At 67.7% G+C, this 113,748-nt stretch carries 106 protein-coding genes, 2 tRNA genes and 2 riboswitches (2 of these 110 cut by a window edge); of the genes, 68 read left to right on the top strand and 40 right to left on the bottom strand.

The features are described 5' to 3' along the window. A protein-coding gene (locus BLS81_RS02330; protein WP_093220206.1) for a (2Fe-2S)-binding protein crosses the window boundary here: on the bottom strand, positions 1–423 show its 5' portion. The gene continues 120 nt to the left of window position 1, outside the view; 423 of the gene's 543 nt are visible here — the first part of the coding sequence; the start codon lies at positions 421–423; its stop codon lies off the left edge, out of view. Between the two features lie 93 nt (positions 424–516). On the opposite strand from BLS81_RS02330, the gene BLS81_RS02325 reads away from it, so the two are divergent. Then, a complete protein-coding gene (locus tag BLS81_RS02325) occupies positions 517–1,317 on the top strand; it encodes a DODA-type extradiol aromatic ring-opening family dioxygenase (protein ID WP_093220204.1) in 801 nt (266 codons plus the stop codon). An 81-nt stretch (positions 1,318–1,398) separates the two neighbouring features. On the opposite strand, the gene BLS81_RS02320 is transcribed toward BLS81_RS02325, so the two are convergent. The 3 genes from BLS81_RS02320 to BLS81_RS02310 form a co-directional block, all read right to left on the bottom strand. Further along, positions 1,399–2,583, bottom strand: coding sequence for an acyl-CoA dehydrogenase (locus tag BLS81_RS02320; RefSeq protein WP_093220201.1), 1,185 nt, complete (start codon positions 2,581–2,583; stop codon positions 1,399–1,401). 132 nt (positions 2,584–2,715) lie between these two features. Continuing rightward, positions 2,716–3,585, bottom strand: a complete 870-nt coding sequence (locus BLS81_RS02315) for an S-methyl-5'-thioadenosine phosphorylase (protein ID WP_093220197.1) — start codon at positions 3,583–3,585, stop codon at positions 2,716–2,718. Between the two features lie 103 nt (positions 3,586–3,688). Continuing rightward, positions 3,689–4,312 carry a DNA-3-methyladenine glycosylase family protein gene (locus tag BLS81_RS02310; RefSeq protein ID WP_093221730.1) on the bottom strand — a complete coding sequence of 208 codons (624 nt, stop codon included), beginning with the start codon at positions 4,310–4,312 and terminating at the stop codon, positions 3,689–3,691. A gap of 69 nt (positions 4,313–4,381) precedes the next feature. Here BLS81_RS02310 and BLS81_RS02305 point away from each other — a divergent pair, with 69 nt between their 5' ends. Next, on the top strand, positions 4,382–4,699 hold the full coding sequence (locus BLS81_RS02305; protein WP_093220194.1) for a 2Fe-2S iron-sulfur cluster-binding protein: 318 nt from the start codon (positions 4,382–4,384) through the stop codon (positions 4,697–4,699). Positions 4,700–4,904: 205 nt separating this feature from the next. On the opposite strand, the gene BLS81_RS02300 is transcribed toward BLS81_RS02305, so the two are convergent. The 4 genes from BLS81_RS02300 to secB all read right to left on the bottom strand — a co-directional run bounded on the left by BLS81_RS02300 (position 4,905) and on the right by secB (position 8,922). Beyond that, complete coding sequence (locus tag BLS81_RS02300; protein WP_093220191.1) at positions 4,905–5,552, bottom strand: DUF4136 domain-containing protein; 648 nt, start codon at positions 5,550–5,552, stop codon at positions 4,905–4,907. 249 nt (positions 5,553–5,801) lie between these two features. After that, positions 5,802–6,806: a tryptophan--tRNA ligase gene (trpS, locus tag BLS81_RS02295; RefSeq protein WP_093220188.1), complete on the bottom strand. Its 1,005-nt coding sequence runs from the start codon at positions 6,804–6,806 to the stop codon at positions 5,802–5,804. A gap of 15 nt (positions 6,807–6,821) precedes the next feature. After that, complete coding sequence (murJ, locus tag BLS81_RS02290) at positions 6,822–8,387, bottom strand: murein biosynthesis integral membrane protein MurJ (RefSeq protein WP_093220185.1); 1,566 nt, start codon at positions 8,385–8,387, stop codon at positions 6,822–6,824. Between the two features lie 28 nt (positions 8,388–8,415). Next, a complete protein-coding gene (secB, locus tag BLS81_RS02285; protein ID WP_093220182.1) occupies positions 8,416–8,922 on the bottom strand; it encodes a protein-export chaperone SecB in 507 nt (168 codons plus the stop codon). 165 nt (positions 8,923–9,087) lie between these two features. Between secB and BLS81_RS02280 the strand changes: the two genes are divergently transcribed. The 6 genes from BLS81_RS02280 to BLS81_RS02255 all read left to right on the top strand — a co-directional run bounded on the left by BLS81_RS02280 (position 9,088) and on the right by BLS81_RS02255 (position 17,513). Further along, complete coding sequence (locus BLS81_RS02280) at positions 9,088–9,732, top strand: Tim44/TimA family putative adaptor protein (protein WP_143023268.1); 645 nt, start codon at positions 9,088–9,090, stop codon at positions 9,730–9,732. After that, on the top strand, positions 9,729–10,976 hold the full coding sequence (locus BLS81_RS02275) for a murein transglycosylase A (protein ID WP_093220179.1): 1,248 nt from the start codon (positions 9,729–9,731) through the stop codon (positions 10,974–10,976). Before BLS81_RS02280 ends, BLS81_RS02275 begins: the two co-directional genes overlap by 4 nt. Continuing rightward, positions 10,951–11,532: a Smr/MutS family protein gene (locus BLS81_RS02270; protein WP_093220176.1), complete on the top strand. Its 582-nt coding sequence runs from the start codon at positions 10,951–10,953 to the stop codon at positions 11,530–11,532. Before BLS81_RS02275 ends, BLS81_RS02270 begins: the two co-directional genes overlap by 26 nt. 68 nt (positions 11,533–11,600) lie before the next feature. Beyond that, positions 11,601–13,274 (top strand): putative bifunctional diguanylate cyclase/phosphodiesterase, encoded by a 1,674-nt coding sequence (locus BLS81_RS02265; RefSeq protein WP_093220172.1) that lies wholly within the window; start codon positions 11,601–11,603, stop codon positions 13,272–13,274. A gap of 178 nt (positions 13,275–13,452) precedes the next feature. Continuing rightward, the gene (locus BLS81_RS02260) at positions 13,453–16,368 is read left to right on the top strand and encodes a TonB-dependent receptor domain-containing protein (protein WP_093220169.1); all 2,916 of its coding nucleotides are present in this window, start codon (positions 13,453–13,455) and stop codon (positions 16,366–16,368) included. A gap of 191 nt (positions 16,369–16,559) precedes the next feature. Beyond that, the gene (locus BLS81_RS02255) at positions 16,560–17,513 is read left to right on the top strand and encodes a sensor histidine kinase (RefSeq protein WP_256326030.1); all 954 of its coding nucleotides are present in this window, start codon (positions 16,560–16,562) and stop codon (positions 17,511–17,513) included. 21 nt (positions 17,514–17,534) lie between these two features. Here the strand turns inward: BLS81_RS02255 and BLS81_RS02250 are convergent, their stop codons facing one another. Together BLS81_RS02250 and lepA are read right to left on the bottom strand one after the other, a co-directional pair. Then, positions 17,535–17,837 (bottom strand): alkylphosphonate utilization protein, encoded by a 303-nt coding sequence (locus tag BLS81_RS02250; RefSeq protein ID WP_093220163.1) that lies wholly within the window; start codon positions 17,835–17,837, stop codon positions 17,535–17,537. Positions 17,838–18,275: 438 nt separating this feature from the next. Next, positions 18,276–20,087, bottom strand: a complete 1,812-nt coding sequence (gene lepA / locus BLS81_RS02245) for a translation elongation factor 4 (protein ID WP_093221726.1) — start codon at positions 20,085–20,087, stop codon at positions 18,276–18,278. Between the two features lie 204 nt (positions 20,088–20,291). Between lepA and BLS81_RS02240 the strand changes: the two genes are divergently transcribed. Beyond that, a complete protein-coding gene (locus BLS81_RS02240) occupies positions 20,292–21,248 on the top strand; it encodes a CsgG/HfaB family protein (RefSeq protein WP_218123093.1) in 957 nt (318 codons plus the stop codon). A gap of 74 nt (positions 21,249–21,322) precedes the next feature. After that, the gene (locus BLS81_RS02235; RefSeq protein WP_093220157.1) at positions 21,323–21,859 is read left to right on the top strand and encodes a peroxiredoxin; all 537 of its coding nucleotides are present in this window, start codon (positions 21,323–21,325) and stop codon (positions 21,857–21,859) included. A 119-nt stretch (positions 21,860–21,978) separates the two neighbouring features. Here BLS81_RS02235 and BLS81_RS02230 read toward each other — a convergent pair. Beyond that, a tRNA-Pro gene (locus BLS81_RS02230) sits at positions 21,979–22,055 on the bottom strand. A gap of 213 nt (positions 22,056–22,268) precedes the next feature. Here BLS81_RS02230 and BLS81_RS02225 point away from each other — a divergent pair. The 4 genes from BLS81_RS02225 to BLS81_RS02210 all read left to right on the top strand — a co-directional run bounded on the left by BLS81_RS02225 (position 22,269) and on the right by BLS81_RS02210 (position 27,992). Continuing rightward, on the top strand, positions 22,269–25,643 hold the full coding sequence (locus BLS81_RS02225) for a glycosyltransferase (protein ID WP_093220154.1): 3,375 nt from the start codon (positions 22,269–22,271) through the stop codon (positions 25,641–25,643). 32 nt (positions 25,644–25,675) lie between these two features. After that, the gene (gene modA, locus BLS81_RS02220) at positions 25,676–26,431 is read left to right on the top strand and encodes a molybdate ABC transporter substrate-binding protein (protein ID WP_176786983.1); all 756 of its coding nucleotides are present in this window, start codon (positions 25,676–25,678) and stop codon (positions 26,429–26,431) included. 276 nt (positions 26,432–26,707) lie between these two features. Continuing rightward, positions 26,708–27,397, top strand: a complete 690-nt coding sequence (gene modB / locus BLS81_RS02215) for a molybdate ABC transporter permease subunit (protein WP_093220150.1) — start codon at positions 26,708–26,710, stop codon at positions 27,395–27,397. After that, a complete protein-coding gene (locus BLS81_RS02210; RefSeq protein ID WP_093220147.1) occupies positions 27,387–27,992 on the top strand; it encodes an ATP-binding cassette domain-containing protein in 606 nt (201 codons plus the stop codon). Before modB ends, BLS81_RS02210 begins: the two co-directional genes overlap by 11 nt. Positions 27,993–28,033: 41 nt before the next feature. Here the strand turns inward: BLS81_RS02210 and BLS81_RS02205 are convergent, their stop codons facing one another. The 8 genes from BLS81_RS02205 to BLS81_RS02170 form a co-directional block, all read right to left on the bottom strand. Then, complete coding sequence (locus BLS81_RS02205; protein ID WP_093220144.1) at positions 28,034–28,360, bottom strand: hypothetical protein; 327 nt, start codon at positions 28,358–28,360, stop codon at positions 28,034–28,036. A 118-nt stretch (positions 28,361–28,478) separates the two neighbouring features. Beyond that, positions 28,479–29,171: a phosphate regulon transcriptional regulator PhoB gene (phoB, locus tag BLS81_RS02200; protein ID WP_093220141.1), complete on the bottom strand. Its 693-nt coding sequence runs from the start codon at positions 29,169–29,171 to the stop codon at positions 28,479–28,481. A gap of 4 nt (positions 29,172–29,175) precedes the next feature. Further along, positions 29,176–29,877, bottom strand: coding sequence for a phosphate signaling complex protein PhoU (phoU, locus tag BLS81_RS02195; protein ID WP_093220138.1), 702 nt, complete (start codon positions 29,875–29,877; stop codon positions 29,176–29,178). Positions 29,878–29,888: 11 nt separating this feature from the next. Continuing rightward, complete coding sequence (gene pstB, locus BLS81_RS02190; RefSeq protein WP_176786982.1) at positions 29,889–30,668, bottom strand: phosphate ABC transporter ATP-binding protein PstB; 780 nt, start codon at positions 30,666–30,668, stop codon at positions 29,889–29,891. Next, positions 30,665–31,930, bottom strand: coding sequence for a phosphate ABC transporter permease PstA (gene pstA / locus BLS81_RS02185; protein ID WP_093220135.1), 1,266 nt, complete (start codon positions 31,928–31,930; stop codon positions 30,665–30,667). The genes pstB and pstA overlap by 4 nt, the downstream gene beginning before the upstream one ends. A gap of 261 nt (positions 31,931–32,191) precedes the next feature. After that, positions 32,192–33,568 (bottom strand): phosphate ABC transporter permease subunit PstC, encoded by a 1,377-nt coding sequence (gene pstC, locus BLS81_RS02180; protein WP_093220132.1) that lies wholly within the window; start codon positions 33,566–33,568, stop codon positions 32,192–32,194. A 66-nt stretch (positions 33,569–33,634) separates the two neighbouring features. After that, complete coding sequence (locus BLS81_RS02175; RefSeq protein ID WP_093221721.1) at positions 33,635–34,690, bottom strand: substrate-binding domain-containing protein; 1,056 nt, start codon at positions 34,688–34,690, stop codon at positions 33,635–33,637. 77 nt (positions 34,691–34,767) lie between these two features. Next, a complete protein-coding gene (locus BLS81_RS02170; RefSeq protein WP_093220129.1) occupies positions 34,768–35,991 on the bottom strand; it encodes an ATP-binding protein in 1,224 nt (407 codons plus the stop codon). A 167-nt stretch (positions 35,992–36,158) separates the two neighbouring features. On the opposite strand from BLS81_RS02170, the gene BLS81_RS02165 reads away from it, so the two are divergent. From BLS81_RS02165 to BLS81_RS02150, 4 genes are read left to right on the top strand one after another with little or no spacing between them, the layout of a single operon-like run. Continuing rightward, on the top strand, positions 36,159–36,587 hold the full coding sequence (locus BLS81_RS02165) for a hypothetical protein (protein ID WP_176786981.1): 429 nt from the start codon (positions 36,159–36,161) through the stop codon (positions 36,585–36,587). 4 nt (positions 36,588–36,591) lie between these two features. Beyond that, the gene (locus tag BLS81_RS02160) at positions 36,592–36,867 is read left to right on the top strand and encodes an HPr-rel-A system PqqD family peptide chaperone (RefSeq protein WP_093220127.1); all 276 of its coding nucleotides are present in this window, start codon (positions 36,592–36,594) and stop codon (positions 36,865–36,867) included. Further along, entirely contained in the window at positions 36,864–37,724 is an 861-nt protein-coding gene (locus tag BLS81_RS02155) for an HprK-related kinase A (RefSeq protein ID WP_093220124.1), read from the top strand. The genes BLS81_RS02160 and BLS81_RS02155 overlap by 4 nt, the downstream gene beginning before the upstream one ends. Beyond that, positions 37,721–38,719, top strand: a complete 999-nt coding sequence (locus tag BLS81_RS02150; protein ID WP_176786980.1) for a nucleotidyltransferase domain-containing protein — start codon at positions 37,721–37,723, stop codon at positions 38,717–38,719. The genes BLS81_RS02155 and BLS81_RS02150 overlap by 4 nt, the downstream gene beginning before the upstream one ends. 107 nt (positions 38,720–38,826) lie before the next feature. Here BLS81_RS02150 and BLS81_RS02145 read toward each other — a convergent pair whose 3' ends face one another. Beyond that, positions 38,827–39,183: a VanZ family protein gene (locus BLS81_RS02145; RefSeq protein ID WP_093220119.1), complete on the bottom strand. Its 357-nt coding sequence runs from the start codon at positions 39,181–39,183 to the stop codon at positions 38,827–38,829. Then, positions 39,180–39,848, bottom strand: coding sequence for an HAD-IA family hydrolase (locus BLS81_RS02140; protein WP_093220116.1), 669 nt, complete (start codon positions 39,846–39,848; stop codon positions 39,180–39,182). The genes BLS81_RS02145 and BLS81_RS02140 overlap by 4 nt, the downstream gene beginning before the upstream one ends. 62 nt (positions 39,849–39,910) lie before the next feature. On the opposite strand from BLS81_RS02140, the gene glmU reads away from it, so the two are divergent. From glmU to glmS, 4 genes are read left to right on the top strand one after another with little or no spacing between them, the layout of a single operon-like run. Further along, a complete protein-coding gene (gene glmU / locus BLS81_RS02135) occupies positions 39,911–41,287 on the top strand; it encodes a bifunctional UDP-N-acetylglucosamine diphosphorylase/glucosamine-1-phosphate N-acetyltransferase GlmU (protein WP_093220114.1) in 1,377 nt (458 codons plus the stop codon). 25 nt (positions 41,288–41,312) lie between these two features. Continuing rightward, on the top strand, positions 41,313–41,663 hold the full coding sequence (locus BLS81_RS02130) for a ribbon-helix-helix protein, CopG family (protein WP_093220112.1): 351 nt from the start codon (positions 41,313–41,315) through the stop codon (positions 41,661–41,663). Then, positions 41,660–42,034 (top strand): type II toxin-antitoxin system VapC family toxin, encoded by a 375-nt coding sequence (locus BLS81_RS02125; RefSeq protein ID WP_093220110.1) that lies wholly within the window; start codon positions 41,660–41,662, stop codon positions 42,032–42,034. The genes BLS81_RS02130 and BLS81_RS02125 overlap by 4 nt, the downstream gene beginning before the upstream one ends. A gap of 11 nt (positions 42,035–42,045) precedes the next feature. Continuing rightward, positions 42,046–43,869 (top strand): glutamine--fructose-6-phosphate transaminase (isomerizing), encoded by a 1,824-nt coding sequence (glmS, locus tag BLS81_RS02120; protein WP_093220107.1) that lies wholly within the window; start codon positions 42,046–42,048, stop codon positions 43,867–43,869. Between the two features lie 52 nt (positions 43,870–43,921). On the opposite strand, the gene BLS81_RS02115 is transcribed toward glmS, so the two are convergent. From BLS81_RS02115 to BLS81_RS02105, 3 genes are all read right to left on the bottom strand, one after another. After that, the gene (locus BLS81_RS02115; RefSeq protein ID WP_093220104.1) at positions 43,922–44,311 is read right to left on the bottom strand and encodes a glycine zipper 2TM domain-containing protein; all 390 of its coding nucleotides are present in this window, start codon (positions 44,309–44,311) and stop codon (positions 43,922–43,924) included. A 189-nt stretch (positions 44,312–44,500) separates the two neighbouring features. Then, on the bottom strand, positions 44,501–44,974 hold the full coding sequence (locus tag BLS81_RS02110; RefSeq protein WP_093220102.1) for a vgr related protein: 474 nt from the start codon (positions 44,972–44,974) through the stop codon (positions 44,501–44,503). After that, positions 44,971–45,411, bottom strand: a complete 441-nt coding sequence (locus BLS81_RS02105; RefSeq protein WP_256326029.1) for a copper chaperone PCu(A)C — start codon at positions 45,409–45,411, stop codon at positions 44,971–44,973. The genes BLS81_RS02110 and BLS81_RS02105 overlap by 4 nt, the downstream gene beginning before the upstream one ends. Positions 45,412–45,572: 161 nt before the next feature. On the opposite strand from BLS81_RS02105, the gene dnaK reads away from it, so the two are divergent. Both dnaK and dnaJ read left to right on the top strand, forming a co-directional pair. Continuing rightward, positions 45,573–47,471: a molecular chaperone DnaK gene (gene dnaK / locus BLS81_RS02100; protein WP_093220099.1), complete on the top strand. Its 1,899-nt coding sequence runs from the start codon at positions 45,573–45,575 to the stop codon at positions 47,469–47,471. 63 nt (positions 47,472–47,534) lie between these two features. Beyond that, on the top strand, positions 47,535–48,662 hold the full coding sequence (gene dnaJ, locus BLS81_RS02095; RefSeq protein WP_093220096.1) for a molecular chaperone DnaJ: 1,128 nt from the start codon (positions 47,535–47,537) through the stop codon (positions 48,660–48,662). A 561-nt stretch (positions 48,663–49,223) separates the two neighbouring features. Here dnaJ and purB read toward each other — a convergent pair. After that, positions 49,224–50,537 (bottom strand): adenylosuccinate lyase, encoded by a 1,314-nt coding sequence (gene purB / locus BLS81_RS02090; RefSeq protein ID WP_093220094.1) that lies wholly within the window; start codon positions 50,535–50,537, stop codon positions 49,224–49,226. 298 nt (positions 50,538–50,835) lie between these two features. Between purB and BLS81_RS02085 the strand changes: the two genes are divergently transcribed. Further along, a complete protein-coding gene (locus BLS81_RS02085) occupies positions 50,836–51,240 on the top strand; it encodes an EF-hand domain-containing protein (RefSeq protein ID WP_256326028.1) in 405 nt (134 codons plus the stop codon). 82 nt (positions 51,241–51,322) lie between these two features. Here the strand turns inward: BLS81_RS02085 and BLS81_RS02080 are convergent, their stop codons facing one another. Then, positions 51,323–53,110, bottom strand: a complete 1,788-nt coding sequence (locus tag BLS81_RS02080; protein WP_093220091.1) for an aspartyl protease family protein — start codon at positions 53,108–53,110, stop codon at positions 51,323–51,325. Positions 53,111–53,126: 16 nt separating this feature from the next. Continuing rightward, positions 53,127–53,810: a RadC family protein gene (gene radC / locus BLS81_RS02075; RefSeq protein WP_093220088.1), complete on the bottom strand. Its 684-nt coding sequence runs from the start codon at positions 53,808–53,810 to the stop codon at positions 53,127–53,129. Positions 53,811–53,878: 68 nt separating this feature from the next. On the opposite strand from radC, the gene BLS81_RS02070 reads away from it, so the two are divergent. The 8 genes from BLS81_RS02070 (at position 53,879) to BLS81_RS02035 (ending at position 60,320) form a co-directional block, all read left to right on the top strand. Continuing rightward, positions 53,879–57,064: an intermembrane phospholipid transport YdbH family protein gene (locus tag BLS81_RS02070; RefSeq protein ID WP_256326027.1), complete on the top strand. Its 3,186-nt coding sequence runs from the start codon at positions 53,879–53,881 to the stop codon at positions 57,062–57,064. Positions 57,065–57,120: 56 nt separating this feature from the next. Beyond that, the gene (locus BLS81_RS02065) at positions 57,121–57,294 is read left to right on the top strand and encodes a YnbE family lipoprotein (RefSeq protein ID WP_338061587.1); all 174 of its coding nucleotides are present in this window, start codon (positions 57,121–57,123) and stop codon (positions 57,292–57,294) included. Then, on the top strand, positions 57,294–57,680 hold the full coding sequence (locus tag BLS81_RS02060; RefSeq protein WP_093220083.1) for a YdbL family probable chaperone protein: 387 nt from the start codon (positions 57,294–57,296) through the stop codon (positions 57,678–57,680). Before BLS81_RS02065 ends, BLS81_RS02060 begins: the two co-directional genes overlap by 1 nt. 249 nt (positions 57,681–57,929) lie before the next feature. After that, positions 57,930–58,217 (top strand): AtpZ/AtpI family protein, encoded by a 288-nt coding sequence (locus tag BLS81_RS02055; RefSeq protein WP_256326025.1) that lies wholly within the window; start codon positions 57,930–57,932, stop codon positions 58,215–58,217. Further along, complete coding sequence (locus BLS81_RS02050) at positions 58,214–58,993, top strand: F0F1 ATP synthase subunit A (protein WP_093220078.1); 780 nt, start codon at positions 58,214–58,216, stop codon at positions 58,991–58,993. The genes BLS81_RS02055 and BLS81_RS02050 overlap by 4 nt, the downstream gene beginning before the upstream one ends. Before the next feature lie 59 nt (positions 58,994–59,052). Beyond that, positions 59,053–59,265 (top strand): F0F1 ATP synthase subunit C, encoded by a 213-nt coding sequence (locus BLS81_RS02045; RefSeq protein WP_010164404.1) that lies wholly within the window; start codon positions 59,053–59,055, stop codon positions 59,263–59,265. A gap of 16 nt (positions 59,266–59,281) precedes the next feature. After that, positions 59,282–59,776, top strand: a complete 495-nt coding sequence (locus BLS81_RS02040; protein WP_093220074.1) for a F0F1 ATP synthase subunit B family protein — start codon at positions 59,282–59,284, stop codon at positions 59,774–59,776. Between the two features lie 13 nt (positions 59,777–59,789). Next, on the top strand, positions 59,790–60,320 hold the full coding sequence (locus BLS81_RS02035) for a F0F1 ATP synthase subunit B family protein (RefSeq protein ID WP_256326024.1): 531 nt from the start codon (positions 59,790–59,792) through the stop codon (positions 60,318–60,320). Between the two features lie 227 nt (positions 60,321–60,547). Here BLS81_RS02035 and BLS81_RS02030 read toward each other — a convergent pair whose 3' ends face one another. Beyond that, on the bottom strand, positions 60,548–61,156 hold the full coding sequence (locus BLS81_RS02030; RefSeq protein WP_093220068.1) for a glutathione S-transferase family protein: 609 nt from the start codon (positions 61,154–61,156) through the stop codon (positions 60,548–60,550). 3 nt (positions 61,157–61,159) lie between these two features. After that, entirely contained in the window at positions 61,160–62,389 is a 1,230-nt protein-coding gene (argJ, locus tag BLS81_RS02025; RefSeq protein ID WP_093220065.1) for a bifunctional glutamate N-acetyltransferase/amino-acid acetyltransferase ArgJ, read from the bottom strand. A 199-nt stretch (positions 62,390–62,588) separates the two neighbouring features. On the opposite strand from argJ, the gene BLS81_RS02020 reads away from it, so the two are divergent. The 4 genes from BLS81_RS02020 to secA all read left to right on the top strand — a co-directional run bounded on the left by BLS81_RS02020 (position 62,589) and on the right by secA (position 68,331). Continuing rightward, entirely contained in the window at positions 62,589–64,505 is a 1,917-nt protein-coding gene (locus tag BLS81_RS02020) for a glycosyltransferase (RefSeq protein WP_093220063.1), read from the top strand. A 55-nt stretch (positions 64,506–64,560) separates the two neighbouring features. Beyond that, positions 64,561–65,169 carry an energy transducer TonB gene (locus BLS81_RS02015; RefSeq protein WP_176786979.1) on the top strand — a complete coding sequence of 203 codons (609 nt, stop codon included), beginning with the start codon at positions 64,561–64,563 and terminating at the stop codon, positions 65,167–65,169. Between the two features lie 53 nt (positions 65,170–65,222). Then, on the top strand, positions 65,223–65,486 hold the full coding sequence (locus BLS81_RS02010; RefSeq protein ID WP_093220057.1) for a hypothetical protein: 264 nt from the start codon (positions 65,223–65,225) through the stop codon (positions 65,484–65,486). 112 nt (positions 65,487–65,598) lie between these two features. Further along, positions 65,599–68,331, top strand: coding sequence for a preprotein translocase subunit SecA (gene secA, locus BLS81_RS02005; RefSeq protein ID WP_093220055.1), 2,733 nt, complete (start codon positions 65,599–65,601; stop codon positions 68,329–68,331). A 96-nt stretch (positions 68,332–68,427) separates the two neighbouring features. On the opposite strand, the gene rsmA is transcribed toward secA, so the two are convergent. The 4 genes from rsmA to BLS81_RS01985 form a co-directional block, all read right to left on the bottom strand. Continuing rightward, positions 68,428–69,252 carry a 16S rRNA (adenine(1518)-N(6)/adenine(1519)-N(6))-dimethyltransferase RsmA gene (rsmA, locus tag BLS81_RS02000; protein WP_093220052.1) on the bottom strand — a complete coding sequence of 275 codons (825 nt, stop codon included), beginning with the start codon at positions 69,250–69,252 and terminating at the stop codon, positions 68,428–68,430. Further along, a complete protein-coding gene (gene pdxA / locus BLS81_RS01995; protein ID WP_093220049.1) occupies positions 69,249–70,241 on the bottom strand; it encodes a 4-hydroxythreonine-4-phosphate dehydrogenase PdxA in 993 nt (330 codons plus the stop codon). Before pdxA ends, rsmA begins: the two co-directional genes overlap by 4 nt. A 16-nt stretch (positions 70,242–70,257) precedes the next feature. Next, a complete protein-coding gene (locus BLS81_RS01990) occupies positions 70,258–71,625 on the bottom strand; it encodes a peptidylprolyl isomerase (RefSeq protein WP_093221708.1) in 1,368 nt (455 codons plus the stop codon). Positions 71,626–71,715: 90 nt separating this feature from the next. After that, the gene (locus BLS81_RS01985; protein WP_093220047.1) at positions 71,716–73,953 is read right to left on the bottom strand and encodes an LPS-assembly protein LptD; all 2,238 of its coding nucleotides are present in this window, start codon (positions 73,951–73,953) and stop codon (positions 71,716–71,718) included. Between the two features lie 162 nt (positions 73,954–74,115). Here BLS81_RS01985 and BLS81_RS01980 point away from each other — a divergent pair, with 162 nt between their 5' ends. From BLS81_RS01980 to ndk, 3 genes are all read left to right on the top strand, one after another. Next, on the top strand, positions 74,116–75,588 hold the full coding sequence (locus BLS81_RS01980; RefSeq protein ID WP_093220044.1) for a leucyl aminopeptidase: 1,473 nt from the start codon (positions 74,116–74,118) through the stop codon (positions 75,586–75,588). 98 nt (positions 75,589–75,686) lie between these two features. Further along, complete coding sequence (locus BLS81_RS01975) at positions 75,687–76,127, top strand: DNA polymerase III subunit chi (RefSeq protein WP_093220042.1); 441 nt, start codon at positions 75,687–75,689, stop codon at positions 76,125–76,127. Positions 76,128–76,239: 112 nt separating this feature from the next. Continuing rightward, on the top strand, positions 76,240–76,662 hold the full coding sequence (ndk, locus tag BLS81_RS01970; protein ID WP_093220039.1) for a nucleoside-diphosphate kinase: 423 nt from the start codon (positions 76,240–76,242) through the stop codon (positions 76,660–76,662). A 102-nt stretch (positions 76,663–76,764) separates the two neighbouring features. Here the strand turns inward: ndk and BLS81_RS01965 are convergent, their stop codons facing one another. Both BLS81_RS01965 and BLS81_RS01960 read right to left on the bottom strand, forming a co-directional pair. Further along, the gene (locus BLS81_RS01965; protein ID WP_093220037.1) at positions 76,765–78,930 is read right to left on the bottom strand and encodes a TonB-dependent receptor; all 2,166 of its coding nucleotides are present in this window, start codon (positions 78,928–78,930) and stop codon (positions 76,765–76,767) included. Positions 78,931–79,122: 192 nt separating this feature from the next. Then, on the bottom strand, positions 79,123–80,454 hold the full coding sequence (locus BLS81_RS01960) for an LLM class flavin-dependent oxidoreductase (RefSeq protein WP_093220035.1): 1,332 nt from the start codon (positions 80,452–80,454) through the stop codon (positions 79,123–79,125). 262 nt (positions 80,455–80,716) lie between these two features. Here BLS81_RS01960 and BLS81_RS01955 point away from each other — a divergent pair, with 262 nt between their 5' ends. From BLS81_RS01955 to BLS81_RS01945, 3 genes are read left to right on the top strand one after another with little or no spacing between them, the layout of a single operon-like run. Beyond that, the gene (locus BLS81_RS01955; RefSeq protein WP_093220032.1) at positions 80,717–81,451 is read left to right on the top strand and encodes a methionine ABC transporter ATP-binding protein; all 735 of its coding nucleotides are present in this window, start codon (positions 80,717–80,719) and stop codon (positions 81,449–81,451) included. After that, positions 81,448–82,113 (top strand): methionine ABC transporter permease, encoded by a 666-nt coding sequence (locus tag BLS81_RS01950; RefSeq protein WP_093220029.1) that lies wholly within the window; start codon positions 81,448–81,450, stop codon positions 82,111–82,113. The genes BLS81_RS01955 and BLS81_RS01950 overlap by 4 nt, the downstream gene beginning before the upstream one ends. Before the next feature lie 11 nt (positions 82,114–82,124). Then, positions 82,125–82,916 (top strand): MetQ/NlpA family ABC transporter substrate-binding protein, encoded by a 792-nt coding sequence (locus BLS81_RS01945; protein WP_093220027.1) that lies wholly within the window; start codon positions 82,125–82,127, stop codon positions 82,914–82,916. 19 nt (positions 82,917–82,935) lie between these two features. Here BLS81_RS01945 and BLS81_RS01940 read toward each other — a convergent pair whose 3' ends face one another. After that, a complete protein-coding gene (locus tag BLS81_RS01940; RefSeq protein WP_093220024.1) occupies positions 82,936–84,162 on the bottom strand; it encodes a flavin monoamine oxidase family protein in 1,227 nt (408 codons plus the stop codon). On the opposite strand from BLS81_RS01940, the gene BLS81_RS01935 reads away from it, so the two are divergent. The 4 genes from BLS81_RS01935 to treY all read left to right on the top strand — a co-directional run bounded on the left by BLS81_RS01935 (position 84,161) and on the right by treY (position 90,942). Continuing rightward, entirely contained in the window at positions 84,161–84,643 is a 483-nt protein-coding gene (locus BLS81_RS01935; RefSeq protein ID WP_093220021.1) for a DUF2934 domain-containing protein, read from the top strand. The two genes, BLS81_RS01940 and BLS81_RS01935, sit on opposite strands and share 2 nt — an antisense overlap. Positions 84,644–84,707: 64 nt before the next feature. Next, positions 84,708–86,810, top strand: coding sequence for a glycogen debranching protein GlgX (glgX, locus tag BLS81_RS01930; RefSeq protein ID WP_093220018.1), 2,103 nt, complete (start codon positions 84,708–84,710; stop codon positions 86,808–86,810). Continuing rightward, positions 86,810–88,564, top strand: coding sequence for a malto-oligosyltrehalose trehalohydrolase (treZ, locus tag BLS81_RS01925; protein ID WP_093220017.1), 1,755 nt, complete (start codon positions 86,810–86,812; stop codon positions 88,562–88,564). The genes glgX and treZ overlap by 1 nt, the downstream gene beginning before the upstream one ends. Further along, positions 88,561–90,942, top strand: a complete 2,382-nt coding sequence (gene treY / locus BLS81_RS01920) for a malto-oligosyltrehalose synthase (protein WP_093220015.1) — start codon at positions 88,561–88,563, stop codon at positions 90,940–90,942. Before treZ ends, treY begins: the two co-directional genes overlap by 4 nt. A 36-nt stretch (positions 90,943–90,978) precedes the next feature. Here treY and acs read toward each other — a convergent pair whose 3' ends face one another. Beyond that, positions 90,979–92,919 carry an acetate--CoA ligase gene (gene acs / locus BLS81_RS01915; RefSeq protein ID WP_093220011.1) on the bottom strand — a complete coding sequence of 647 codons (1,941 nt, stop codon included), beginning with the start codon at positions 92,917–92,919 and terminating at the stop codon, positions 90,979–90,981. 135 nt (positions 92,920–93,054) lie between these two features. Here acs and BLS81_RS01910 point away from each other — a divergent pair, with 135 nt between their 5' ends. The 8 genes from BLS81_RS01910 (at position 93,055) to BLS81_RS01875 (ending at position 99,367) form a co-directional block, all read left to right on the top strand. Then, positions 93,055–93,582 (top strand): hypothetical protein, encoded by a 528-nt coding sequence (locus BLS81_RS01910; protein WP_093220007.1) that lies wholly within the window; start codon positions 93,055–93,057, stop codon positions 93,580–93,582. Between the two features lie 112 nt (positions 93,583–93,694). Beyond that, complete coding sequence (gene mce / locus BLS81_RS01905) at positions 93,695–94,114, top strand: methylmalonyl-CoA epimerase (protein ID WP_093220004.1); 420 nt, start codon at positions 93,695–93,697, stop codon at positions 94,112–94,114. A 67-nt stretch (positions 94,115–94,181) separates the two neighbouring features. Then, positions 94,182–95,549, top strand: a complete 1,368-nt coding sequence (locus tag BLS81_RS01900; protein WP_093220000.1) for an L-serine ammonia-lyase — start codon at positions 94,182–94,184, stop codon at positions 95,547–95,549. A gap of 84 nt (positions 95,550–95,633) precedes the next feature. Continuing rightward, positions 95,634–97,283 (top strand): DNA polymerase III subunit gamma/tau, encoded by a 1,650-nt coding sequence (locus BLS81_RS01895; protein WP_093219997.1) that lies wholly within the window; start codon positions 95,634–95,636, stop codon positions 97,281–97,283. Then, positions 97,280–97,603, top strand: coding sequence for a YbaB/EbfC family nucleoid-associated protein (locus BLS81_RS01890; protein ID WP_093219993.1), 324 nt, complete (start codon positions 97,280–97,282; stop codon positions 97,601–97,603). Before BLS81_RS01895 ends, BLS81_RS01890 begins: the two co-directional genes overlap by 4 nt. Positions 97,604–97,676: 73 nt before the next feature. Beyond that, positions 97,677–97,925, top strand: a complete 249-nt coding sequence (locus BLS81_RS01885) for a hypothetical protein (RefSeq protein ID WP_093219991.1) — start codon at positions 97,677–97,679, stop codon at positions 97,923–97,925. Positions 97,926–98,001: 76 nt separating this feature from the next. Continuing rightward, positions 98,002–98,078, top strand: a tRNA-Pro gene (locus BLS81_RS01880). Positions 98,079–98,152: 74 nt separating this feature from the next. Then, on the top strand, positions 98,153–99,367 hold the full coding sequence (locus tag BLS81_RS01875; protein WP_143023267.1) for a carboxylate--amine ligase: 1,215 nt from the start codon (positions 98,153–98,155) through the stop codon (positions 99,365–99,367). On the opposite strand, the gene BLS81_RS01870 is transcribed toward BLS81_RS01875, so the two are convergent. Then, entirely contained in the window at positions 99,351–99,950 is a 600-nt protein-coding gene (locus BLS81_RS01870) for an arsenate reductase/protein-tyrosine-phosphatase family protein (RefSeq protein ID WP_093221706.1), read from the bottom strand. The two genes, BLS81_RS01875 and BLS81_RS01870, sit on opposite strands and share 17 nt — an antisense overlap. A gap of 92 nt (positions 99,951–100,042) precedes the next feature. Between BLS81_RS01870 and BLS81_RS01865 the strand changes: the two genes are divergently transcribed. Next, on the top strand, positions 100,043–101,020 hold the full coding sequence (locus BLS81_RS01865; RefSeq protein WP_093219986.1) for a polysaccharide deacetylase family protein: 978 nt from the start codon (positions 100,043–100,045) through the stop codon (positions 101,018–101,020). Here the strand turns inward: BLS81_RS01865 and BLS81_RS01860 are convergent. Then, positions 101,007–101,213: a hypervirulence associated TUDOR domain-containing protein gene (locus BLS81_RS01860; RefSeq protein ID WP_093219984.1), complete on the bottom strand. Its 207-nt coding sequence runs from the start codon at positions 101,211–101,213 to the stop codon at positions 101,007–101,009. The two genes, BLS81_RS01865 and BLS81_RS01860, sit on opposite strands and share 14 nt — an antisense overlap. Before the next feature lie 119 nt (positions 101,214–101,332). Beyond that, a riboswitch (cobalamin riboswitch) is annotated at positions 101,333–101,562 on the top strand. Positions 101,563–101,784: 222 nt separating this feature from the next. Here BLS81_RS01860 and BLS81_RS01855 point away from each other — a divergent pair. Then, positions 101,785–103,692, top strand: coding sequence for a TonB-dependent receptor plug domain-containing protein (locus tag BLS81_RS01855; protein WP_093219981.1), 1,908 nt, complete (start codon positions 101,785–101,787; stop codon positions 103,690–103,692). Next, a complete protein-coding gene (gene cobO, locus BLS81_RS01850; RefSeq protein WP_093219979.1) occupies positions 103,692–104,300 on the top strand; it encodes a cob(I)yrinic acid a,c-diamide adenosyltransferase in 609 nt (202 codons plus the stop codon). Before BLS81_RS01855 ends, cobO begins: the two co-directional genes overlap by 1 nt. Before the next feature lie 41 nt (positions 104,301–104,341). Here cobO and BLS81_RS01845 read toward each other — a convergent pair whose 3' ends face one another. After that, a complete protein-coding gene (locus tag BLS81_RS01845) occupies positions 104,342–105,154 on the bottom strand; it encodes an ABC transporter substrate-binding protein (protein ID WP_093219976.1) in 813 nt (270 codons plus the stop codon). Between the two features lie 74 nt (positions 105,155–105,228). On the opposite strand from BLS81_RS01845, the gene BLS81_RS01840 reads away from it, so the two are divergent. From BLS81_RS01840 to cobU, 10 genes are all read left to right on the top strand, one after another. Beyond that, complete coding sequence (locus BLS81_RS01840) at positions 105,229–106,233, top strand: FecCD family ABC transporter permease (RefSeq protein ID WP_093219974.1); 1,005 nt, start codon at positions 105,229–105,231, stop codon at positions 106,231–106,233. Then, positions 106,227–107,000 (top strand): ABC transporter ATP-binding protein, encoded by a 774-nt coding sequence (locus BLS81_RS01835; RefSeq protein WP_093219971.1) that lies wholly within the window; start codon positions 106,227–106,229, stop codon positions 106,998–107,000. The genes BLS81_RS01840 and BLS81_RS01835 overlap by 7 nt, the downstream gene beginning before the upstream one ends. A gap of 20 nt (positions 107,001–107,020) precedes the next feature. Then, positions 107,021–107,210: riboswitch (cobalamin riboswitch) on the top strand. A 177-nt stretch (positions 107,211–107,387) separates the two neighbouring features. Continuing rightward, on the top strand, positions 107,388–107,795 hold the full coding sequence (locus tag BLS81_RS01830; RefSeq protein ID WP_093219969.1) for a DUF1636 domain-containing protein: 408 nt from the start codon (positions 107,388–107,390) through the stop codon (positions 107,793–107,795). Beyond that, positions 107,792–108,805, top strand: a complete 1,014-nt coding sequence (cobT, locus tag BLS81_RS01825; RefSeq protein ID WP_093219966.1) for a nicotinate-nucleotide--dimethylbenzimidazole phosphoribosyltransferase — start codon at positions 107,792–107,794, stop codon at positions 108,803–108,805. Before BLS81_RS01830 ends, cobT begins: the two co-directional genes overlap by 4 nt. Then, positions 108,802–109,371: a histidine phosphatase family protein gene (locus BLS81_RS01820; protein ID WP_093219964.1), complete on the top strand. Its 570-nt coding sequence runs from the start codon at positions 108,802–108,804 to the stop codon at positions 109,369–109,371. The genes cobT and BLS81_RS01820 overlap by 4 nt, the downstream gene beginning before the upstream one ends. After that, the gene (locus tag BLS81_RS01815) at positions 109,368–110,069 is read left to right on the top strand and encodes an adenosylcobinamide-GDP ribazoletransferase (protein ID WP_093221704.1); all 702 of its coding nucleotides are present in this window, start codon (positions 109,368–109,370) and stop codon (positions 110,067–110,069) included. The genes BLS81_RS01820 and BLS81_RS01815 overlap by 4 nt, the downstream gene beginning before the upstream one ends. Next, positions 110,066–111,049 (top strand): aminotransferase class I/II-fold pyridoxal phosphate-dependent enzyme, encoded by a 984-nt coding sequence (locus tag BLS81_RS01810; protein ID WP_256326023.1) that lies wholly within the window; start codon positions 110,066–110,068, stop codon positions 111,047–111,049. Before BLS81_RS01815 ends, BLS81_RS01810 begins: the two co-directional genes overlap by 4 nt. Further along, positions 111,042–111,977 (top strand): adenosylcobinamide-phosphate synthase CbiB, encoded by a 936-nt coding sequence (cbiB, locus tag BLS81_RS01805; protein WP_093221702.1) that lies wholly within the window; start codon positions 111,042–111,044, stop codon positions 111,975–111,977. Before BLS81_RS01810 ends, cbiB begins: the two co-directional genes overlap by 8 nt. Further along, positions 111,965–113,422 (top strand): cobyric acid synthase, encoded by a 1,458-nt coding sequence (locus BLS81_RS01800; protein ID WP_093219959.1) that lies wholly within the window; start codon positions 111,965–111,967, stop codon positions 113,420–113,422. Before cbiB ends, BLS81_RS01800 begins: the two co-directional genes overlap by 13 nt. Beyond that, positions 113,419–113,748, top strand: the 5' portion of a protein-coding gene (gene cobU / locus BLS81_RS01795) for a bifunctional adenosylcobinamide kinase/adenosylcobinamide-phosphate guanylyltransferase (protein WP_093219956.1). 177 nt of this gene lie beyond the right edge of the window; only the first 330 of its 507 coding nucleotides appear in the window; the start codon lies at positions 113,419–113,421; its stop codon lies off the right edge, out of view. The genes BLS81_RS01800 and cobU overlap by 4 nt, the downstream gene beginning before the upstream one ends.

Genomic DNA, 113,748 nt, shown 5'->3' with positions numbered 1-113,748 from the left:
CGCCTCCACCACGCGCGGATACACGCCGCAGCGGCACAGATTGGCGATGCCCGCGCGGATATCGTCCTCGGAGGGATTGCGGTTCTTCTTGAGGAACACCGCCGCCGCCATCACCATGCCGGGGATGCAGAAGCCGCATTGCGTGACGTTCTTCGCCAGCCACGCCAGTTGTACCGGGTGCGAGCGGTCGCGCGACAGCCCTTCGATCGTGGTGACGAAGCTCCCCTCGATCGCCCCGATCGTCGTCTGGCACGCCTTTACCGCCTCGCCGTCGATATCGACCGTGCAGGCGCCGCAATCGCCGGTGCCGCAGCCATATTTGGCGCCGGTCAGGTTGGAGGCGTCCCGCAGCGCCCATAGCAAAGGGGTCTTGGGGTCCATCCGATATTGGACCGGCTGGTTGTTGACGGTGAAACGGGTCATGGCGTGACGCTACCCCAAGCGCGCGCCTGGCGAAACGCGCCGTTTCCGCGAGGCCGTCTTGCCGGGCGCGCGGGGCGGGCCGATATGCCGGGCATGACGCTTCCCACCCTCTTCATCCCGCATGGCGGCGGACCGTGCTTCTTCATGGACCCGGCGGGCGGCCCGCCCGATCCGATGTGGCGGGGGATGCAGGCGTATCTCGCCGGGCTGATCGCCTCTCTGCCCGAGCGGCCGAGGGCGATCCTGCTCGTGTCGGGCCATTGGGAGACGCGCGACGTCGCGGTGCATGTCGGCAACGGCCAGCCGCTGCTCTACGATTACCACGGCTTTCCGCCGCACACCTATCACCTCCAATGGCCCGCGCCCGGCGCGCCGGATGTCGCGCGGCGCGCGGCGGGGCTGCTGGAAGCGGCGGGCTTCGCCACCAGCGAGGAAGGCACGCGCGGCTGGGATCACGGCGTGTTCATCCCGATGATGGTGGCGGTGCCCAATGCCGATATCCCGCTTGCGCAGATGGCGCTGCGCCATGATCTCGATCCGCGCGCGCATATCGCCATCGGCCGCGCGCTCGCGCCGCTGCGCGACGAGGGCGTGCTGATCGTGGGATCGGGCATGAGCTTCCACAATCTGCGCGCGCGCGGGCCGCAGGTGACGCCGATCGCCGATCAATGGGACGCGGCGCTCACCGCCGCCGTGACCGATCCCGATCCCGCCAAGCGCGCCGACCGCGTCGCGCGCTGGGGCGAACTGCCCTACGCCAAGTTCGCCCACCCCCGTGAAGAGCATCTGCTGCCGCTGATGGTCGCGCTCGGCGCCGGCGGGGACGATGCGGCGGTGTGCGATTACCGCGATCATGTGCTGGGATGGGCGGTGTCCGGCTATCGGTTCGGATAGCGCTCCTTCCTCCCTCTCCCGAAGGGAGAGGGAAGGGGCCCGCCCGGCGAAGCCGGGTGGGACGGGTGAGGGTGACGTGTGTTAAAACGCCGCGATCCCGGTGATCGCGCGCCCGAGGATCAGCGCGTGGACGTCGGCGGCGCCTTCATAGGTGTTGACCGTCTCCAGGTTCATCAGGTGGCGCATCACCTGATATTCGCCGGAAATGCCGTTGCCGCCGTGCATGTCACGCGCCATCCGCGCGATCTCGAGCGCCTTGCCGACGTTGTTGCGCTTGACGATCGAGACCATCTCGGGCGCGAACCGGCCCTGGTCCATCAGCCGCCCGACACGCAGGCTGGCTTGTAGCCCGAGCGCGATCTCGGTCTGCATGTCGGCGAGCTTCTTCTGGAACAATTGCGTCGCTGCGAGCGGTCGGCCGAACTGCTTGCGGTCGAGGCCATATTGCCGCGCGGCGTGGAAGCAGAACTCCGCCGCGCCGAGCGCACCCCAACTGATCCCGTAGCGCGCACGGTTGAGGCACGAGAACGGCCCCTTCAACCCGGACACCTCGGGAAACAGCGCGTCCTCGCCGACCTCGACATCCTCGAGCACGATTCCGCCAGTGACCGACGCGCGCAGGCTCAGTTTGTTGTCGATCTTCGGCGTCGAAAGCCCAGCCATGCCGCGTTCGAGCACGAAGCCGCGGATCGCGCCGCCGTGCGCGTCCGACTTGGCCCAGACGACGAACACGTCGGCGATCGGCGCGTTGGTGATCCAGGTCTTCGCGCCCGACAGGCGATATCCGCCGTCGGTCTTGACCGCGCGCGTCATCATGCCGGCGGGGTCCGAGCCGGCGTCGGGTTCGGTCAGGCCGAACGCCCCAATCCATTCGCCGGTGGCGAGGCGCGGCAGGTATTTGGCCTTCTGCGCGTCCGATCCGAAGGCGAGGATCGGATACATGACCAGGCTCGACTGGACCGACATCATCGAGCGATAGCCCGAGTCGATCCGCTCCACCTCGCGCGCGACGAGGCCGTAGGCGACATAGGAGGCACCGACGCCACCATATTGCTCGGGCACGGTCGCGCCGAGCAGCCCGAGCGCACCCATTTCGCGGAAGATCTCGGGGTCGGTCTGCTCGTCCCGGAACGCGGCGAGGATGCGCGGCGCGAGCCGGTCCTCGGCATAAGCGCGCGCCGTGTCGCGGATCATCCGCTCATCATCCTCGAGATGATCGTCGAGAAAAAACGGGTCCGCCCAGTCGAAGGCGCTCATGCCGGCCATTGGTCCGCTCCTGATATCGGTTCTGCCGATCCCCTAGCCCGAGCGGACCGAAAGGTCGATGCGGGTGCCCGCGTCGTCGCCGCGACCCGCGGATGCCGGAATGCTCCGGCGTGACGAGCAATCGTAAGCGCCTCAGCGCCCCAGCACGCGCGCCATGATCGCGTCGAGCTTCGCGAGCAGCGCGGGATCGCGCGCCTCGGGCGCGGTGATGAGCGCCTGGTCGAGCACGGTATCGAGCGGCGAGGCGGCGCGTTCGGACGGGAGCGCTTCGACGAACGCGGCGACCGTCTTGCGCGCGATCTCGCCATTGGCGTGCATCTGCTTGATGACCTCGCTCACCTCGACATGCGCCTCGCTCTCGCGCCAGCAATCATAATCGGTCACCATGCCGATCAGCGCATAGGGAATCTCCGCCTCGCGGGCGAGTTTGGCCTCGGGCATCGCGGTCATGCCGATCACGTCGGCGCCCCATTGCCGGTAGAGCAGGCTTTCCGCGCGCGACGAGAATTGCGGGCCTTCCATCGCGATATAGGTCGCGCCCGCCGCCGCCGTGCCGCCCGCCGCCGTCACCGCCGCCGCCGCAAGGCTCGACAGGCGCGGGCAGGTCGGCTCGGCCATCGAGACGTGGGCGACCATGCCGGTGCCGAAGAAACTCGACGCGCGCGCGACAGTCCGGTCGATGAACTGGTCGACGATCACGAACTTGCCCGGCTCGAGCTCTTCCTGGAGGCTGCCGATCGACGAGATCGCGAGGATGTCGGTCACCCCGCTGCGCTTGAGCGCGTCGATATTGGCGCGGAAGTTGAGCTCGGACGGGCTGATGCGGTGGCCCCGGCCGTGGCGCGGCAGGAAGACCAGATCGACGTCGCCGATCGTGCCGAACAGCAATTCGTCCGACGGATCGCCCCACGGCGTCTCGACGCGGCGCCATTCGGCGTTGCGCAGGCCATCGATCGCGTAGAGGCCCGAGCCGCCGATGATGCCGATCGTCCATTTGGTCATGGGTACGTCCTCATATGTCTCGATAATCCAACCGCCGTTCGCCCTGAGCGAAGTCGAAGGCCGAGCGCAAGGGCTTCGGCGAGGTTCGGCGCGAACGAAGGACTCAAATCACCTTCATGTCACTGCCGTAATGGTGCCAGGCGAAGATCGCGAGCGCGCCACGGTGCGGCCGCCAGCCTTCGGCCAGTTCGCGCAGCAGCTTCTCGCCCGGCCGTGCCTCGTGTCCGAGCAGGCGGCCGATCTCGATCTGCACGGCGAGGTCGCCGGCCGGCCAGATGTCGCCGCGCCCCTCCGCAAACAGAAGATAGATTTCCGCCGACCAGCGACCGATACCCTTGATCCGCACCAGCGCCTTGATCGCCTCCTCATCGTCCTCGGGCAGATCGTCGAGATCGAGCCGGCCGCTCGTCACCTCTTCGGCGAGGCTGCGTGCATAGCTCGCCTTCTGGCGTGAGAGGCCCGCCTCGCGAAGCTGCTCGTCGCTCGCGCGGAGGATCGTCGCGGGATCGGTGACGTCGCCCGCCACCAACGCGAGCTTGCGCCACACCGCCTCCGCCGCATGCGTGCTGACCTGCTGGCCGAGGATCGTGCGCAGCAAGGTGGCGTAGCCGCGCGCGCGGATTCGCGGTTCGGGATAGCCGGCGCGGAGGATCGCGGCGGCGAAGGCGGGCTCGATCGCGCCGAGCGCGTCGAGGCCGCCGCGGAGTTGCTCGGCGCTCAGGCCCACGGACGCGTCCTTGCGTTGACAGGGGCGGCGCGGCATGGCGGCGCGACGGAACCCCGAGGGAGGAAATGCATGCCCAAGCTTATCGTCGTGACCCGCGAAGGGGAAGAACGCACGCTCGACGGACAGGTCGGCCATAGCGTGATGGAGATCATTCGCGACGCCGGCATCGATGAACTCCTGGCGCTGTGTGGCGGCTGCTGCTCGTGCGCGACCTGCCACGTCCATGTCGACCCGGATTTTGCGTCCAAACTGCCCGAGATGAGCGCGGACGAGGACGATCTGCTCGATTCCACGAATGACCGCGACGCCACCTCGCGGCTGTCGTGCCAATTGCCGTTCAGCGACGCGCTCGACGGGCTGCGCGTACGGATCGCCGAGGAGGACTGACGGGTGGAGGCCAGCACGCTGCTGGCCGGTGCGGCGCCGCCGCACCACCCGGCACGGCCGGCGGGTCGGCGCTCGCCGCCGAACCCGGCCGACGGCTTCGCCGTCGGCGCGCTCTCACCCAATCCAAAACGACCGCGTTCGTGCTTCGACCTCGCTCAGCACGAACGGGGGTGAGCCCGGCAGGCTCACCCCAGCTTGGGTCAGTTCAGCGCTTCTTCTCGGGCGCGATCGTGATCTTCACCGTTTCGCCGGAATTGCCGGGGAAGCCGGTGAACATCGCCTCGACGAGGCGCGGCACGAGATACGGCAGGTCGTCGGTGCGCGACTGCGCCTTGGCGGTGCCCTCGAACACGTGCGCGCCATTGTCGGCCCGCTCGATCGTCACCATGAGCTCGCTGGTATAGACGGTGTAGCTCGACACGTCGGGGCCGAAGCCGCCGCCCCACAGGAACGGGTCGTTGAAGCCATAAGCGAAGCGGCTGCGGCCGTAATAGCCCCAGCGCGGGCCGCCCCAGCCACCCCAACCGCCGCCATAGCCATAGCCGCCGCCGAAGCCCGGCGTGGTGACGGTGCGCTCGCGCCCGTGATCAACATCATAGGCGACCTTGACAACGAGCTCGGCCGACGCGCCCTGCGCCGGGCGATAGCCCTGCTGCACGAGCTTCGCCGAGATGAGGTTGGCATATTGGCTGAATTCTAGACCACCGCGCAGATTGGGGTTGGTCGGCTCGACCGTGAAGGTCTGGCCTGCCGACGGCGGCAGTTGCTGGAAGCGCGACACTTTCGCCGCGAACGGCTGGGCACAGCCCGCCAGCGCAAGCAGCGCGGCGGCAGCGAAAGGAAACATCTTCATGATTTCATGACCTTGCTGGAGACGGCATTGTATTTGCACTGCCAGATGGCCCCTGAATAGCGCTTGAACAAGACGCTGCCTAGAGACGGATCGCGCGGGCGATCGGGCCGACGGATCAAACCCTTCCCGTGCGTGTCATTCCCCGCCGTTCTTGAACTCAACCGTTCGTCCCGACTGCAGTCGAGCGACAAGCCCGGAACGCAGGTGCCTTCGCTCGGGACGAACAGTTTGGTTTGAGAAAGGCCACGTCTACAGATGCAGCCCCACCGCCTCCTGCGCGGCGCGCAGGGTTGGCGCGCCGAGCGCCGCCGCCTTGGCGGCGCCCTCCGCCAGCGCCACCGCCACCGCGGGGCGATCGCCGAGCAGCGCGGTCAGCCGGTCGCGGATCGGCCCCAAAGTCGCGATCGCGAGATCGGCGAGCGCGGGCTTGAACGCGCCGAAGCCCTTGCCGGCATGCTCGGCAAGCACCGCGTCGGGCTCGATCCCAGCGAGCGCCGCGTAGATCGTCACGAGGTTGAGCGCCTCGGCGCGGCCTTCGAGCCCCGCCGCCGTCTCGGGCAACACGTCGGCATCGCTCTTAGCCTTACGCAGCTTGCTCGCGATCACATCGTCGCTGTCGACCAGGTTGATGCGCGAGGCATCCGACGGGTCGGACTTGGACATCTTCACCGATCCGTCGCGCAAGGACATGATGCGCGGCGCGGCCTTGGAGATCAACGGCTCGGGCAGCGGGAACAGATCGACGCCGAAATCGGTGTTGAACTTGGTGGCGACATCGCGGGCGAGTTCGAGATGCTGCTTCTGGTCATGTCCTACGGGCACGTGCGTGGCCTTGTAGAGCAGCACGTCGGCGGCTTGCAGGACGGGATAGGTGAACAGCGCGACCGACTGCGTCTCGCCGCTCTTGCCGGCCTTGTCCTTCCACTGCGTCATGCGGTTGAGCCAGCCCATGCGGGCGGTGCCGCTGAGCAACCAGCACAACTCGCTATGCGCCGGCACGCGCGCCTGGTTGAACAGGATCGAGCGCGCCGGATCGATCCCGCAGGCGAGCAGGGTCGCGGCCATCTCGACCGTGTTGGCGTGCAACTCGGCGGCGACCACCGGCTGCGACAAGGCGTGGAGATCGGCGAGGAAGAACAGGCAGGTGTCGTCCGCCCCCATGCCGTCCTGCATCGCCACCCACTGCCGGATCGCGCCGAGATAATTGCCGAGGTGGAGATTGCCGGTGGGCTGGATGCCGGAAACGATACGCATTGATGCTCTCGGTTGTCAGGCGCGACGGCGCCGCAGGAAGGCCAGATCGGCGCGGGTGAACGCGCCGAGGACGAAGGTCCCGATCGCATAGACCAAGCCGCCGGCGGCGACCAGCACCAGCATCGCCCCCGTCCGCACCGCCCAGCTTCCATGCGTATAGGGTGTCAGCAGCCCCTGCAGCAGCCACAGGATCAGCCCCATCGCCAGCGCGGCGAGCGCGAGCCGCCACGCGCGGCGGCGCAGCCGCGCATCGGGCGCGAAATGGCCGCGCTTGCGCAGCGATCGATAGAGCAGGGCAGTGTTGACGGTCGAGGCGAGCGCGGTGGCGAGCGGCGGCCCCATGTGCTTGAGCGGCAGGATCAGCACGAGGTTGAGCGCGAGGTTCACCCCCATCGAGATCGTCGCGTAGCGCACCGGCGTCCTGGTGTCGGCGCGCGCGTAGAAGCCGGGGGTCAGCACCTTGACGAGGATGTAGCTCGGCAGCCCGACCGAGAAGGCGGCGAGCGCCTGCGCGGTGTTGACCGTATCGACCGCGTCGAACTTGCCGTGCTCGAACAGCGCGGCGACGATCGGGCCGCCGCACAAGACCAGCGCGACCGTCGCGGGGAGGGTGAGCAGCAGCGCCAGTTCCATGCCGCGGTTCTGCGTCTCCATCGCCGCCGCGTCCTCGCCCGCGCCGAGCTGGCGCGAGATCAGCGGTAGCAGCACGGTGCCCAGACCGATGCCGATCAGCCCGAGCGGGAGCTGGTTCACCCGGTCGGCCATATAGATGTACGTCACCGAGCCATGATCGAGCAGCGAGGCGGCGAGCGCGGTCGAGACGACGAGGTTGATCTGCACCGCGCCAGCGCCCGCAGCGGCAGGCCAGATCAGCGCGAGCAGCCGCTTCACGTCGTCATTGAGCCGCGGCAGGCGCGGGCGGATGCTGACGCCGTTGGCGCGGCACGAGGCATAGAGCCAGATCAGTTGCAGCAGCCCCGACACGCTCACCGCGATCGCCTGGTTGCGCGCGGTGACGAACGGATCATGGTTGTGGAACGCGAGCAGCGCGACGATCAGCGTCACGTTGAGCAGGATCGGCGCGGCGGCGTTGACCCAGAATTTCTGAAGCGAATTGAGGATGCTCCCCAGCAGCGACACCAGGCTGATGAGCATCAGATAGGGGATGGTGAAGCGTGACAGCAGCACCGCGAAGGCGAACTGGTCGTGGCTGACGCCGTGGAACTTGCCCGACAGCGCCAGTGTCACCGGCCAGGCGAACACTTCGAGGATCACCGTCATCACGATCAGGATCGGCAGCAGGACCGAGAGCACGTCCTGCGCGAAGGCGATTCCGTCGGGCAGGCCGCCGCCGCTCTTGTCGCCGACCTTCTTGTTGAACATCGGGATGAACGCCGCCGAGAACGCCCCTTCGGCGAACAGCGCGCGGAACATATTGGGCAGACGGAACGCGACGAGGAACGCGTCCGACGCGAAGCTCGCCCCGACATAGCGCGCGAACAGCGAATCACGCACCAGCCCTAGAATGCGGCTGGCGAGCGTGAGCCCGCCGACCGAGCCGAGCGCGCGCGCGAGGTTCATCGTTCGGCGCCCGCCCCCTTAGCCGAGTTCAGGCGTTGCCGGTCACGCCGACATTGGCCTGCTGCTGCGCGGCCTGCTGGAGATACAGCGCGCCGAAATCGATCGGCTCGAGCATCAGCGGCGGGAAGCCGCCGTCGCGGACCGCGTCGGCGAGCACGCGGCGCGCGAACGGGAAGAGCAGGCGCGGCGCCTCGCCGAGCAGGAACGGCTGGATGTGCTCGGCGGGGATGTTGCGCAGCCCGAACAGCCCGGCGAACGACAGATCGACCAGGAACGCGACGGTGCCCTCGGATTCCGCGCGCACTTCGATACGCAGCGTGATCTCATGGACATCCTCGCCGACCTGATTGGCGCCGATGTTGAACTGCACGTCGATGCTCGGCGCGCTCTGCGTCTGGTAGATCGCCGGCGCGTTCGGGTTCTCGAACGACAAGTCCTTGACATATTGCGAGATCAGCCCGGCAGCGGGGGCCGCGTCCTCACCGTTCGAAAACGGGGCGGTGCTGGTGATGATGCCGTCGTCCTGTTCGCTCATGAAACGCGTCCTTGATTCTCTGCCGGAGCGGCGCACGCTCTGGCGCTGCCGAAGCGGCGCGCGTAGCAGGGGGCGCGCGGCAGTTCAACACGCAGGCGGCGGTGCCATTTGTATCGGCGGTGCGTTACGCCTATATTGGCGGCTCGCCGAAGTTCAGGAGGCAAAGTGTTCTACGTGGTTCTGCTCGGGATGGTCGCCGGTTTTCTGGCGTTGCGTCTCTACATGGTCCTCGGCAAGCGGACCGGGCATGAGCAGCCTTTGCCCAAGCCCGCGGAGGATCGCGCGCCGATCACGGTGCTGCCGCGTCCGATCGAGACTCCCGTCGAATCGCGCGAACTGTTCGGCCGCAACATCGCGCCGCGCGCCGAGACGGGCCTGCGCGCGATCGTCTCGGCGGAGCCGGGCTTCGACGTGTCGCGTTTTCTCGAAGGCGCGCAGTCGGCGTATCGGATGATCCTCGAAGCCTATTGGAGCGGCGACGAGGAGCAGCTCGCCTGGCTCGCCGAGGATGACGTACGCGCGGCGTTCGTCGCCGCCATCGCCGAACGCGCCGAGGCCGGGCACACGCTCGACAACCGCCTCGTCACGATCGAGCGCGCCGCGATCACCGATGCGGTGCTGACCGGCAAGGCCGCGCGGATCACGGTGCGCTTCGACGCCGTCATCGCGGCGGTGACGCGCGACCGCGACGGTGTCGTCGTCGCGGGGTCGATGACCGACGCGGTCGAGACGCATGACATCTGGACCTTCGCGCGGACGCTGAAGAGCAGCGATCCGAACTGGAAGCTCGCCGACACCGACGAAGCGTGACGTCGTTGCTTCGCTGGGGCGCGCTCGCGGCGGCGCTGCTGCTGGGCGCGTGCGTCAGTCCCGCCGAACGGCCGGGCGCGGGCACCGCGCCGGCGCGGCGGCCGTCCGCCTCCACCCGGCCGCTGACGCCGGCGCCCGCCACGGCGGCGCCGGGCGCGGCGGGTGCGCGTGAGGCGGGCGTCGTCGCCGGCCCGGCGGTCTATACACTGCCGATCGATGAGGCGCAGGCCGCGCGCGCGCTGGCCGCGTTCCGCCTGTCATGCCCGGCGCTGCGCAAGCGCGACGACGCCTCGGGCCTCACCCGCGCGGGGGACTGGAACGCGGCCTGCGACGCCGCCGTGGCCGCCCAGCCCGGCGAAGCGCGGAGTTTCTTCGCGCAATATTTCGAGACCGCGCAGGTCGGCGACGGCAAGGCGTTCGCGACCGGCTATTACGAACCCGAGATCGCGGGATCGCGCGACCGCCGGCGGTGCTGCCAGGTGCCGATCTTCGGCCGCCCGACCGATCTCGTCGATGTCGATCTCGGCCAGTTCAGCGACAGCCTCAAGGGCAAGAAGATCCGTGGCCGCGTCGATGGCGCCACTTTCGTGCCCTATTACGATCGCGCCGCGATCGAGGATGGTGCGCTCGGCAATCGCGCGCCGGTGCTCGCCTGGGCGGCCGATCCGATCGACCTGTTCTTCCTTCAGATCCAGGGGTCGGGCCGGCTGCGGCTTCCCGACGGGTCGATGCTGCGGATCGGCTATGCGACCCAGAACGGGCGCGATTATACCGGCATCGGCGCCTTGATGCGCCAGCGCGGATTGCTCGCGCCGGGGCAGGCGACGATGCAGGGGATCGTCGCGTGGCTGCGCGCGCACCCGGCCGAGGGGCGCGCGCTCATGCGTGAGAACAAGAGCTTCGTGTTCTTCCGGACGCTCGACACGCCGCCGATCGGTGCGCTCGGCTATCCGGTGACGGGCGGAGCGAGCGTCGCCGCCGATCCCAGGTTCATCCCGCTCGGCGCGCCGGTGCTGCTGTCGCTCGACCGCGCCGACGCGAACGGCATCTGGATCGCGCAGGATACCGGCGGCGCGATCAAGGGCGCCAACCGCTTCGATACCTATTGGGGCGGCGGCGCGCAGGCGGAGGCGACCGCCGGCGGCATGTCCGCGCACGGCACCGCGTTCCTGCTGCTGCCGGTCGGGACGCTGGCACGGCTCGCGGCGGAAGGGCACAATGGGAAAGCCCCCGCTAAGCGCTGAGGAGGCGGCGCTGTGGGCGCGCGTGATCGCGAGCGTCCGCCCGATCCGCCCGCCAGTCCCCGCCAAGCCGGCGGCCGCGCCCGCCCCGGCGCCGCCCACCGCCACGCCCGCGCCCGCACCGGCGAGGAAGGTACGCGGCCGCGTACCCGCGCCGTTGCCGCTGCCGGTGAAGCCCACCGCGCCGCGCCCGCTTACCGCCAATACGCTCGACGGATCGTGGGACCGCGATCTGTCGCGCGGGCGCACCGTGCCCGACAGTTCGATCGACCTGCACGGCCATACGCTCAGCTCGGCCTATTCCCGGCTCGACGCCGCGCTCGATTTCGCGATCCAGAGCGGCCAGCGCGTGCTGCTCGTCATCACCGGCAAGCCGCCGCGCGCCGAAAGCGAGCGGCCGCATGCGCGCGGCGCGATCCGCGCCGCCATCGGCGACTGGCTCGCCGGTTCGCGCCACGGGCCGCACATCGCGGCGGTGCGGCCGGCGCATCCGCGCCACGGCGGAAACGGCGCGCTCTACGTCATCCTGCGGCGCAGCACGGGGCATCGAAACCGTTAACCTTTGGGTGATATCCGGGGCGGCACGGGAGCGAACATCCAACGGTCGCAGGAGTGGCTCAAATCGCGATGACACGAGCTTTGTTGAGCCACCCGCGCCGCGCGACGGGTGTCGCCGCCGTGCTGGCGATGCTGCTCGCCGGTATCGCCGCGTTCGATCTGCGCACCGCGATGGTAGCGCTAACGTCCGCGGGCGCGTGCGCGCTCGGGCTGCTGCTGGTATCCAGCCGCGCCGCCGCCGCGCGCCGGGCCGCGATCAACGGCGCGGTGGAGCGGCTCGCCGTCGCCGCCGAGGGGGATCTCAGCAGCACCGTCCCCGCCGTCACCACCGCCCATGCGCCGGAGCTGGCGAGCGCGATGGCGGCGTTGTTCGAGGCGCAGACGATCGCGCTCAACACCGTCAGCCACCTCGCGCTGGTCGATGCGGTGACCGGGCTGCCCAACCGCACGAGCTTCCGCCGCAGTTGTGAACGGGTGCTCGCCGAACTGCCCGACACGAAGAACGCGGCGTTGCTGTTCATCGACCTCGATCGCTTCAAGCTCGTCAACGACACGATGGGCCATGCCACCGGCGATCTGCTGCTCGAAATGGTCGCGAACCGGCTGCGTGCGGTCGGCGAGCGTTTCGCGGGCGCGTGCGACGGGCATTCGCCGCTGATCGGGCGGCTCGCGGGCGACGAGTTCACGATGTTCTTCGTCGGCGTCAGCGATCCGGTCACGGTCGGGCGGATTTGCCGCAGCGTGCTGTTCGCGCTGTCGGAGCCGTTCCGCCTGCACGGCAGCGACGTGACGATCGGCGCGTCGGTCGGCATCGCGCTCCGCCCCGATCACGGCAGGTCGCTGACCGAGCTGATGCGCGCCGCCGATGCCGCGATGTACCACGCGAAGGCGAGCGGCCGCGGCCGCGCCGAGCATTTCTCCGAAACGCTCGCGGCCGGGATCGCGCAGCGCCACCAGCTCGAAAGTGAATTGCGCGATGCGATCCGCGACGATCAGTTCATGCTGGTCTTCCAGCCGCAGGTCGCGGCCGGCGACGGCGCGATCGTCGCGGCGGAGGCGCTGGTGCGCTGGCGCCACCCGCGCGATGGTTTCCGCCTCCCCGGCAGCTTCATCCAGCGCGCGGAGGAGACCGGGCTGATCGTCGAGATCGGCGAATGGGTGGTACGCGAAGTCGCCGCGACGATCGCGCGCTGGGAGCGGATCGGCGTCGAGCACCGGCTCGCGATCAACGTCTCGCCGCGCCAGATCGACCATGTCGCCTTCTTCGAGCAATTGCGCGCGGCGATGCTGGCCGCGAACGCGCCGGCGCGGCTGCTCGAACTGGAAATCTCCGAGGCGCTGGCGATGCGATGCAGCGAATCGGTGATCGACGCGATTCGCCAGTTGCGCGCCGATGGCGCGACGATCGCGATCGACGATTACGGCACCGCAGCTTCCAACCTCCCGCGGCTGCGCCGGCTGCCGATCGACCGGATCAAGCTCGACCGGTCGCTGATCGAGCATGTCGTCGAGGATGCGCAGGCCCGCGCCGTGGCGCAGGCGGTGATCGGGCTGGCGCACGGCCTGGGCTGCGAGGCGGTGGGCGAGGGGATCGAAAGCCGCGCGCAGGCGGACGTGCTGCGCGTGATCGGCTGCGACGTGATCCAGGGCTATGCGATCGCCGAGCCGATGGCCGAGGAGGCGTTCATCGCCTGGGCGCGCGGCATCGCGCCGCTCCGCCGGGATACCCGCGCATCGGCGTGATCCGCTGACGCGCCATCTTCCAATCAAATAATTTCATTCACTTATAAGAAGGATTTACGCTTCCTGGTACGATTTTTGGCCAGTGTTGCCCTTGCGCCACTTGCCATCCCAGCACTGTTGCCTTTCTATGACAGCATAAGAGAGGGTGCTTCGAGGTGGACAAAGGGGACACATTCGAATGCGAAATATAAAGTTCGGGAAATATTCGGGCGCAGCGGCGCTGGCTCTGGCGGTGGCGGCGCTTGCTGGGCCGGTCGAAGCGCAGGATGCGACGCCTCCGGCGGACGCGGGCGATATCGTCGTGACCGGCTCGCGCATCCGCCGCAATCCGCTCGATCAGGACAAGCCGGTCATCACGGTCGATCAGTCGGCGATCGGCAAGACCGGGCTCAGCTCGATCGCGGATGTGCTGCAACGCCTGCCGAGCGCGGGCGGCGGCCTCAACACCAAGGTCAACAACGCCGGCAACATCGGCGGCCCGCCGGACGGCACCGGCGTCAGCTCGGGCGCGGCGGAAATCGACCTGCGCTATCTGGGCGCCAAGCGGACGCTCGTGCTGGTCGACGGCATGCGCTACGTCAACGGCTCGTCGGCGGGCGGTATCCCGGCTTCGGTCGATCTCAACACGATCCCGACGAACATGATCGAGCGCGTCGAAGTGCTCCAGTCGGGCGCGTCGCCGCTCTACGGCTCGGACGCGGTCGCCGGCGTGGTCAACATCATCACCAAGCAGAGCCAGAAGGGCCTGCAAGCCAACGCGCAATTCGGCACCTATCGCCAAGGCGACGGCCACACCCAGAATTATGAACTGAGCTACGGCATCCAGAAGCCCGAGACCGGCACCTCGGCGGTGTTCGGCGGCTTCTATACCAAGCAGGAGCCGGTCAAGACCTCCAACCGCGCGATCTCGCAATATCCGGCGCCCTATGCGACGAGCTGTACCGATCCCGCCTTCCCCGATGGCGTCGGGTGCAGCGGCACGCCGCCGCTTGGCCGCTACCGGGTCAGCGCCGCCGTCGGCAATCTCATCGGCATCGGCACGGACGTGACGCTGAAGGCGCCGGTCGCCGGCCGCAACCCGACCGCGGCGGATTTCACCGCGTTCAACAACGCGGGCCGCTTCAACTTCGCGCCGTTCAACTATCTGCTCACCCCGTCCGAACGGTATGGCGGGTTCTTCAACTTCAAGCAGGAACTGTCGGACGCGGTCCATTTCCGCACGAGGATCGCCTATAACAAGCGCAATTCGACCACGCAGGCGGCGTTCCTGCCGCTGGCGATCGGGCCGGGTGCCGGCAACGGCAATCTGCTCGACCGCATCTCGATCGACGCGACCAACCCGTACAATCCGTTCGGCGTGACGCTCTCCTCGGGCGTCAATCTCGATGGCACGCCCTCGGCGCTGCCGGCGAACTACACCGGGATCAACCGGCGCTTCGTCGAAGGCGGCCAGCGCACCTTCTCGCAGGACGTGAACACCTTCACCGCGAGCGCGACGCTCGACGGCTCGTTCCATGTCGGCGAGCATAAATGGTACTGGGACATCAACGGCGTCTATGGCCTGAACGACGCGCACCAGGTGTTCACCGGCAACCTCAACGCGGCCAAGCTCGCCCAGGCGCTCGGCCCGGTCGCGAACTGCACCGGTGACTGCGTGCCGTTCAACATCTTCGGTGGCGCCGCCGTGGGCGGCACCGGCACGATCACCCCGGCGATGCTGAAGTACGTGACCTTCGACGAACGCGACAAGAGCATGCAGCGCCTCGCCGATTTCACCGCCAACCTCTCGGGCGATCTGTTCGATCTGCCGGCCGGACCGGTCGGCGTCGCGATCGGCTATGAGCACCGCGACCAGAAGGCGAGCTATGACCCCGATCCGGTGATCGTCGCCGGCCTCGGCGCCGACGTGCCGACCAGCCCGTCGCGAGGCGGCTTCAACACCGACGAGATCTACGGCGAAATCCGCGTGCCGATCCTCGCGAACATGCCGTTCTTCCACCGCCTCGAGTTCGACGGCGCGGTGCGCCATTCGGACTATTCGACGTTCGGCGGCAACACCACCTTCACCGCCTCGGGGCTGTGGAAGCCGGTCGCCGACCTGTTGCTGCGCGGCGGCTATGCGGAAAGCCTGCGCGCGCCGAGCATCGGCGAACTGTACGCGGGCCGTTCGCGCTCCGACGCGACGATCAACGATCCGTGCACCAGCGCGTCGGGCGGCAGCTTCCAGAGCAACGCGACCGTCCGCGCCAACTGCATCGCCAACGGCGTGCCGGCGGACGGCAGCTATGCGGAATCGCAGGGCGGCCAGATCGGCATCTTCTCGCAAGGCAGCACCGCGCTCAAGCCCGAGACCTCGACCACCTGGACCGCGGGCGGCGTGTACAGCCCGTCCTGGGCACGCGGCAGCCTCGCCAGCACGCTCAGCCTCGAGGTCAATTACTACAGCATCGAGCTGAAGAACGCGATCGACTCGGTGCCCGGCACGCTCACGCTCAACCGCTGCGCGTTCTTCGGGGATCCGGTGAGCTGCGCCAACATCACGCGCAATTCGCTTGGGGATGTCTCCGGCATCAACGGCACGTTGCAGAACCTCAACTCGATCCACACCGAGGGTCTCGACGCGACCTTCCTCTACCGCTCGCCCGCCGTGTACGGCGGCACGATCGGTCTGAGCGCGAATGCGGCGTACCTCATCAAGTACGACGTCAGCCCGCCGGCCGACCTCAAGGCGCCGACCCTGGTCTGCAAGGGCACCGAACGCTGCCTCGCCACCGATCAGGCCTTCCCCGAGTTCAAGCTGAACACCACGCTCGACTGGTCGAGCGCCGCGTTCGGCGCGTCGTTCACCGCGCGCTACATCAGCGCGGTGTACGAGAATGACGGGCACCGCATGGGCGCGACCTTCTACGGCGACGTCCAGGTCTATTATTCGCCCGAGTGGCTGGACCACAAGATGCGGCTCACCGCCGGCGTGAACAACGTCTTCAACAAGGCGCCGCCGGCCTGCAACACCTGCGACAGCGCGAACTTCGACCCGACCACCTATGATCTGCCGGGCCAGTTCGGCTATCTGCGGCTGTCCTACGGCCTCTGATCTTCATCACGGACGCGAAGAGGGGCCGGGCGCTGGCGACAGCGCCCGGCCTTTTTTCATGCCGCTTCGGCCGCGCTTTGCCGAACGGGGCGGGGCGGACTAAGAGGGGGGTGCGATCGCGCCAGGATGGAACTGAGGGATTCGAATTGGTTACCAAAATGCCCGCGACTCAAGAGTGGCGCCCGGAGCAGTTGCGCCGCGCGATAACCGCGGCCGGGGTCGCTTTATGGGCGTGGAACGTCGATACCGACGCGTTCACGATGGACGAACTCGGCTTCGAGCTGTGGGGCCTGCCGCAGCGGGACGAGGTCACGTTCGAGCAACTGTCGGCGCGCATCCACCCCGCCGACCGCGACCGCGTCCGCTCGGCCTTCGCCGCGACGCGCGCGATCCTCGGCCCGTATGAGACAGACTTCCGCATCATGATCGGCGACGAGGTGCGCTGGGTCGCGGCGCGCGGGCAGGGCGAGGAGGACGATGTCGTCGCGCACACCGTGTACGGCATCTTCCTCGACGTCACCGGCCGCAAGCAGGCTGAGGAAGGGCACGAGCTGCTCGCCGGCGAGATGAGCCACCGCGTCAAGAATCTGCTCGCGATCGCCTCCGGGCTGACCGCGATCTCCTCGCGCTCGGCCGAAACCGTGGAGCAATTGGCGAGCGACCTCACCGAACGCCTCTCGGCGCTCGGCCGCGCGCATGATCTGGTCCGCCCGCTCCCGGACGGGCAGGGCGATGCCGAGCTGCTCGGCGATCTGATCGCGGTGCTGCTCGCACCCTATGATCTGGGCGGGTTCAAGGGGCGCATCCGCGTCGCGGTCGAGCGCATGGGCGTCGGCGAGAAGGCCGCCACCGCCCTCGCGCTGGTGATCCACGAACTCGCCACCAACGCGATGAAATATGGCGCGCTGTCGGTGCCCGAGGGCACGCTCGACGTGTCGAGCACGTCGGAGGGCGACGACATCGTCCTCACCTGGCTCGAACATGGCGGGCCGGAGATTCACGCGCCGGGCGACGCGCGCGGCTTCGGCAGCAAGCTCGTCCAGCGCAGCGTCACCCATCAGCTCGGCGGCACGATCACCTACGACTGGGCCGAGACCGGGCTGATCGTGACGATCCGGATGAACCGCGCGCGGCTCGCGGCGTAGCGGTTCGCACGGGGCGAGCCGTCAGCGCTTGCGGACGAACTCGGCGCGCAGCACCAGGCCCTTGATGCCTTCGTAGCGGCAGTCGATCTCCTGCGCGTCGCCCGTCAGCCGGATCGACTTGATGAGCGTGCCGCGCTTCAGCGTCTGGCCGGCGCCCTTCACCTCGAGATCCTTGATGAGCGTGACCTGATCGCCATCGGCGAGCAGATTGCCGACCGAGTCCCGTACCTCGACCTGCGAGGCCAACCGGGTCTTCTCGGCAAGCTCCGCTGCCGGAACCCACTCGCCGCTGTCCTCGTCATAGACGTACTCGTCGTCGCTCACCGTGTCGCTCCCTCGCAATCGAAACGCGCCCTGCTACCCGGCCCGCCGCCTGCGGCAAAGCCCTTCCTGCCGGCGGCAAGGCGGGGCGTGGCTGCTCTAAAGGAACCATTAGGTTATCGATGCCATCCATGCAGAACTGCATGCCCGCACCCCGCCCCGCGCCCGATTTCGAGCCGGTCCCCCGCAAAATCGCTTCATCGACGGCTCGGCTGGGGAGGTCCGATGTCTGACGACTTCCTAGGCGACAGACTCTTTTCGAATTGATCTGTTTCGTCTTCGTTTCACAGTGCTAAGCGGGCCACGGCCTGTTAGGCTGGGCGGCTATCACGAAATTGGGAACCCGCCGCGGCAAAGCCGCGGCGTCGGACGGCGCTGGGGCGCTGCCGGCCGGCTCGGTTTCGATCCGAGGCTAAGCTGCGCTTAGCCTGACGCGCTCCCTCAGTTCTCGTCACCCATTCTCAAGGCCGCGATGAACGCCTCCTGCGGGATGCTCACCGACCCATATTCCCGCATCCGCGCCTTGCCCTTCTTCTGCTTGTCGAGCAGCTTGCGCTTGCGCGTCGCGTCTCCGCCGTAGCATTTCGCGGTCACGTCCTTGCGCATCGCGCTGATCGTCTCGCGCGCGATCACCTTGCCGCCGATCGCCGCCTGGATCGGGATCTTGAACATATGGCGCGGGATCAGTTCCTTGAGCCGCTCGACCATGCCGCGCCCGCGCACCTCGGCGGTCGAGCGGTGGACGATCATGCTGAGCGCGTCGACCGGCTCCTCGTTGACGAGGATGCCCATCTTGACGAGATCGCCCTCACGGTAGCCGATCTGCGTGTAATCGAAGCTCGCATAGCCCTTCGACAGCGATTTCAGCCGATCGTAGAAATCGAACACCACTTCGTTGAGCGGCAGTTCATAGGTCGCCTGCGCGCGTCCGCCGACATAGGTGAGGTCTTTCTGGATGCCGCGCCGATCCTGGCATAATTTGAGGATCGAGCCGAGATATTCGTCGGGCACGTAGATCGTCGCCAGAATCCACGGCTCGGAGATGCTTTCGATCTTGTTGGGGTCGGGCATGTCGGCCGGGTTGTGGAGCTCCATATGGCCGCCGCCGTGAGTCAGCTCGATCTCATAGACCACGCTCGGCGCGGTGGTGATGAGGTCGAGATCATATTCGCGCGTCAGCCGCTCCTGGATGATCTCCAGGTGCAGTAGCCCGAGGAAGCCGCAGCGGAAGCCGAAGCCCAAAGCGGCGCTCGTCTCCATCTCGAACGAGAAGCTCGCGTCGTTGAGCCGCAGCTTGGAGATGCTCTCGCGCAATTTCTCGAAGTCGTTGGCATCGACCGGGAACAGCCCGCAGAACACCACCGGCTGGACTTCCTTGAAGCCGGCGAGCGGTTCGGCGGCGGGGCGCTTCACGTCCGTCAGCGTGTCGCCGACGCGCGCCTGCGCGACATCCTTGATCTGCGCGGTGATGAAGCCGATTTCGCCGGGGCCGAGATCGGCGAGCTGCTCGATCTTGGGGCGGAAGCAGCCGACGCGGTCGACGAGATGCTCGGTGCCGGCCTGCATGAACTTGACGTGCTGGCCCTTCTTCAAGACCCCGTCGATCACGCGGATCAGGATGACGACGCCGAGATAGGGGTCGTACCAGCTATCGACGAGCATCGCCTTCAGCGGCGCGGTGGCATCGCCCTTGGGCGGCGGAATGCGCGTGACGATCGCCTCGAGGGTCTCGCGGATGCCGATCCCCGATTTGGCCGAGGTCAGCACCGCCTGGCTCGCGTCGAGGCCGATCACCTCCTCGATCTCGGCCTTCACCTTGTCGGGATCGGCGGCGGGCAGGTCGATCTTGTTGATGACCGGCACGATCTCATGGTCATGCTCGATCGACTGATAGACGTTGGCGAGCGTCTGCGCCTCGACGCCCTGCGCGGCATCGACGACGAGGAGCGCCCCCTCGCACGCGGCGAGGCTGCGCGAGACTTCATAGGCGAAATCGACATGGCCCGGCGTGTCCATCAGGTTGAGCGTATAGGTCTCGCCATCGTCGGCCTTGTACGACAGGCGCACCGTCTGCGCCTTGATGGTGATTCCGCGCTCCTTCTCGATGTCCATGTTATCAAGCACTTGCTCGGACATCTCGCGGTCGCTGAGGCCCCCGGTCTGTTGGATCAGCCGGTCGGCAAGCGTCGACTTCCCATGATCGATATGGGCGATAATGCTGAAATTACGGATCTTTTCGAGTGGAGTCGTCACGTCGGCCATTCTGTGAAACGGGGTGTCGGGGAGCCGATAGCATTGCTTGCGCGATAAGCCAAAGCGCCCGCCCAAGAGACTGGCGATCACCCCTGCGAAATGGTACGCGCGCGGTGTTCGAGGTCGCGGTCCATCCATGCAAAATGCGCCCGCAGCCGAAACATCGGCGCGCGCGAGACAATACGGGGATAATCGATGCGTACAATGATTTCGGCGCTACTCGTTGCGGGTGTGGCGATGGCGCCCGCGGTCGCGCCCGCACAACGGCTCGCCAAGCCCTCGGGCGCGCAGAAGCTGCAGGAGGCGACCGCCAACGACGTGCCGCGCTGCGCCAGGAAACTCGGCACGCTCTCGATCGTCGATGGCGATGATCCGCGTGGCTGGACCCAGTATAATCTCGCGCCGCCGCAGAAGCTGCTCAAGGTGCTGGTGCAGCGTTCGGGCTGCTTCAATCTGGTCGATCGCGGCAGCGGGCTTCAGGCGGCGCAGCGCGAGCGGGACATCGGCGGCGGGCTCGGTCTGCAGCGCGGCGCGAACGTGGGCGTCGGCCAGATCAAGGCCGCGGACTACGTGCTCCAGGCCGAAGTGCAGGGCGCCAACAGCAACGCGAGCGGCAGCGGGATCGGCGCGGGCCTCGGCGGGCTGATCGGCGGTCCGGTCGGCGGCCTCGTCGGCGGGATCCGCAGCCGCAAGCAGGAGGCGAACGTCGTCCTGTCGATCACCAACGTCCGCACCACCGAAACGCTCGCGACCGAGGACGGCTATGCCGCCAAGAACTCGCTGAGCTTCGGCGGGGGCGGCGGCGTCTTCGCCGGTGTCGCGGGTGGCGGCGTGGTCGGCGGCGGTTACGACAACACCGATATCGGCAAGATCGTGACGTTGGCGTTCATCCAGGCCTATTCGAAGCTCGTCAACGATCTCGGCCTCGTCACCCCTGGCGACACCGCCACCGCCCAGGCCGCGCCGGCCAAGACGTTCAGCGCGCTCGGCCCGGTCACGATGCGCGCCACCGCCTCGCCGAGCGGCAAGGCGATCCGCACGCTCACGCCGGGTGCGATCCTCTATCCCACCGGCAACAAGAACGGCCTGTGGTGGGAAGTCGCCGACGAGAACGACAATGTCGGCTGGGTGCTCAACACCAAACTCGGCCCGACGCAATAATAGCGTGGTTCCCCGCCGGCATGGTATGTCGCCGGCGGGGGGCGATGCGCCCGCTGTCCCTTAGGAGAAGATCGATGCTCAAGTTTCTGACTGCCGTCGCCGCCGGCACGCTCGCGCTCGCCGCGCCCGCTCATGCCGCGATCGCGGTCGGGGCGAAGGCGCCGTTGTTCACCACCCAGGCGGCGGTGGGCGGCAAGACCTTCACCTTCACGCTCCAGTCGGCGCTGAAGAAGGGGCCGGTGGTGCTGTATTTCTTCCCGGCCGCTTTCACGCAAGGCTGCACGATCGAGGCGCATGAATTCGCCGAAGCCGCCGACGAATATAAGAAGCTCGGCGCGACGCTGATCGGTCTGACGGCGGGCAACGCCGAGCGGATCAAGGAATTCTCCGTCACCGAATGCCGCAACAAGTTCCCGGTCGGCGTCGCCACCCCGGCGACGATCAACGGCTATGACGTGACGCTGCCGCAGAAGACCGGCTGGTCGAACCGCACCTCGTTCGTGATCGGGCGGGACGGCAAGATCGCCTACGTCCTGTCCGAACCGAGCCCCGAGGGTCATGTTTCGGGCACGATGGCGGCGCTGAAGGCGCTCGGCGCGAAGAAGGGCTGAGCGGCGCGCGCGGCGCTCGCATGAGCGTCGCGCCCGCTTCATATCCGCGGCGTTTGCGCACGAGCGCGCCAACGCGCCGTCCGTTGCTCAGGGTCATCATCTTTTGGATTTCGCTGCAATGGTCGGGGCGATAGGATTCGAACCTACGACCCCTGGACCCCGAGACCAGTGCGCTACCAGACTGCGCCACGCCCCGACACATTGCAGGGGAGTGCGCCTAGCGGCGTGACGGGGCGCTCGCAAGCCAAAAGTGGCATGCCGATGAAATTTGCGCGGGTTTCCGCCGCGCCGCGCGTGGCCTTTCTTCCCAGAGCGGCAGCGGGGATGAACGCTTTGTCATCGCCATGCCCGCTTTCGGGCGCGCCACCGCGCTGATAAGGGTAGGGCCGTAACGGGGATTATTGCAGATATGGCGAATGCGCCGGTTTTCTTCGATGCGTCCGGGCGGCGGCGGCGGCGCTTCGCCCTGGCGGTCGGCGCGTTCATCGTGCTCACGATCTTGTCGATCGTCGCGCTGGGGCTGACGATCGGCATCGTGCCGCCCGCGCCGCTTCTGCCGGTCGAATCGGAACATGCGGCGCTCGTCCGCCTGCCGCCGCCGCATGAACCGCTGCTCAAGCGGACCCGCCGCGAACTGCTCGATTACGCCCGGATGCTCACCGGGGCGCCGCCGCGCGGCGTCCAACCCGCCGATGACACGCCGCTCGCGATCGCCTTCCATGTGCCGTGGGATCCGTCGAGCGCCTCTTCGTTGCGCCGTCATATCAACGAACTCGACTGGCTGATTCCCGGCTGGGTGAGCGTTACCGGGCCGAACCACCACATCACCGTGTTTCGCGATGCGGCGGGCAAAGCGATCCTCAACCGCGCCGTGCGCAGGCCCCTGCTGCTGCCGATGATCCAGAACGCCGAACAGGGCAATTGGGATGGCGCCGGCATGGCCGCGTTGCTGCACCGTCCCGCGACCCGCCGCGCGTTGCTCGACAAGCTCGAACCCTGGCTCGCCGCGAACCAGGCTGGCGGCGCGTTCTTCGATTTCGAGGAACTGCCGCGCAAGAGCCTGCCCGATTACCGGGCGTTTCTGCGCGAGGCCAAGGCCCGCTTCGCCAAGCGCGGCTGGGTGGTGGCGATCGCGGTGCCGGTCGGTGAGAATGCGTGGGACGTGAAGGCGTTCGCCACCATCGTCGATCGCGTTTTCCTGATGGCGTACGACCAGCACGAACTCAGCAGCCCGCCTGGCCCGATCGCATCGCAGGCGTGGTTTGAGAATGCCGTCGTGCGTGCTGCGTCGGGCGTGCCGCGCAACAAGATCGTCGTCGCGATCGGCAACTACGGCTATGACTGGCATAGCGACAGCGCATCCGGCGGCGATCCGGTCGCGATCGACGAAGCGTGGGAGGCGGCGCGCGAATCCGGTGCGACGCCGGTGTTCGACAAAGCGAGCGGGAACACCAGCTTCGCCTATCAGGAGGGCAACGTCCGCCACGTGCTGTGGCTGCTCGACGCGCCTTCCGCCTACAACCAGATTCGCTTCCTCAATCGCGCCAAGCTCGGCGCTGTGGCGCTGTGGCGGCTCGGTTCGGAAGATCCCGGCCTATGGTCGATCTTCGGGCGCGCCCATCGCACGTTGCCGGCGCCGTCCGCGATCGACACGATCCCGGTCGGCACCGATGTCGATATCGACGGCAACGGCGAAATCCTCAAGATCGCCGGCGTGCCCGTTACCGGCGTGCGCAATGCCACCGCCGTCAACGGCATGATCGACCGCGTGGACTTCACGCGCTTGCCATCGCCCTATGTGGTGCAGCGCACCGGCTACAAGCCGGGCTATGTCGCCCTGACCTTCGACGATGGCCCGGACCCGACCTGGACGCCAAAGATCCTCGACATCCTCAAGGCCGAGCACGTCCCCGCCACCTTCTTCGTGATCGGCGAGAACGCACTGACCCAGCGCTCGCTGCTCAACCGAATGGTCCGCGAGGGGCATGAGGTCGGCAGCCATAGCTATACGCACCCCAACATGGCGGGATCGAGCGACACCGAGACGGCCTTTCAGCTCAACACCACGCAGCGGCTGTTCCAGGCGTTCACCGGCCGATCGCTGCGGCTGTTCCGCGCGCCCTATTTCGGGGACGCCGAGCCGACCACCGCAGACGAAATCGAGCCGGCGTTGCAGGCGCAGAACCGCGGCTACATCTCGGTCGGGCTGCACGTCGATCCGAACGACTGGAAGCGCCCCGGCGTGGCGGCGATCGTCGATACGGCGGTGTCGCAAGTCTTTCCGCCGCCGCATTGTGACGCCAATTCCGACGCGAGTTGCAGCCGCAACATCATCCTGCTCCACGACGGCGGCGGCAACCGCCAGCAGACCGTCGAGGCGCTGCCGCAGATCATCGATCAGCTTCGCGCCAAGGGCATCCGCTTCGTGCCGGTGTCAGCACTGGCGGGGATCTCGCGCGATGTCGCGATGCCGCCGATCTCGGAGAGCGACCGGCTCGCGTCCTCGGCCGATCTGTTCGTGTTCACCGCGCTCGGCTCGATCGTGGTGGCGCTCGGCTGGATTTTCTTCTTCGCGATCACGATCGGCATCGCGCGCGCGCTGACCCTCTCGGCGCTGGCGCTGATCCAGGCGCGGCGCGAAGGCCGGACGGTGTTCCCGCCGATCGACCCGACCCGCTTCGTCACGGTGATGATCCCGGCGTTCAACGAGGAACCGGTGATCGAACGCGCGGTGCGCGGTGTGCTCGCGAGCACCGACGTGCGGCTCGAAGTGATCGTGATCGACGACGGATCGAGCGACCGCACCAGCGAGATCGTCCGCACCGCCTTTGCCGACGAACCGCGCGTCCGGCTGCTCACGCTGGAGAATGGCGGCAAGGCGCGTGCGCTCAACCAGGGGCTGACGCTGGCGACCGGCGAGATCGTCATCGCGCTCGATGCCGACACGCAGTTCGAGCCGACCACGATCGCGCGGCTGGCGCGCTGGTTCGTCGATCCGGCGCTGGGCGCGGTCGCGGGCAATGCCAAGGTCGGCAATCGGGTGAACCTCATCACCCGTTGGCAGGCGCTCGAATATATCACCGCGCAGAATCTCGAACGGCGCGCGCTGGCGCGGCTAAACGCGATGACGGTGGTGCCCGGCGCGGTGGGCGCGTGGCGGCTCGAAGCGATCAAGAGCGTCGGCGGCTATCCCGACGATACGCTCGCCGAGGATCAGGATCTGACGATCGCGATCCAGCGCGCGGGCTGGCGCGTCCATTACGATCAATATGCCGTCGCCTGGACCGAAAGCCCGGAAAGCTTCAAGGGCTTGGCGAAACAGCGGTTCCGCTGGGCCTATGGCACGCTGCAATGTTTGTGGAAGCATGGCGGCGTGATGGTGCGCGGAAAGCCGGCGGGACTCGCGCGCGTCGGGCTGCCGCAGGCGATCCTGTTCCAGATCGTGCTGGCGGCGATCTCGCCGATCATCGATCTCGCGCTGATCGTCAGCTTCATCATGACCTATATCGCGGTGCGCGCGCATGGCTGGGCGCAGACCCAGCATGACGTCGAGACGATGCTGATCTACTGGCTGGTGTTCACCGCGATCGACCTGCTCGCTGCGACGATCGCCTTCGCGCTCGAACGCCGCGAGAACTGGCGGCTGCTGTGGCTGCTGATTCCGCAGCGGATCGGCTATCGGCAGGTGATGTATTATGTCGTGCTCAAGGCGATCACGCAGGCGCTGCGCGGGCCGAAGGTCGGCTGGGGCAAGCTCGCGCGGACCGGACGGGTGACGCTGTAGCGCTGCGCCGCGAACGCTGTATATCGTCGGATATGCTGACTCGCCTGATCGCCGCGCTGCTGTTGCTTCTGAGCGCGAGCGCTGCGCGCGCCGCGCCGCCGACGCCGCCGCTGGTGCTGGCGGCGGCGAGCTTGCAGGAATCGATGAGCGCCGCCGCCGATGCCTGGGCGGCGCGGGGCCATGCCCGTCCGGTGGTGTCGTTCGCCGGCTCGTCGGCGCTTGCCCGGCAGATCGAAGCGGGCGCGCGTGCGGATCTGTTCGTCTCCGCCGACGAGGCGTGGATGGATGCGATCGCGGCGAAGCACCTGATCGTGCCGGCGACGCGCGTGACCTTCCTCGGCAACCGGCTGGTGATCGTCGGGCCGGCGGCGCAGCGCGTGCGCGCGCCCGCGGGCGGCGCGCGGCTCGCGCGCTTCCTGAGCGCGGGGCCGCTGGCGATGGCCGATCCGGCGGTGCCGGCGGGCAAATACGGCCGCACCGCGTTGGTGCGGCTCGGCGTGCTGTCGGCGGTGCAACCGCATATCGTCTCGGCCGAGAACGTCCGTGCGACCCTCGCGCTGGTCGAGCGCGGCGTCGCGCCGCTCGGCATCGTCTACGCGACCGACGCGCGCGCCTCGGCCAAGGTGCGCATCGCGGGCGTGTTTCCCGAAACCACACATCCGCCGATCACCTATCCGGTGGCACGGCTGGCGGCGTCGACCAACGCCGAGGGCGAGGGCTTCCGGCGGTTCCTGCTGAGCAGGGCGGGCAAAGCGATTTTCGTCCGCTACGGCTTCTCGGCGCGGTGAGCGCTGGCTTGGCACGCTCTACTCCGTTCGTCCTGAGCGACTCGCCTGGGCCACGCACTTCGACTTCGCTCAGTGCGAACGGGTTGGAGGGTGGCGGGGGCCGATGCCGATGCTGATCGCTGCGATATGGCCTCTCGCCCCGGCGCGCGGTCGCTCGGGCCACCACTCCGCCGTTCGTCCTGAGCTTAGTCGAAGGACGTGTCCGGAGCGAATCGCGTGGAGCACGCACTTCGACTTCGCTCAGTGCGAAGGGGCGGGCGGTGCTCGGTTCCGCCGATGCTGACCGCGACCGAATGGCAGATCGTCGCGCTCTCCCTGCGCGTCGGGCTCGTCGCGATCGTGATGACGTTGCCGATTGCGTTCGCGCTCGCCTGGCTGCTCGCGCGCGCGGCGTTCCCGGGCAAGCTGTTGGTCGATGCGCTCGTTCACCTGCCGCTGGTGGTGCCGCCGGTGGTGACGGGATGGGTGCTGCTGATCCTGTTCGCGCCATCCGGCCTGATCGGCCACTGGCTCGATCGCGCATTCGGGGTCACCGTGCTGTTTCGCTGGACGGGCGCGGCGATCGCGGCGGGGGTGATGGCGCTGCCGCTGATGGTGCGCGCGATGCGGCTGTCGATCGAGGCGGTCGATCGGCGGTTCGAGAATGCCGCGCGCACGCTCGGCGCGGGGCGGTGGCGGGTGTTCCGCACGATCACGCTGCCGCTCAGCCTGCCCGGCGTCGCGGCGGGGCTGGTGCTCGGCTTCGCGCGCGGGCTGGGCGAGTTCGGCGCGACGATCACCTTCGTCTCGAACGTGCCGGGTGAGACGCAGACGCTGCCGCTGGCGATCTACAGCGCGCTGCAACAGCCCGGCGGCGACGCGCTCGTATGGCGGCTGTCGGTGATTTCGGTCGCGCTGTCGCTGGCGGCGCTCGTCGCGTCCGAGCTGCTGGTGCGTCGGGCGGGAAGGGGGCATGGTGGCGTTTGACCTGCGCCTGACCAAGCGAATCGGCGAAACCCGGATCGATTTCGCTCTGACCGCCGGCGAAGGCGCTACGGTGCTGTTCGGCCCGTCCGGTGCAGGCAAGACGAGCGTGCTCAACATGATCGCAGGTCTGTTGCGGCCGGACGCGGGCCATGTTCGGGTAAGCGGTGAGACGCTGTTCGATGCGGACGCGGGGATCGACCTGCCGCCCGAGCGCCGCCGGGCGGGCTATGTCTTCCAAGAGCCGCGGCTGTTTCCGCACCTCCGCGTGCGGGACAATTTGCGCTATGGCGCGCCGGGTGGCCGTGTGGAGATGGCGGCGATCGACTTCCTCGGTATCGGGCACCTGCTTGATCGCTGGCCGCGAACGCTGTCCGGCGGCGAGGCTCGGCGTGTCACGATCGGCCGCGCCTTGCTCGGCGCGCCCCGGTTCCTGCTGCTCGATGAACCGCTGTCGTCGCTCGATCGTGCGCGACGCGAGGAAATCCTGACCGCGATCGAGCATATCCGCGATACGGCGCGCTTGCCGATATTGATGGTGACGCATGACGCTGGCGAGGCCGAACGGATCGGCACGCGGATCGTCTCGGTGGAATAAGCGATGAGACGGGGCGGGCGCGCTCGCCCGCCCCGATCGACTTACTTCTTGTGCTTGCGGTGTGCCATCTTGTGGCCACCGCCGGCGCCTTCGCGGCACTGGTCCTTCACGGTCGCCGAGCAAACCGGATAGCTTTCGGGCGCCGCGGGCGCGGGGTTGGCGACGGGCGCGCCCATCTGGACCTGCCCGGTCGGCGCAGCCGCGGCGGGGGCGGCAGGAGCAGCCGCAGTCTGGTCAGCGGTGGGCGCCTGGGCGGCGGGGTCCGCCGGCGCGGCGGGAGCGGTCTGGGCGTCGGGCGCCGGCGCCATCTGGGCAAAGCCGGCAACGGGGGTGGCAACCGCCAGCGCGGCAAGCATCATCAGCTTCATCGGTTCACTCCTGCAAAAACGGGCAGCATTTCCGCTGCGCGCCGGGTTAACGCACATCAACGCGCAAAGGCTCCCTCGTTTCGCTCGCGATTCGAAAATTGCGGGTGAACCGTCGCTCTTAAGCCCCCGAATCCAGCGCATAGCCCGCCGAGCGCACGGTGCGGATGATGTCGGGCCGGTCGTCCCCGTTGATCGCCTTGCGCAACCGGCGGATGTGGACGTCGACGGTGCGGCTTTCGATATCGCTGTCATGCCCCCAGACCGCATCGAGCAGCCGTTCGCGCGAGAACACCCAGCCGGGATGTTCGAGGAAATGCTTGAGCAGGCGGAACTCGGTCGGGCCGAGCGGGATCACCTCGCCCGCGCGGCGGACCTTGTGGCCGACCGTGTCCATCTCGATGTCCGAATAGGTGAGCTGTTCGCCCGCCAGCGCCGGCCGCACCCGGCGCAGCACCGCGCCGACGCGGGCGACCAGCTCGCGCGGGGAAAACGGCTTGGTGACGTAATCGTCCGCGCCGGTCTCCAGCCCGCGCACGCGGTCCTCCTCCTCGCCGCGCGCGGTGAGCATGATGATCGGCACGTTCGCGGTTTCAGGCATGCGGCGCAGGCGGCGGCATACTTCGATTCCCGACAACCCCTCGACCATCCAGTCGAGCAACACGATATCGGGCGTCGCCTCCTTGGCGAGCAGCAGCGCCTCCTCGCCGTCGGCGGTCTGCTTCACGTCGAAATCTTCGCGCTTGAAGTGCCAGATCAGCAATTCGGCAAGCGCGGCATCGTCTTCCACCAGCAACATCTTGGCCCGGGCCATCTGCTTACTCCCCTTGACGCGTTACGAAAGCGCCGCGATCGCGCTCGGCCATGTGCGTGCCGGTCGCGGCGAAATAGACCATCTCCGCGATGTTGGTCGCGTGGTCCCCGATCCTCTCCAGATTCTTGGCGATGAACAGCAGGTGCGTAACCTGTCCGATCGTCGCCGGATTCTCCATCATGTGCGTGACGAGCACGCGGAACAGGCTGTTGTAGAAATCATCGACCGCGCGATCGCGCGCGCAGACCTGTTGCGCGGCCTCGGGATCGCGCGCGGCGAACGCGTCGAGCACGTCATGCACCATCTCGATCGCGAGCGTGGCCATCGCCGGCAGCACCGACAGCGGTTCGATCTGGCCGTGCGAATCGATCAGCGGGGTGCGTTTGGCGATGTTCTTGGCGTAATCGGCGATCCGTTCGATCACGCCCGCGATCTTGAGCGCGGCGACCACGTCGCGCAGATCGTCGGCGAGCGGCGCGCGCAACGCGATGATGCGCACCGCGAGTTCCTCGGCCTGCACCTCGAGCTGGTCGATCTTCTTGTCGTTGCGCACGATCTCGGCGGCGGTTTCGAGATCATGGTGCTTGAGCGCTTCGATCGCATCGTCGATCGCCTGTTCGGCAAGGCCCCCCATCTGCGCGATCAGCCCGCGCAACTGGCCGATCTCGTCGTCGAAGACCTTGATGGTATGTTCGTAGGTCGTCATGCGCGTGTCCTTCAGCCGTACCGGCCGGTGATGTAATCCTTGGTGCGTTCCTGCCGCGGATTGGTGAAGATGTCGGAGGTCGAACCCGATTCGACCAGCGCGCCGAGGTGGAAGAACGCGGTCCGTTGCGACACGCGCGCCGCCTGTTGCATGTTGTGCGTGACGATCACGATCGCGTAACGGCCCTTCAACTCGTGGATCAGTTCCTCGATCTTGGCGGTCGCGATCGGATCGAGCGCGCTGCACGGCTCGTCCATCAGGATCACTTCGGGATCGACCGCGATCGCGCGGGCGATGCACAGCCGCTGCTGCTGGCCGCCCGAAAGCGCGGTGCCGCTGTCCGAAAGCCGGTCCTTCACCTCGTCCCACAGGCCGGCGCGCTTGAGCGAGCGCTCGACGATGTCGGCGAGTTGGGCGTGGTTGCTGGCGAGGCCGTGAATGCGGGGGCCGTAGGCGACGTTTTCGAAGATCGACTTCGGAAACGGGTTGGGCTTCTGGAAGACCATGCCGACGCGCGCGCGCAGTTGCACGACGTCCATCTCGGGCGCGTAGATATCCTCGCCGTCGAGATCGATCTCGCCCTCGACCCGCGCCGACGGGATCGTGTCGTTCATGCGGTTGAGCGTGCGCAGGAAGGTCGATTTTCCGCAGCCGGACGGGCCGATCAGCGCGGTCACCACGTCGCGGTCGAAATCGATCGAGACATCGCGGATCGCCTGCTTGTCGCCGTAGAAGACGTTGACGTGGCGCGCGGAAATCTTGTGCTGCGCGATAGGGCTCTGAACGTTCACCAGCGTGTCTCGAATCTGTTGCGAAGGTAGATCGCGACGCCGTTCATCGCGAGCAGGAAAATGAGCAGGACGAGGATCGCGGCGCTGGTCTTCTCGACGAAGCCGCGGTTGACCTGATCGGACCACAGGAAGATCTGCACCGGCAGCACGGTCGCGGGGTCGCGCAGGCCGCCCGGCGGCGCGGTGATGAACGCGCGCATGCCGATCATCAGCAGCGGCGCGGTCTCGCCGAGCGCGCGCGCCATGCCGATGATCGTACCGGTGAGGATACCCGGCATCGCCAGCGGCAGGACGTGGTGGAACACCACCTGCACCGGGCTTGCGCCGACGCCGAATGCGGCGTCGCGGATCGAGGGCGGCACCGCCTTGATCGCGTTGCGCGCGGCAATGACGATCACCGGCATCGTCATCAGCGCTAGCGTCAAGCCGCCGACGATCGCGGCCGATCGCGGCAGGTGGAAGGTGTTGAGGAACACGGCGAGCCCGAGCAGCCCGAAGATGATCGACGGCACCGCCGCGAGATTGTTGATCGAAACCTCGATCAGATCGGTCCAGCGGTTATGCGGGGCATATTCCTCCAGGTAGAGTGCCGACAGCACCCCGACCGGAAACGCGATCAGCAGCGTGACGGCCATCGTCAGCAGCGAACCTTTGAGCGCGCCCCAGATGCCCACCATCGTCGGATCGGTCGCGTCCGAACTCCTCAGGAAGAAGGCGTTGAAGCTGGTGGTGAGCGTATGGGCCGCCTTGAGCTTCGCGACGATCGCCTCGTCAGCGGGGGCGCCTTCGCGCTTGGCGGCGATGTCGATGCGGTCGGCGGCGGGCACCCACACTGTCGCGCGGCGGCGTAGCAGAGACGGATCGGCCTTGAGCTGATCGCGAACCCGCGTCCATGCGCCGTCTGAGAGCAGGGAGTCTCCGCCGGGCCCGTAGGCGGCGATCGCGGCCGCGTCGGTTGCTCCGCCGAGATCGGCGGCGGCGAGCGCGAGGTCGGCGCCCGGGCCGCGCAGCGTCGCGGGATCGAGCGAAAGCCGGCTGTGCGCGAAATCGATCGGCAGCGCGATCTGCGTCTGCACGAACCCGCCGAGTCCGGCCGACAGCATCGAGACGAGCAGCACGACGAGGAACCCCGCCGACAGCAGCACCGCGCCGAGGCCGAGCCAGCGGAAGCGGCGTTCGGCGGCATAGCGCTTGGCCATGCGCCGCTGATGCGCGGTATCGCGCCAGTCGGTCGGGGCGGGGGTGAGGCGACTTCCCATCATACCGGCCCGTTCGTGCTGAGCTCGTCAAAGCACATGCCCGAAATACCACGCGCCGCCTCTGGCCCGCGTCCTTCGGCCGGCTGGCGAAACCAGCCGCTCGGGACGGGCTTCGGCAAGCTCGGGGCGAACGGGTTCTTCGCGCCTTCACGCCTCACCCGTTTGTGCCGAGCGAAGTCGAGGCACCGCGTTGAGCGTCGCCGGGACGGTCCTCGGCTTCGCTCGCCCCGGCCCCTCGGCTTCCGGATGTCAGGATCGAGCACCCTATTCATACGCTTCCCGATATCGTTTGACGACCGTCAGCGCGACGATGTTGAGCAGCAGGGTGATGACGAACAACGTCAGTCCGAGCGCGAAGGCGGCGAGTGTCTTCGGGCTGTCGAATTCCGCCTCGCCGGTCAGCAGGTCGACGATCTGCTTGGTGACGGTGGTCGTGCTGGCAAAGGGGTTGAGCGTCAGCGTCGCGACGCCCGAGGCGGCCATCACGACGATCATCGTCTCGCCGATCGCGCGGCTCACCGCCAGCAGCACGCCGCCGATCACGCCGGGCAGCGCGGCGGGCAGCAGCACGCGGCGGATCGTCTCCGATTGGGTCGCGCCCATCGCCAGGCTGCCGTCGCGCATGGCCGCGGGCACTGCGGTGATCGAGTCGTCCGCCATCGAGGAGACGAAGGGGATAATCATGATCCCCATCACCAGCCCGGCCGCGAGCGCGCTTTCCGAACTCGCCCAGCGGACACCGATCGCGACCGCGAAATCGCGCACCAGCGGCGCCACCGTCAACGCCGCGAAATAGCCGTAGACCACGGTCGGCACGCCGGCGAGCATCTCGATCAGCGGTTTCATCCACGTGCGCACGCCCGGCGCGGCATATTGAGACAGGTAGATAGCCGTCATCAGCCCGAGGGGGATCGCGACGATCATCGCGATCACCGCACCGATGAAGAACGTGCCCCAGAACAGTGGCACCGCGCCGAGCGACGCGCCGGGATCGCGCGGGTCGATCACCTGCGGGCTCCAGTGCGTGCCGAACAGGAAGTCGCCGATCGGCACCATGCCGAAGAAGCGCGCGGATTCGAACAGAAGCGACGCGACGATGCCCATCGTCGTCAGGATCGCGACGAGCGCGGCGGCGAGCAGCAGCGCCATGATGAGCCGCTCGATCTGGGTACGCGCGCGGAAATCGGGGCGGACGCGGGTGAACGCCCACGCCCCGCTCGCGAACGCGAGCAGAAGCGCGACGCCGCCGCCGATCCAGTCCGCCCGGGTCTGCGCGGCGCCATAAGCCGGGGCGAGCGCCGCGGCGAGCGGGGTGGGTGTGCCGAACCCTTCGCCCCGCGAGATCCGCCGCGCTTCCGACAGGATCGCGGCACGTTCGAATCCGGGCGCGGGCAGGTGCGCGGCGGCAGGCTCAGCCAGCACGCGATTGGTGACGAGGCCGGGTGCGCAGGACGCCCACACCGCGAGGAAGATCGCGGCGGGCAACACCGTCCACATCGCGACGAAGCCGCCGAAATGCGACGGGAGCGAACTGAAGCGCGCCGTGCTCGCGCGGCGGAAGCGCGTCGCGCGCATCCGTGCGCTCAGCCAGGCGATCAGGCCGAGCCCCGCGATCAGGAAGAAGAGGACGAGAATGGACAAGGCTGGCTCTGGACGATTCGGACGGAAGAGAAAGGCCCGCCGGCACGCGGCCGGCGGGCGATGGCGTTACGGCAGCGTCTTGGGATCGAGCGTGGTTTCCCAGTTCACGATCGTTTCGGACTTCTTGCGCACGTCGTCCGGAGAGGCGATCAGCCCCTTGGCGACGAGCGGCCCGCCCGGATTCCATGAGGCGGCGTAGAGTTTGAGGAACTCGCGCAGGCCCCGGATCGCGCTGAGATGGGCCTTCTTGACGTAGAGATAGAGCGGGCGCGATCCCGGATACTGGTTGCGCGAGATCGTCTCGTAGGTTGGCTCGGTGCCGTTGATCGGGATGCCGTTCAGCTTGTCGCGATTTTCCTCGAGATACGAATAGCCGAAGATGCCGACCGCGTTGGGGTTCGACTGGAGCTTCTGGACGATCAGATTGTCGTTCTCGCCGGCGTCGACATAGGCGCCGTCCTCGCGGATGCGCGTGCATTTCTGCGCGAACTCGGCGGGGTTCTTCTCGCGAACCTCGGCCATGTCGGGCAGCATCGCCTCACAGCCGCGCGCGAGGATCAGCTCGGCGAGCGCGTCGCGCGTGCCGCTCGTGGCGGGCGGGCCGTAGATCTGGATCGGCATCGCGGGCAGCGCCGGGTTGACGTCCTTCCAGGTCTTGGCCGCGTTGGGCTTGCCGTCGGGCGCGGCGGCCATCGCCTTGAACAGATCGGTGGTGGTGAGGCGCAGACCCGGCCCGCTCTTCGCTTCGGCGAAAGCGATGCCGTCGAGCCCGACTTGCACTTCCATGATATCGGCGACGCCGTTCGCCTTGCACAGATCATATTCGGATCGCTTCATCCGGCGCGACGCATCCTCGATATCGGGGTGGTCGGCGCCGACACCGCCGCAGAACAGCTTCATGCCGCCACCGGTGCCGGTCGATTCGATAACGGGGGATTTGACGCCGGGCGTCTTCTCGACGAACCGCTCGGCGACGATCGTGGTGAAAGGAAACACGGTTGAAGAGCCAACGACCTTGATCTGGTCACGCGAACCCGCGCCACCGCCATTGGCCTGATCGGTACACCCTGCCAGTCCCGTCGCGAGCGCGGACGCCGCGACGATCGTCATGATCCTGTGCATGAAGACCTCCCCACGGGGCAAGAGGTTCGCCCCGCGCCGCGCTATCATCCGCAAGCCGAGCCTGTGTGACGATCTTGTTACCGTTTGATGACAGCGCGCCCGTGCGCGGGAATCATCACCGATACCGTGGTGCCCTTGCCGATCGAACTTTCGATGTCGAGCCGGCCACGGTGCCGCTCGACGATATGCTTGACGATCGACAGGCCGAGCCCGGTGCCCCCCGCCGCGCGGCTGCGGCCGGTATCGACGCGGTAGAAGCGTTCGGTCAGGCGCGGGATGTGCTCGGCGGGGATGCCATCGCCCTCGTCACTCACCGCGAAGCGCACCATGCCGGTCGGCAACCGTTCGAGCCTGATGGTGACGGGCGCGCCTTTACGGCCATATTTTATCGCATTGCCGATCAGGTTGTGGAGCACCTGGCTAAGTTGTGCGGAGTCGCCCGACACGGGTGGCACGTCGGCGGCGAGATCGGCGATGATCGGCGCGGCGTTCTCGCCCTGGGCGTCGAGGATGCCGCCACGCACCTCCTCGATCAACGCGCCAAGATCGACCGCGCGGTCGGGCAGGCGGTATTTCTCCGCCTCGATCCGCGACAGCGAGATCAAATCCTCGATCAGCCGCTGCATCCGCCGCGCCTCGTCGAACATGATCTTGAGGAAGCGTTCGCGGAGTTCCTTCTCCTCACCCGCCTCGTCGCCGAGCGTCTCGATATACCCGAGGATCGAGGCGAGGGGGGTGCGCAGTTCGTGGCTGGCGTTGGCGACGAAATCGACGCGCATCCGCTCGGCCGCATAGCTGCCGGTCTGGTCGACCAGATGGACGATCCGCCGCCCGCCCGCCGCGTCGCCGATCCGCATCTCCCAGCGCTGCTCGCGCGCGCCAAGTCCCACGAGGTTGATCGGCGGCTGCGCGCCCTGGCCGAGCGGACTCATCAGCCGCTCGGCCGCGCCGGGATGGCGGATCGCGAGCCGCACGTCCTGCCCGACGATATGCTGCCCGAGCAACGCGCGCGCCGCTTCGTTGGCGTGACTCACCTGGCCCGAGGTGACGATCAGGATCGGTTCGACGATCGCATCGATCACCGCCGGAATGTGGTCGGGCGGCGCGGCGGGCTCGGCGGCGGGCGCGGGCGCGGCGTCGTCCTCGCCGTCGCCGACGCCGGCGGCCGTCAGCACCGCCGCGATGCCGCCGATCAGCGTGACGAGGCTCGCCTGCAGGTCGCCGATCAGGAACACGGCAACGCTCGCGACGACGATGATGCCGACCGCGGCGAGCGTGCGAAGACCGAAGCCGTTCATCATGCGGTTCTCACGTCCTCTTCTCGGCCAGCATGAACCGTTCGTGCCGAGCGAAGTCGAACGGAGCAGATGTGTCGCTGGTGTCCCTATCCGAAACATCGTCGAGCGCGATAGCCTTGCTTGCCAGCCATTTATGATTGTGAAAGGGCTGTGGCCATAAAGGACGGTCGATGAGCGAAAACGGCGAGCAGCGGAACGACATCCCCGAACGCGACGGCCCCGAACGCGACGGGGTCGTCACCAGCCGGCGCACGCTGATGCTCGGCGCGGTCGGCGCGAGCGCGATCGTGTCGATCCGCCCCGCGCTCGCCGCTACGGCGGTGTCGATCGTGCATTGCCAGATTCCGGTGCCTGACGCGGCGCGTACCGGCGGCTGGATCGCGCCCGACGGGACGGTCGTGCCGAGCGGAACGGCGGGTGCCTTCGCGCCGCCGCGCCAGCCGCTCAAGGGCGAGGATGTCAAGCACGCGCTCGCCGGCGGCCAATTGCCCGGCGTCGAATATGAGCGCAGCCAAGCTTACATGAAGTACGTCCGCAATCTCCATTCGGGCGCGAGCGGTTTCACCTGCTTCGCATCCTTGCAGATGCCGCGCGGCTGAGGCCGTGCCCGATCCGGTGTACAGCGCCGCGCCGGCGGATACGCTGCGGATCGTTCCGCTCGACGCCTTCACCGCGATCTACCACCGCGCGTCGGGTATCACCCATCTCGTCGCGTCCCCCGTGCCGGAGATACTCGCCGCGCTTGGCCCCGACGGGATGACGCTGCCCGCGCTGACCGCGCGGCTCGTGGAGCGCTACGATCTGCTCGATGCCGACGGGGCGGCGCTTCGCGCCCGGCTGGACGAACTGGTCGCGGCGGGTCTGGCACGGATCGCATGAGGCACGTCTTTTCGGTCCGCGTCGGGCCGGTCGGGTTTCGCGTAGGATCGCACTGGCGCACCCCGATCCGGCAGCTCGCGACGCTGTACGCAGACTATCCGCGGCCCGAGAATGGCGTGCCGGACTTCACCGTCCGCTTGTTCGCGCACCGTCCGTGGCGGCGGGTGATCCGCCCGGCGGTGATGATCGGCGGCGATTTCATGATCCCCGATGCGGCGCCGCTGCCGCTCGCGCAGGGTCTGCTCGCCGCCGAAATGGCGATGAACCTGCAGATGGCGCTCGGCCAGCGCCGGTATCTGCTGCTCCATGCGTCGGCGGTCGAGCGCGACGGGCGTGTGCTGCTGATGACCGGTGAGTCCGGGTCGGGCAAATCGACGCTCGCCGCCCTGCTGTCCCGCGCCGGCTGGCGTTTGATGGGCGACGAGTTCGCACTGATCGATCCGGCGACCGGCCTTGCACACGCGTTTCCGCGCCTCGTCAGCCTCAAGAACGAGGCGATCGCGGCGGTGGAGGCGGCGGCGCCGGGCGCGCGCTTCGGTCCGTTGCTGGAGGGGACGCCCAAGGGCGCGATCCGTCATCTCGTGCCCGATGCGGCCGCGGTCGCCACGATGGACATGCCGGGGAGGCCCGCGCTGCTGCTGTTCCCGCGCTTCGGCTTCGCGCCGGACATTCGTGCGGTCGCGCCTGGCGAGGTTTTGATGCGGCTCACCCAGGCATCCACCAACTACGTCGCGATGGGCGAACGCGGGTTCACCGCGTTGACCGGACTGGTGCGGTCCGTCCCCGCGCGGGCGATCGATTATCCGGACACAGACCGCGCGCTCGCGCAGGTCGCGGCATTGTGGGACGCACTGTGAACGGCTGGCTGCTCGCGCGTATCCTGCGCGCGCCTGGCGACGCGGCCGCGCTCGATGCGGCCGGCTGGACCGCGTTGATCGCGATCGCGCGCGCCGAGCAGATGATCGGCACGCTCGCCTGGCGATTGGAGGGAACCCCGATGCCGCCGGCGGTGGCGCGCATACTGGCCGATGCCCGCGCCTCCGCCGAACATGGCCGCACGCTGGCGCTGTGGGAGGCGGAAGCCGCGCGGCGTGCGCTGGCGTCGCTCGGGATACCGGTGGTGCTGCTCAAGGGCACGGCGTTCGTCGCGGCCGGGCTGATGGCGGGGCAGGGGCGTTCGATCGGTGATCTCGACATCCTGGTGCCGCGCGCCAGCCTTCAGGCGGTCGAGCGCGCGTTGCTCACGAACGGTTGGGAATGGGTCAAGCCCGACGCGTATGACGACGCCTATTACCGCCGCTGGATGCACGAACTGCCGCCGCTGGTCCACCGCGAGCGCGACCGGATGATCGATGTTCACCATACGATCCTGCCGCTCACCGCGCGGATCACGCCGGATGCGGCCGGGCTGTTGGCGGAGGCGGTGCCGCTGCGCGCCGGGGAAAAGGGGGGGCTGGCGATGCTCTCGCGCACCGACGTGATCGTCCACGCCGCGGCGCACCTGTTCGCGGACGGCGAACTCGCCGGCGGGTTGCGCAACCTGTGGGACGTGCATTGCCTGGTCGAGGAGTTCGGCGTCGTCGGACTCATCGAGCGCGCCGAGCATCACGGCTTGGGCGATGCGGTCGGTCGCGCGCTACGGCTGGCGGCTGCGCTCTACGGCGATGGCGCGACGCTTTCGCCGGGCGACCGCCTGTGCCTACACCGCGTGACGGCCAGAGACGGCTGGGGCCGTGCGACGCGACCGGTAACGCGGCTCGGGTTCTACATCCGCTCGCACTGGCTGCGCATGCCGCCCGCGATGCTGGCGCGGCATTTGTGGATCAAGTGGCGGAAGCAGGGCGCCGCTTAGCAGGACAAACCGCCGTTCGTGCTGAGCGTGTCGAAGCACGTGCCAAGCAGCGCTCCGCTTTAGGCGCGTCCTTCGACACGCTCAGCATGAACGGGTGCGCGTGTCGCTTACCGCAGCTTTCGCCGGCCCCGGAACATCCCCGCCACCAGCAGCACCACCGTGATCGCCAGCGTATCCGCGACCCAGTCGCGGATGTCGCAATCGCGGTGGAGTTCGGGGATCGACTGCACCACCTCGATCAGCGCGCCGAGGAACGACAGCCGCTCGCCGATCCGCACCAGCGGGAAGCGCGGATAGGCGCGCGCCGCCAGCGCCGAGATCACCGCGAATGCGGTCATATGCTCGAACTTGTCGCCGAAGCGGTCGATCGGCATGTGCGGCGGATGCGGCAGCACCGCCATCGTCACCGCGAACAGGATCGCCGCCCACAGCAGCAGCCGGAACGTCAGGGTCGCCTTGGTCATGCGTGAAGGGTCTCCAGCGTCGGGATCAGCGCGTCGAAATGGTCGATCACCGCGTCGGCGCCGAAGCCATCGACCGGTTCGCGGCCGAAGTTCACCACCACCACCGGCACGCTGGCGTGCCGCGCGGCGGTCACATCGAACATCGTATCGCCGACGAACGCGGTGCGCCCGCCGCCCGCGCGGCGGACCATTTCGTGGATCGGCGCCGGATCGGGCTTCTGCTTGCCCGGCCCCATCGTATCGCCGCCGATCACAATATCGAACAGGCCGCGCAGACCAAGCTCCGCGAGCAGTTTTTCGGACATCGCGGCGAGCTTGTTGGTGACGATCGCCACCTGAACACCGCGCGCGCGCAACGTCTCGATCGCGGCGACCGCGCCGGGATAGGGCCGGGTCAGCACCGCGATATTCGCTTCATAAGATGCGAGCATCACGGCTTGGAGCCGCGCGGCCTCGTCCGGCGCGGCGCCGCCGGTCGCCTCCAGCGCGAGCCGCACCAGCCGCGCGACACCGCCGCCGGTCATCGCCACCACCTGCGGCACGGCGAGCGTCGGCCGGCCATCGTGCGCGAGCATCACATTGACCGCTGCGGCGAGATCGCCGCTGCTGTCGACCAAGGTGCCGTCGAGATCGAATCCGACGATGTCGAAGGAAAAATCCGTCATGATGGCGGCGCCTGACACTGCCGCTATGGAATTGGCAACCCTCTCGTGGCAGGGCGGCGAACATGGACGCGAAATCCCCTGCTTCTGCACCCGCTTTGGCCGCGATCATCCTTGCCGCCGGCAAAGGCACGCGGATGAAATCCGATCTCCACAAGGTGCTCCACCCGGTCGCCGGACGGCCGATGCTGCTGCATCTGCTCGCGAGCGTCGAGTCGCTCGCGCCCGAGCGGGTGGTGGTGGTCACGGGGGCCGGCCGCGACCAGGTCGAGGCGGCGGTCGCGCCGCTCGGCGCGACGACCGCGCTTCAGGCGGAGCAGCTCGGCACCGGCCATGCCGTCGCACAGGCCGAGGCGGCGCTGGCGGGGTTCGATGGCGCGGTGCTGATCCTGTACGGCGACGTGCCGCTGGTGCGCGCGGCGACGATGCGGCGGATGCTCGACCGGCTGGCTGGTGCCGATGCGCCGGCGTGCGTGGTGCTCGGCTTCCGCCCCGTCGATCCAGCAGCCTACGGCCGCATCATCGCCGATGTCGATGGGCGCATAATCAAGATGGTCGAGTATAAGGATGCCTTGCCCGAGGAGCGCGCGGAGACGCTGTGCAATTCCGGGCTGATGGCGGTGCGCTCGGCCGATCTGTTTCCATTGCTCGCCAGGGTCGGCAATGACAATGCGGCGGGGGAATATTACCTCCCCGATATTGTCATGCTCGCGATCGCCGAGGGGCGAACCTCCGTGGTGATCGAGACCGACGCCGCCGAGGTCGCCGGCGTCAACAGCCGCGCCGAACTGGCGGCGGTCGAGGGGGCGTGGCAGCAGGCGCGCCGCGCCGCCGCGATGGCTGACGGCGCGACGCTGATCGCGCCCGAGACGGTGTGGTTCGCGCACGACACGGTGATCGGCCGCGACGTCGTGATCGAACCCAATGTGGTATTCGGCCCCGGTGTGACGATCGCCGACAGGGCGACGCTGCGCGCGTTCAGCCATATCGAGGGCGCGAGCGTCGCAAGCGGCGCGATCATCGGGCCCTATGCGCGGCTCCGCCCCGGCGCGGTCGTGGGCGAGGATGCGCATGTCGGCAATTTCGTCGAGATGAAGAAGGCGGTGCTCGGCAAGGGCGCCAAGGCCAACCACCTCACCTACCTCGGCGATGCCGAAATCGGCGCGGGCGCGAACATCGGCGCGGGCACGATCACCTGTAATTACGACGGCTACAACAAGTCGCTCACGAGGATCGGCGCGGGCGCGTTCATCGGCTCGAACTCCGCGCTGGTCGCGCCGGTGGCGATCGGCGACGGCGCGCTGATCGCGGCGGGATCGGTCATCACCGCCGACGTGCCCGCCGACGCGCTGGCGGTGGCGCGCGGCCGGCAGGAGACGCGTGAGGACTGGGCGCCGAGGTTCCGCGCGGCGGCGAAGGCGAAGAAGGATGCTGGGAAATGATATCACGGTGTGATATCGTGCCGCTATGCGTGCGCTGGTAGATATACCTGAAGATGACATGAAGTGGCTCGATTCCCAGGCTGCGGAACTCGGCAAATCCCGTGCGGCACTCGTCCGCGAAGCGGTGTCCAGCTACCGTGCGGAAGTGCAGTCAAAACAGAAGAAGGACTGGCTGGACGCGGCGTTCGGCATTTGGAAGGATCGCACCGATATTGGCGATGCTGTCGAATGGCAACGGCGCGAGCGTGCCAGTTGGACCAGGCCCTGGGACGATGATTACGAGGACGTGAAGGCCGAATTCCCGGACCTGTTTGATGAGCAGGACGATCTTGAACGAGAATTCTACCTGAACTTGCAACGTCAGAAGAAGACGTGAACGCGGTATCTTTCGACAGCAATATCCTGATCGATGCGCTGAACGGTCATGAAGCGGCGCGTGAGGAAATCCGGCGTGCGGATGTGCCGTGTATAAGCCGCGTCACCTGGATCGAGGTTCTCTCCAAGGTGCAGGGCGATAGCATGCCCATCGTCATACGATTTTTGAACGGCTTCACAATTGACGAACTTGACGTTGATATCGCCGGGCGCGCGGCACAGCTTCGCCGGGAACGCACGCGACTGAAATTGGCCGACTCGGTAATTCTCGCGTCGGCGCAAGCGGCGGGTCGTGTGCTGGTTACCCGCAATACCAAGGATTTTCCCGCGACGATGCCCGGCATTCGGGTGCCGTACAGGATCGAGCAGTAAGGAACGCGCGCATGTGTGGAATCGTCGGAATTGTCGGCCAGGAGCCGGTCGCGGATCGCTTGCTCGATGGGCTCAAGCGGCTCGAATATCGCGGGTATGACTCGGCGGGCATCGCCACCGATTTCGAAGGCCGGATCGAGCGGCGGCGGGCGTCGGGCAAGCTTGTCCATCTCGCGACCGAACTCGTCGAACATCCGCTGCCCGGCACCACCGGCATCGCGCACACGCGCTGGGCGACTCACGGCGGGCCGACCACCAACAACGCGCACCCGCACGCGACCGAGGAGGTCGCGCTGGTCCACAACGGCATCATCGAGAACTTCAAGCCGCTGCGCGACGAGCTGATCGCGCGCGGGCGGGTGTTCACCAGCGAGACCGATACCGAGGTCGTCGCGCATCTCATCAGCGAGAAGGTCGAAGCCGGGCTCGCCCCCGCCGATGCGGTGCGCGAGGTGCTGCCGCGGCTGCACGGCGCGTTCGCGCTCGCGATCCTGTTCCGCCAGCATCCCGAGTTGCTGATCGGCGCGCGGCTCGGCTCGCCGCTGGTGGTGGGCTATGGCGAGGGCGAGACCTATCTCGGCTCGGACGCGCTCGCGCTCGCTCCGCTCACGCAGCGGATCGCCTATCTCGACGAGGGCGATTGGGTCGTCATCGACACGGACGGCGCGCAGATCTTCGATCGTGACAACACGCCGGTCGAACGCGCGGTCACCATCTCGGGCGTGACCGGCGAGCTGATCTCCAAGGGCAATCACCGCCACTACATGCTCAAGGAGATTTACGAGCAGCCGATCGTCGTCGCGCAAACGCTGCGGTCGTACCTCCAGCGTATGGAGGACCGGGTCACGCTGCCGATTCCTGAATTCGATCTCAGCACGGTGAAGCGCGTCACCATCGTCGCGTGTGGAACGAGCTATTATGCCGGGATGGTCGCGAAATACTGGTTCGAACAGTTCGCGCGCGTTCCGGTCGATCTCGATGTCGCCAGCGAGTTCCGGTACCGTCAGCCGGTGATGGAGGAGGGCGGCCTGATGATCGTCATCAGCCAGTCGGGCGAGACCGCCGACACGCTCGCCGCGCTGCGCCACGCCAAGGCCGAGGGGCAGACGATCGCCGCCGTCGTCAACGTGCCCACCAGCAGCATGGCGCGCGAGGCCGACCTGTTGTTGCCCACCCACGCTGGCCCCGAGATCGGCGTCGCCTCGACCAAGGCGTTCACCTGCCAGCTCGCCGTGCTGGCGGCGCTCGCCGCCAATCTCGCGCGCGCCAAGGGCAAGCTCAACGCTGCCGAAGAGAAAGCGATCGTCAAGCATCTGTCGGAGGCGCCGGCCGCGCTCAACGGCGCGCTCGCCTATGACGAGACGATCGCGGACATGGCGCACTTCATCGCCGGCGCGCGCGACGTGCTGTATCTGGGGCGCGGCACCGATTATCCGCTCGCGCTGGAAGGTGCGCTCAAGCTCAAGGAGATCAGCTACATCCACGCCGAGGGCTATGCCGCCGGCGAGATGAAGCACGGACCGATCGCGCTGATCGACGATGCGGTGCCGGTGATCGTGATCGCGCCGTCAGGGCCGTTGTTCGACAAGACCGTCAGCAACATGCAGGAAGTGCAGGCGCGCGGCGGCAAGGTCGTGCTGATCTCGGACTATGATGGGGTGCAGGCGGCGGGCGAGGGCTGCATCGCGACGATCACGATGCCCAAGGTGCATCCGCTGATCGCGCCGCTGGTCTATGCGGTGCCGGTGCAGTTGCTCGCATACCATGTCGCGGTCGCTAAGGGCACCGACGTCGATCAGCCGCGCAATCTGGCGAAGTCGGTCACGGTCGAGTGACCGTCGAATAAGCGAACGGTAGCGGGGGGCGCGTTCCGCGCCCCCGCAAAGGTCAGCAGCCGTTGCGGCGGTTCTGCGCGCGGTCGTGGTTCTTGTCGAGCGTGCGGCCGAGCAGCGCGCCGCCGACGCCGCCGGCGATCGTGCCGAGCGTGCCGCCGCCGAGCACGTTCCCGAGCACCGCGCCGCCCGCACCGCCGGCGATCGTCCCGGTCGTGCCGCTGCTGCGCTTGCAATCCTGGTAGTAGCGGCGGTCGTTGCGATACCGGCGATCGTTGCGATAGCCACGGTCGCCGTACGACGTCCGATTGTTGTAATACGCATCGCGCTCGGCCTGGTCGCGATGCCACTGGCTGCCGCGGTCGTAATCCTGGCCGCCGGCGAAGGCGGTGGTGGGGACTGCGACGGTTGCGATCAACGTCGCCATTGCCAGCTTCTTAAACATCGCTCGGTTCCTTCGTTCTATTCGTTTCGGATGTGGCGTGCCAGATCAAACACCGCAGGATGCCAGAAGTTCAATCTACCGTGCCCCGAAATGAACCGGCTGGCGCGGCATGATGGTTTTCGCTTTGGCCCTACCCCCTGACCGCCTTAGCCGCAGCGGCTAACGCGGGCGCAGGGAAGGGGGCTGGGCTTAAACCCGCGCGCTCGGCGCGAACGGCAGCATCCCTTCGTAAACGTCCAGCGCGGCCGCACCGATCACGCGGCCGCCATGGCGCAGCACGAAGGCATGCCGCACGATTTCGGCCTGCTGCTCGATGCCGTAGCGCGCGAACGGCAGGCCCGGTCGGATCGCATAATGGTAGCGCGAGAACGGATGCCGCCGGATCGGCAGGAACAGCCCGCATTGGTGCTGCCAGACATGGACCATCTCATGAATGAACAGCGCCTGCGCACCAAGCGGCGCGCGCGAGAAATCGTCGCGATAGGCGGTACCCTTGGGATGGAAGTGGATGTGCCCGCGAGGCGCCATCACGGTGTCGCGCGGCTGGAAGAAGGCCCATTTGCCGAGCACGATCCGCACCGGCGCGTAATCGATCGCGTCGCCGAACACGCCGCGCGCGAGCGCGATCTCGCCGTCGGTCAGCGGCCGCGCCGCCTGGCTCAAAACTTCGGCGCGGGGTCGCCGGCGGCGATCACCATCGCATCATATTCGTATCGCGAGCCGTCCGAGAAGGTGAAGTCGATCGTCATCGTCTTGCCGGGCTTGATCGCGGGATTCATGTCGAACAGCATCACGTGCATCCCGCCGGGCTTGAACGCCACCGTACCGCCCGCTGGCAGCGCGACCCGGTCGAGCGGCTTCATCGCGGACATGCCGCCCGCCATCGTCGACTGGTGGATCTCGGACTTGATCGCGAATTCGGTATGGACCGAGATCAACGTCATGTCGGCAGGGCCGCCGTGCAGCGTGAAATACGCCGCCGCAGGCCGCCCCGGCGTCGCCGCCAGGCGAACGTAGCCGTGGTCGATATAGAATTGTGCGGGTTGGCTACAGCCACCCAGACCCAGCAGGATCGCAATCAAAAGGCCGAGGATGCGCACACGAACTCCCGCTTCGGGATAGGATCGTCACTTCCTAGGCGCGTGGAAATCTTGCGACAAGCGAAAGCCCCCCTATATCCGGCGAGTAAAGCGCGGTGTCGCCCATTCGGGGGCGCCGCCAGTGTTGCAAACTTGAACAAGACGGGGGCCGTAGAGGACCAATGGCAAAAGTAATCGGTATCGATCTGGGCACGACCAATAGCTGTGTCTCGGTGATGGAGGGCGGCAAGCCCAAGGTCATCGAAAACGTGGAGGGCGCGCGCACCACGCCGTCGATCGTCGCCTTCGCCAAGGATGGCGAGCGGCTGGTCGGCCAGCCGGCCAAGCGCCAGGCCGTCACCAACCCGGAAAACACCATCTTCGCGGTGAAGCGCCTGATCGGCCGCCGCTTCGACGATCCGATCACCAAGAAGGACACCGAGCTGGTTCCTTACAAGATCGTGCGCGGCAACAACGGCGACGCGTGGGTCGGCGCCGGCGGCAAGGAATATTCGCCCTCGCAGATCAGCGCCTTCACGCTCCAGAAGATGAAGGAGACCGCCGAGGCCTATCTCGGCGAGACGGTGACGCAGGCGGTCATCACCGTGCCGGCCTATTTCAACGACGCGCAGCGCCAGGCGACCAAGGACGCCGGCCAGATCGCGGGCCTCGAAGTGCTGCGCATCATCAACGAACCGACCGCGGCGGCGCTCGCTTACGGCCTCGACAAGGACACCAACAAGACCATCGCGGTCTATGACCTTGGCGGCGGCACGTTCGACATCTCGATCCTCGAGATCGGCGACGGCGTGTTCGAGGTGAAGGCGACCAACGGCGACACCTTCCTCGGCGGCGAGGACTTCGACAACAAGCTGCTCAACTTCCTGGCGAGCGACTTCCAGAAGGCCGAAGGCATCGATCTCACCAAGGACAAGCTGGCGCTCCAGCGTCTGAAGGAAGCGGCCGAAAAGGCGAAGATCGAGCTGTCGTCGGCGGCGACCACCGAAGTCAACCTGCCGTTCATCACGGCGGACGCGACCGGCCCGAAGCATCTCGTCAAGTCGATCTCGCGCGCCGATCTGGAGCGTCTGGTCGAAGATCTGATCCAGCGCACGCTCGAGCCGTGCAAGAAGGCGCTCGCCGATGCCGGCGTCAAGGCGTCGGACATCAGCGAAGTCGTCCTCGTCGGCGGCATGACGCGCATGCCCAAGGTCCGTCAGGTCGTGAAGGACTTCTTCGGCAAGGAGCCGCATTCGGGCGTCAACCCCGATGAGGTCGTCGCGATGGGCGCGGCCATCCAGGCGGGCGTGCTGCAGGGCGACGTCAAGGACGTGCTGCTGCTCGACGTGACGCCGCTGTCGCTCGGCATCGAGACGCTGGGTGGCGTGTTCACCCGCATGATCGACCGCAACACGACGATTCCGACCAAGAAGTCGCAGACCTATTCGACGGCCGACGACAACCAGAACGCCGTGACGATCCGCGTTTTCCAGGGCGAGCGCGAAATGGCGGCGGACAACAAGCTGCTCGGCCAGTTCGATCTGGTCGGCATTCCGCCGGCGCCGCGCGGCGTGCCGCAGATCGAGGTGACGTTCGACATCGACGCCAACGGCCTGGTCAACGTGTCCGCCAAGGACAAGGGCACTGGCAAGGAACAGCAGATCCGTATCCAGGCCTCGGGCGGTCTGTCGGAGCGCGACATCGAGCAGATGGTCCGCGATGCCGAGCAGTTCGCCGAAGAGGACAAGAAGCGGCGTGAATCGGCCGAGGCGAAGAACAACGCCGAAAGCCTCGTCCACACGACCGAGCGCCAGCTCGCCGAGAATGGCGACAAGGTCGACGCGTCGCTGAAGGGCGAGATCGAGGACGCGATCACCGCGACCAAGACGGCGATCGACAGCGGCGATGCCGAGGCGATGAAGGAGAAGGCCGCCGCGCTCGCGCAAGTCGCGATGAAGCTCGGCCAGGCGATCTACGAGAAGCAGGCGCAGTCCGAGGCGTCGCCTTCGGCCGGCGCCGAGGCTCCGCACGAGGACGTGGTCGACGCGGAATTCTCCGAAGTCGACGACACCAAGGCGTAATCTGTTGCGCTTGCCCGGCTGTCCCCGCATCGTGCGGGGGCGGCCGGGGGGCGGGGGCCATGTATGACCACCGAAGTCGATTTTTACGAACTGCTTGAATGCGAACGCACGGCGGACGATGCCACCATCAAGGCGTCGTATCGCAAGCTCGCGATGAAATATCACCCGGATCGCAACGCCGGGTGCAAGGATTCCGAGGGCCGCTTCAAGGCGATCGGCGAGGCCTATGAATGCCTCAAGGATCCACAGAAGCGCGCGGCCTATGATCGGTTAGGCCATGCCGCGTTCCGCAATGGCGGGCCGGGCGGCGGGCACGGCGGCGCGCAGGATTTCGGCGCGTTCAGCGATATCTTCGAGAACATCTTCGGCGAATTCATGGGCGGCGAACGCGCCGGTGGTGGCCGCAGCGGGCCGCGACGCGGCGCGGATTTGCGCTACGACATGGAGATCACGCTGGAGGAGGCGTTCACCGGCCGCTCGACCGACGTAACGGTCGATGTGTCGGCGGTGTGCGAAACCTGCGAGGGCAGTGGTGCCAAGCGCGGCACCAGCGCCAAGACCTGCACCACCTGCGCCGGCCACGGCAAGGTGCGCGCGCAACAGGGCTTCTTCGTGGTCGAGCGGACCTGTCCGTCGTGCCACGGCGCGGGGCGCGTCATCGCCGATCCATGCGGCACCTGCCACGGCGAGGGCCGGGTCGAGCGTACCAAGACGCTCACCGTCAACGTGCCGCCTGGCGTGGACGAGGGCACGCGCATCCGCCTGACCGGTGAAGGCGAGGCGGGGCTACGTGGCGCCCCGGCGGGGGATCTCTACATTTTCCTCCACGTCGCCCGACATCCCCTGTTCGAGCGCGAGGGCACGACGTTGCTCGCGCGCGCGCCGGTCAGCTTCACCACGGCGGCGCTGGGTGGCGAGATCACGATTCCGGGGCCGGATGGGCAGCAGCATCATATCAAGATCCCGGCCGGCACCCAGCATGGCCGCGAACTCCGTCAGCGCGGCGCCGGCATGCCGGTGCTGCAAGGGCGCGGGCGCGGCGATCTCGTCGTGCGGATCGAGGTCGAGACGCCGACCAAGCTCACCGCCCGCCAGCGTGAATTGCTCGAAGAGCTGCGCGCCACCGAAACCGGTTCGGAAACGCCGCAGAGCGCGGGCTTCTTTCAGAAGATGAAGGAAGCTTGGGGGTGATGCGCGCGCGCCGCTATCTGGCGGCGCGCGGGATGCGTTGGGCGCAGGCTCGCCCAAGGACCGCAGATGCGGTTCGGCGTGTGCGCCAATGTAAATGATGTGGAATTGTCGTGAGCCTGCCGTCGAACCGACGCGGGCTGCACGTTTTTCGATCCCGCCGGCCCGTTCCGCCCCTCGTGAAAAGGGGCGGGGTGGGCCGATGGATCAGAGGACGAGAACCTCGACCACCAGCGCGACACCCGCAACAGCGAAGATGCTGCCGACGAGGTTCTGAAGGATGCGCATGGTAGGGTCTCCAGCCGGTCAATTCCGGCTCGGCGCCTATTTGGAGATTGTTGCTTCTTCGCGCAATTTTATTACACACATTCGCACGTGCAGCATTTGCACGTTGAACCGTGCATGATGCGCGACGAGTGGTTTATTGGCGCGAAAGTCGGTTGCTTCAAACGCCCAGTCGTCACCCCAGCGGACGCTGGGGTCTCTCGTCGATAGGACGCGCCATCTCGCGGGGAGATGCCAGCTTGCGCTGGCATGACGATTGGAGGTGGGCTGATCGACGTCTTACGCCCCGAACACCCGCGTGAAGATCGTATCGACGTGCTTGAGGTGGTAGCCGAGGTCGAACTTGTCCTCGATCTCCGCGATCGATAGCGCCGCCGTCACGTCGGCATCCGCCTTGAGCAACTCGAGCAGCGACAACTCGCCGTCCGACTCCCACACTTTCATCGCGTTGCGCTGGACGAGGCGATACGCATCCTCGCGGCTCACGCCGGCCTGGGTTAGCGCGAGCAGCACGCGCTGCGAGTGGACGAGGCCGCCCATCTTGTCCAAATTCTTCTGCATCCGTGCCGGATAGACCAGCAGCTTCTCGATCACGCCGGTCAGCCGCGCGAGCGCGAAGTCGAGCGTGATCGTCGCGTCGGGGGCGATGTAGCGCTCGACCGAGGAGTGGCTGATGTCGCGCTCGTGCCACAAGGCGACATTCTCCAGCGCGGGCACGACGGCGCTACGCACCATGCGCGCGAGTCCGGTGAGGTTCTCGGTCAGCACCGGATTGCGCTTGTGCGGCATCGCCGACGACCCCTTCTGGCCGGGCGAGAAATATTCCTCGGCCTCGAGCACTTCGGTGCGTTGGAGATGGCGTACCTCGACCGCGAGCCGCTCGATCGACGAGGCGATCACCCCGAGCGTCGCGAAATACATCGCGTGGCGGTCACGCGGGATCACCTGGGTAGAGACCGGCTCGACCGCCAGCCCGAGCTTGGCCGCGACATGCGCTTCGACGGCGGGGTCGATATTGGCGAAGGTGCCGACCGCGCCCGAGATCGCGCAGGTGGCGATGTCCGCGCGCGCCGCCTCCAGCCGCGCCTTGCAGCGGCTGAACTCGGCATAGGCTTCGGCCATCTTGAGCCCGAACGTGACCGGCTCGGCGTGGATGCCGTGGCTGCGGCCGATCGTCGGCGTCATCTTGTGCTCATAGGCGCGCGTCCGAATCGCGGCGAGCAGCGCGTCTAGGTCGGCGAGCAGGATGTCGCTCGCGCGGGCGAGCTGCACCGACAGGCAGGTGTCGAGCACGTCGGACGAGGTCATGCCCTGGTGCATGAAGCGCGCTTCGTCGCCGACCTGCTCCGCCACCCACGTCAGGAACGCGATCACGTCATGCTTGGTGACCGCCTCGATCGCGTCGATCGCGGCGACGTCGATCGTCGGGTTGGTCGCCCACCAGTCCCACAGCGCCTTGGCCGCGGATTTCGGCACGACGCCGAGTTCGGCGAGCGCTTCGGTGGCGTGTGCCTCGATCTCGAACCAGATGCGAAACCGCGCCTCCGGGGTCCAGATCGCGGTCATGTCGGGGCGGGAATAACGGGGGACCATCGGGATTCCTTTGCGCGGGGCAGGCTCGGATCACCGCAGAATCGAAACGGACTCGCGATGACCCGCGCGTTAGCAGGGACGAGCCGAACCTTCAAATGTCGTTACGGTGAACCATCTTGTTGGATGAGGGGTTCTTATCTCGAATGTTCTCGCAGTCATGATTGCCGCGATGAGCATGACAGGTTCAGTAACTACAATGGAGAGTTATATGAAAAAGGCAATTCTTCTGTGTGCGGCGATGAGTTTTGCTGCTCCCGCACTTGCACAGTCCCCGCAGGCGGCGCCGCAAGCCTCGCCGATGACTCAGGCCGCTCCCGCGCCGACTGACGCGCCGGCTGCAACCGACCCGTCCGCGGCCGCTCCGGCCCAAGCCGCACCTGCCGCGCCCACCGATACCGCGCAGGCTCCGGCGCAGACCACCGGCCAGACCGCGCAGCAGCCCGCCGCCGGCGGCGCGCAGGTGGCGCAAGTCGTCGACAGTGAATTCGCGACCTACGACAAGGACAAGAACGGCGTGCTGAGCAAGGCCGAGTTCGGCGACTGGATGGTTGCGCTCAAGACCGCGAGCGATCCCAGCACCAAGGCTGACGCTCCGGCCACCAAGACCTGGGTCGGCCAGGCTTTCGCCAGCGCCGACAAGGACAAGAGCAGGACCGTCTCGAAGACCGAACTGACCGGCTTCCTGTCGCAGGGCCAGTCGTAAAGTTCTAACGAAGGCCGCCGGACCGCCAGGTCCGGCGGCCTCCCGTCACCACGCGGCGGCCCCGGCCTGCGCCGGGGCGACGTCATGGAATGACGTGAAAGCGTTTCGCTTCGGCCACGATGTCCGGGTAAAGCGCAACCGCCGCCGCCTTGTCGGCCTCACCCGCATCCTTCTGGCCGAGCGCGATCTTCGCGAGGCCGCGACCGTAGAGCGACCATGCCAGCTTGGGATTGATCGCGAGTGCCGCATCGTAATCGGCGATCGCCGCCGTCGGATCACCCTTGCGCAACTGCACGAGGCCGCGACTGTCTAGGAACATCGGCTGCTTCCCGGCACGTTTCAGCGCACGGCTGCAATCATCAAGCGCGGCATCGAGATCGATCCCCGCCTGCGCGCGTATCCAGCAGCGGGCGTTGAGCAGACGCGGGAGCGCGCTATCTTCCTGATGGCTGGCGATAACCGGGCCAAGCAGCGCGACCGCCCGGTCCGGCTGATCGAGCCGGGCGAGCAAGCTCGCGATCGGCAGCATCTCCAGCGAGGTCGCGGGGGTGGCGCGCGCGGCCGCATCCGCATCGGCGAGCGCGCCGACGCTGTCGCGCTCGCGCATCCGCAGGATCGCGCGGATGCGGAGCAGCGCGCCGTCGTTGGGCGCAAGCTGTAGCGCGCGCTCGATATCGGTCCGCGCGAGGCCGCGCTGCCCGCCGGCCTGATAGGCAAGCGCACGGTCGCGGTAATACTCGGCATGATCGGGGGCGAGGGTGATCGCTCGCGTCAGATCGTCGATCGCGCCGGGGAACGCGTGCTGCGCGATCCGCGCACTGGCACGTCGGGCGAACTCGTCCGCGGTCTTGGGCGCGGCGCTGTCCGTCACCGGCGCGACGCGATGGATATCGGCAGGCAATGGCGCGCCTGCGGAGGCGGTCGGAACCGGCGTAGAGCCCATGCTGCGGAAGGGCTTGCCGCCGCTATAGGTAAAGTAAATCCGGCGTTGGCCGCGCGCGACGTAGATGTGGTGCGCGAGCATATAGTCCGCGCCGATCAGCATGTCCGGGGCATTGCTGCTGGCGGTGATCGGCCCGTCGATCACGTCCAGGCGTGTCTTCAATATGGTTTCGTCGCCGATCGCCACGCTCTCGACCGGTACGGCCCAGCCGGGTGTGGAGCGCCGGCCGAAGCCACCGATGCCGCGGATCGGCGTGACGTTCGGCCCATTCAGCGCGATCCCGGCCCTTTCGGCGGCGCGGCGGCTCAGCAAGGTGTTCGGCGCCCCGCTGTCATATTCGCCCTCGATCGCCACGCCGTTGATGCGGACCGTCACGCGGAACATCCGGTTCTGCGGATTCTCCTGCTGCTCGAGCGGGGCGGTGAAGAACGGCTTGCCCGCCGCCCAATACGCGATGGCGGTGGTGTTGCAATCATGCGGCCGGATCAGCTTGACCGAGCCGCCGGCGAGATCGAACTCGGTATCGGTGATCGCGAGCAGGTTGCGCCCGATCAGCCCGTTGCCGACATCGCTGCCGCCGACGAGGAACTGCACGTCGGTGAGCGACTTGTCGGCGATCCCGAACGTTTTCACCGTGACCAGATCGGTCGACGAATCGCCGCCGATGCCGACCAGCCTCAGCCCGAATGGCGCGGCGCCGATCTTCAGCCCCAGTTCGATCGCCTTCGCCTTGGGCATGATGCTGAAGAAAGCGCCGCTATCGAGCCATAGCCGGGTTTCTATGGTGTTGATCTTCACCGGCACGCTGGCGCGCATTCCCTGCATCGTTACCGGCAGATCGGCGAGGACGCCGAGCTTGCATTCGGCGGCGGCGGCTGGCGTGGCGGGCAGGGCAAGTGCGGCGAGCAGAAGCGAAACGCGAGTCATCCCGGTCCCCCTGGTGTCAGATCAGTCCCATCGCGCGTAAACTGGAATGTCCATCGCTACCAATGATGATATGGTCATGGAGCGTGATGCCGAGGCGTTTGCCGGCCTCGCCGACCTTGCGCGTGATGTCGATATCGGCGCGGCTCGGCGAGGGATCGCCGCTCGGATGGTTGTGGACGAGGATGATCGCCGCCGAGCCGAGATCTATCGCGCGGCGGATCACTTCGCGGGCATAGACCGGCGCCTCGTCGACCGAGCCTTCGTTCATCACCTCATCGCGGATCAGCATGTTGCGCGCGTTGAGGTGAAGCACGCGCACCCGCTCGATCCGGTGATGCGCCATGTCGGCGCGCAGATAATCGAGCAGCGCCTGCCAGTTGGCGAGCACGGGCCGCGCCGCCACCTCGGCCTTGACCAACCGGATCGCAGCCGCGTGCGCGATCTTGATCGCCGCGACGGAGGTCTCGCCCATGCCCGGCATGCGCGCCAGCGCTTCGGGATCGGCGGTGAGCAGTCCACCGATTCCGCCGAACTCGGCGAGCAGCGCCTTGGCGAGCGGCTTGGTGTCGCGACGCGGGATCGCGAGCGCGAGCAGATATTCGATCAGTTCGTGATCGAGCAGCCCTTCACCGCCGCGCTCGATGAGCCGCTTGCGCAGCCGGGCGCGATGGCCCGCGTGGTCGGATTCGGGAACTGTCATCGCTGTTCCTGCGATTAATCCGCGTTGCGGTCGCGTGCAATCGCCGGAGATCCGACTAAAGGAGAAGCATGAGCGGGCGTGCAGGCGATGGCGTGACGGCAGAACCGACCGAACAGCCGTTGGCCGAGCCGGCGCCGCCGCGTATCGGCTTCACGCGGCTGCGGCGCATCCTGCTGGTCTTGGCGATCATGCTGCTGGTCGCGCTGGTGACGGCGTGGACCCAGCGCAAGCAGATCGCGCGCGGTTATGTCGACCGCTTCCTCGCGGCGCATGGCGTGCCGGCGCGATACCGTATCGCCGACCTGGGCCTGAACCGACAGCGGCTGACCCATGTCGTGCTGGGCGATCCCGCGCATCCCGATCTCGTCGCGGACTGGATCGAACTCGATACGGTGCTCGGCACCGGCGGGGCGCGAGTGACGGGGCTGCGCGCCGGGCATGTCCGCGTGGCGGCGCGGCTGGCGGATGGAAAGCTGTCGCTCGGCACGCTCGACCGGCTGATGCCGCCGTCCGGCGGTGCTGCGCCGTTCGCGCTGCCGGCGATCCGGCTCGATGCCGACGACGTGAGAATGCGGCTCGAGACACCCTACGGCGTGGTCGGCGCGAAATTCTCCGGGCGCGGGCGCCTCGACGATGGTTTTTCCGGGCGGGTGACGGCGGTGAGCGAACAGCTTGCGAGCGGCGGCTGTACGCTCAGCGACCCGGCGCTGTCGCTCACGCTGACGACCATCGCGGGACGACCGACGATCGCGGGGCCGGTGCGCGCCGCCCAAGGCACGTGCAGCGGCGTCACCGCGCGCTTCCCGGCAGCGACGATCAACGTGACGCTGGGCGCGCATCTGGAACGCTGGAACGGCGAGGTCCGGCTCGCGCTGGACTCCGCGACCAGCGCGGGCGCGCGCGCGGAGGCGATCGGCGGCATGATCGGCTTCACCGGCACGCCGCGCGGCACGAGTGGCACGGCCGATCTGCGGACCGGCGCGGCCACCCTGCCCGGCGCGACGGGGCGCGGCCTGGCGTTCGCGGGGCGTTTCGCGGTCGCTGGCGGGCGGAGCCAGGCTTCGGGCACCTTACGCGGCACCGGCATCACCGCCGACGCCGCCTTGCGCCGTCGCGTCGCCAGCTATCGCAGCCGCGACGCCAGCACCCCAGTCGCGCCGATCCTAGACGGCCTGGCCCGCGCGAGCGAAGCCGCGCTGCGTTCCGCCGACTTCGATGCGGATGTCGCCGCCACGCTCGACGGTGCGCGCGGGCGTGTGACGCTGACGCGGCTGGACGCCCACAGCGCATCGGGTGCGCGGCTGGCGCTCTCGGGTGGCAAGGGTGTCGCATATGGCTGGCCGGGCGGGGGCGCGCGGATCGACACCGAGGCGGCGCTCGACGGCGGCGGCTTCCCGGCTACCCGCCTCACGCTCGCGCAGGGCCGGCCCGGCGCCGCGATCGTCGGCATGGCGACGGTCGCGCCGTACACCACCGGCGGCGCGACACTCGCCCTGACGCCGGTGCGCTTTTCCGCCACGCCCGGCGGCAACACGCATGTCGAGACCCGTGTCGCGCTGTCGGGGCCGCTCTCCGGCGGGCGCGTCGAGCGGCTGACGGCGCCGCTGTCGCTCTACTGGAACGGTCGCGACCGCGTGATCGTCAATCCCTCCTGCACGCCGCTCGCGGTCGCGCGGGTTACCGTGTCGAGCCTCGCGCTTGATCCCGCGAAGCTCACCCTGTGCCCTGTCGGCGCGGGCTTGGTGACGCTCGCTGACGGGCGGCTCGGCGGCGGCGCGCGCCTGCCCGCGACCGATCTCCGTGGCAGCATCGGCGGTGCGCCGCTCGCGCTGTCGGCGCGCGGCGGCAGCGTACGGCTGGGTACGACCGGCTTCGCGCTCGCGGGTGTCTCGGCGAGGGTCGGACCGGCCGATCGCCAGACCCGGCTCGATTTTGCCGCGCTCGACGGTCGCATGGTCGGAAACGCTCTTGGCGGCGGCTTCACCGGCGGCGGTGGCCGGATCGCCAATGTGCCGCTCGCGCTTTCGGGTGCCGCCGGACGCTGGCGCTTCGCCGCCGGAAAACTCGCGCTCGACGGGGCTTTAAGCGTCGCCGACAGCAACGCGACGCCGCGTTTCAAGCCGCTCGTCGCCAAAGCGGTCACGCTTACGCTCGCCGACGGCAGGATCATCACCACCGGCACGTTGGTCGAGCCGACCAAGCAGGTCAAAGTCGCCGACGTGAGTATCGTCCACGATCTCGGCGATGCATCGGGTCATGCCGATCTCGGCGTACCGGGGATCACCTTCGACAAGACGTTCCAGCCGGACGCGCTGACCCCGCTCACCTTCGGCGTGATCGCCGATGTCGCGGGCACGGTGAAAGGCGAGGGGCATATCCGCTGGGACAAGGCGGGCATCACCAGTAGCGGCGTGTTCCGCACGGAGCGCACCGATCTCGCGGCCGCGTTCGGCCCCGTCACGGGCATCGCGGGCACGATCCGCTTCACCGATCTCCTTGCGCTTGAAAGCGCGCCCGCGCAGACCATCACCGTCAAGACGATCAATCCCGGCGTGCCGGTCAACGACGGCACGATCCGGTTGCAGACGCTCGCCGGCGCGCGGGTGATGGTCGAGGACGGGCGTTGGCCGTTCGCGGGCGGCGCGCTGGTGCTGGAGCCGACGTTGCTCGACTTTTCGCAGCCGGTCGAGCGGCACATGACCTTCCGGGTCAACTCGCTCGACGCCGCGCAATTCCTGCAGCAGTTCGACTTCAAGAATCTCGATGCGACCGGCAGCTTCGACGGCGTGTTGCCGATGATCTTCGACGAGAGCGGCGGGCGGATCGAAAATGGCCGGCTGACCGTGCAGGACGACGGCGGCACGATCGCCTATGTCGGCGAGGTGAGCCAGAAGGATCTCGGCGCCTGGGGCAATTTCGCGTTCCAGGCGCTCAAGTCGCTTCGCTATGGCAGCCTCGGCGTGGTGATGAACGGCCCGCTCGCCGGCGAGATGATCACCGAGGTCAAGTTCGCCGGCGTTGCGCAGGGCAAGGGGGCCAAACGCAACTTCCTGTTCGACCGGCTCCAGAAGCTGCCGCTCGTCTTCAACCTGACGATCCGCGCGCCCTTCCGCCAACTCATCGATTCGGCGCAGTCCTTTTACGATCCCGAGCGGCTGATCGAACGCAACCTGCCCGCGCTGATGGAGCAGCAGCAGCGCAAGGACGCCGCGCGAATCCCCGTTCAGCCTCCCGCAAGCGAGACCGTGCCATGACCGAAACAGGATTGACGAAGCCGATGCGGAGACCGACGAGCCACAGGATGAAGAAAATGACGATGATCGCCGGCGCGCTGACGCCGATGCTGGCCGGGGGGTGCGTCAACGTCACCGCGCCCGACAAGCCGATCGTCATCAATCTCAACATCAGCGTGACTCAGGAGGTCGTCTATCGCCTCGATGGCGAGGCGAAGTCGTTGATCCAGTCGAACCCGGGGATTTTCTGATGAAAACCGTTCGTAGCATCGTCGTCATCGCCGCCGCGCTCGCCGCGGCCCAAGTCGTCACGGTGGCGCCCGCCCTAGCGCAGCGCGACCCCGCCTATCAGGCGGCGCGTTCGGCTGGCCAGATCGGCGAGCAGCCTGATGGCTATCTCGGTGTGGTCGGGGCGGCGAGCCCCGAGCTGCGCGCGCTGGTCAACAACATCAACATCCAGCGCAAGGCGAAATACACCCAGACCGCCGCCGCTGGCGCGACCGTCGAGCAGATGGCCTTCACCTCCGGCTGCCGACTGATCGCGGCGACGGTGCCGGGCGAGAAGTATAAGACGCCCGCGGGCATCTGGGCGACTCGCACCGCCGCCCCGCCCGAGCGTGATTCGCGCTGCGTTTGAGGAATATCGGTCCGCTCGCCTCGGCGCGCGGACAAACGCGGCCGTATGCGAGCGCTATCATAGATAAACCGGCGATGCCGCCACGGTAAATGTCGGGTGACACAGCGGAAATCCTTGCTTTGCCGTGGCTGCCGTTGCGGTTGACTTGGCTGCACCCCTTTTCTAAACGCACCGGCAACGGGGGTGATGCCCCATGTTTTCGTCGTCGCGCACCGCGCGGCGGCGTTTTCTTATCAGGATGCTGGGGTGTTGGCCGACCTTCGTCACAATGACGATCTAGATCACCGTATCGCGCAGGCGAAGGCGGCGGACGAGATGCGTGTGGCGAAGCCGGTCAAGCCGCAGCCGAAGGGGTATGCTCAAGGGTCGCGCGTGCTGATGGAACTCATCGGCGCGCCGCTCGGCGGCGGTATCCTCGGCTGGGCGATCGATCACTGGTTCGGCACCAGCCCCTGGGCGTTGCTGATCCTCCTCACGCTCAGCATCATCGCCGCTTTCCGCAACATCTACCGTATTTCGAAGGAGCGCGCCGAATGAGCGCCGGCAGAATCGACCCGATGGAGCAGTTCCACGTCGCGCCTTTGACGCGACCGATCCATCTTGGCGCCTTCGACATCTCCTTCACCAATTCGGCGCTGTTCATGGTCATCGTGGGCGGCCTGCTCGCCGTACTGGTGAGCGGCGGGCTCAAGCGCCAGTTGGTGCCGGGCCGCTGGCAGGCGCTGGTCGAGATGATGGTCGGCTTCATCGACAATATGGTCGGCACCAGCATCGGCAAGGGCGGCAAGAAGTTCGCGCCCTACATCTTCTCGCTGTTCTTCTTCATCCTGATTTCGAACCTGGTCGGCGTGCTGCCGCTCGCGATCGTGCCGGGGCTGCACACCTTCGCGGTGACCAGCCACATCACGGTGACGGCCGTGCTCGCGTTCTTCTCGTTCGCGATCGTGCTGGTCGTCGGCTTCGCCAAGCACGGCCTCAAGTTCTTCTCGCTGTTCGTGCCGCACGGTGCGCCGGCGTGGCTCATGCCGGTCATCATCCCGGTCGAGTTCGTCTCGTTCATGGTGCGCCCGTTCAGCCTCGGCCTGCGACTGTTCGTGGCGATGACGGCGGGGCACATCCTGCTCGAGGTGTTCGGCAGCTTCGTGGTGCAGGGCCTCAACGCCGGCGGCGCGCTCGGCCCGGTCGTCGCGATCCTCAGCTTCATCATGATCGTTGGCGTCAGCGCGCTCGAATTGCTGGTCTGCGCGATCCAGGCTTATGTGTTCGCGCTGCTGACCTCGCTTTACCTTCACGACGCGGTGCATCTGCACTAAGTCCGTATCATTGACCTATCGTATTTCTCAGGGAGTTTACCATGACTGATCTTGGCGCAATGTACATCGGTGCCGGCCTCGCAGCGATCGGCGTCGGCCTCGCCGCGCTTGGCGTGGGCAACGTGTTCGGCTCGTTCCTCGAAGGCGCGCTGCGCAATCCGGGCGCGGCTGATGGCCAGCAGGGCCGTCTGTTCATCGGCTTCGCCGCGTCGGAACTGCTCGGCCTGATCGCGTTCGTCGTCGCGATCCTCATCCTCTTCGTCGTCAAGTAAGCGAAGAGACACCGAGATGCCGCAGCTATCCCAGATCAGCGAGATCTACGCCTCGCAGCTTTTCTGGCTCGCGATCGTATTCGCGCTGATCTATTTCGGGATCGGCAAGGCGATGGTCCCCAAGATCGAGCGCACGATCGACGATCGTGACGCGCGCATCTCGGGGGACATCGCCGCGGCGGCGGCCGCGCGGGACACCGCGCGCGCCGACGAGGAACGCTATCAGGCGGGCCTCGATACCGCCCGTGCGCAAGCGTCCAAGGCGGTCGCTGAAGCGAAGGCGAGCGCGACCGCTCAGGCCGAGACTGCGCTGAAGGCGGGCGACGCGGCGGCGGCGACACGGCTGGCGGAGGCGACCCAAGCGGTTGCCTCGGCCAAGCAGACCGCCGTGTCCGAGATTGAAACCGCGACGGTTGAAGCGGTTGAATCGATCCTCGCCAAACTGTCCGGCGTCACCGTCGATCGCGCGCGGATCGAACAGCAGGTGAAGGCGGAACTGGCGCATGGCTGAAGGGCACCCCACCATGACGGCTCGCACCGGCACCGTTGAACTCCACCATGAGCTCGCGTTCATGGGCATCACCCCCCCGATGTTCGTCGCTTTGTCGATGCTCGTCGTGATCGGCATCATCATCGCCGCCAAGGTGCCGAAGATGATCGCGGGTATGCTCGACGCGCGCATCGCGACGATCAAGACGCAGCTTGAGGAAGCCTCGAAGCTGCGCGCGGAAGCCGAGGCAGCGCTCGCGCAGGCCAAGGCGCGCAACGCCGCGAGCGCGGGCGATGCCGCCGCGATCGTCGCGCATGCGGAGGCCGAAGCCAAGGCGATGCTCGCCAAGGGGGAAGCCGACGCCGCGGATCTCGTCAAGCGCCGACAGCAGATGGCCGAAGACAAGATCGCCGCCGCGGAACGCACCGCCATCGCCGAAGTCCGCGCGATCGCCGCCGATGCGGCGACGCGCGCCGCCGCGACCATCCTCGCGGAGCAGCATGGCGCCGATGCCGACCGGGCGCTGGTGGATCGCACCATCGCTGGGCTTGGACGGCTGAACTAAGCCATCCTGCACCGTTCGTCCCGATCGTCGTCGAGGGACAGGCCCGGACCGCAGGTGTCTCGATTTCGCTCGACACGAACGGTTTGGGCTGGTGCCTTTGTGCTCCGGCGACCGCTAACAAACAAACCCGTTCGCACTAAGCTTGTCGAAGTGCATGCCCAAAGCACCTCGCCCCGGGCCACGCGCTTCGACACGCTCCGCACGAACGGGGTTTGTCGTGGCTACCCTTATGTCAGCGGGATCATCACCTGACTGGCAAACCCCGGGCGCGTCACAAGCTTCTCATACCAGGCCCGCACATACGGCAACTCCGGCCGCCCGATGTCGAGTGTGAACCAGGTGTGCGCATACACCCCCATCGGAATGTCGCCGATCCCGAACGCCGTGCCGGACAGCCACGGCGTCTCCCCGAGATACCGCTCCAGAACCGCCATCTGCGCCGCGCAGGCCTCGGCCGAGCGCGCGATCACCGTCGCGTCGCGCGACTCGGACGATCGCCGGACGAGATGGACGAACGCGCCCCGCTGCGCATCGGCATAGCCGAATTGCCAGTCCATCCAGCGATCCCCGACCGCCCGCAACGCCGGATCGGCGGGCCATAGCGACGGCGCGTATTTGGCGGCGAGATAGCGCAGAATCGTGTTCGATTCCCACAGCACCACCCCGTCGTCTTCGACCGTCGGGATGAGCGCATTGGGGTTGAGCGCCAGATATTCAGCCGACATGCCGAACGCGCCGCCCACATCATGCCGAACGTACGGCAGCCCGATCTCCTCGGCGAGCCAGGCGACCTTTTTGACATTGTGCGAGTTGAGCCGGCCCCAGAGCGTCAGCACGGGTCAGCTCCGGTAATCGGCGTTGATCGAGATGTAGCCATGCGTCAGGTCGCACGTCCATACCGTCGCACGACCCTCGCCGAGACCGAGGTCGACCCCGATCTCGATCTCGCTGCCTTTGAGATGCGCCGCCACCGGGGCCTCGTCATAGCCCTCAACCGCCAGGCCGCCGGTCGCGACCTGAGTGTCGCCGAAGCGGATCGAGAGCAGGTCGCGCTCGGCCGGTTCGCCGGCCTTGCCCACCGCCATTACCACGCGACCCCAATTGGCGTCCTCGCCCGCGATCGCGGTCTTCACCAGCGGCGAATTGGCGATCGATAGAGCGACACGGTGCGCGCTGCGGTCGCTCTCGGCGCCGGTCACGGCGATCTCGATGAACTTGGTGGCGCCCTCGCCATCGCGCACCACCAGATGCGCGAGCTGCAGGCACAGGTCCGAGAGCGCGGCGCGGAACGCGTCCGCGCCATCATCCTCGGAGGCGGTGAGCGGCGCATTGCCCGCCTGGCCGGTCGCGAACGCCAGCACGGTGTCGCTGGTCGAGGTGTCGCTATCGACGGTGATGCACGAGAAGCTGGTCCGATTCGCCTCGGCGAGCGCCGCCTGAAGGAACCCCGGTTCGACCGCCGCATCGGTGAAGATGAAGCCGAGCATCGTCGCCATGTCCGGCGCGATCATCCCCGATCCCTTGATGATCCCGACCAATGTCACCGTGCGGTTATCGACGATCGCGGTCGTCACCGCGCCCTTGGTGAAGGTGTCGGTGGTGCTGATCGCCGCCGCCGCGTCTTCCCAGGTGCAGGCGGGCGCGGCCAATGCGGCGTCGATCCCGGCCTCGGCCTTGTCGGTCGGCAGCGGCACGCCGATCACCCCGGTCGATGCCACGAAGACGTCGGAGGGCAGACAGCCGAGCCGCCCCGCCGCGCGCGCGGCGATCGCCTCGACCGCCGCGCGGCCGCGATTGCCGGTGAAGGCATTGGCGTTGCCGGCGTTGACGACCAGCGCGCGCGCCGCGCCCAGCGTCAGCGCCTTGCGGCACCATTCGACCTCGGGCGAGGGGCAGCGGCTCTGCGTCGTCACCCCCGCCACGACCGTGCCGGGGTCGAGCGCGACGAAGGTCAGGTCGCAGCGGTCCCAGCTCTTATAGCCCGCGCGCGCCACGTGCGCGGTGACACCGGCGACGTCGGGGAGGGCGGGGAATGCGGCGGGCGCGAGCGGCGAGCGGGCATAAGTCATGCCTCCGCCCTTAGATCGCGCGCCGGCCAAGGCAAGACCCCGCACGCGACGGATCGTTTGGCGAAGCCGACCAAAGACGTTTCCATATCGTTCCAATGGAACTACTACATGGGATCAATCGTATCGGACGTGAACGGGGGTTCTGACAAGGCATAGACCGCAGACCCGCATCTGATGCCAATCGGAGCACAGCCTGCCAATGTCGATCACACGCGAGATTCTTGATCCCGGCCTCGTCTTTCTTGCGGCGATGAGCGTGAGTACGGTGATCCTGATGGTCATGACCATCCATCGCCCCTTCGTCGTCAAGATCGATCTCCAGCGTGAACCCGCCGAACTCGCCTTGTCGATGGTGGCATGCGGCGTGGTCGCCAGCCTCGCCACCGGCGTGATCGCGGGATCGGTGCTCGTTACCGGGGTCGCGACGCTCGTTACGCTCGGGCTGCGCTTCGGGCTGCCGCGTCTGACGATGGCGGGCGCGCAACAGCTAGCGATGCTGCCGCTCGGCTGGATCGTCGGCACCGCCTGGACGCTGCGGCTGCTCGCCGAAGGCCATATGCCGACGTGGATGATGGTGCTCGCGGTGATCGCCAGCGTGTTCTCGGCGGTGTGGCTGCTCGTCTCGTTCGCGGTCGCGCTGTCGCGGCAGGCGTTGATGACGCATCGCGAATGGCAGCGCCCGGTCGAACCGGCCGATCCGCTCCACCCGCGCCGCGCGCCGAAGGTGTCGATCCATCTGCCCTGCTATGCCGAGCCGCCCGAGGTGGTGATCGCGACGATCGATGCGCTCGCCGCGCTCGACTATCCCGATTACGAGATCCTCGTCATCGACAACAACACCAAGGATCCGGCGCTGTGGATGCCGGTGCAGGAATATTGCGCCAAGCTCAACGCCGGGCGCAGCGACAACCGCTTCCAGTTCTTCCACGTCGCGCCGCTCGACGGCGCCAAGGCGGGCGCGCTCAACTATCTAATGAAGGGCGGCTTCGTGTCGCCCGACGCCGAGCTGATCGCGGTGATCGACGCGGATTATTTCTCGACCCCCGATTTCCTGTCGCGCCTCGCTGCCTTTTTCGAGAACCCAAAGATCGGTTATGTCCAGACCCCGCATGATTATCGCGAGCATGAGGACAGCGCCTATCTGACCGCCTGTTATTGGGAGTATATGCCCAACAACAAGATCGAGATGGCCGGGCTCAGCGAGTATAATTCGGCGATCACGATCGGGACGATGTGCATCATCCGCAAGCAGGCGCTGATCGATGCCGGGCTGTGGGCGGAATGGTGCCTCACCGAGGATTCGGAAGTGTCGGTGCGAATTCGCGCGCTCGGCTATGACGGCATCTACTTGCGCGAAACCTTCGGGCGCGGGCTGATCCCGGAGACGTTCGAGGATTACAAGAAGCAGCGTTTCCGCTGGATCGCGGGGCCGGTGCAGCAACTCGTGCGCCATTGGCGACTGTATCTGCCGATCCGTTGGGGTGGTTCGCCACAGATCAACTGGTGGTCGAAGCTGCTCGAACTTCAGCGCGGAGTCGAGCCGCTGCTCGGCGTGTTCGGCACGGTGTTCGGTTTCGGCAGCGCTATCGTCAGCGTCACGCTGATCGCGCTCGGCGAGGTGCCGACCCTCAACCTGCCGACGCCATTCTGGGTCGCCGCCTGGCTGGCGCTGGTCGGTACGCTGGCGAGCACCTGGTTCCGCTACCGGCTGAGCGATTGCCACAGCATCCGCGACATGGTGCTGGGCGAGATCGCCCGCAACTCGCTCACCTGGATCCAGATGCTCGGCGGTATCGCCGGCCTGTCGCCGCGCCCGCTCGGCTGGCGGCGCACGCCCAAGTTCCAGGGCAAGGCCGCCGGCTTGCGCGCGCTGAAGGAGACGTTGCCCGAGACGCTGATCGGCCTCGCGCACATCGTCCTGATCGTTGCCGCGCTGGCACTGCGCAAGAGTGACACCGACGATGTCGGCCTGCTGGTGGCGATGGCTGCCGCCGCCTCCGGTATCCGCTTCCTGTGCGCGCCGGTGATGGCATGGCTGAGCGAAAAGCGGCTGGCGAGCTTGACAGCCGATCAGCCGGGCGAGCAGGATAGCGCGGCGTCGCTCCGCGCGGCCTGACGGGGGCGTTCAGGTTTGATCCGCGCATCGGCGCTTCGCGAAAATGGGGCGGGCTATGCGCGGTTGGTTGATGGCGGGGCTGGGGCTTATGGTTTCGTCGGGCGCGGCGCACGCGCAGGCTGCGCGTCATGAGATGCCCGCAATTATTCTGGGCAATCCCGCCGAGTGGTTTGGCCCGGACCAATATCCATTGGACGCTCTGCGCAGCCTGCGGCAGGGTCGCGTCGTGGCGGCGATCAGCGTCGATCTGACCGGCCAGGCAACTGGATGTACGATCGATGTCTCGAGCGGGACGACCAGTCTGGACAAAGCGACGTGTGATATCGCGCTCGCACATGCGGCGTTCAACCCGGCGACGGATCGCCGCGGCAAGCCGGTCACGTCGATCTATAAGCTGCCGGTGAAATGGATTCTGCCCGACGATATACCGCCTCTCGATGCCAAGACCGCGCCCTTGCAGAGTACCGTCGAGGTTCAAATCGTCGCGGATGAGGAGGGTATGGGCGTCTCGTGCCGCACCATCGCAAAGACTGGCGTTGCGCCCGATCCCTGCTTGACCTTCAAACCTGGGGTACGAGTGGGTCGCGGCTACGTTCGTGATGGCCGCAAGGTTGGTTCGACCGCAGTTTACAAACAGTCCAGCACCATCACCATCGATCCATAAACACGCACTCGGCTGGACGCATGCGACGAAGCGCATTACAGCCGCGTTCGACTATGGAGTTCGTGCTTTTCCTCTGTGCCGCGCTGTCGGCGCTGACGGGTGCCATCACCGGCACGCGTGCGCCCGCGATCGAGGTTCAGATCGAGCATGTCTCCGTGCGCGCTGGCGTCATCGCGTCCGTCGCCGCACGTCCGGTCGCGGCGATCGTGCAGGCGCAGCGCGTGCCGGCGATCGGCGCGGTGCTGGCCGGCATCGTCACGCGCGCGTTCGCGCTGAGCGCGCCCGTGCCGCTTTTCGCCGGGCGCCGCCGCGAATAGCGATACCGAACGCCCGCTCGCATCGCACGCGGCGCGTCACCATATTCTCCCAACAGTACCGCCGCCGGGCCGAGGTCCGTGCGCGATCCCCTTGAACATACAGGACATCCTCATGCTCGGCGGCCTTGCCAAAACCCTGTTCGGCTCCTCGAACGAACGCTACGTCAAATCGCTCGGTTCGATCGTCAACAAGATCAACGGCTTCGAGCCGACGATCTCGGCCATGTCGGACGATCAACTCGCCGCGCAGACCGTTGCGTTCCGCGAGCGACTGGGCAATGGCGAGAGCCTCGACAGCATTCTGCCCGAAGCGTTCGCGACGGTGCGTGAGGCGGCCAAGCGCACGCTCGGCCAGCGCCATTACGATGTGCAGATGATAGGCGGCATCGTGCTTCACCGTGGCGAAATCGCCGAGATGCGGACCGGCGAGGGCAAGACGCTGGTGGCGACGCTCGCGACCTATCTCAACGCGCTGCCGGGCACCGGCGTCCATGTCATCACCGTCAACGACTATCTCGCCGCGCGCGACGCCGGCTGGATGTCGCAGGTGTACAGCTTCCTCGGATTGACGACGGGCGTGATCGTCCCCAACCTGAGCGATCAGCAGCGCCGCGATGCGTACGCGTCGGACATCACCTACGGCACCAACAACGAATTCGGCTTCGATTATCTGCGCGACAACATGAAATACGATCGCGGCTCGATGGTGCAGCGGCCGTTCAACATGGCGATCGTCGATGAGGTCGATTCGGTGCTGATCGACGAGGCGCGTACCCCGCTCATCATCTCCGGCCCGACCGACGACAAGACCGATCTGTACCGCAGCGTCGATCTCGTCGTGAAGCAGCTCACGGCTGAGGATTACGAGAAGGACGAGAAGCAGAAGACGATCATCCTCACCGAAGACGGCACCGAGAAGGTCGAGCGGATGCTCGAGGCGGCCGGGCTGCTCGAAGGCGCCAACCTCTACGATTTCGAGAACACGCAGGTCGTCCACCACGTCAACCAGTCGCTGCGCGCGAACATGATGTTCAAGGCCGACACCGATTATATCGTCAAGGACGGCAAGGTCGTCATCATCGACGAGTTCACCGGGCGCATGATGGACGGCCGGCGCTGGTCGGATGGGCTGCATCAGGCGGTCGAGGCCAAGGAGGGTGTCGATATCGAGCCCGAGAACCAGACGATGGCCTCGATCACTTTCCAGAACTATTTCCGCATGTACCCCAAGCTCGCGGGCATGACCGGCACGGCGGCAACCGAGGCGGCCGAATTCTACGACATTTACAAGATGAACGTGGTGACGATTCCGACCAACGTGCCCGTCAAGCGCGTCGATGAGGAAGACGAATTCTACAAGGACACGCAAGACAAGTTCCAGGCGATCGCCAAGAAGATCCGCGTCCACGCCGAAAAAGGCCAGCCCGTGCTGGTCGGCACCGTCTCGATCGAGAAGTCCGAATTGCTGAGCGAATTTCTCGTGCAGGAGCAGGTGCCGCACAAGGTGCTCAACGCGCGCTTCCACGAGATGGAGGCGCATATCGTGGCGCAGGCCGGTCGTCGTGGCGCGGTGACGATCGCCACCAACATGGCGGGTCGCGGCACCGACATTCAGCTCGGCGGCAACCTCGAATTCCGCATGATGGACGAGCATCCCGATCTCGTCGAAGGCACGCCCGAATATGAGGCGCAGGCGGCGCGCATCAAGCAGGAGATCGCCGCCGAGAAGCAGGCGGTGCTCGATGCCGGCGGTCTGTTCGTGCTCGGCACCGAGCGCCATGAGAGCCGCCGTATCGACAACCAGCTTCGCGGCCGCTCGGGCCGTCAGGGTGATCCCGGCCTGTCGCGCTTCTATCTCAGTCTCGACGACGATCTGCTGCGTATCTTCGGGCCGGACACTTTGTTCGCGCGCATGATGCGCTCCAACATCGGCGATGGTGAGGCGATCGGCTCCAAGTGGCTGTCGAAGGCGATCGAGACCGCGCAGAAGAAGGTGGAGGCGCGCAACTACGACATCCGCAAGCAGGTCGTCGAATATGACGACGTGATGAACGACCAGCGTAAGGTGATCTACGAGCAGCGCTCGGACATCATGGATGCCGAGACCGTCGGCGACGTCGTCGAGGACATGCGCAACGAGACGGTCAACGCGATCGTCGGCGAGGCGTGCCCGCCCGGCACCTATCCCGAACAATGGGATATCGCCGGCATGAAGGAGAAGCTCCAGTCGCAGCTCAACATCGCGCCGCCCGTCGATGAGTGGCTCGCGGAGGAAGCGATCGATCCCGAGATCGTCGAGGAGCGGGTCCGTGCCGCCGCCGACGCGCATGTCGCCGCCAAGGCCGAAGCGCTCGCGCCCGAGACTTGGGTGCAGATCGAGAAGTCGATCCTGCTCCAGAACCTCGACCATCACTGGAAGGAGCATCTCGCCACGGTCGAGGCGCTGCGCCAGGTCGTCCACCTTCGTGCCTATGCGCAGAAGACGCCGATCAACGAATATAAGCAGGAGGCTTTCCAGCTCTTCCAGCGCATGCTCGACATGATTCGCGAGGAAGTGACCCGCACGATCGCTTATGCCGAGTTCCAGTTCCAGGCGCCGCCCGAACTGCCCGAACTGCCCGATTTCATCACGACGCACTTCGATCCGTTCACGGGCGAGGACGACACCTATGATTTCGACGGCGCGGGCATGGTGACGAGCGCGATCCCGACCTTGTCGATCCCGCGTCCGGACGGGCATGAGATTGGCCAGGACCCGGCGCAGTGGGCCGGCAACGTCAGCCGCAACGCGCCGTGCCCGTGCGGTTCGGGGCTGAAGTACAAGCACTGCCACGGCGCGGTATAAGGGCTTGACGTCGCCCCGGCGGCAGGCCGGGGCCGTCGTGTATCTTCGAAACGCTTACACAAAATGGAGCGGCCCCGGCCAGCGCCGGGGCGACGGTTAGCGGGCTGCCCGCGCCAGCGCGATGAACTCGGCGACCGATACCGTCTCCGCGCGCCGGGCGGGATCGATGCCGATCGCCTCCAGCGCCGCCAGCGCGCCGGGGACGGGCTTGAGGCTCTGACGTAGCATCTTGCGGCGCTGGCCGAACGCCGCCCCCGTCAGCCGTTCGAGCACGCCGAGATCGACGCCGGCGGGCGCGTCGGCGGGCACGATATGCACCACCGCCGACATCACCTTCGGCGGAGGCGTGAATGCGGAGCGATGCACCGGCATGGCGAGCTTCGCGGTGCTGCGCCATTGGGAGAGGATCGCGAGCCGCCCATAAGCATCGTCGCCCACGCCCGCGACGATCCGGTCGGCGACCTCGCGCTGGAACATCAAGGTCAGGCTGCGCCACCACGGCCGCCACTCGGCGCTCAGCCAGCCGACCAACAGAGCGGTGCCGATATTATACGGCAGGTTGGAGGCGATATGCGGCTTGCCCTCGAACAGGGCCGGCGCGTCGATCTCCAGCGCGTCGCCTTCGATCACGCGCAGCCGCCCCGGAAACGCCTCGCCGAGTTCGGCCAGCGCGGGGATGCAGCGATGGTCGCGTTCGATCGCGGTGACCCGCGCGCCCGCACCGAGCAGAGCTCGCGTCAGTCCGCCAGGGCCGGGGCCGATCTCCAGAACCTCGGCGTCGGTGAGATCTCCGGGTACGCGCGCGATCCGCGCCAGCAACTGCGCGTCGAGCAGGAAATTCTGCCCCAGCGCCTTGCTCGCGGCGAGTCCGTGGCGCGCGATCACCTCGCGCAGCGGCGGCAGGTCGTGGAGCGGCTTCACGCCCGTGCAGCGCGCCGCGTCGCCGCTTCGCCCGCCATCGCGAGCGCCGCGATCATCGCGCCTGGCTCAGCAACGTCCTTGCCGGCGATGCCGAAGGCGGTGCCGTGATCGGGTGAGGTCCGCACGATCGGCAGGCCGAGCGTGATGTTTACCCCGTCGTCGAAATACAGCGTCTTGATCGGTATAAGCGCCTGATCGTGGTAGCAGCACAGCGCGGCGTCATAGCCGTCGCGTGCGCGATCATGAAACATCGTGTCGGCGGCGAACGGTCCGCTCGCATTGATGCCTTCGCCGCGGAGCAGCTCTATCGCAGGCACGATCAAATCGATCTCCTCGCGACCGATCTTGCCGCTCTCGCCGGCGTGCGGGTTGAAGCCGGCGAAGGCGAGGCGGGGGTTCAGGATGCCGAAGTTGCGCGCCAGCCCGCGCGCGGTCGCGCGGCCCTTGGCAGCGATCAACTCGATCGACAGCAATCCGGCCACGCTCGCCAATGGCACATGCGTGGTGATCGGCACGACGCGCAGGCCGGGGCCAGCGAGCATCATCACCGCATTCTCGCCGGCGATGCCGCAGCGTTCCGCGACGAACTCTGTCTGGCCGGGGTGGCTGAACCCGATCTGATAGAGCTGCGCCTTGGAAACCGGCCCGGTGACGAGCGCACCTGCCGCCCCCGACTGGACCAGCCCCACCGACATTTCCAACGCCCTCAGCGCGCAGCGTGCGCCCTCCACATCCGGGCTACCCGGCGTGATCTCACCGCCGTCGGCGACGCCGAGCACGGGCAGGCCCGCATCGAATGCGCCAGCCGCCTCGGCGGGATCACGAATGACGCTGACCGGCCCTTGCCAGATCTTCGCCACCGCGCGCGCGTCGCCGACCGCGAAGAACGGCGGCAGTCCGCGTGTCGCCCGTCGCTCCCAGGCTTTTGCGATGATCTCCGGGCCGATCCCGGCCGGGTCGCCCATCGAGACGGCGAGCGGCTGGATCATCCTCTGTTCCTCCCGATCAGCGATATTCGATGACGGCGTCGCGCCGCAGATCGCGTAGCATCTGCTGCGCGCGCCGGTTGACGCGCTGCTGTTCCATCTGATTGCGGATCTGGTCGATGCCGGGCAGGCTGCTGTCCTTGGGGTCGTCACGGCCGCACAGCACCAGCGCGCGCACGCCATCCTTCTGCGATCCGAACGGCGGGGTCGACTCGCCGACCTGCAGCTTGAGCAGGATCTCCTGCAATTGCGGCGGCAGATCGCGGATCTTGACCGCGTCGTTATCGACCACGTCTGCGCCCATCGTCGATGCGACCGTGGCGACGCCGCCGCACCCGTGGATGCCCTGAATCTCCTTCGCGAACAGCGCGACGCGGGCGTTGGCATCCGCCTGCGTCAGATTGGGCGCGAACTTCACGCTGATCTGCTTGAGCGACAATTTGGCGTCGCGCGGATCGGCTTCGAGCACCTTGCGCTTGTCGACCAGATACAGGATCGAGAAGCCGCCCGGCACCTCGATCGGGCCGGCGATCTGGCCGACGCTCATCTCCCGTGCCGCTTCCGCAAGGCTCTGCGGCAGCGCGCCGAGCTGGCTCGCGCTCACCCAGTCGAGATCACCGCCGGTGCTGCGCGTCGTCGCCTCGGAATATTGCGCATAATATTCGAACGGCTTGGTGCCCTTCTGGATCTCGGCGATCATCTGCTTTTCCTGATCGAACACCTGCTGCGCGCGATCCGGACCGGCCGAGAGATAGATCTCCTTGAGGTGATATTCCTCGCTGCCTTTGGACTTGGTCATCCGGTCCATGATGATCTTGATTTCTTCGTCGCCGACGTTGACCTGCGGCTCGACCTTACGGCGCAGGTAGCGGCTCCACGCCAGTTCCGCCTCGATCTGGCGCTTGAGCGAGCGATCCGACGATCCCGACTGGCGCAGATAGGCGCGGAAGTCGGCGGGCGACTTGCCGAAATTGCCGGCGACCCGGTTGAACGCCTGGTTGATCTCCTCCTGGGTGATCGACACGTCGTTGGCCTTGGCGTCCTGGATCTGGAGCGTCTCGTCGATCAGCGAGCGCAGCACCTGTAGCTTCAGGCGCTCCTTGTCCTCCGCGCTGAGATTGAGCTGGTTCGCGGCCATGATGAGCCCGACGCGCTGATCGACATCGGTACCGGTGATGACGCTGTCGTTGACGATCGCCGTGGCCTTGCGGACGTTCGGATCGACCTTGCCGAAGATCTGGAGGTTGTTGGGAATGTCGAGCGAGGTCTGCGGCGTGCTGTCGTCGCCCACGGTCTGCGCGATCGAGGATGCCGTCATCGCCACCGCCGCGAGGCCGGTGCCGGCAAGAGCCATGATGCGGCCGAACCGGGCCACCTTGATCGACATCATCTTCACGTGGTCAAAAATCCCATCCCGCGCGTGCCCGCGCAAACCCCGAACGTACCCCGAAATGCCGGTACGCACCTGAACCACCGCTTAGCGGCCAAGATTCTTGAACGCCAGCGTCAAGAGGTAGCTGTTGCCGCGCTGCGCGTCGCCGGTGTTCTGGTAATCGCGCTTCCACGTCAGCCCCAAACGAAGGCAATCGTCCTCATATTGGAAGCCGAGCCGGTGTCGCACCGGGCTGAAGCCGTCGGCCAGCGAAAGCGGGTCTTCCCTGCGATCCGTAAGGTCGATCACGGTCGATCCGAACACCGACCAGAAGCGCCGGATCTGTACGCGCCCGCCGATGCGCGCTTCCTCGCGGTCCTGAAGATCCTCGAGGATCGGCGTGATGTCGCGGTTGAGGCGGAGATAGCCGAGCAGCAGATAGGTGCTGCGCGAGCCGATCGTCGCATCGACTTCGTTGCGGCGTACGGTCAGATTGTTCTTGTCGAGCCGATAGCGGTGGGTCAGCGACACGAAATCGTGGAAGCGGATTTCGGTGCGCCCGACGATGTCGGAGAAGCGGTCGGTGAGGCCGGTGCCGTTCAGGAACAGGCTCGGGCGGCTATCGAGCCGGTAGCTCTGGCCGATATTGGCGTTGATCGCGATTCCGGGCAGATCGACCGCCCAGTCCGCCCCATAAGTGACCCGGCTCGAATCCTCGAACCGGTCGTAGCCGGGGAAGCGGTTGAGCGCGAACAGGTTGGAATCTTCGAGATCGATCGCGCGGGCATCCTCGTTGGGGATGTTGATGTTGGCGATGTGCGGCGAGGCGACGATCTGCACGCGCGGGGTGAACCGCTGCGTCCCGCTCAGGAAGCTGCCGATGAACGGCCATTTCACGTCGACCGCCAGCGCGCCGATCGCACGCGTCTGCCAGCCTTCGAGCCCGCGATAGCTGGCGACGCCGGTCGCGCCGACGTCGCTCGCATGATATACGTCGCCACGGCCGAACGCGGTGAACGTCACCTCCTGGCCCCATGGCGTCAGCCGGCGCAAATCCCATTTGAAACTGGCGAAGGCGCGCTGCGTGTCCTGCCCCGCGGTGCGGGAGATGGCGAGGCTGTTCGCCTGCAACTGCACCTTGCCGCCAAGGATGCCGTCGTCGAAACGGTAGCGCCAGTCGATCTCGGGAAGCGCGATCGGCTGCAGGCTCTGCTTGTCGTTGACGCGGAGCGTCTGCACGTACCAGCCGTTGACCGCGAAATAGGCGTTCTGGCTGATCCGTTCCAGGCTGACGTTCGAGCGGAGCCGCGCATCGCGCGAGATGTCGTAGCGCCGCAGGAAGGTCTTGTCGCTCGCATAGCGCAGCGATCCGCTGAGGCTCCAGTTCGGGCTGAGCTGAAAACGCGCGACGCCATCGACATAGCCCCGCAGCGCGTTCTCGGTCGGAACCGGCGTCGCCGACTGGAGATCGTCGCTGCGGCGACTGACCGTCACATAGCCGCCGATCCGATACGCGCCGAGATCGGTCAGCGCGCTGAAATCGGTGTGCAGCATCGGTGCCGTCGCGGTGAACAGCATCGGCGTGACGATCAGGCTGCGATTGGGGCCGAGCGCGACGTTGTACGGCTGGGCGAATTCGAAGCCGTTGACCCGATCGTAGCGGAAATCGGGGCCGAGCAGACCGCTCTGGTTGCCGCCGCCGACGGGATTGGAGAACGCCGGCAGCGGCAGCGTCGGCAAACCGAACACGTTGATCCGCGCGCCCTTATAATAGATGCGCTGCTTGTCGGGCCGGTAGGTGACGCGCACCGCCGTGATCTTCCACGATGGTTCCTTGGGGCAACCGCTCGCGGTCGCCACCGCGCAAGGCGTATAGGCGGCGTCTTCCATCGTCACGGTCTCATCGAGCGCGCGCGTGCCCTTGCGCGCGGCGAGCCGGCCGCCATGTTCGAGCACGATCAGCATATTGTCGATCATGCCGTCCTTGAGCGAATCGGTCAGTTCGATCGAATCGCCGTAAGCGGTGTCGCCGCCGGGGTTGGTGACGACGATGCTGCCGCTTGCCATCACCTTGCCGGTCTTGCGGTTCCACACCACCTTGTCGGCCCGCAGCCGGTCGCCCGTGCGGTACATGCGGACATCCCCGGTCGCGGTGACGATCTCGCCGTTCACGTCGTAATCGAGCGAATCGGCGCTGAACTGCACCTGATCGTCGCTGACCGTCGGAGCCGGGGAGGGCGGCGGCAGCGCGACATCGGGAGTCTGGAGATCCTGCGCGCGCGCCGCGCCGACCGAACAGGCGAACGGCAGCACGCAGGAGGCTAGGAACAAGGAACGCTTCACGTCGGCACTGCACCCCGGTGTCCGCGCGAAAGGCGGTGGCTGAATGCCGCCCTATCGCACCGGTGAAGCAATGCTGCAACGGCGCTGCTTTGCCAGCATCGCGCCGCTGGCCTAGATACAGCCGACTCACCGCATTTGAACGAACCCGAGGGCCTTATCGCCATGAAGATCGAATTTTCCGCCGCCGCGCCCGATGCGGCAATGCCGCTCGCCCTCACGGTCGAGAAGGACGCGCTCGGGCGCCTCGCGTCGCCTGCGCTTGATGCGGCGGGGATCGCGCTGGCGCAATCGGCCGCGCGCGCCAGCCGGTTCGAGGGCGAGGCGGGTTCGGTGGTCGAGCTGTTCGTCGCCGCCGGCGGCGAGGCGCGGCGCGTGCTCCTGCTCGGCGTGGGCACGGGCGGCGAAGCCGATTACGAACGCGCCGGCGGGGCGCTGACCGGCAAGCTGCTGACCTCGGGCGCGACACAGGTCGCGGTCGATCTCGGCGGCTCCGCGCCGACCCCCGTCGCGGCGGCGCGGTTCGCGGCGGCGGCGGCTCAGCGCGGGTGGCGGTTCGACGTGTATCGCACCAAGCTCAGCGACAAAGCCAAGCCGACGCTCACCACGATCACCGTGCACAACGCGCCGGCGGGTACCGCTGAGATCTGGGCGCGGCAGGACGCGGTGACGCAGGGGCTGGAACTGACCCGCACCTTGGTCGCCGAGCCCGCCAACGTCATCTACCCGGAGAGCTTCGTCGAACGCGTGCTCGCCTCGGTTGAGGGGCTCGGCCTCGATGTCACCGTACTGGGTGAGGCGGAGATGGCCGAACTCGGCATGGGCGCGCTGCTCGGCGTCAGCCAGGGGTCCGCGCGCGAGGCGAAGCTGCTGGCGTTGAAGTGGAACGGGGCAGGCGACGGCGATCCCGCGCTCGCGCTGGTCGGCAAGGGCGTGACGTTCGACACGGGCGGCATTTCGATCAAACCCGGCGCCGGCATGGAAGACATGAAGTGGGACATGGGCGGCGCGGGCGCGGTGGTCGGCGCGATGAAGGCGCTCGCGGTGCGCAAGGCCAAAGCGAACGTGATCGGCGTGTGCGGCCTCGTCGAGAACATGCCCGACGCGCTGGCGCAGCGCCCCGGCGACGTCGTGACCTCGATGTCAGGGCAGACGATCGAGGTCATCAACACCGACGCCGAGGGGCGTTTGGTGCTGTGCGACGTGCTGACCTGGGTGCAGCGTACGCACCGGCCCAAGACGATCGTCGACCTCGCCACGCTGACCGGGGCGATCATCATCAGCCTCGGCAACGAACATGCCGGCTGCTTCGCCAACGACGATGCGCTGGCCGATCAGTTGCTCGCGGCGGGCAAGGCTTCGGGCGACCTGTTGTGGCGTTTCCCGCTGGCGGATGCGTACAACAAGCTGATCGATTCGCCGATCGCCGACATGAAGAACGTCGGACCGCGCGGTGCGGGGTCGATCACCGCCGCGCAGTTCCTCCAGCGCTATATCGACGCTGGCGTGCGCTGGTCGCATCTCGATATCGCGGGCATGGTATGGGCCGACAAGGCCGGTGCGACCTTCGACAAGGGCGCGACCGGGTTCGGCGTGCGGCTGCTCGACCGGTTCGTGGCAGATAACTTCGAAGCGTGATCCGTCGCCCCGGCGCGGGCCGGGGCCGTTCAGTTTGGCGCAGCCGGTTTGCGTAATCACGTAGCGGCCCCGGTCTGCGCCGGGGCGACGGAGCCGATGTGAAGGTCGATTTCTACCATCTCACCGTCACCCCGCTCGACCGCGCGCTTCCGCAGATCGCGGAGAAGGTGCTGGCGAGCGGCGGCCGGCTGTTGATCGTCTCGGGGAGCGAGGCGCAGCGCGGCACGCTCGACCGGCTGTTGTGGACCTACGCGCCCGAGAGCTTCCTGCCGCATGCACAGGCCGGCGCGGGCGACGATGCCGCGCAGCCGGTGCTGATCGCCGCAACGCCAGACCCCGCCAACGCCGCGCGCAACATAGCGCTGGTCGATGGCGTATGGCGCGACGCCGCGCTCGGGTTCGACCGCGCCTTTCACTTCTTCGACGAGGACCGCATCGTCGAGGCGCGGGCCGCCTGGCGCGCGCTCGGCGACCATGCCGAAGTCGAGCGGCGTTACTGGAAGCAAAGCGACTCCGGCCGCTGGGAACAGGCCGCCTGAGGCTGGCCCGGCCCGAACCGATCTTGTGGCGGATAGCCGCACTTGCATCGCTTTCCCCGCCCGACTAGGGAGCCGCGACTTCCCGCTTTTCAAACACAGGAGCTTCACGGTCATGGCCGCGAACCGCACTTTCTCGATCATCAAGCCCGACGCCACCCGCCGCAACCTGACCGGCGCCGTCACCAAGATGCTGGAGGAAGCCGGCCTGCGCGTCGTCGCCTCCAAGCGCATCCAAATGAGCCGCGAGCAAGCCGAGGAATTCTACGGCGTCCACCGCGAGCGCCCGTTCTTCAACGATCTGGTGACGTTCATGATTTCCGGGCCGGTCGTCGTGCAGGTGCTCGAGGGCGAGAACGCCGTGCAGCGCAACCGCGACATCATGGGCGCGACCAACCCCGCCAATGCCGAGCCCGGCACGATCCGCAAGGAACTCGCCGAATCGATCGAGGCGAACTCGGTTCACGGCTCGGACAGCGACGAGAACGCCGCCACCGAGATCGCGTTCTTCTTCAAGCCCGAAGAAATCGTCGGCTGAACTACCGCGTCGCCCCGGCGCAGGCCGGGGCCGTTGCGTGATCTGGCGGCCGTTTCACCCGAAACGCGGCGGCCCCGGCCTGCGCCGGGGCGACGTCTGAGGCTACCGCGAGACCTTGAACGATACCAGCACCGTCGCGGGATCGGCATAGTTCTTGTAATAAATGCCGGTCGACGGCGTGTACGAACTTCCCACCGGCGCATCGGCGCCGAGGATGTTCTTGCCCACGACCCGGATCTGGAAGCTCGGATCGCGTGGCGTCCAGGTGATCGCGCCGTTGACGAAGGTCTGGCCAGGCACGCGATCCTGCGGGCGGGCGAGCGCGCTGGTGTAGAAGCTGCTCTGATATTGCGCGTTGAGCGAGAATTTGACGTCGCCGATCCTGCCGGCGGGCAGATCGTAATTCGCGCCGCCCGAAAAACTCCATTTTGGCGCGTTTGTCAGCGGGTTGCCGTCGGCGTCGATGCCCTTGCCGCCCGCCCCTTTGTAATCGTCGTAGATCGCCTTGAGATAGCCGCCCGACGCCTGCAAGGAGACCCGCTTCGACAGGTGCAGGTCGTTCTCCAACTCGGCGCCCCAGCTATGCGCCTTGCCGGCGTTGCCGCGGCGTGACCCGACATAGGCGGGATCGTAGAACGAGACCTGCAAATCGCGGTAATCATTGTAGAACACCGCGAGATTGCTGCGCAGCGCGCGCCCGAACAAGGTCGCCTTCAGCCCGCCTTCGTAGGTCGTCACCTTCTCAGGGTTGAAGGGCAGTGTGGCGAGGTCGATCCGCGTCGCGCGATTGTCGAACCCGCCCGATTTGAACCCGCGCGACCATGTGAGATAGCTGAGCAGTGCGGGCGTCCACTGCGCCGAGGCCGACACCTTCGGGGTCAGCGCGCGCCATGTCTTCGCCGCGTCGCCCGCGATCGACTGCGCGACGATGGCGCCGCCAGTATCGAGCACCTTGTTGTCGAACACGAAGTGCTTGTGCTCGATGGTGCCGCGCAAGCCTGCGGTCAGGCTGAAGATGTCGGTCGCTTTCCACGTGCCCTCGCCGAACACCGCATAGGCATCGGTATCGGTGATGTTGTGCGCGCGCAGCGCGCTGATCGGCGCGGTCGCGGCGGTGCCGGTGCGGCTGTAACCGTCGCGCTGCACGAAGAAGCGCTCGTGCAGGTAGAACAGCCCGCCGGTGAAGGTGATGTCGCCGAAATCGCCGTTGAGCTGGACCTCCTGGCTCACCGAGCGATCGTTGTAGTGGATCAAATTCTTCTGGATCAGCGCGGCCTGACCGTCATTATCATACCAGACCGGGTTGAGATCGAACCCGCTGAACGCAGTGATCGACTTGACGCTGAGCTGCGGCGAGAGCGTGTAGATCAGCCGCAGCGACGCGCTCGACGCATTGAGATGCTGGAGCGGCTCGACTTCAGAATACGACCGCCGGATGCTGAACGCGCCCGGCTGCACGACGGGGATGTAAGACCGCGTATCGCTGCGGTCGCGCGTGACGTTCACGGTCAGCAGCGCGTCGAGATTGGCGATGCCGGTGAAATGCAGCTTGCCGCGCAGGGCGTCGAGGTCGATCCGGTTGACGTCATGCCCCAGCGTCGGATCCCATGTCACGCCGTCGCGCGAACGGTGGATATAGGCGAGGCTCGCGCTCAGCGTATCGCCGACCAGCGGCCCGCTCACGATGCCGTGGAACTGCACGTCGTTGAAGCTGCCGTAGCCGATCTCGCCCGAGGCGCGGAAGGTCGCGTCGGGGTCGCGCGTGATGATGCGGATCGCGCCGGCGCTCGAGTTGCGGCCGTAGAGCATGCCCTGCGGCCCGCGCAGCACCTCGACGCGCTCCAGATCGACGAACTCGCTCATCGAGCCGATCTGTCGCGGCACGTAGACGTCGTCGACATAGACCGCGAGCACCGGCTCCTGGATCGGATCGGATTCGCCGACCCCGCGCAACGAGAAGGTCTGCGTGGTGTGGCTGATCGAGGTGCGCGCGACGAACAGATTGGGGATTTGGCCGGCGAGATCGCGCAGGTTGGAGATGTTGCGCTCGGCCAGCGTCTGCGGGGTGAAGGCGGAGATCGCGATCGCGGTCTTCTGAAGGTCGGTCGCGCGGCGTTCGGCGGTGACGACGATCTCGCCCTGCACGTCGGTGGTGGCTCCTGCGGCGGCGGCGGGCGGCGGCGCCTCCGCAAACGCGGGCGCGGCGGCGAGGCCGGCGATAACCGTGGTCAGCGACAGCAATCGTGTGCTGGCCCCAAAACGTAGCATTCGAATGTCCCCTTACGGCCCGGCCTGCTCAGCCGATTTCCCATTCAAACAGTAGGAGAACATCGAACCCGCACAATTGAGTTCATGTGGGCCGCCTATTGAATTCGCTCATCGCCGCAGCCCGAACGCGGATACGAATAACCCCGCGTGGGCGGGCCACGCGGGGTCTGAGGTTGGGTTCGGAAATCGAGATCAGGCGGCGGCGCGATCGCCCCGCGCGGCGGTGTAGCGGTTGACCGGCACCGGCAGGCCGAGGCTGTCGCGGAAGGTTTCACCTTCATACTCCGCCCGGAACAGCCCGCGCGCCTGGAGGATCGGCACCACCTTCTCGACGAACGCCTCGAGTTGCCCGGGCAGCGGCTCGAACAGCACGAACCCATCCGCCGCGCCCTGCTCGAACCACGTCTGGAGCGTGTCGGCGACGGTCTCGGGCGAGCCGACGAACGCGCCACGTGGCGTCGCGAGCCGCTCGACCACCTGCCGCAAGGTCAAATTCTCGGCGCGCACCTCCGCGAGGATGCGGTTCGATCCGCTCTGCTGGCTGTTCTTGCCGATGTGCGCGACATCGGGGAACGGTGCGTCGAGATCGTACTGGCGGAAGTCGTGATCGTTGAAGGTGCGCGACAAATAGCCGAAGCCGGTATCGAGCGATTCGCTCGCCGCCAGCCCACGGTACAGCGCCTCCGCTTCGGCGTCGGTGTCCGCGACGATCGCCGAGATGCCGGGCAGCACGAACAGATCGTCCGGATCGCGGCCGAACCCCTGCGCGCGGCTTTTGACATCGCGATAGAAGCTTTGACCATCCTCGAAGGTCGGTGCGTGGGTGAAGATCGCATCGGCGCGTTTGGCCGCGAAATTGCGCCCGTCATCGGAGGCGCCCGCCTGGAAGATCACCGGCTGGCCCTGCGGCCCGCGCTTGATGTTGAGCGGGCCGCGCACCTGGAAGAACTCGCCCTTGTGGTCGAGCCGGTGCAGCTTATCGGGATCGACGAACACGCCGCTCTCTTTGTCGCCGACATGCGCGTCATCCTCCCAACTGTCCCACAGACCCTGCACGACATCGAGATATTCGGCGGCGATCCGGTAACGCACGTCATGCGCGGGGTGTTCGGTCTTGGAGAAATTGGCGGCGGTGTCGCCGAGCCAGGAGGTCACCACGTTCCAGCCGGCACGGCCGCCGCTGATATGGTCGAGCGAGGCGAATTGCCGGGCGACGTTGAACGGCTCCGAATAGCTCACCGTCAGCGTGCCGACGAGGCCAATGTGCGATGTCGCCGCCGCCAGCGCCGACAGGATCGTGATCGGCTCGACCCGGTTGAGATAGTGCGGGCTCGATTTCTCGGTGATCGACAGGCTGTCGGCGACGAAGACGAAATCGAACTTGCCACGCTCGGCAAGCTGCGCCTGTTGTTTGTAGAAGGGGAAGCTGGTGCTGGCGTTCACGTCGCGATCGGGGTGCCGCCAGTCGTTCCAGGTGCGGCCGACGCCGTGGAGGATGAAGCCGAGCTTGAGCTTGCGTGCCATGATGCTGCGCCTTGCTGGGAGGATGATGGCGCAGGCGTAAAACCATGTCCGGCGCGGCACGAACAGGGATTGCTCAAGCGCTGTTGATATTCGTTAAAGCGTTGCCGCGACGTGCGATGCTTTGCCGCGGTAAGGCAAATCCATCTGGCATGCGCGCGCATCAATCTCTACTGCGCCGCTGTGTAATGCCCGTGCTTCTCTTCCCGCACCCCCACTCCGTCCGGCGCGCGCCGCCGCTCACCTTCGGCGGGAGGCCGCTGGCGTGATCGCGCTCGATCAGGTTCACAAGCGCTATGCCGGATCGCCCGTAGCGGCGCTCGACGGCGTCTCCTTGGAGGTGGCGCGTGGTGAGGTGTTCGGCGTGATCGGCGCGTCGGGCGCCGGCAAATCGACGCTCATTCGCCTCGTCAACGCGCTGGAGGTGCCGAGCGCCGGGCGCGTGACCGTCGAGGGCATCGATCTCGCCACGCTGTCGCCGGGGGGATTGCGCGCGCTGCGGCGGCGGATCGGCATGATCTTCCAGAATTTCGGCCTGCTCTCGTCGCGCACGGTGGCGGACAATGTCGCCTTTCCGCTCAAGCTCGCCGGTGTGCCGCGCGCCGAGCGCGCGGCCAAAACGGCGGCGCTGCTCGATCGGGTGGGCCTTGGCGACCATGCCGGCAAATATCCGGCTCAGCTTTCGGGCGGGCAGAAGCAGCGCGTCGGCATCGCCCGCGCGCTCGCCACCGATCCCGATATCCTGCTCTGCGACGAGGCGACGAGCGCGCTCGATCCCGAAACGACGCGCAGCGTACTCGATCTGCTGCGCGCGCTCAACCGCGAACTCGGGCTGACGATCCTGCTCATCACGCACGAAATGGATGTCGTACGTGCGGTCTGTGATCGCGTCGCCGTGCTCGATCGCGGTACGGTCGTCGAGACCGGCCGCGTCGCTGACATCTTCGCGGGCGCCGCGCATCCCGTGACCCGCCGCATGCTCGCGGGGGTCGGGGCATGAACACCTGGTTCGCCAACGTCGATTGGAGCGACATCGCCACCGCCTGCCGCGACACGCTGGCGATGCTCGGCGGATCGCTGCTGCTCACGGTGCTGCTCGGCCTGCCGCTTGGCGTGCTGTTGTACCTGACTGCGGAGCGCCAGATTTCGCAGAACCGCGCCGTCAATCTCGTGCTTGGCACCGCCGTCAACATCTTGCGTTCGGTGCCGTTCGTCATCCTGCTGATCGTGATGATCCCGCTGACGGTGGCGCTGGTCGGCACCTCGCTCGGCGTGGTGGGAGCGATCCCGCCGCTCGTGGTTGGCGCGGCGCCCTTTTATGCGCGGCTGGTCGAAAGCGCGCTGAAGGAGGTCGATCGCACCACGATCGAAGCGGCGCAGGCGATGGGGGCGACCACGCGCCAGATCGTCACCGGCGCGCTGATCCCGGAGGCGATGCCCGGCCTCGTCTCGGGTGCGACGGTAACGGCGGTGGCGCTGGTTTCGTTCACCGCGATGGCGGGCGTGGTCGGGGCGGGTGGCCTCGGCGATCTCGCGATCCGCTTCGGCTATCAGCGCTTCCAGACCGATGTGATGATCGTCACCGTGGTGTTGCTCGTGCTGCTCGTCCAGATCATCCAGTTCGCCGGCGATCGTCTCGCCCGCCATGTCACGCATCGCTGAGGAGCCATTCGATGAACCGCCGCCGCTTTCTTCTCGCGTTGCCGCTGCTCGCCGCCGCTTGCTCGGGCGGCGCGCCGGACGACGGCAAGACGCTGACGGTCGCGGCGACCGCCGTCCCGCATGCCGAGATCCTCGAATCGGTCAAGCCGGCGCTTGCCAAGGAAGGTGTCGATCTCCGCATCCGCGTGTTCAACGATTATGTTCAGCCCAACCTCCAGGTCGACCAGAAGCAGGTCGACGTGAACTATTTCCAGACCAAGCCGTATCTCGACACGTTCAACGCCTCCCGCGGCACGCATCTCGTCGCGTATGCGGGCATCCACGTCGAGCCGCTCGGCGGCTATTCGCATAAATGGAAGACGCTCTCAGCGCTGCCGCAGGGCGCGACCGTCGCTATCCCCAATGAAGCGAGCAACGGCGGGCGCGCCTTGCTGCTACTCCAGAGGGCGGGGCTGGTGCGGCTGCGCAACCCCGCCGATCCGCTTTCGACACTGCACGACATCGTCGCCAATCCCAAGAACCTGCAGTTCAAGGAACTCGAATCGGCGACACTGCCGCGCGTGCTCGATCAGGTCGATCTCGCGCTCATCAACACCAATTACGCGCTCGACGCCAAGCTCAACCCGGTGCGCGACGCGTTGCTGATCGAGGACGCCAACTCGCCCTACGTCAACTTCGTCGTCGGGCGCGCGGGCGAGGAGAAAGATCCGCGCGTCGTCAAGCTGATCGCCGCGCTGCGCAGCCCGGCGACGCGCGACTTCATCAAGACGCACTATAAGGGCGCGGTGCTGCCGGCGTTCTGACGCCGCCTTGCTGCCGGGATCAGGCGGTCTGCGCTTCGAGTATCTCCCGCGCCGCGCGGATGCCGCTTTGCCAAGCGCCGTGCGCGGTCGAGAAGTCGGTCGCGTGGGTCGCTTCGCCGGCGAAAAAGATGCGCCCGTCGAGCGGCTTCGCCAGCGTCGCACGCGCATGCGCCTGGCCCGGCAACGCATGGCTGTACGATCCGTTGATCCACGCCGTTCGGCACCAGGCCGAAGCGGCGATTGGCCGCAGGTGGCGTCGGACATCGCTTCCGAGCAACCCCGCAAGCTCGTCGGCGGCGAGACGGAACGCCTCGGCCACCCCGACGCGTTCGAGCTGCTGCGCTCCCGGCCCGCCGAAGAACGCTTCGATCACCGGCTGGCCGAGCGGACGGACATAATAGCTGCCGGTATTGGCATCGCGCGGGTTGCCGATCAGGTGCGTCTCGACCTCAAGCCCGTGATTGCCGATCAGTTCGAAGAACAGCTTGTCCGCCAAGCCGAGCGGCAGTTGCGCGGCGGCGTGGAGGTGGTCGGTCGCGGCCGGGTCGAACGCCATCGCGCCGCTGGCGAGCACGTTGCTGGACGCGGTGACGATCGCTGCGCGCGCGCTGACCGTGCCGCGATCGGTCTCGATCCGCACGCCCCGATCGCCGAGGGCGACGCGGCGTGCCGGGGTCGTCAACCTCAGCTCCACATGCGGCAATCGCGCGGCGAGCAGCGCGCCGTAGCCCTCGTGCACGCGCCAGTTGTTCTCGCTCGCGGCATCATCATAGGCGAGGAAATCGGCGATCGAGAGCCGATCGAGATCGGCGCCGTTCATGTAACCGCTCAGCGCGCGGCAGAAGGCGTTCCACGCCCCGCCCGGTTCCAGCGCGTCCGAAGCGCGGTCGCTCTCCGGCGGTGCCGCGTGGAACCGCGCGTCCAGCGCGGCCCAAGCGGCCCGCGCAGCAGCCTGCTCAGCCGGCGTAAAGCCGAGGCCGCGCCATTGCTCCTGCCATGCCGACGGCCCGCAATGGACGGTGAAGTTCGCGGCTTCGCCCTCCGCGACGAGCGGGTTGCGCTCCGCCGAATGGAGCCAGCCACAGCCAAGATCGAGCGTCATGCCCGCCATGCCGATTGTCCAGCCGCGTCCGCCCACGCGGTCGCTCGCCTCCAGCACCACCACCGATCGGCCGTTCGTGACCAAGGTGCGCGCCGCCGCGATGCCTGCGGCACCGGCTCCGATGATCGCGACGTCATGATCCATGGTGATGCTCCGCGGCGAAGGCATGCGTATATCGAGCCGTCGGAAACGCTTGGCAATCGCCGGGTGTCTCAGGAAAAATTCTCTGCACAGTCGCGAAACGCGCATCCTTATGCGCCGCCGCGCATTGCAGTTGGCGAACCGTTACGACCAGCAGGGGACTTTCATGGAACAGGATCGGATCTCGCAAGTCCGCCAGCGCGCGCATGCGATCTGGATCGAACAGGGCCAGCCGGAGGGCGTCGCCGATCAGCATTGGGCGCAGGCCGAAGCCGAATTCGACGCCGCCGCGGCGTCCGAGTCCGGGGCGGCCGTCACCGAGACGGCGGACGCACCGGCTGTCGAACCCGAGGCAGCCGTGGAGCCCACGCCGCCCGCCGAGCCGGAAAGCGCGGCTGCGGCCGAGCCGGCGGAGGCGGCAGCACCGGCCCCCGCCAAGAAGCCGGCCAAGCGCAGGGTGAAGCCGCTCACGCCGATCCGCTGAACGCCGCCCGCGCAGGCGGGCGCCCAGCCGTTCCATGCCATCCCGTTGACTGAGGGAGACTATCTTGCGCCCCACTGCTGACCGCCTCGAGGGCGGTTCTCCCTATCCGCTCGGCGCCACGTTCGACGGACTCGGCGTCAACTTCGCCGTTTTCTCTGCGCATGCCGAGAAGATCGAGTTGTGCGTGTTCGAACCGACCGGCAAGCGCGAGATCGCGCGTTATACGCTGCCCGAATGGACCGACGAGGTGTGGCACGGCTATCTGCCGGACGCGCGCCCCGGCCTCCTCTATGGCTATCGCGCCTATGGTCGTTACGCGCCCGAGGAAGGGCATCGCTTCAACCCGAACAAGCTGCTGCTTGATCCCTATGCGCGCCGCCTGTCGGGACCGATCAAATGGAGCGACGTGCTACATGGTTACCCGGTGCGCGGACGGCGCGCCGATCTCGGCTTCGACAAGCGCGACAGCGCGCCCGCCATGCCCAAGGCGATCGTCACCAGCGACGCGTTCGACTGGTCTCGCGACGTGCGCCCCAACACCCCCTGGTCGGAAACGGTGATCTACGAGGCGCACGCCAAGGGGCTGACCAAGCTGCTCGATCTGGTGCCGCCACGCGAACGCGGCACCTTCGCGGCGCTGTCGCACCCGCGCGTGATCGATCATCTCAAGCGTCTCGGCGTCACCGCGCTCGAACTGCTCCCGATCCACGCCTTCACGCAGGATCGGTTCCTGCAGGAGCGGGGCCTGCGCAACTATTGGGGCTATAACACGCTTAGCTTCTTCGCGCCCGAGCCGGGCTATTTCTCCACCGATTCGCATGATGAACTGCGGCTCGCGGTGCGGCGGCTCCATGCCGCCGGGATCGAGGTGATCCTCGACGTGGTGTACAACCATAGCTGCGAGGGCAGCGAACTCGGGCCCACCCTGTCGTGGCGTGGCCTCGACAACGCGACCTATTACCGGCTGGTGCCCGACCAGCCGCGCTATTGCATCAACGACACCGGCACCGGCAACACCTTCAAGCTCGATCACGCGCGCGTGATCCAGATGGTCGCGGATTCGCTGCGATATTGGGCGACCTCGTTCGGTATCGACGGGTTCCGCTTCGATCTGGGGCTGACGCTCGGGCGCACCGACACGGGCTTCGACCCCAGCGCCGGCTTCTTCGACGTGCTGCGGCAAGACCCGATCCTCGGCCGGCTCAAGCTCATCACCGAACCGTGGGACGTCGGTATGGGCGGCTACCAGCTCGGCAATTTCCCGCCGGGCTTCGCCGAGTGGAACGACAAATATCGTGACACCGTGCGGGGCTATTGGCGCGGTGATCCCGGCAAGCGTGGCGATCTCGCGGCGCGGCTGTCCGGCTCGGGTGATCTGTTCGATCGGCGCGCACGGCGTCCGTGGGCGAGCGTCAACTTCCTCACCAGCCATGACGGCTTCACGCTCGCCGATCTCGTCTCCTACGAGGAGCGCCACAACGAGGCGAACGGCGAAAACAACAACGACGGCCACGACAACAACATCTCGCGCAACTGGGGTGCGGAGGGGCCGACCGACGACGAGGGCATCCTCAAGACCCGCGCCACGGTGCAGCGCTCGATGCTGGTGACGTTACTGGCCTCGCTCGGCACGCCGATGCTGGTGGCGGGCGACGAATTTGGTCGCACGCAGCACGGCAACAACAACGCCTACTGCCAGGACAATGAGATCAGTTGGCTCGATTGGGAGCAGGCCGACAGCCCCGAGGGCCGCTCGCTGTTCGCCTTCACGTCGCGGCTGATCGCGCTGCGCAAGACGCATGAGGTGCTGCGCTCGGCCAATTTCCTCTACGGTCAGGATTCGCCCGGTTACGGGATCAATGACATCGAATGGTGGGATGAGCGCGGCGAGACGATGTCGCCCGACGATTGGAACAACCCCGAAGGCCGCGCGCTCGTGATGCGGCGCGCTGTCGCGCTCGAGGATGGGCGCATCGAAGCGCTCACCCTGCTGATGAACGCGAGCGAGGACGCGATTACCTTCACCTTGCCCGCGCCCAATTCGGATCGCGAAGTGTTGATCGACAGCGCGCAGCCCGACCTCGAGCCGACGCCGATCGGCGACACCTATGAGGTGCAGGCGCACGCGGCGGTCCTGATCCGCCGACGCGCGGACAAGGACGCCTGATGCGCCTGTGGGGACCGCGCCTCGAAGCGGACGGGCGCACGATCTTCCGGCTCTGGGCGCCCGATCGCGACGCCGTGACGCTGGAGATCGACGGCGCGGCGTCGCTCGCGATGACGCCGCGCGACCGCGGCTGGTTCGAGGCCGAAGCGGTCGCGCCGCCGGGAACGCGGTACCGCTTCCGGCTCGATGCCAATCTGGTCGTGCCCGATCCCGCCTCGCGGCTGCAGTCGGGCGGCGTGCATGGCTGGAGCGTAGTGCTTTCTCCGTTCCTGCCGAGCGAAGTCGCGGCACACGCCGATGGTCCCACGACTTCGCCCGGCACGAACGGGGGTTGGCGCGGCCGCCCGTGGGAAGAAGCGGTGATCCAGGAAGTCCACGCCGGCGTACTAGGCGGCTATGCCGGCGTCGCCGACACGCTGCCGGCGCTGGCGGAGCTTGGTGTCACCGCAATCGAACTGATGCCGATCGCGGCGTTCGCCGGCTCGCGCAACTGGGGCTATGATGGCGTGCTGCCGTTCGCGCCCGCCGAGGCGTACGGTTCGCCACACGACCTGCGCGCGTTGGTCGATCGCGCGCACGAACACGGGCTGATGATCTTGCTCGACGTGGTCTACAACCACTTCGGCCCGGACGGGAACTACCTCGGCGCCTATGCTGGCGACTTCTTCCACGCCGATCGCGATACGCCGTGGGGCGGCGCGGTCGCGGTCGATCGGCCCGAGGTCGCCGCCTATTTCCTTGAGAACGCGCTGATGTGGATCGAGGAGTACGGGTTCGACGGCTTGCGGTTCGATGCGGTTCACGCGATCGGCGATACCGCCTTCCTCGACCGGATGGCGGCCGAGATCCGCGCGCAGGTAGCGCCCCATCGGCAGGTTCACTTGATCCTCGAAAACGAATCGAACGACGCGGCGCGCCTCGGCGACGGCGGCTTCGATGCGCAATGGAACGACGATTTCCACAACGTCATGCACGTCCTGCTGACCGGCGAGACCGAGGGCTATTACGCCGATTTCGCACAAAATTCGACCGATAAGCTGGCGCGCTGTCTGGGCGAGGGGTTCATCTACCAGGGCGAGGGGATGCCGCACCAAGACGGCAAGCCGCGCGGCACGCCGAGCGGACATCTGGCGCCGACCGCGTTCGTCGCGTTCCTGCAGAACCACGACCAGATCGGCAACCGCGCGCTCGGCGAGCGGTTGACCACCTTGGTCACGCCCGATCGGCTGGCGGCGGCGACCGCGCTGTTGCTGCTGTGCCCGCAAATCCCGCTGATGTTCATGGGTGACGAGATCGGATCGCAGACTCCGTTCTACTTCTTCACCGATTTCCACGATGAACTCGCCGATATCGTGCGCGAGGGCCGGCGCAAGGAATTCGCGCATTTCGAGGCGTTTTCCTCCGAGTCGGCGCGCGCGCAAATCCCCGACCCCAACGCAACCGATACCTTCGCGGCGTCGCGGCCTTTGCCTGCGGACGACACCCAAAAATGGCGCGCGCTGTACCGCGACCTGCTGACGCTACGCCACACGAAGATCGTGCCGCGTCTGCGCGGTGCGTATGCGGATGGTGCCGAGGTGCTCGGTGAAGGCGCGGTTCAAGCCGTGTGGACGCTCGGCGACGGTGCGGTGCTGACGCTCGCGATCAATCTCGGCAGCGCGCCGGTGACGGTGCGCGCCGAGACGCCGCTCTATGCGCTCGGCACGCCCGGCGCGCCGGCGAGCTTCGCCGCCTGGCTTGAGGATGCAGCATGACCGATTTCCCGCCACGCGCGACCTACCGCCTGCAATTCAATCGCGATTTCCCGTTCTCGGCGGCTGAAGCGATCGTGCCGTATCTCGATCGGCTCGGCATCAGCCATGTCTATGCCTCACCGATCACCGCCGCCGTCTCGGGATCGCCGCACGGCTACGACGTGATCGATCCGACCGTAATCAATCCCGAGCTGGGCGGTGAGGCAGGATTCCGCAGCCTCGTCGATGCCGTGCGCGCGCGGGGCATGGGCATGGTCATCGATATCGTGCCCAATCACATGGGCGTGGCGGGCGGGGAGAATGGCTATTGGAACGACGTGCTGCGCCACGGCGCGGGCGGCCGGTACGCGCGTTGGTTCGACATCGACTGGGACAAACCGCTGCTGCTGCCGATCCTCGGCGCGTCGCTCGGCGAGGTGATCGCGGCGGGCGATCTCGAGCTGGTCGATGGCGCGCTCCGGCTTTATGGCGCGGACGGTCCGCCGCTGCGGCCGGACGTGCCGGCGCAAGGCGATTTGCGCGCGCTGGTCGAGGCGCAGCATTATCGGCTCGCGTCCTGGCGGACGGCGAACGACCAGCTCAACTGGCGGCGCTTCTTCACCATCAACGAACTCGCCGGCGTGCGGGTCGAAGACCCCGAGGTGTTCGAGGCGACCCACGCTTTGTACTTCAGCCTGTTCGAACAGGGCCTGATCGATGGCGTGCGCGTCGATCACATCGACGGCCTCGCCGATCCCGCCGGCTACGCCCGCGCGCTGCGCACGCGATTCGACGCGATCGGGGGCACGCGGCGCGCCTATATCGTCGTCGAAAAGATCCTCGCCGAACACGAAAGGCTCGCGCGCGACTGGGGTCTCGACGGCACCAGCGGGTACGACTTCATGCGCGAGGTGACTGGGGTTCTGCACGCGAGCGAAGGTGAGATACCGCTCGGCGAGCTATGGGAGGACATCAGCGGCCGCCCCTCCGACTTCGCGGACGAGGCGCTGACCGCGCGCCAGCAACTGCTCTCCTGGCAGTTCGCCGGCCAGACCGATCGCTGCGTCGCCGCCTTCGCTGCCTTGGCCGCGTCGGCGAGTGCCAGCCATCCCGCGTTCGAGGCGGTCACGCCCGCGATGCTGCGCCGTGCGATCGAGCGGCTGCTTTGGGTGTTTCCGGTCTATCGCAGTTACGGCGTTGGCAATCACGGCCCGTCCAGCGACGGGGCGGTGCTTGATCGCGCGCTTGCCGACAGCACGGACTTCTGCCCGCCCGGCGAAACGGAGATCGCGCGCCATATCGTCGAGTGGCTCGCGGGCCGGGGGCCGGGCGATGCGACACTGGCGGCGGAGGCGGTGCGCCGCTTCCAGCAACTTTCCGCGCCGATCGCGGCGAAGGCGGTGGAGGATACCGCCTTCTACCGTCACGGCGTTCTGCTCTCGACCAACGACGTCGGCTTCGCGCCCGAGCGATTCGCGTTGGACATCGGCCAGTTCCACGCCGCGATGGCGGCGCGCGCGCGCGATTTCCCCCATGCGATGCTCGCCACCGCGACGCACGATCACAAGCGCGGTGAAGATGTGCGCGCACGTCTCGCGGCGCTCAGCGGCGTGCCCGACATCTGGGCGGAACGCGTCGCCGGCTGGATGGCGCGCACCGAAGGGCGCGGGGTCGATCCCGCCGATCGCTACATACTGCTGCAGACCATGTTCGGCGCCTGGCCGATCGACGCCGACCGCATCAAGGCATGGCAGACCAAGGCATTGCGCGAGGCCAAGCTGAGATCGTCGTGGGAAGCGCCCGACGAAGCGTATGAGGCGCGCGCCGCCGAATTGGTCGACCGCTTGCTTGCCGACGGGACGTTCACCGCCGAGATGGAGGCGTTCGTACGGCGCCTTGCGCCAGCCGCCACTGCGAATAGTCTCGCCGTCGCGCTGCTGCGCAATACCGTTCCCGGGGTGCCCGATTGTTATCAGGGCGCCGAGTTGGGAGACTGGAGTCTCGTCGATCCCGACAACCGCCGCCCGGTCGATTATGCCGCCCGCGCCGCCCTGCTGGAGCGCGACGGCGATCCGCTGTCGAAGCCACATCTGATCGCGCGGTTGCTCGGCCTACGCCGTCAGTCACCGGCGCTGTTCTCGCATGGCGCATATCTGCCCGTCACCGTCTCGGGCCCGCGCGCCGGGGAGGTGCTCGCGTTCACGCGTACCCAAGGCGCCGAGCGGCTCGAATGCGCGGTTCTGCTCAAGGCGGCGTCGGCGCAGATCGGCGCGGGGCAGGCGAGCCCCGGCGCGGACTGGTGGGGCGAGACGATGATCGACTTCGCCGAGCCAGTATCGGCGGCGGAGCTGTTCGCGACCGCGCCATACCACATCAACGTTGCGGCCTCCGCGACATAACGTTCGTGCGGCGGAGGCGTGGCGGCCGCCGTCGCCTCACGCCACGCGGTTCGCCACGAGATCATCGACCACCCCCGGATCGGCGAGTGTCGATGTGTCGCCCAGCGCGGATACGTCCCCTTCGGCGATCTTGCGGAGGATGCGGCGCATGATCTTGCCGCTGCGCGTCTTGGGCAGGCCGGGCGCGAATTGCAGCTTGTCGGGCGTCGCGATCGGCCCGATTTCGGTGCGGACCCATTTGACCAGCTCGCGGCGCAGATCGTCGGACGGAGCCTCGCCGGCGTTGAGCGTCACATAAGCATAGATGCCCTGGCCCTTGATATCGTGCGGCATCCCGACCACCGCGGCCTCGGCGACCTGCGGGTGAAGCACCAGCGCGCTCTCCACTTCCGCGGTCCCCATGCGGTGCCCGGAGACGTTGATGACGTCATCGACCCGCCCGGTGATCCAGTAATAGCCGTCCTCGTCGCGGCGGCAGCCGTCGCCGGTAAAATATTTGCCGCGATAGGTGGTGAAATAGGTCTGAAAGAAGCGTGCGTGATCGCCCCAGACGGTGCGCATCTGTCCCGGCCAGCTCCGGGCGATGGCGAGATTGCCCTCGGTCGCGCCGGTCAGCACCGTCCCTTCGGCATCGACGATCTGGAGATCGACGCCGGGCATCGGTGTGGTCGCGGAACCGGGCTTCAGATCGGTCGCGCCGGGCAGGGGCGCGATCATCGCGCCGCCAGTCTCAGTCTGCCACCAGGTGTCGATGATCGGGCAGCGCCCCTCGCCGACGACGTCGTGATACCAGCGCCACGCCTCGGGGTTGATCGGCTCGCCGACCGTGCCAAGCAGCTTGAGCGACTTGCGGCTGGTCCTGGCGACATAGTCGTCACCGTCCTTCATCAGCGCGCGCAAGGCGGTGGGGGCGGTGTACACCGTGTGGACCTGATGCCGGTCGCAGACCTGCCAGATGCGGCTGGCGTCGGGCCAGTTGGGCAGGCCCTCGTACATCAGGGTGGTCGCGCCATTGGCCAGCGGGCCGTAGAGGATATAGCTATGCCCTGTGACCCAGCCGATATCGGCGGCGCACCACCACACATCGCCCGCGCGATAATCGAAGGCCAGTTCGTGGGTCAGGCTCGCCCATAGCAAATAGCCGCCGGAGGTGTGCAGCACGCCCTTGGGCTGGCCGGTCGAGCCGGAGGTGTAGAGCAGGAACAGCGGGTCTTCCGCGTTCATCGGCTCCGCCGGGCAGGCGGTCGAGACGGTCGCGGCCGCTTCGTGATACCATATGTCCCGCCCCGGCTGCATCGTCACCGCGCCGCCGGTCGCGCGCACGACGATCACCTGTTCGAGCGCCGGCGCATGGGCGGCGCTGGCATCGACATTGGCCTTGAGCGGTACGGTCTTGCCGCCACGCCGGCCTTCGTCGGCGGTGATGACGATGCGGCTGTCGCAATCGGTGATGCGCCCCGCCAGCGCCTCGGGCGAGAAGCCGCCGAACACCACCGAATGGATCGCCCCGATCCGCGCGCAGGCGAGCAGCGCGAACGCCGCCTCGGGGATCATCGGCATATAGACGGTCACCCGGTCGCCCTTGGCGACGCCCTGCGCCTTCAACACATTGGCGAAGCGGCAGACTTCGGCGTGCAGTTCGGCATAGGTGAACCGGCGCGGCTCGGCGTTGGGGTCGTCGGGCTCCCAGATCAGCGCGATCTGCTCGGCGCGCTCGGCGAGATGCCGGTCGATGCAATTGGCCGCGACGTTGAGTTTGCCGTCGGCGAACCATTGGATGTGGAAATCGGCCTCGTCGAACGACCAGTCGCCGGCGATTTCGGGCCGCTTGATCCAGTCCAGCCGACGCGCCTGTTCGAGCCAGAAGCTGCCCGGATCGGCGAGCGAGCGGCCATAGAGCTTTTCATACCCCGCCGCGTCGACTCGCGCGTGCTTCGCCCACTCTGCTGGCACGGGGTATAGGCTCTGTTCCGACATACCGATCTCCTGATCCGTTCTTTGCCGATGCGGCGGCGGCGTTGCAAGCAGCCGCTTGTGCGCCGGTCTTGTCTTGGCGCGGCGCATTTGCCAAGCGTGCGCCACCGTCATCGCCGGGGAACGAAAGGGCGAACCATGATCCTGATGCTGCTGCTCCAGGCCGCCGTGCCGGCGCCCGCCGGGTGGTCCACCGTCGCGAAGATCGATCCAGCGACGCATCTCGGCTCGACCTCGGTGTCGGCGTACAGCGCGGATGGCAAGGCGCGGCTGGTGGTGCGCTGCGATCGCAGCGCGCCCGGCACCAACGCGGTTTCGGTCCAGTTCATCCCCAAGCCGCCCTTCGCCAAGGCGACGCCGCGCCCGGTGACGATCACCGCCGACAATGGCCCCGCGCTCGGGATCAACTGGGAGTTCCCCGGCGGCGGCGCGTACACCGCGCAGGACGCGGTGGTGACGACGCTGACCGTCGCGATCGCCCATGCCAAGTCGATCAAGGTGCGCGCGATCGATCCCGCCAATATGCCCGTCGACGCGGTGTTCGCCGGGCCGGGGAGCGAGGCGCCGATCCGCCAGACGGTTGAGTCGTGCGGCTATGTGTTCGGGCAGATGCCCGCGCCACCGCCGCCGCCGCCCGCGCCGAAGGCGGATGACGCGGAGAATTGATCGCTGGGCGCCGAACACCCGGCTCGGTTCGTGCTTCGCGTGTGCCCAATGCGAACGGTTTGATTTTGCAAGCGATCCCTATGCCGATCGCTGATGAGGTGGAGAGAGACGCATGAAACTCGGACGGCTGAACCACATCGGCGTTGCCACCCCGTCGATCGAGACCTCGATCACGCTCTACCGCGACGTGCTAGGCGCGACGACGATCGGCGAACCCTTCGATCTGCCCGCCCAGGGGGTCAAAGTGTGTTTCATCGATACCCCGAACGCGCAGATCGAACTGATCGAGCCGCTCGGCGCGGCGTCGCCGATCCACGGCTTCATCGCCAAGAACCCGGCCGGCGGGCAGCATCACGTCTGCTATGAAGTGCCTGACATCCACGCCGCGAAATCCTGGTTCGAGGGCAAGGGCGCGCGCGTGCTCGGCGAACCGCGCATCGGTGCTCACGGGACGCTGGTATTCTTCATCCACCCCAAGGACATGGGCGGCGTGCTGACCGAGATCATGGAGACGCCTGCGGCCACGCACTGATCGCGGGCTCGATCGTCACCTCGAAAAAAGGGCAAGATTGCGTCGCGCCAAGGTGATAGGCCGCACCATGGTCAGCAGCACCTTCGACTTGTTCAAGATCGGCGTGGGTCCGTCGAGTTCGCACACGATGGGGCCGATGCGCGCCGCCGCCGATTTCGCGCGCCGCGCGGACGAGGGTACGGCGCGGGTCGAAGTGCTGCTGTTCGGCTCACTCGCGCTGACCGGCAAGGGACATGCCACCGATCGCGCGATCCTGCTCGGCCTCGCCGGGCACGTGCCCGCGTCGATTGACCCGGATGTCGCGGATGCCGAGGTCGCCGCGATCCGCGCCAAGCGGGCGCTGATGCTCGGCGGCACCCGCGCGATCCCGTTCGATGAAGCGCGTGACCTGCTGTTCCGCCCGCGCGAACGGCTCGATTTCCACAGCAACGCGATGACCTTCGCCGCCTTCGACGCGAGCGGCGCCGAGACGCTGCGCCGCACCTATTATTCGATCGGCGGCGGTGCGGTGCTCGATCAGGACGAGATCGGCCGCAACGCGGCGCCCGAAGGCGGCTGGGACGTGCCCAACCGCTTCCGCTCGGGCGACGAACTGCTCGCGCTCGCCGAGCGGAGCGGCAAGACGATCGCCGACCTGATGCGCGAAAATGAGGAAGCCTCCCTCGCTCCCGAAGACGTCTCGGCCCGGCTCGCCGAGATCCGCGACGCGATGGCGGCCTGTATCGATCGCGGCATCCGTTCCGATATCGCCGAGCTTCCCGGCGGCCTGCGCGTCAAGCGGCGTGCGCCCGGCATTCACCGCACGCTAGTCGCCCGGCAGGAACGCGCGCTCGCCGATCCGCTGACGGTGATCGACTGGATCAACCTGTGGGCGCTCGCGGTCAATGAGGAGAACGCCGCCGGCGGCAAGGTCGTGACGGCGCCCACCAACGGCGCGGCCGGGATCGTCCCTGCGGTGCTGCGCTATTACGAACGCTTCGCGCCGAGCGCGACGGCGCGCGGGGTGGAGGATTTCCTGCTCACCGCCGCCGCGATCGGCTTTCTGTTCAAGGAAAACGCTTCGATTTCGGGCGCCGAGGTCGGCTGCCAGGGGGAGGTCGGCGTCGCCTGCTCGATGGCGGCGGCAGGGCTTGCGGCGGCGCTCGGCGCGACGCCCGAGCAGATCGAGAATGCCGCCGAGATCGGCATGGAGCACAATCTCGGCCTCACGTGCGATCCCGTCGCCGGGCTGGTGCAGGTGCCGTGTATCGAGCGCAACGCGGTCGGTTCGATCAAGGCAATCGAGGCGGCGCGGCTGGCGATGCTCGGCGACGGCACGCACCGCGTCAGCCTTGACCAAGTGATCGAGACGATGCGCCGGACCGGGCTCGACATGTCCGAACGCTACAAGGAAACGTCGCTCGGGGGCCTCGCCGTCAACGTCGTCGAATGTTGAGGCCGGCGGCACCGGGACGCTGAAGACCTTCGCCGGCGTTACCAAAGCTTCGACAACGCACCCCGCCGTGCCTACATAGCCCCCATGTCCGACTCCTTCGATCTTGGTGAACCCCCGCAGCCCAAAGCCGAGGCGTACCGCGTCCTCGCGCGCAAATATCGGCCGCAGACTTTCGCCGAACTGATCGGCCAGGATGCGATGGTGCAAACGCTCGGCAACGCGATCAAGCGCGACCGGCTCGCGCACGCCTTCCTGATGACCGGCGTGCGCGGGGTGGGCAAGACGTCGACCGCGCGGCTGATCGCCAAGGCGCTCAACTGCATCGGGCCGGACGGGCAGGGCGGCCCGACGATCGACCCGTGCGGCGTCTGCGAACCCTGCCGCGCGATCGCCGAGGGCCGCCATATCGACGTGATAGAGATGGACGCCGCCAGTCATACCGGCGTCGACGACGTGCGCGAGATCATCGATGCGGCGCGCTATGCGGCGGTGTCGGCGCGGTTCAAGATCTACATCGTCGACGAAGTTCACATGCTCTCCAAGAACGCCTTCAACGCGCTGTTGAAGACGCTGGAGGAGCCGCCCGCGCATGTGAAGTTCCTGTTCGCCACCACCGAGGTCAACAAGGTGCCGGTGACGGTTCTGTCGCGCTGCCAGCGTTTCGACCTGCGGCGCATTCCGGCGGAGAAGCTCGCCGAACACTTCGCCTATGTTGCGCGGGCGGAGGGCGTCGAGGCGGAACCCGAGGCGCTGGGGCTGATCGCGCGCGCGGCGGAAGGGTCGGCGCGCGATGGCCTGTCGATTCTCGATCAGGCGATCGCGCACGCCGGGCAGGAAGGCGGCGGCGTTCGCGCGGACGCGGTGCGCGACATGCTCGGCCTGTCGGATCGCGGCGCGACACGCGACCTGTTCGCGCTGCTGCTCGCCGGTGATGGCGCGGGCGCGCTGGCCGCGCTGCGGCGGCAATATGATCTCGGCGTCGATCCGCTGAGCGTGCTGCGCGCGCTGCTCGAAACCGTTCACGGCACGACGCTGGTGAAGCTCGGCGCCGGCATCGACGCGGGGCAATCGGTCGAGGAGCGCGAGGCGCTAGCGCGGTGGGCGAGCGGCCTGTCGTTCGCGGTGCTGCACAGGCTCTGGCAATTGCTGCTCAAGGCGCATGAGGAGGTCGGTCGCGCCGCCTTGCCGATCGAGGCGTGCGAGATGGCGCTGCTCCGGCTCGTCCATGCCTCGACCCTCCCCGATCCGGGTGAACTCGCCAAGATGCTGGCGGAAGGTCGCGTCTCGATGGCGGCACCGGCCGCGCCCGCCGCCGCGCCGACGCTCGCCCCGGCCGCCCAGGCCGCGCTGCCGGACACGATCGCCGCGCTGAGAACCTATCTCGACGACAATGGCGAGCAGGCGCTCGCCTCGAAGGTCTATTTCAGCGCCAGCGTCGTTCATTTCGCCGCGCCGGAAATCGTGCTCAGTTCGGCCCGGCCGATCTCGGCAGATCTGGTGCGCGATCTCAACATCGAGTTGAAGCGGCTGACCGGCAAGGTTTGGAAGGTGACGACCGCCGACGTGCCGGGCGCGCCGACGCTGCGCGAACAGGACGATGCCGACAAGGAGAAACGGCGTCTCGAAATCCTCGCGATGCCGGTGGTAAAAGCGGCATTCGATGCGTTTCCCGGCGCGGAACTTCCGCCCGACGAACTCGATCGGATCATAGCGCTACAACGGAGTGAAGCATGAACAATCTCGAAGACATCATGGCCATGGCGCAGAACGTCCAGGCCGAGCTCGAAAAGGCGCAGGCCGGTCTCGACTCGATCGAAGTTCAGGGTGCGGCCGGCGGCGGTCTGGTGAAGGTGCGCGCGTCGGCCAAGGGCCGGATCATCGGCATCGACATCGACGATTCGCTGCTCGCCGCCAGTGAGAAGCAGATGCTCGAGGATCTGATCGTCGCCGCCTTCAACGATGCCCGCGCCAAGGCCGATGCGGCCTCGGGCGACGCGATGGCGAAGATGACGAGCGGCATCCCGCTCCCGCCTGGTTTCAAGCTGCCGTTCTGATCGGTTGGGTCCGGTTGGGAACCATCGCGCGCGCCTCCTCGTTTTGCGATCCATCAGAACGAGGAGCCGAGTGATGAGCGACGACCGCGTGACCGACACCCCGCACACGACGATCATTGAGCGCCGCGGCAGCGGCGCGACATGGCTGATCGCGATCGTCCTGGCCGTCGGGCTGGTGATCGGTGCGATGTTCCTGACGAACAAGAGCCGCAACGACACGATCCGCACCGATGCCGTCTCGGGCGCCGCGAAGGATATCGGCGACAGCGCCAAGAAGGTCGGCGATTCGGCGGCGCGCACCGCCGACAGCGCCGCGCAGTAACCGGCTGGCCGGAGGCGTTCGCGAGTGAACGCTTGCGCTTCGGGAACGGCTTCGCCTAAAGGGGCGCCTCTCGCGTCGGGGAGTGGCGCAGTCTGGTAGCGCGCCTGCTTTGGGAGCAGGATGTCGCAGGTTCGAATCCTGTCTCCCCGACCATGACCGGCCACCCAGCCGTGGCCGTGCCAACGTCCGCTTGCCAAGCCTGCGAACCGGCGGCAGGGTCGCCCGCGATGAGCCGCCCGTATCCTCTCCCGCCCGCGATCGTCCTGGGGGTGGATACCGCGATCGGGCTGACCGTCGTGCGCGAGCTGGGGCGGTTCGGTGTCCCGGGGGTCGCGATCGGGCGATCGGCATATTCGGTCGGGGGCGCATCCCGCTATTGCACGCGGTTCGTGTCGCGCCCGCGAGATCGCGCGCCGGCGGACTGGCTGCCCGATCTCATCGCGGAGACCGGCGCCGCCGCGCTGTTCGCGATCAGCGAGGGCGATCTGCTCGATCTGTCGCACCTGCCCGAGCGGATCGGCTCGTGCCGCGTGCTCACGCCGCGCAAGGCGAAGCTCGACATCGTGCTGGACAAGCTGAAGACGCTGGAAGCCGCCCGCGCAGTCGGCATCCTCACGCCCGAAAGCTGGCAACCGCAACCCAGCGAACCACTGGCCGAGCGCGCGGCGGCGCTCGCCTATCCGGTGGTGCTGAAATGGGGCGACCCGCCCGCGATGTTCGCACGGCTCGACGCCGCCGGCATCGCGTTCGAGAAGGCGGAATATGCACGCACGCCGGACGAGCTGCTCGGACGGCTCGCGCGCTACGAAGCGCTTGGGGCATATCCGCTCGTGCAGACCTGGGTCGGCGGCTACGGCTTCGGCCAGATGCTGATGATGGCGGACGGCGTGGCGCGGCTGCGCTTCCAGCATCGGCGCGTGCGGGAGTTCCCCGCTAGCGGCGGCGTATCCACCCTGTGCGCGACGGTGCCGGCCGATCAGCACCGCGAACAAATGGCCAAATCCGAGGCGTTGCTCACCGCGATCGGCTGGGAGGGGCCGGCGATGGTCGAATATCGCCACGATCCCGCGACGGGCCGCTATTGGCTGATGGAGATCAACGGGCGCTTCTGGGGGAGCCTGCCGCTCGCCAGCCAGGCGGGCGCGTATTTCGCGTGGGAGCAATATCGCCATGCCGTGCTCGGCGAACCCGCCGACGCGCGCATCGCCTATCGTCCGCGCCGCGCGCGCTACGCGATCCCGGACACCAAGCGGCTCGTCCAGATCGTGCGCGATCCCGATATCGCCGGTGCGGGACGACCGCCGTTCAGCCGCTCGCGCGAGGCGGCATCGTACCTCGCCGAGTTCCTCAATCCGCGTACCGGCTATTACATATGGTCATGGTCCGATCCCAAGCCGCTGCTGCGCGACGTGGCGGGCGTTCTCGCTAAGCTGAAGCGGTAGGGTGCTCAGCGCGAACGGCGCCGGGCGAAGATGCCGCCGCGATCGCGCCCGGGAAGGCGGCGGCCAGAACCGGCATCGCGGTCGCGATCCGTTCCAGGCAGAGGCGCGTATAGGCGTCGCCGAGTTGATAGGGGTCGTGCAGATGCGGCGTCGCGGGTCGTGTGTAGAGGCCGAGCAGGGTACGCGGCGCCGCCGCCAGCGCCGGATCGGCGGCGAGCCTGCGCAGATGGCGGGTCTCCATCGCGAGCAGCAGATCGCCCTCGGCGGGCGCGTAATCCTGGGCACGCAGCGATCGGTGCGCGCCCAGATCATGCCCCATCGCCGCCGCCGCCGCGCAGACGGGGGGATGCGCGGGCTTGCCGGTCTCGGTCGACAGCCCGAACGACGCGGCGTGGAGGCCGTGGGCGCGTGCCAGCACGTCGGCGAAGGCGCTGCGGCAGATGTTGCCGTGGCATACGAACACCAGCCGCCGGATCGCGCGCCGGTCGGGTAGCGACACCCCGCCGTCGCCGGTGACGAGCTCGGCACGCGTCAGCGCAAGCCTGATCAGCCCGCGAAACGTGCCATAACGAGAGTCGATCATGTCCATATCAGCTCGGCCGATACTGGCGAGGCGTTAAGGAGCGCATAAGCGCACACGCGATGTTAACGCCGTGCTGGCATCGGTGCGGCGCCATGGCCGAAGTCCTCGTCACGATCGACACCGAATTGTCCTCGCGCCTGCACCGCCATGGCGCAAGCCTTGGCGAAAATCTCGCACGCTCGATCGCCGGCAAGGCCGGTGACGCCGCTTACGGCGTCGGCTGGCAGATGGACATGCTGGAGCGCGCCGGTTTGAAAGCCGTGTTCTTCGTCGATCCGATGCCCGCGCTCGCGCACGGCTCCGATTTCCTCGCGCCGATGATCGCCCCCATGCTCGCACGCGGCCATGAGGTGCAATTGCATAGTCATACCGAGTGGCTCGAATGGGCGTCGCATGCGCCGGTCGGCGGACGCGCGCGCAACATCGGTGATTTCGATCTGGCCGAGCAGATCACGGTGCTGACGCTCGCCCGCGACCTGCTGACCAGCGCCGGTGCGCCGCGCCCGACCGCGTTCCGTGCGGGAAATTATGGCGCGGATGATCGCACCATCGCCGCGCTGGCGACTCTGGGCATCAGGTGGGACAGCAGCGTCAATATCGGCTGCCCCGACGATAGCTGCCGCGTCAGCCGCAAGACGCACGCGCCCGTCGATCTCGGCGGTGTGGTCGAACTGCCGGTATCGGGTCTGCTCGACCGGCCGGGGCATTTCCGCCCGGCGCAGATTTGCGCGCTGTCGGGCTGGGAGATGCGCGCGGCTTTGCGTCACGCGGCGGCGGGCGAAGCGCCGTTCGTCATCGTGACGCACAGTTTCGAGATGCTCTCACGCGACCGCGAACGCCCCAACCGAATGGTGATGCGTCGCTTTCGCGCGATGTGCGAAGAGATCGCGCGCCATCCCGGCTTGCAGAGCGTTGGGTTTCGCGACCTCGATCCGGCCGAAGTACTGGCGCGGTCGCGGGCGGAGCGGCCGTTGCTCGCCGCCAACCGGGTTCGCACCGCCGGGCGAATGGTGGAACAGGCGATCGCGACGGCGCTGTACGAGCGTCCGGCCCGGCCTAGTCGCGCCTGAGCGCCTCGGCCTTGTGCGCGGCCTGCTTGCCGCTCTCGGTTTCGACGATGAACTGTGGCGCGTCCTTGCTGGCGGCGACCTTGTGGCCCTTGATCGTGGTTTCGGTGGTCTGCTTCTTCACCACCGTGCCGTGCGCGGTGCCGCCGTGGCTCTTCCACGAAACCTTGTCGCCTTTCTTCAGATGAATCGCCATCGTGTCGCTCCTTGCTGCCGGTAAGACGGGGCAGGCGGGGTTCGGTTCCGTGCGCCGCGATTCCGGTTGGCGACACGGGCGATCTGTCCTAAGCGCCGCGGCGGGGGGCTTGGTGACGAGCCGCCCAAGATCGCGTCGGTGCCCCGAAAGGGGCTGAAAACGGGAATATGGTGCGGGCTCTAGCGGCCCAAATCCATAGCTGTCCCTGCAACTGTGAGCGGCGAGCGCGATGCACGGGTCCGGTCCATCCGGGCGGCCACTGGGGGATGCGGCAAAGCATCCGCTGGGAAGGCGTGCATCAAGCCCAGACCCGTGAGCCAGGAGACCTGCCGGCGTCGTGGTCGCTCTTGCCAAGGTCCAGGAACAGGCCGTGGCACGGTCCTCCGTCTGAGCGACGAACGGGTTCCGGCGAAGCGACACTCCGCCGGATGCCCGAACCCTGCGGCGGGGCCGCAAGGGTCGCGTGGCGTCAGGCGTCGATCGGCGTCCGTCTGTGTGGCACGCGATCGGTCGTCCGCGCGCGGACGGCTCGCCCCAGCCGCGTCTTCGCTCGACGCCCGGCGGTAGGACGATGAAGAATACGATGATTGCAATGGCCGCGCTGACGGTTGCCACACCGGCCCTCGCGCAGCCCACGGCGGACGACACCAGCGCAGGGACCGCGACCGACACCGTCGTGGTGACCGCCGCGCGCGGCACCGGCGGGATTTCGACGGCGACGCTCGGCGCTTCGGCGACGGTGCTGTCGGCGGAGGATCTCGCCGATCGCCAGACCGTGATCGTCTCGGACGTGCTGCGCGATGTGCCCGGCGTGTCGGTCAACCGCACGGGCGGGGTCGGCGGTATCACCCAGGTGCGCATCCGCGGCGCGGAGAGCAACCACACGCTCGTGCTGATCGACGGCATCGAGGCCGCTGATCCCTATTACGGCGAATATGATTTCGCCTCGCTGCTCGCCGATCCCGGCGCGCGGGTCGAGGTGCTGCGCGGCGAGCAGAGCGCGCTCTACGGATCGGACGCGATCGGCGGGGTCATCAACTATATCACCGCGACCGGGCGCGAGATGCCGGGCTTCGCCGGAAATATCGAGGCGGGATCGTTCAACACCGTCAACGGCGCGGTGCGGGGCGCCGGGACGGTCGGCGATGTCGACTATGCGGTCGGCGGCTCCTATTCGGGGATCGGCGGCTATGTCGTCGCGCCGGAGGGCTCGCGGCCGATCGGTTCGAAGATCGGCACGGTCAACGGCAAGTTCGGCTATCGCTCGGGCGGCTTCGCGCTGCGGGGCGTGGTGCGCTACACGCATACCGACGCCGACGTGAACGATCAGGACTATGCGCTCACCGGCAACGCGATCGATTCGGGCGGCAGCTATTTGAACGACGCCGTCTATGCCTTGGTCGGCGCGCATTACGACACCGCCGATGGGCGCTGGAGCAACGATCTCAGCGCGCAACTGCAGGATTCGCGGCGCCGCTATTTGGACGACACCGGCGCCGAGACGACCGGCGACACCGGACGGCGCAAAAAGGTGTCGTTCGTCTCCGCGCTCAAACTTGGCGACGACAGGGTCAGCCACGTCATCACCGGCGCGGTCGATTACGAGCATGAGTCCTATCGTGGCACCTCGGCGTTCATCACCGGCAGCAACCCGTTCAACAGCACCGAAAATTGGGGGCTGGTCGGCCAGTATCAGCTCACCATCGACGGGCGCCTCGGGCTGGGTGGGGCGGTGCGCCATGACATCAACCAGCGGTTTCGCGACGCGACGACCTGGCATCTGCAAGCGAGCTACCGCTTCGACAGCGGCACGCGCCTCCACGCGGCGGGCGGCACCGGCGTCAAGGCGCCGGTGTTCTCCGAACTGTTCGGCTATGCGCCGACCAGCGGCTTCGTCGGCAATCCCAACCTCAAGCCCGAGGAATCGACCGGCTGGGAGGCAGGCGTCGAGCAGGCGTTCCTCGGCGGCCACGGCCGGATCGACGTGACCTATTTCGATTCGGTGCTGCGCCACAAGATCGTCAGCACCTTCTCGCCCGTCTATACCGTCATCAACGCGACCGGATCGTCGCCGCATCGCGGCGTCGAGGTATCGGCCAATTTCGACCTGCCGGCGGGGTTCCGGTTCGACGGCAGCTACACCTATCTCGACGCGCATGACGAAGCCGATGTCACGCTGATCCGCCGCCCGTCGCACATCGGCAGCGCCAATCTCGCGTGGCGCGCGAAGACCGATCGCTACGGCGCGAACGTGACGGTGCGCTACAATGGCGAAGCCCGCGACTCCAACTTCGCCACCTTCGCGACCGAGACGTTGAAGGCCTATACGCTCGTCAACATCGGCGCCGACGTGACGATCGCGCGCGGCCTTTCGCTGTTCGGTCGCGTCGAGAACCTGCTCGACACCGACTACCGCGAAAACGTCGGCTTCCGCAGCCCCGGTCGTGCCGGCTACGGCGGCATCAAGGCGCGGATCTGATGCGCGCGCGCACCGAGGCCGAGCACGCCGACAAGATGCGCAAGCGCCAGGCCGCGCACGACAAGATCGTTGCCGCCAAGACGATCGAGAAGGGGCTCGTCATCGTCCACACCGGCACCGGCAAGGGCAAGACCACCGCTGCGCTCGGCATGGTGGTGCGCGCGATCGGGCACGGTCAGAAGGTGGGCGTGGTCCAGTTCGTCAAGGGCGCGATGACCACCGGCGAGAAAGCGGTGTTCGATCGCTTCCCCGATCTTGTCGCGTTCAAGCCGATGGGCGAAGGCTTCACCTGGGACACGCAGGACCGCGCGCGCGACATCGCCGTCGCGCGCACCGCCTGGGAAGAGGTGAAGCGCATGATGGCCGATCCGAGCTATGCGATGGTGGTCGCGGACGAACTCAATATCGTGCTGCGCTACGACTATCTTCCGGTCGAGGAGGTGCTGGCGGCGCTCGCGGCCAAGCCGGCGATGACGCACGTCGTCATTACCGGCCGCAACGCGCCGCAGCCACTGATCGACGTGGCGGACCTCGTCACCGAGATGACCCTGGTCAAACACCCGTTCCGCGAGCAGGGCGTCAAGGCGCAGGCGGGGGTGGAGTTTTGACCCGTCCGTTCGTGTCGAGCGACGCCGGGACGGATCGAGGTTCAGCGGGTGGCGGCGATCTGCCGCGCGAGGCTCTGCGCGGCCAACACATAGGCCGGGCCGCCGCATACGGTCCACGCTTCGGGCAGGCGCAGGCGCGGGATGCGGTCGAGGATCGGGTGGTGGAGCATCTCGGTGCCCTGGTCGACGACGCGCTCGGCGCCGGTCTCGACGATGAGATAATCCGGCTTCGCGGCGATCATCTCTTCGAGCGAGACCTGCGACAGCGCGGGCTTGCCGAGCTTGGCGGCAAGGTTGGTCAGTCCGACGCGCGTCATGATGTCGTCGACCAGCGTACCGGTGCCGGTCATGTATCCGCGCCGCTGGTAATAGGCCGCGACCGGATGGCCGGGGGCGCGCGGCAAGGCGGCAAGCTCGCGGTTCATCCGCGCGATCAGCGCTTCCCCACGCGCCGGATGCCCGACCGCGCGCGCGATCTGGCGGATCTGCGCGACGATATCGGCATAGCTGTTCGCCCACGCGAGATCGACCACCGGATACCGGTGCGGCGCGAGCACCGCCGCCATGCCGCCTTGCGGGGAGGGCGCGCCGACGATCAGATCGGGGCCGATCGCAAGAATTTCCTCGGCGGACTGCCCGAGGATGTGCAACCCGTGCGTCCGCGCCGCCACCGCCGACATCTCCGCGTCGGGCGCGTTGCGCGTCAGCCCAGCGATCTGGCCGCGATCAGCGAGTTCGACCAGCAACTGATCGGCACACAGGTTGAGCGAGACGATCCGGCGCGGCGGGTGCGCCGGCGGCGCGGCTGCCGTCAGTCCGAGCGCGAGCAGGATCGGCAGGAGGCGGCGTGTCATTGCCTTGCCAATACGCTAACAGTCCGCCGGTACAAGCGCCGCGCAAACGTTGCCGCGATCCAGGCGGGCAGACGATGACCACCCATCCGTGTGGCCGGCGGTCGGCTCTGATCGGCGGCCTCGTCGTCCTGATGATCGTCGCGAGCATCGCCTCGCTCGCGCTGGGAACGGTCCCGCTTGCCCCGGGGCGCGTGCTCGCGGCGCTCGGCGGGCACGGTGATGCGGTCGCCAGCGCGATCGTGCTCGAACTGCGTTTGCCGCGCACCATCCTCGGTCTGGCCGTCGGCGCCATGCTCGGATTGGCTGGGGCTGCGCTCCAGGGCTATCTGCGCAACCCGCTCGCCGAGCCTTCGGTGCTCGGTGCGTCCAACGCGGCGGCGCTTGGCGCCGTTGCCGCGATCTATTTCGGCCTGGCGGACCTGCACCCGGTGGTTCTGCCGGTGCTGGCGATCGCGGCCGGCCTCGTGTCGCTGGTGCTGCTGTTCGCGATCGCGGGGCGCTCGGAAAGCCCGCTCACGCTGATCCTCGCCGGCATCGCCGTCTCGACGCTCGCCGGGGCGGCGATCAGCCTCGCACTCAACCTCTCGCCCAATCCGTTCGCGGCGATGGAGATCATGACGTGGCTGCTCGGCAGCCTCGAGAACCGCTCGTTCCAGCATGTCTGGATCGCGCTGCCGTGCATCGCCGCCGGCAGCGCGTTGCTGCTGTTCGACGCGCGCGCGCTCGATGCGCTCACGCTGGGCGAGGATGGCGCGCGGGCGCTCGGGGCCGATCTGCGCGCGACGCGCCTGCGGCTGTTGCTTGGCGTCGCGATCGGCGTGGGCGGCGCGGTCGCGGTGTCGGGATCGATCGGGTTCGTCGGGCTGATCGTGCCGCATCTGGTGCGTCCGCTGACCGACCGCAGCCCCTCGGCGATCCTGCTGCCGTCGGCGCTGGCCGGCGCGGTGCTGCTGACCTGCGCGGATATCGGCGTGCGGCTGATCCCGGCGACCAGCGAGTTGAAGCTCGGCGTGGTTACGGCGTTCCTCGGCGTGCCGGTGTTCCTCGCCTATCTGATCCGCGAGCGACGGCTATGGTGACGATCGCGCTCGACCATGTCGGCGTGGTGCTCGGGCGGCGACCCGTCGTGCGCGACGTGCGCGCGGTGCTGGCTCCCGGCACTTTGGTGGGGATTATCGGGCCCAACGGCGCGGGCAAATCGACGTTGCTGCGCGCGATACTCGGGCTGGTTCCGGCGGCCGGGAACGTGCGCATCGATGATGTTCCGCTCGCCAGCATGGCGCGCGGCGCGGTCGCGCGGACGCTCGCCTATCTGCCGCAAGGGCAGACGCTGCATTGGCCGCTCACAGTCGAACGGCTCGTCGCGCTGGGCCGCCTGCCGCACCTCGCGCCCATGTCGCGGGTCGGCGAGGCGGATGCGGCGGCGGTGGCGCGGGCGCTGGAGCGCGCCGGCGTCTCGGACCTGCGCGACCGTATCGCCACCGAGCTGTCGGGCGGCGAGCGCGCACGCGTCCTGCTCGCCCGCGCGCTCGCGGTCGAGGCCCCCGCGCTGCTCGCCGACGAGCCGCTCGCGTCGCTCGATCCCGGCCACCAGATCGACGTGATGGAACTGCTCCGCGCCGAGGCGAACGGCGGCGCGCTGGTCGTGACGGTGCTGCACGATTTGACGATGGCGGCGCGCTATTGCGACCGTCTGCTGCTGATGGATGCCGGCGCGATTGTCGCCGACGGCGCCCCGCTCGACGTGCTCACCCCCGAGCGGCTGCGCGCGGTGTACGGGATCACCGCCGCCATAGAACGGCATGGCGGAACCACCACGATCGTGCCGGTCGCGCGCGCATATTGACGCGCCGCGCCGGCGCGATTACCCCGCCACCTGCGACAGGTTCCCCGGCGACGGGGATGAAAAGGGAACGGGAAAACCCCGGCTGCCCCTGCAACTGTAAGCGGCGAGCCACCGCGCCACAGGCCATTGGGAGCGTAAGCCCCCGAGAAGGCGGCGCGGAACGGCATTGACCCGCGAGCCAGGAGACCTGCCCGTCGCGGTCGTCCTTCGTGCGGACAGGGTGTGCCGGGCGGACGGGGGTGAACCCGAGAGGCGACATGGTTGGACCGCGGTTCGCGGTGCGCCGTGTCGTGGACATGGCGCACCGCGCGCGGCCCGTGTCGTGGGTGCCGGTGCTATGTCGCAATTTGTCGTTGTTCGTTCGTGCCTCTGCGCGGTGGGCGTCTGATGCTCAGGCGAGTCGAAGATGGTCCGGCGGTGGTTGCGTGCAACACCTGCCGCCACGCCACCGATGTGCGCGAGGATGCGGCGGGCGTGCGCGGCGGCGCGCGGCTGGTCGCCGCGCTGCATGCGGTACAGGCGTCGGACGCGCGCTATCAGGCGGTCTCCGTGCAGCAAATGCCCTGCCTGTTCGCCTGCACCGAGTTCTGCACCGTCCACCTGCGCGCACCCGACAAGGTCGGCTATGTGCTTGGCCGCTTCACGCCGGACGCCGAGGCCGCACGCGCGATCCTCGACTATGCGGTCGAATATGCCGCGAGCGAGCATGGCCGCGTGCCCTTCGCGCGCTGGCCGCAGGGGGTGAAGGGGCATTTCATCACGCGCACCCCGCCGGCCGGGTTCGTCGCGGAATGACCTTCGCGACGCTTCAAGATTTCGAGACGGCGCTGGCGGCGCCGATCACGCCCGACGCGGACGCGATTGGAGAGGCGCGTGCGCGGCAGGCGCAACTCACCAAGCCCCCCGGCTCGCTCGGGCGGCTCGAAGACATCGCGGTGTTCTTCGCCGGATGGCAGCGCCGCGCGCGGCCACGCATCGACCGCGCCCGCGCCGTCGTGTTCGCGGGCAATCACGGTGTCGTCGCGCACGGCATCAGCGCCTTCCCGCCAGCGGTCACCGCGCAGATGGTCGCAAATTTCGAACACGGCGGCGCGGCGATCAACGCGCTCGCACGCGCGGCGGGGCTCGACCTCAAGGTGGTCGCGCTCGATCTCGATCGGCCGACTGCCGACTTCACGGCCGCGCCGGCAATGAGCGAGGCGGAATGCCTCGCCGCGCTTTCCGCCGGCGCCGCGAGCGTAGAGCCGGGACTCGACCTGCTCGTGCTGGGCGAGATGGGGATCGGCAACACCACCGCCGCCGCCGCGCTATGCGCGCGCGCGCTCGGCGGCAGCGGGACCGACTGGGTCGGACCAGGCACGGGGGTTGATGGCGCTGGCGTCGTGCGCAAGGTCGCCGTGGTGGACAGCGCGCTGGCGTTTCATGCCGGTGCGCCGATGACCGCGTTCGAGACGTTGCGCCGGGTCGGCGGACGCGAAATCGCCGCGATCGCGGGCGCCGTGTTGCGCGCGCGGCACCTGCGCGTGCCAGTGCTGCTCGACGGGTTCATCTGTTGTTCGGCGGTGGCACCGCTCGCGGCCGCGGCGCCCGCGTCGATCGCGCATTGTCTCGCGGGGCATTGCTCGCTCGAGCCGGGGCACGGGCGGGTGCTCGCCGCGCTTGGGTTGGAGCCGATCCTCCGCCTCGACATGCGGCTTGGCGAGGCGAGCGGCGCGGCGGTGGCGGCCACGATCGTCCGCGCGGCCATCGCCGCGCACGACGAGATGGCAACCTTCGCCGAGGCCGGCGTATCCGGCGCGGGATGACGCCGTTCGTCCTCCACCTGCTCCGCCACGGCGCGCCCGAGCGGGCCGGGCTGCTGATCGGGCGAAGCGATGTCGCGCCCACGCCCGACGGCATCCGTGCGTGCCGCGATCAGGCCAGCGATCTGGATGTGGCGGGGGTGGTAAGTTCCGACCTCGCGCGTGCCCGGCTTGCGGCGCGGGCGATCGGCGATGATCTCGGCGTGCCCGTCGTGGTCGACCCGCGCTGGCGCGAGCTCGATTTCGGCGCGTGGGACGGACTCGCGACCAGCGCGATCGATCCGGCTGCGCTCAGCCGCTTCTGGGACGACCCCGACGCTGCCCCGCCGCCGGGCGGCGAGCGCTGGTCGGCGCTGCTGGCGCGGGTCGGGGCGGCGATCGCGGCGTTGCCGCCGCGCGCGACTCTGGTCGTCACGCATGGCGGCGCGATGCGTGCGGCGCTCGCGCTGCTCTGCGGGTTCGGGACGCGCCAGCTATGGGCGTTCGACCTTCCGTATGCGGCAATGCTCAGCCTCAAGATATGGCCGGGCACGCCGCGCACCGCTCAAATCCTGGCGCTGCGGGCGTGACCGGGTTGCTGCTCGCCATCCAGTTCCTCACGCGGCTGCCGACGCCAGCGGTTGCCGCCAACGAAACCGCGTTTGCCGCGTCGATCCGCTGGTTCCCGCTGGTCGGGCTGCTGATCGGCGCGCTGGTCGCGGGTGTCGGTTGGGTGGGGCGGGGCGATGCGTGGATCGGCGCGTTGGCCGCGCTCGCGGTGTGGATCGGCGTGACCGGGGCGCTCCACCTCGACGGCCTTGCTGATCTCGCCGATGCGCGCGGCGCGGCGCATGGTGATCGCGCGCGGCTGCTTGCGGTTCTTGCCGATCCGCATGTCGGCAGCTTCGGCGTGGTCGCGCTGGTGCTGCAGATCATCGCCAAGCTGGTGCTGCTGCATACCCTGATCGGTGCGGGACAGTGGGGGCCGCTCGTGCTGATTCCTTTCGCGGCGCGGCTTGGGCCGCTGGTGTGGACTCGCTGGCTGCCGCCGCTGCACGCCGGGCTGGCTTCGCGGTTCCGCACGGCGGTGCGGCGCATCGACATCGTGGTGTGGACGGCGGTTCTGGCGGGGGCGGGGCTGGTGTGGGTCGGGGTGCTGGTCACACCCGTGTTGCTGCTCGGATGGGCGCGATACCTGCGGCGCGCGCTCGGCGGGATTTCGGGCGACGGCCATGGCGCCGGGATCGAACTGGTCGAGACCGCCCTGCTGTTGGCGGCAACGCTGTGAGCTGGACGCGGCACGGCGGCCGGCTCGCCGAGGCGCGGGCAACATATGGCGAGGGCGCGGCGCCGTGGCTCGACCTGTCGACCGGCATCAACCCGCATGCCTGGCCGGGCATCGGCGGAGTGGCGATCGACTGGGCGCGGCTGCCGGACGAAGGTGAGCTGCGCGCGCTCGAGGCGGCCGCTGCAGCCTATTTCGGCGTGGGTGAGGGGCACGTCGCAGCGCTGCCGGGCACCGAGATCGGACTGAGGATGGTCGGGCCGATGCTTGCCGGCCCGGTACGATACCTCGCCCCGACCTACCGCACCCACGGCGAGATGGTCGCGGGAAGTGTCGCTGCGGCTTCGCTTGCCGAGGTTCGGGACGGCACGCTGATCCTCGCCAACCCCAACAATCCCGACGGCCGCCTGCTTTCGCCACACGATCTGCTCGCGACGCATGATTGTTTGCGCGTACGCGGCGGTTGGCTGGTGGTCGACGAAGCCTTCGCCGACGCGGCCGTGACGAAAGCGCCGATCAGCGTCGCGGCGCATGTCGCCGACGATGCTCGGCTGATCGTGTTCCGGTCGTTCGGCAAGTTCTTCGGGCTGGCCGGAGTGCGGCTCGGCTTCGTGATCGCGCCCGCGCCGGTGATCGCGCAGGTGCGTGCGCGGATCGGTGCGTGGCCCGTCTCGGCCGCCGCGATCGCGATCGGCACCGCTGCCTATCGCGATGCCGGCTGGATCGCGACGATGCGCGAACGGCTTGTGCAGGGTGCTGCCGATCTCGATGCGATGCTGGTGCGGCGCCGCCTCGCGCCGATCGGAGCATGTTCGCTGTTCCGGCTGGTCGATGTGCCCGATGCTGGCGCCACGTTTGCGCGGCTCGCGCGCCGGGCGATCCTGACGCGGCCGTTCGATTATGATCCGCATTGGCTTCGCATCGGCCTACCGGGAAGCGCTGCCGCGCTCGAGCGGCTCGAACAGGCGCTGGCGGATGGCTGAGCCGGTCGCGCTGGTCGCGCTTGCGGTCGAGGCGGCGGTCGGCTGGCCGGCGGCGGTGTACGCGCGGGTCGGCCATCCGGTCGGCGCGTTCGCGGCGATCATCGCGGCGGGGGAGGCTGCGTGGAACCGCCCGTTCTGGCCCTTCGCGGCGCGTCGTGCGGCCGGCGTGCTCGTCATGCTGGGGCTCATCGCGATCGTGGGCGGGGGCGCGTTCGCGCTCCAGCGCGCGGCCGCGCTGACCGGCGCGTGGGGCTGGCTGGTCTGCGCGCTGCTGGCTGCGCCGGGGCTCGCCCAGCGTAGCCTGTTCGATCATGTCCGCGCGGTGCAGATCGCGCTGCGCAACGACGATCTCGATGCGGCCCGCCGGGCGGTCGCGATGATCGTCGGGCGCGATACGCACGCGCTCGACACCGCCGGCGTGGCGCGCGCCGCGATCGAGAGCCTCGCCGAAAGCTTTTGCGATGGCGTCGCCGCGCCGCTGTTCTGGTTGCTCGTCGCCGGACTGCCCGGTTTGTGGGTGTATAAGGCGATCAACACCGCCGACAGCCTGATCGGGCACCGCGAGCCGCGCTGGCGCGCGTTCGGCTGGGCGGCGGCGCACACCGACGATGTGCTCAACCTGGTCCCCGCCCGGCTCGCCGGCATGCTGCTGTGCAGCGTCGGCGCGCGCGGCTGGCGGATATTGTGGCGCGACGCCGGCAAGCATGCGTCGCCCAACGCCGGATGGACCGAGGCGGCGATGGCCGGCGCGCTTGGCCTGAGCCTCGCCGGACCGGTCGCCTACGACACCGTGATGGCTCTCAAGCCCTGGATCGGCGCCGGGCGCCGCGACGCCGACGCGCGCGACATCGGCCGCGCGCTCGCACTGTACGTCCGCGCGTGTCTTGCGCTGTGGCTGATCGCCGGAGGGATCGCATGGCTTCTGTGATGTTCCAGGGCACGGGCTCGGATGTCGGCAAGTCGGTGCTGGTCGCGGGCGTGTGCCGGGCACTTACCAACCGCGGTTTGCGCGTGCGGCCGTTCAAGCCGCAGAACATGTCGAACAACGCCGCGGTCACGGTCGATGGCGGCGAGATCGGCCGCGCGCAGGCGCTCCAGGCGCTCGCCTGCCGGGTCGAACCGCATACCGACATGAACCCGGTGCTGCTCAAGCCCCAGGCCGATCGCACGTCGCAGTTGATCGTCCACGGGCGGGTGACCGGCACGATCGGCGGGGGCAACTTCCGCGCGGCGCGCGGGGCGCTGCTCGGCGCGGTGACGGCGAGCTACCATCGCCTGCGTGCCGCGTGCGACATCGTCGTGGTCGAGGGCGCCGGCTCGCCCGCCGAGATCAACCTGCGTGCCGGCGACATCGCCAACATGGGCTTCGCGCGCGCCGTCGCCGTCCCGGTGGTGCTGATCGGCGACATCGATCGCGGCGGGGTGATCGCCGCGATCGTCGGCACGCGCGCGGTGATCGATCCCGCCGACGCGGCGATGATCCGCGGCTTCATTATTAACAAGTTTCGCGGCGATCCCGCGCTGTTCGAGGATGGCTATCGCCAGATCGAGGCCTTGGTTGGATGGCGCGGGTTCGGTGTGGTGCCGTGGCTCGCTGCCACCGCGCGGCTGCCGAGCGAGGATGCGGTCGTTCTCGAACAGGCCACTGCCCGCGCTTCCGGCAAGCCCCTCGTCGCGTGCCCGATCCTGCCGCGAATCTCGAACTTCGACGATCTCGATCCGCTCAAGCTTGAGCCCGCGATCGACCTGCTGATGGTGCCCCCCGGCACGCCGATCCCGGCCGAGACCACGCTTGTCATCCTGCCGGGATCGAAGACGACGATCGCCGATCTCGCCGCGCTGCGTCGCGAAGGGTGGGACATCGACATCCTCGCGCATCACCGGCGCGGTGGCGCGGTGTTGGGGCTGTGCGGCGGCTATCAGATGCTCGGCCGCCGCATTCGCGATCCGCACGGGATCGAAGGCCCGGCGGGCGAAGCGGCGGGGCTCGGGCTGCTCGACATCGAGACGGTGCTGACGCGCGAGAAGGCGCTCCGCCCGGTGCACGGCCACGCGCTCGGCGCGCCCTTCCACGGCTATGAGATGCACATGGGCGAGACGCACGGCGCTGACGCCGCCCGCGCGTTCGCGCGCTTCGACGATGGCCGCACCGACGGCGCCGTCAGCGCGGACGGTCGCGTGATGGGCAGCTATGTCCACGGTCTGCTCGCCGATCCGCAGCAACGCGCGGCGCTGCTCGCCCGGCTTGGCGCGAAGGCGAGCGGGCGCGATTATCACGCCAGCGTCGATGCCGCGCTCGACGAGATCGCCGCCGAACTGGAACGCCACCTCGATATCGACGCGATCCTCGCGCTGGCGGGGGAGGCGGCATGACCACGCTGTTCGTGATCGGCGGCGCCCGCTCAGGCAAGAGCCGCTATGCGCAGGCGCGTGCCGAGGCGCTGCCGGGCGAGCTGGTGTACATCGCCACCGCCCAGGCGTTTGACGCCGAAATGGCGGATCGCATCGCGCGCCACCGCGCCGACCGCGACACGCGGTGGCGGACGGTCGAGGCGCCGGTCGCGCTGCCCGAGGCGATCGTCGCGAACAGCGCGTCCGGCTGCGTGCTGCTGGTAGATTGCCTGACCTTGTGGACCTCGAACCTTCTGCTGGGCGAGCACGACATCGACGCCGCGGGCGCCGCGCTGGAACGCGCCGTC

This window comes from Sphingomonas sp. NFR15 (assembly GCF_900103265.1).
GTDB classification, from domain to species: Bacteria; Pseudomonadota; Alphaproteobacteria; order Sphingomonadales; family Sphingomonadaceae; genus Sphingomonas; species Sphingomonas pollutisoli.
This window is presented reverse-complemented; position numbering and strand designations above follow the sequence as displayed.

Coding starts and splice junctions, on each gene's coding strand:
- BLS81_RS02325 (WP_093220204.1), top strand. CDS start 517: ATGACGCTTCCCACCCTCTTCATCCCGCATGGCGGCGGACCGTGCTTC.
- BLS81_RS02320 (WP_093220201.1), bottom strand. CDS start 2,583: ATGGCCGGCATGAGCGCCTTCGACTGGGCGGACCCGTTTTTTCTCGAC.
- BLS81_RS02315 (WP_093220197.1), bottom strand. CDS start 3,585: ATGACCAAATGGACGATCGGCATCATCGGCGGCTCGGGCCTCTACGCG.
- BLS81_RS02305 (WP_093220194.1), top strand. CDS start 4,382: ATGCCCAAGCTTATCGTCGTGACCCGCGAAGGGGAAGAACGCACGCTC.
- BLS81_RS02300 (WP_093220191.1), bottom strand. CDS start 5,552: ATGAAGATGTTTCCTTTCGCTGCCGCCGCGCTGCTTGCGCTGGCGGGC.
- trpS (WP_093220188.1), bottom strand. CDS start 6,806: ATGCGTATCGTTTCCGGCATCCAGCCCACCGGCAATCTCCACCTCGGC.
- murJ (WP_093220185.1), bottom strand. CDS start 8,387: ATGAACCTCGCGCGCGCGCTCGGCTCGGTCGGCGGGCTCACGCTCGCC.
- secB (WP_093220182.1), bottom strand. CDS start 8,922: ATGAGCGAACAGGACGACGGCATCATCACCAGCACCGCCCCGTTTTCG.
- BLS81_RS02270 (WP_093220176.1), top strand. CDS start 10,951: ATGGGAAAGCCCCCGCTAAGCGCTGAGGAGGCGGCGCTGTGGGCGCGC.
- BLS81_RS02265 (WP_093220172.1), top strand. CDS start 11,601: ATGACACGAGCTTTGTTGAGCCACCCGCGCCGCGCGACGGGTGTCGCC.
- BLS81_RS02260 (WP_093220169.1), top strand. CDS start 13,453: ATGCGAAATATAAAGTTCGGGAAATATTCGGGCGCAGCGGCGCTGGCT.
- BLS81_RS02240 (WP_218123093.1), top strand. CDS start 20,292: ATGATTTCGGCGCTACTCGTTGCGGGTGTGGCGATGGCGCCCGCGGTC.
- BLS81_RS02235 (WP_093220157.1), top strand. CDS start 21,323: ATGCTCAAGTTTCTGACTGCCGTCGCCGCCGGCACGCTCGCGCTCGCC.
- BLS81_RS02225 (WP_093220154.1), top strand. CDS start 22,269: ATGGCGAATGCGCCGGTTTTCTTCGATGCGTCCGGGCGGCGGCGGCGG.
- modA (WP_176786983.1), top strand. CDS start 25,676: ATGCTGACTCGCCTGATCGCCGCGCTGCTGTTGCTTCTGAGCGCGAGC.
- modB (WP_093220150.1), top strand. CDS start 26,708: ATGCTGACCGCGACCGAATGGCAGATCGTCGCGCTCTCCCTGCGCGTC.
- BLS81_RS02205 (WP_093220144.1), bottom strand. CDS start 28,360: ATGAAGCTGATGATGCTTGCCGCGCTGGCGGTTGCCACCCCCGTTGCC.
- phoB (WP_093220141.1), bottom strand. CDS start 29,171: ATGGCCCGGGCCAAGATGTTGCTGGTGGAAGACGATGCCGCGCTTGCC.
- phoU (WP_093220138.1), bottom strand. CDS start 29,877: ATGACGACCTACGAACATACCATCAAGGTCTTCGACGACGAGATCGGC.
- pstA (WP_093220135.1), bottom strand. CDS start 31,930: ATGATGGGAAGTCGCCTCACCCCCGCCCCGACCGACTGGCGCGATACC.
- BLS81_RS02175 (WP_093221721.1), bottom strand. CDS start 34,690: ATGCACAGGATCATGACGATCGTCGCGGCGTCCGCGCTCGCGACGGGA.
- BLS81_RS02170 (WP_093220129.1), bottom strand. CDS start 35,991: ATGATGAACGGCTTCGGTCTTCGCACGCTCGCCGCGGTCGGCATCATC.
- BLS81_RS02165 (WP_176786981.1), top strand. CDS start 36,159: ATGAGCGAAAACGGCGAGCAGCGGAACGACATCCCCGAACGCGACGGC.
- BLS81_RS02155 (WP_093220124.1), top strand. CDS start 36,864: ATGAGGCACGTCTTTTCGGTCCGCGTCGGGCCGGTCGGGTTTCGCGTA.
- BLS81_RS02145 (WP_093220119.1), bottom strand. CDS start 39,183: ATGACCAAGGCGACCCTGACGTTCCGGCTGCTGCTGTGGGCGGCGATC.
- BLS81_RS02140 (WP_093220116.1), bottom strand. CDS start 39,848: ATGACGGATTTTTCCTTCGACATCGTCGGATTCGATCTCGACGGCACC.
- glmU (WP_093220114.1), top strand. CDS start 39,911: ATGGACGCGAAATCCCCTGCTTCTGCACCCGCTTTGGCCGCGATCATC.
- BLS81_RS02130 (WP_093220112.1), top strand. CDS start 41,313: ATGCGTGCGCTGGTAGATATACCTGAAGATGACATGAAGTGGCTCGAT.
- glmS (WP_093220107.1), top strand. CDS start 42,046: ATGTGTGGAATCGTCGGAATTGTCGGCCAGGAGCCGGTCGCGGATCGC.
- BLS81_RS02115 (WP_093220104.1), bottom strand. CDS start 44,311: ATGTTTAAGAAGCTGGCAATGGCGACGTTGATCGCAACCGTCGCAGTC.
- dnaK (WP_093220099.1), top strand. CDS start 45,573: ATGGCAAAAGTAATCGGTATCGATCTGGGCACGACCAATAGCTGTGTC.
- dnaJ (WP_093220096.1), top strand. CDS start 47,535: ATGACCACCGAAGTCGATTTTTACGAACTGCTTGAATGCGAACGCACG.
- purB (WP_093220094.1), bottom strand. CDS start 50,537: ATGGTCCCCCGTTATTCCCGCCCCGACATGACCGCGATCTGGACCCCG.
- BLS81_RS02085 (WP_256326028.1), top strand. CDS start 50,836: ATGACTCAGGCCGCTCCCGCGCCGACTGACGCGCCGGCTGCAACCGAC.
- BLS81_RS02080 (WP_093220091.1), bottom strand. CDS start 53,110: ATGACTCGCGTTTCGCTTCTGCTCGCCGCACTTGCCCTGCCCGCCACG.
- radC (WP_093220088.1), bottom strand. CDS start 53,810: ATGACAGTTCCCGAATCCGACCACGCGGGCCATCGCGCCCGGCTGCGC.
- BLS81_RS02070 (WP_256326027.1), top strand. CDS start 53,879: ATGAGCGGGCGTGCAGGCGATGGCGTGACGGCAGAACCGACCGAACAG.
- BLS81_RS02065 (WP_338061587.1), top strand. CDS start 57,121: ATGACGATGATCGCCGGCGCGCTGACGCCGATGCTGGCCGGGGGGTGC.
- BLS81_RS02060 (WP_093220083.1), top strand. CDS start 57,294: ATGAAAACCGTTCGTAGCATCGTCGTCATCGCCGCCGCGCTCGCCGCG.
- BLS81_RS02050 (WP_093220078.1), top strand. CDS start 58,214: ATGAGCGCCGGCAGAATCGACCCGATGGAGCAGTTCCACGTCGCGCCT.
- BLS81_RS02045 (WP_010164404.1), top strand. CDS start 59,053: ATGTACATCGGTGCCGGCCTCGCAGCGATCGGCGTCGGCCTCGCCGCG.
- BLS81_RS02040 (WP_093220074.1), top strand. CDS start 59,282: ATGCCGCAGCTATCCCAGATCAGCGAGATCTACGCCTCGCAGCTTTTC.
- BLS81_RS02035 (WP_256326024.1), top strand. CDS start 59,790: ATGACGGCTCGCACCGGCACCGTTGAACTCCACCATGAGCTCGCGTTC.
- argJ (WP_093220065.1), bottom strand. CDS start 62,389: ATGACTTATGCCCGCTCGCCGCTCGCGCCCGCCGCATTCCCCGCCCTC.
- BLS81_RS02020 (WP_093220063.1), top strand. CDS start 62,589: ATGTCGATCACACGCGAGATTCTTGATCCCGGCCTCGTCTTTCTTGCG.
- BLS81_RS02015 (WP_176786979.1), top strand. CDS start 64,561: ATGCGCGGTTGGTTGATGGCGGGGCTGGGGCTTATGGTTTCGTCGGGC.
- BLS81_RS02010 (WP_093220057.1), top strand. CDS start 65,223: ATGGAGTTCGTGCTTTTCCTCTGTGCCGCGCTGTCGGCGCTGACGGGT.
- secA (WP_093220055.1), top strand. CDS start 65,599: ATGCTCGGCGGCCTTGCCAAAACCCTGTTCGGCTCCTCGAACGAACGC.
- pdxA (WP_093220049.1), bottom strand. CDS start 70,241: ATGATCCAGCCGCTCGCCGTCTCGATGGGCGACCCGGCCGGGATCGGC.
- BLS81_RS01990 (WP_093221708.1), bottom strand. CDS start 71,625: ATGTCGATCAAGGTGGCCCGGTTCGGCCGCATCATGGCTCTTGCCGGC.
- BLS81_RS01980 (WP_093220044.1), top strand. CDS start 74,116: ATGAAGATCGAATTTTCCGCCGCCGCGCCCGATGCGGCAATGCCGCTC.
- ndk (WP_093220039.1), top strand. CDS start 76,240: ATGGCCGCGAACCGCACTTTCTCGATCATCAAGCCCGACGCCACCCGC.
- BLS81_RS01965 (WP_093220037.1), bottom strand. CDS start 78,930: ATGCTACGTTTTGGGGCCAGCACACGATTGCTGTCGCTGACCACGGTT.
- BLS81_RS01960 (WP_093220035.1), bottom strand. CDS start 80,454: ATGGCACGCAAGCTCAAGCTCGGCTTCATCCTCCACGGCGTCGGCCGC.
- BLS81_RS01950 (WP_093220029.1), top strand. CDS start 81,448: ATGAACACCTGGTTCGCCAACGTCGATTGGAGCGACATCGCCACCGCC.
- BLS81_RS01945 (WP_093220027.1), top strand. CDS start 82,125: ATGAACCGCCGCCGCTTTCTTCTCGCGTTGCCGCTGCTCGCCGCCGCT.
- BLS81_RS01935 (WP_093220021.1), top strand. CDS start 84,161: ATGGTGATGCTCCGCGGCGAAGGCATGCGTATATCGAGCCGTCGGAAA.
- BLS81_RS01940 (WP_093220024.1), bottom strand. CDS start 84,162: ATGGATCATGACGTCGCGATCATCGGAGCCGGTGCCGCAGGCATCGCG.
- treZ (WP_093220017.1), top strand. CDS start 86,810: ATGCGCCTGTGGGGACCGCGCCTCGAAGCGGACGGGCGCACGATCTTC.
- treY (WP_093220015.1), top strand. CDS start 88,561: ATGACCGATTTCCCGCCACGCGCGACCTACCGCCTGCAATTCAATCGC.
- acs (WP_093220011.1), bottom strand. CDS start 92,919: ATGTCGGAACAGAGCCTATACCCCGTGCCAGCAGAGTGGGCGAAGCAC.
- BLS81_RS01910 (WP_093220007.1), top strand. CDS start 93,055: ATGATCCTGATGCTGCTGCTCCAGGCCGCCGTGCCGGCGCCCGCCGGG.
- mce (WP_093220004.1), top strand. CDS start 93,695: ATGAAACTCGGACGGCTGAACCACATCGGCGTTGCCACCCCGTCGATC.
- BLS81_RS01900 (WP_093220000.1), top strand. CDS start 94,182: ATGGTCAGCAGCACCTTCGACTTGTTCAAGATCGGCGTGGGTCCGTCG.
- BLS81_RS01895 (WP_093219997.1), top strand. CDS start 95,634: ATGTCCGACTCCTTCGATCTTGGTGAACCCCCGCAGCCCAAAGCCGAG.
- BLS81_RS01890 (WP_093219993.1), top strand. CDS start 97,280: ATGAACAATCTCGAAGACATCATGGCCATGGCGCAGAACGTCCAGGCC.
- BLS81_RS01885 (WP_093219991.1), top strand. CDS start 97,677: ATGAGCGACGACCGCGTGACCGACACCCCGCACACGACGATCATTGAG.
- BLS81_RS01875 (WP_143023267.1), top strand. CDS start 98,153: ATGAGCCGCCCGTATCCTCTCCCGCCCGCGATCGTCCTGGGGGTGGAT.
- BLS81_RS01870 (WP_093221706.1), bottom strand. CDS start 99,950: ATGATCGACTCTCGTTATGGCACGTTTCGCGGGCTGATCAGGCTTGCG.
- BLS81_RS01865 (WP_093219986.1), top strand. CDS start 100,043: ATGGCCGAAGTCCTCGTCACGATCGACACCGAATTGTCCTCGCGCCTG.
- BLS81_RS01860 (WP_093219984.1), bottom strand. CDS start 101,213: ATGGCGATTCATCTGAAGAAAGGCGACAAGGTTTCGTGGAAGAGCCAC.
- BLS81_RS01855 (WP_093219981.1), top strand. CDS start 101,785: ATGAAGAATACGATGATTGCAATGGCCGCGCTGACGGTTGCCACACCG.
- cobO (WP_093219979.1), top strand. CDS start 103,692: ATGCGCGCGCGCACCGAGGCCGAGCACGCCGACAAGATGCGCAAGCGC.
- BLS81_RS01845 (WP_093219976.1), bottom strand. CDS start 105,154: ATGACACGCCGCCTCCTGCCGATCCTGCTCGCGCTCGGACTGACGGCA.
- BLS81_RS01840 (WP_093219974.1), top strand. CDS start 105,229: ATGACCACCCATCCGTGTGGCCGGCGGTCGGCTCTGATCGGCGGCCTC.
- BLS81_RS01835 (WP_093219971.1), top strand. CDS start 106,227: ATGGTGACGATCGCGCTCGACCATGTCGGCGTGGTGCTCGGGCGGCGA.
- BLS81_RS01830 (WP_093219969.1), top strand. CDS start 107,388: ATGCTCAGGCGAGTCGAAGATGGTCCGGCGGTGGTTGCGTGCAACACC.
- cobT (WP_093219966.1), top strand. CDS start 107,792: ATGACCTTCGCGACGCTTCAAGATTTCGAGACGGCGCTGGCGGCGCCG.
- BLS81_RS01820 (WP_093219964.1), top strand. CDS start 108,802: ATGACGCCGTTCGTCCTCCACCTGCTCCGCCACGGCGCGCCCGAGCGG.
- cbiB (WP_093221702.1), top strand. CDS start 111,042: ATGGCTGAGCCGGTCGCGCTGGTCGCGCTTGCGGTCGAGGCGGCGGTC.
- BLS81_RS01800 (WP_093219959.1), top strand. CDS start 111,965: ATGGCTTCTGTGATGTTCCAGGGCACGGGCTCGGATGTCGGCAAGTCG.